This window comes from Trinickia sp. LjRoot230, from assembly GCF_964253315.1.
In the GTDB taxonomy this organism is placed as follows: Bacteria; Pseudomonadota; Gammaproteobacteria; order Burkholderiales; family Burkholderiaceae; genus Trinickia.
In genome coordinates this window covers 225427-340769 of sequence record NZ_CAXUQX020000001.1, presented here as the reverse complement: position 1 = coordinate 340769, position 115343 = coordinate 225427, and the positions used below count along the sequence as shown (strand labels likewise).

At 60.2% G+C, this 115343-nt stretch carries 99 protein-coding genes, 7 tRNA genes, 3 rRNA genes and 1 pseudogene (2 of these 110 only partly in view); 47 read left to right on the top strand and 63 right to left on the bottom strand.

Going from position 1 to position 115343, the window contains the following annotated elements; translation table 11 throughout:
* The 18 genes from rplE to rpsL form a co-directional block, all read right to left on the bottom strand.
* Positions 1-245, bottom strand: the 5' end (the start) of a protein-coding gene (gene rplE / locus ACSQ20_RS01580) for a 50S ribosomal protein L5 (RefSeq protein ID WP_436016795.1). The gene continues 295 nt to the left of window position 1, outside the view; only the first 245 of its 540 coding nucleotides appear in the window; the start codon lies at positions 243-245; its stop codon lies off the left edge, out of view.
* Between the two features lie 17 nt (positions 246-262).
* Positions 263-574 (bottom strand): 50S ribosomal protein L24, encoded by a 312-nt coding sequence (rplX, locus tag ACSQ20_RS01575; RefSeq protein ID WP_436016793.1) that lies wholly within the window; start codon positions 572-574, stop codon positions 263-265.
* 9 nt (positions 575-583) lie between these two features.
* Complete coding sequence (rplN, locus tag ACSQ20_RS01570; protein WP_206950874.1) at positions 584-952, bottom strand: 50S ribosomal protein L14; 369 nt, start codon at positions 950-952, stop codon at positions 584-586.
* Between the two features lie 337 nt (positions 953-1289).
* A complete protein-coding gene (rpsQ, locus tag ACSQ20_RS01565; RefSeq protein WP_436016790.1) occupies positions 1290-1562 on the bottom strand; it encodes a 30S ribosomal protein S17 in 273 nt (90 codons plus the stop codon).
* Positions 1559-1753: a 50S ribosomal protein L29 gene (rpmC, locus tag ACSQ20_RS01560; protein WP_436016788.1), complete on the bottom strand. Its 195-nt coding sequence runs from the start codon at positions 1751-1753 to the stop codon at positions 1559-1561. The genes rpsQ and rpmC overlap by 4 nt, the downstream gene beginning before the upstream one ends.
* Positions 1754-1763: 10 nt before the next feature.
* Complete coding sequence (gene rplP, locus ACSQ20_RS01555) at positions 1764-2180, bottom strand: 50S ribosomal protein L16 (RefSeq protein ID WP_436016786.1); 417 nt, start codon at positions 2178-2180, stop codon at positions 1764-1766.
* A gap of 2 nt (positions 2181-2182) precedes the next feature.
* Positions 2183-2998 (bottom strand): 30S ribosomal protein S3, encoded by an 816-nt coding sequence (rpsC, locus tag ACSQ20_RS01550; protein WP_436016784.1) that lies wholly within the window; start codon positions 2996-2998, stop codon positions 2183-2185.
* 11 nt (positions 2999-3009) lie between these two features.
* Positions 3010-3339 (bottom strand): 50S ribosomal protein L22, encoded by a 330-nt coding sequence (gene rplV / locus ACSQ20_RS01545; protein ID WP_011490054.1) that lies wholly within the window; start codon positions 3337-3339, stop codon positions 3010-3012.
* A 12-nt stretch (positions 3340-3351) separates the two neighbouring features.
* Positions 3352-3627 (bottom strand): 30S ribosomal protein S19, encoded by a 276-nt coding sequence (rpsS, locus tag ACSQ20_RS01540; RefSeq protein ID WP_004199273.1) that lies wholly within the window; start codon positions 3625-3627, stop codon positions 3352-3354.
* Between the two features lie 10 nt (positions 3628-3637).
* Positions 3638-4465 carry a 50S ribosomal protein L2 gene (gene rplB, locus ACSQ20_RS01535; protein ID WP_436016780.1) on the bottom strand — a complete coding sequence of 276 codons (828 nt, stop codon included), beginning with the start codon at positions 4463-4465 and terminating at the stop codon, positions 3638-3640.
* Positions 4466-4467: 2 nt separating this feature from the next.
* Entirely contained in the window at positions 4468-4782 is a 315-nt protein-coding gene (gene rplW, locus ACSQ20_RS01530; RefSeq protein ID WP_436016778.1) for a 50S ribosomal protein L23, read from the bottom strand.
* Entirely contained in the window at positions 4779-5399 is a 621-nt protein-coding gene (rplD, locus tag ACSQ20_RS01525; RefSeq protein ID WP_436016776.1) for a 50S ribosomal protein L4, read from the bottom strand. Before rplD ends, rplW begins: the two co-directional genes overlap by 4 nt.
* Positions 5399-6058: a 50S ribosomal protein L3 gene (gene rplC, locus ACSQ20_RS01520; protein WP_436016774.1), complete on the bottom strand. Its 660-nt coding sequence runs from the start codon at positions 6056-6058 to the stop codon at positions 5399-5401. The genes rplD and rplC overlap by 1 nt, the downstream gene beginning before the upstream one ends.
* 242 nt (positions 6059-6300) lie before the next feature.
* Positions 6301-6612, bottom strand: a complete 312-nt coding sequence (gene rpsJ / locus ACSQ20_RS01515) for a 30S ribosomal protein S10 (RefSeq protein ID WP_436016772.1) — start codon at positions 6610-6612, stop codon at positions 6301-6303.
* A 162-nt stretch (positions 6613-6774) separates the two neighbouring features.
* Positions 6775-7965 (bottom strand): elongation factor Tu, encoded by a 1191-nt coding sequence (gene tuf / locus ACSQ20_RS01510; RefSeq protein ID WP_436016732.1) that lies wholly within the window; start codon positions 7963-7965, stop codon positions 6775-6777.
* 49 nt (positions 7966-8014) lie between these two features.
* Positions 8015-10117, bottom strand: coding sequence for an elongation factor G (gene fusA / locus ACSQ20_RS01505; protein ID WP_436016770.1), 2103 nt, complete (start codon positions 10115-10117; stop codon positions 8015-8017).
* A gap of 126 nt (positions 10118-10243) precedes the next feature.
* Positions 10244-10714, bottom strand: a complete 471-nt coding sequence (gene rpsG, locus ACSQ20_RS01500) for a 30S ribosomal protein S7 (protein WP_006053291.1) — start codon at positions 10712-10714, stop codon at positions 10244-10246.
* A 159-nt stretch (positions 10715-10873) separates the two neighbouring features.
* The gene (gene rpsL, locus ACSQ20_RS01495; RefSeq protein WP_006998493.1) at positions 10874-11254 is read right to left on the bottom strand and encodes a 30S ribosomal protein S12; all 381 of its coding nucleotides are present in this window, start codon (positions 11252-11254) and stop codon (positions 10874-10876) included.
* Positions 11255-11635: 381 nt separating this feature from the next.
* Here rpsL and ACSQ20_RS01490 point away from each other — a divergent pair, with 381 nt between their 5' ends.
* The 8 genes from ACSQ20_RS01490 (at position 11636) to ACSQ20_RS01455 (ending at position 17445) form a co-directional block, all read left to right on the top strand.
* Positions 11636-12994 (top strand): hypothetical protein, encoded by a 1359-nt coding sequence (locus ACSQ20_RS01490; RefSeq protein ID WP_436016768.1) that lies wholly within the window; start codon positions 11636-11638, stop codon positions 12992-12994.
* Positions 12995-13067: 73 nt separating this feature from the next.
* Complete coding sequence (locus tag ACSQ20_RS01485) at positions 13068-13361, top strand: hypothetical protein (protein ID WP_436016766.1); 294 nt, start codon at positions 13068-13070, stop codon at positions 13359-13361.
* 91 nt (positions 13362-13452) lie between these two features.
* Positions 13453-13752 (top strand): hypothetical protein, encoded by a 300-nt coding sequence (locus ACSQ20_RS01480; RefSeq protein WP_436016764.1) that lies wholly within the window; start codon positions 13453-13455, stop codon positions 13750-13752.
* A gap of 115 nt (positions 13753-13867) precedes the next feature.
* The gene (locus ACSQ20_RS01475; RefSeq protein WP_436016762.1) at positions 13868-14149 is read left to right on the top strand and encodes a hypothetical protein; all 282 of its coding nucleotides are present in this window, start codon (positions 13868-13870) and stop codon (positions 14147-14149) included.
* A gap of 42 nt (positions 14150-14191) precedes the next feature.
* A complete protein-coding gene (locus ACSQ20_RS01470) occupies positions 14192-15385 on the top strand; it encodes a hypothetical protein (protein WP_436016760.1) in 1194 nt (397 codons plus the stop codon).
* A 93-nt stretch (positions 15386-15478) separates the two neighbouring features.
* Positions 15479-16666, top strand: a complete 1188-nt coding sequence (locus ACSQ20_RS01465; RefSeq protein ID WP_436016758.1) for a sialidase family protein — start codon at positions 15479-15481, stop codon at positions 16664-16666.
* A 116-nt stretch (positions 16667-16782) separates the two neighbouring features.
* Positions 16783-17058, top strand: coding sequence for a hypothetical protein (locus ACSQ20_RS01460; RefSeq protein ID WP_436016756.1), 276 nt, complete (start codon positions 16783-16785; stop codon positions 17056-17058).
* A gap of 84 nt (positions 17059-17142) precedes the next feature.
* A complete protein-coding gene (locus ACSQ20_RS01455; protein ID WP_436016754.1) occupies positions 17143-17445 on the top strand; it encodes a hypothetical protein in 303 nt (100 codons plus the stop codon).
* Between the two features lie 81 nt (positions 17446-17526).
* On the opposite strand, the gene recQ is transcribed toward ACSQ20_RS01455, so the two are convergent.
* A complete protein-coding gene (gene recQ, locus ACSQ20_RS01450) occupies positions 17527-19374 on the bottom strand; it encodes a DNA helicase RecQ (RefSeq protein WP_436016752.1) in 1848 nt (615 codons plus the stop codon).
* Positions 19375-19731: 357 nt separating this feature from the next.
* Here recQ and ACSQ20_RS01445 point away from each other — a divergent pair, with 357 nt between their 5' ends.
* Positions 19732-20610 (top strand): sugar transferase, encoded by an 879-nt coding sequence (locus tag ACSQ20_RS01445; RefSeq protein WP_436016750.1) that lies wholly within the window; start codon positions 19732-19734, stop codon positions 20608-20610.
* A 202-nt stretch (positions 20611-20812) separates the two neighbouring features.
* Here ACSQ20_RS01445 and rpoC read toward each other — a convergent pair whose 3' ends face one another.
* The 19 genes from rpoC to ACSQ20_RS01350 all read right to left on the bottom strand — a co-directional run bounded on the left by rpoC (position 20813) and on the right by ACSQ20_RS01350 (position 42102).
* A complete protein-coding gene (rpoC, locus tag ACSQ20_RS01440) occupies positions 20813-25057 on the bottom strand; it encodes a DNA-directed RNA polymerase subunit beta' (protein WP_436016748.1) in 4245 nt (1414 codons plus the stop codon).
* 21 nt (positions 25058-25078) lie between these two features.
* The gene (rpoB, locus tag ACSQ20_RS01435; RefSeq protein WP_436016746.1) at positions 25079-29185 is read right to left on the bottom strand and encodes a DNA-directed RNA polymerase subunit beta; all 4107 of its coding nucleotides are present in this window, start codon (positions 29183-29185) and stop codon (positions 25079-25081) included.
* A gap of 364 nt (positions 29186-29549) precedes the next feature.
* A complete protein-coding gene (gene rplL / locus ACSQ20_RS01430) occupies positions 29550-29924 on the bottom strand; it encodes a 50S ribosomal protein L7/L12 (RefSeq protein WP_436016744.1) in 375 nt (124 codons plus the stop codon).
* Positions 29925-30008: 84 nt separating this feature from the next.
* Positions 30009-30512: a 50S ribosomal protein L10 gene (gene rplJ / locus ACSQ20_RS01425; RefSeq protein ID WP_436016742.1), complete on the bottom strand. Its 504-nt coding sequence runs from the start codon at positions 30510-30512 to the stop codon at positions 30009-30011.
* Between the two features lie 341 nt (positions 30513-30853).
* Positions 30854-31552 (bottom strand): 50S ribosomal protein L1, encoded by a 699-nt coding sequence (gene rplA / locus ACSQ20_RS01420; RefSeq protein WP_436016740.1) that lies wholly within the window; start codon positions 31550-31552, stop codon positions 30854-30856.
* Complete coding sequence (rplK, locus tag ACSQ20_RS01415) at positions 31553-31984, bottom strand: 50S ribosomal protein L11 (RefSeq protein ID WP_436016738.1); 432 nt, start codon at positions 31982-31984, stop codon at positions 31553-31555.
* A 155-nt stretch (positions 31985-32139) separates the two neighbouring features.
* Positions 32140-32700 carry a transcription termination/antitermination protein NusG gene (gene nusG / locus ACSQ20_RS01410; protein ID WP_436016736.1) on the bottom strand — a complete coding sequence of 187 codons (561 nt, stop codon included), beginning with the start codon at positions 32698-32700 and terminating at the stop codon, positions 32140-32142.
* Position 32701: 1 nt separating this feature from the next.
* Entirely contained in the window at positions 32702-33082 is a 381-nt protein-coding gene (gene secE, locus ACSQ20_RS01405) for a preprotein translocase subunit SecE (protein ID WP_436016734.1), read from the bottom strand.
* 32 nt (positions 33083-33114) lie between these two features.
* A tRNA-Trp gene (locus tag ACSQ20_RS01400) sits at positions 33115-33190 on the bottom strand.
* A 62-nt stretch (positions 33191-33252) separates the two neighbouring features.
* Positions 33253-34443, bottom strand: coding sequence for an elongation factor Tu (tuf, locus tag ACSQ20_RS01395; RefSeq protein WP_436016732.1), 1191 nt, complete (start codon positions 34441-34443; stop codon positions 33253-33255).
* A 63-nt stretch (positions 34444-34506) separates the two neighbouring features.
* A tRNA-Thr gene (locus tag ACSQ20_RS01390) sits at positions 34507-34581 on the bottom strand.
* Positions 34582-34600: 19 nt separating this feature from the next.
* Positions 34601-34674: transfer RNA gene (locus ACSQ20_RS01385), tRNA-Gly, on the bottom strand.
* 53 nt (positions 34675-34727) lie between these two features.
* Positions 34728-34813 (bottom strand) — tRNA-Tyr (locus ACSQ20_RS01380).
* A 161-nt stretch (positions 34814-34974) separates the two neighbouring features.
* Positions 34975-35088: ribosomal RNA gene (gene rrf / locus ACSQ20_RS01375) — 5S ribosomal RNA — on the bottom strand.
* 191 nt (positions 35089-35279) lie between these two features.
* Positions 35280-38163 (bottom strand): 23S ribosomal RNA (locus tag ACSQ20_RS01370).
* Between the two features lie 355 nt (positions 38164-38518).
* Positions 38519-38594, bottom strand: a tRNA-Ala gene (locus tag ACSQ20_RS01365).
* Positions 38595-38682: 88 nt separating this feature from the next.
* A tRNA-Ile gene (locus ACSQ20_RS01360) sits at positions 38683-38759 on the bottom strand.
* A 65-nt stretch (positions 38760-38824) separates the two neighbouring features.
* A 16S ribosomal RNA gene (locus ACSQ20_RS01355) occupies positions 38825-40355 on the bottom strand.
* Together the 16S, 23S and 5S rRNA genes with 5 tRNA genes alongside form the textbook arrangement of a ribosomal RNA operon.
* Before the next feature lie 448 nt (positions 40356-40803).
* Entirely contained in the window at positions 40804-42102 is a 1299-nt protein-coding gene (locus ACSQ20_RS01350; RefSeq protein ID WP_436016730.1) for an SGNH/GDSL hydrolase family protein, read from the bottom strand.
* A gap of 207 nt (positions 42103-42309) precedes the next feature.
* Here ACSQ20_RS01350 and paaA point away from each other — a divergent pair, with 207 nt between their 5' ends.
* The 8 genes from paaA to ACSQ20_RS01310 all read left to right on the top strand — a co-directional run bounded on the left by paaA (position 42310) and on the right by ACSQ20_RS01310 (position 48730).
* Positions 42310-43311 carry a 1,2-phenylacetyl-CoA epoxidase subunit PaaA gene (gene paaA, locus ACSQ20_RS01345; protein WP_436016728.1) on the top strand — a complete coding sequence of 334 codons (1002 nt, stop codon included), beginning with the start codon at positions 42310-42312 and terminating at the stop codon, positions 43309-43311.
* Between the two features lie 56 nt (positions 43312-43367).
* Positions 43368-43652: a 1,2-phenylacetyl-CoA epoxidase subunit PaaB gene (paaB, locus tag ACSQ20_RS01340; RefSeq protein WP_436016726.1), complete on the top strand. Its 285-nt coding sequence runs from the start codon at positions 43368-43370 to the stop codon at positions 43650-43652.
* A 16-nt stretch (positions 43653-43668) separates the two neighbouring features.
* Complete coding sequence (gene paaC, locus ACSQ20_RS01335) at positions 43669-44475, top strand: 1,2-phenylacetyl-CoA epoxidase subunit PaaC (RefSeq protein WP_436022846.1); 807 nt, start codon at positions 43669-43671, stop codon at positions 44473-44475.
* 52 nt (positions 44476-44527) lie between these two features.
* Positions 44528-45100 carry a 1,2-phenylacetyl-CoA epoxidase subunit PaaD gene (gene paaD / locus ACSQ20_RS01330; protein WP_436016724.1) on the top strand — a complete coding sequence of 191 codons (573 nt, stop codon included), beginning with the start codon at positions 44528-44530 and terminating at the stop codon, positions 45098-45100.
* A gap of 13 nt (positions 45101-45113) precedes the next feature.
* Positions 45114-46202 carry a 1,2-phenylacetyl-CoA epoxidase subunit PaaE gene (gene paaE, locus ACSQ20_RS01325; protein WP_436016722.1) on the top strand — a complete coding sequence of 363 codons (1089 nt, stop codon included), beginning with the start codon at positions 45114-45116 and terminating at the stop codon, positions 46200-46202.
* A 122-nt stretch (positions 46203-46324) separates the two neighbouring features.
* The gene (locus tag ACSQ20_RS01320; RefSeq protein ID WP_436016720.1) at positions 46325-47179 is read left to right on the top strand and encodes a DUF1835 domain-containing protein; all 855 of its coding nucleotides are present in this window, start codon (positions 46325-46327) and stop codon (positions 47177-47179) included.
* Between the two features lie 4 nt (positions 47180-47183).
* Positions 47184-47798 carry a TetR/AcrR family transcriptional regulator gene (locus ACSQ20_RS01315; RefSeq protein WP_436016718.1) on the top strand — a complete coding sequence of 205 codons (615 nt, stop codon included), beginning with the start codon at positions 47184-47186 and terminating at the stop codon, positions 47796-47798.
* Between the two features lie 347 nt (positions 47799-48145).
* Positions 48146-48730 carry a GNAT family N-acetyltransferase gene (locus tag ACSQ20_RS01310; RefSeq protein ID WP_436022844.1) on the top strand — a complete coding sequence of 195 codons (585 nt, stop codon included), beginning with the start codon at positions 48146-48148 and terminating at the stop codon, positions 48728-48730.
* Positions 48731-48766: 36 nt separating this feature from the next.
* On the opposite strand, the gene ACSQ20_RS01305 is transcribed toward ACSQ20_RS01310, so the two are convergent.
* Positions 48767-49258, bottom strand: a complete 492-nt coding sequence (locus ACSQ20_RS01305; protein ID WP_436022842.1) for an Lrp/AsnC family transcriptional regulator — start codon at positions 49256-49258, stop codon at positions 48767-48769.
* A 151-nt stretch (positions 49259-49409) separates the two neighbouring features.
* Here ACSQ20_RS01305 and hppD point away from each other — a divergent pair, with 151 nt between their 5' ends.
* A complete protein-coding gene (hppD, locus tag ACSQ20_RS01300; RefSeq protein ID WP_436016716.1) occupies positions 49410-50507 on the top strand; it encodes a 4-hydroxyphenylpyruvate dioxygenase in 1098 nt (365 codons plus the stop codon).
* Between the two features lie 125 nt (positions 50508-50632).
* Here hppD and ACSQ20_RS01295 read toward each other — a convergent pair whose 3' ends face one another.
* The gene (locus ACSQ20_RS01295) at positions 50633-50818 is read right to left on the bottom strand and encodes a hypothetical protein (RefSeq protein WP_436016714.1); all 186 of its coding nucleotides are present in this window, start codon (positions 50816-50818) and stop codon (positions 50633-50635) included.
* A gap of 361 nt (positions 50819-51179) precedes the next feature.
* Between ACSQ20_RS01295 and ACSQ20_RS01290 the strand changes: the two genes are divergently transcribed.
* Positions 51180-54788: an indolepyruvate ferredoxin oxidoreductase family protein gene (locus ACSQ20_RS01290; protein WP_436016712.1), complete on the top strand. Its 3609-nt coding sequence runs from the start codon at positions 51180-51182 to the stop codon at positions 54786-54788.
* A 98-nt stretch (positions 54789-54886) separates the two neighbouring features.
* On the opposite strand, the gene ACSQ20_RS01285 is transcribed toward ACSQ20_RS01290, so the two are convergent.
* Positions 54887-57157, bottom strand: a complete 2271-nt coding sequence (locus ACSQ20_RS01285) for an NADP-dependent malic enzyme (protein ID WP_436016710.1) — start codon at positions 57155-57157, stop codon at positions 54887-54889.
* A 250-nt stretch (positions 57158-57407) separates the two neighbouring features.
* Between ACSQ20_RS01285 and ACSQ20_RS01280 the strand changes: the two genes are divergently transcribed.
* Complete coding sequence (locus ACSQ20_RS01280) at positions 57408-58094, top strand: orotate phosphoribosyltransferase (RefSeq protein WP_436016708.1); 687 nt, start codon at positions 57408-57410, stop codon at positions 58092-58094.
* Between the two features lie 93 nt (positions 58095-58187).
* Here the strand turns inward: ACSQ20_RS01280 and ACSQ20_RS01275 are convergent, their stop codons facing one another.
* A complete protein-coding gene (locus ACSQ20_RS01275; protein ID WP_436022840.1) occupies positions 58188-58832 on the bottom strand; it encodes a LuxR C-terminal-related transcriptional regulator in 645 nt (214 codons plus the stop codon).
* Between the two features lie 284 nt (positions 58833-59116).
* On the opposite strand from ACSQ20_RS01275, the gene ACSQ20_RS01270 reads away from it, so the two are divergent.
* The 5 genes from ACSQ20_RS01270 (at position 59117) to ACSQ20_RS01250 (ending at position 64863) form a co-directional block, all read left to right on the top strand.
* Complete coding sequence (locus ACSQ20_RS01270) at positions 59117-59695, top strand: YbhB/YbcL family Raf kinase inhibitor-like protein (RefSeq protein WP_436022838.1); 579 nt, start codon at positions 59117-59119, stop codon at positions 59693-59695.
* A 163-nt stretch (positions 59696-59858) separates the two neighbouring features.
* A complete protein-coding gene (gene argC / locus ACSQ20_RS01265; RefSeq protein WP_436016706.1) occupies positions 59859-60809 on the top strand; it encodes an N-acetyl-gamma-glutamyl-phosphate reductase in 951 nt (316 codons plus the stop codon).
* A 420-nt stretch (positions 60810-61229) separates the two neighbouring features.
* Positions 61230-62594 carry a DUF2957 domain-containing protein gene (locus ACSQ20_RS01260; RefSeq protein ID WP_436016704.1) on the top strand — a complete coding sequence of 455 codons (1365 nt, stop codon included), beginning with the start codon at positions 61230-61232 and terminating at the stop codon, positions 62592-62594.
* A 119-nt stretch (positions 62595-62713) separates the two neighbouring features.
* A complete protein-coding gene (locus ACSQ20_RS01255; RefSeq protein ID WP_436016702.1) occupies positions 62714-63934 on the top strand; it encodes a DUF2957 domain-containing protein in 1221 nt (406 codons plus the stop codon).
* A gap of 95 nt (positions 63935-64029) precedes the next feature.
* Positions 64030-64863 (top strand): OmpW/AlkL family protein, encoded by an 834-nt coding sequence (locus ACSQ20_RS01250; protein ID WP_436016700.1) that lies wholly within the window; start codon positions 64030-64032, stop codon positions 64861-64863.
* Positions 64864-65195: 332 nt separating this feature from the next.
* On the opposite strand, the gene ACSQ20_RS01245 is transcribed toward ACSQ20_RS01250, so the two are convergent.
* On the bottom strand, positions 65196-66209 hold the full coding sequence (locus tag ACSQ20_RS01245; RefSeq protein WP_436016698.1) for a LysR family transcriptional regulator: 1014 nt from the start codon (positions 66207-66209) through the stop codon (positions 65196-65198).
* A 142-nt stretch (positions 66210-66351) separates the two neighbouring features.
* On the opposite strand from ACSQ20_RS01245, the gene ACSQ20_RS01240 reads away from it, so the two are divergent.
* Positions 66352-67641, top strand: coding sequence for an MFS transporter (locus ACSQ20_RS01240; protein WP_436016696.1), 1290 nt, complete (start codon positions 66352-66354; stop codon positions 67639-67641).
* A 47-nt stretch (positions 67642-67688) separates the two neighbouring features.
* Here the strand turns inward: ACSQ20_RS01240 and ACSQ20_RS01235 are convergent, their stop codons facing one another.
* On the bottom strand, positions 67689-68345 hold the full coding sequence (locus ACSQ20_RS01235) for a LysE family translocator (RefSeq protein ID WP_436016694.1): 657 nt from the start codon (positions 68343-68345) through the stop codon (positions 67689-67691).
* Between the two features lie 148 nt (positions 68346-68493).
* Entirely contained in the window at positions 68494-69363 is an 870-nt protein-coding gene (locus ACSQ20_RS01230) for an NAD(P)-dependent oxidoreductase (protein WP_436016692.1), read from the bottom strand.
* A gap of 122 nt (positions 69364-69485) precedes the next feature.
* Between ACSQ20_RS01230 and ACSQ20_RS01225 the strand changes: the two genes are divergently transcribed.
* From ACSQ20_RS01225 to ACSQ20_RS01210, 4 genes are all read left to right on the top strand, one after another.
* Positions 69486-70253 (top strand): Mut7-C RNAse domain-containing protein, encoded by a 768-nt coding sequence (locus tag ACSQ20_RS01225; protein ID WP_436016690.1) that lies wholly within the window; start codon positions 69486-69488, stop codon positions 70251-70253.
* A 487-nt stretch (positions 70254-70740) separates the two neighbouring features.
* Positions 70741-72408 (top strand): Nramp family divalent metal transporter, encoded by a 1668-nt coding sequence (locus tag ACSQ20_RS01220; RefSeq protein WP_436016688.1) that lies wholly within the window; start codon positions 70741-70743, stop codon positions 72406-72408.
* Positions 72409-72601: 193 nt separating this feature from the next.
* The gene (locus ACSQ20_RS01215) at positions 72602-73234 is read left to right on the top strand and encodes a DUF1007 family protein (protein WP_436016686.1); all 633 of its coding nucleotides are present in this window, start codon (positions 72602-72604) and stop codon (positions 73232-73234) included.
* Positions 73228-74346, top strand: coding sequence for a nickel/cobalt transporter (locus tag ACSQ20_RS01210; protein WP_436016684.1), 1119 nt, complete (start codon positions 73228-73230; stop codon positions 74344-74346). The genes ACSQ20_RS01215 and ACSQ20_RS01210 overlap by 7 nt, the downstream gene beginning before the upstream one ends.
* A gap of 7 nt (positions 74347-74353) precedes the next feature.
* Here ACSQ20_RS01210 and ACSQ20_RS01205 read toward each other — a convergent pair whose 3' ends face one another.
* The 3 genes from ACSQ20_RS01205 to ACSQ20_RS01195 all read right to left on the bottom strand — a co-directional run bounded on the left by ACSQ20_RS01205 (position 74354) and on the right by ACSQ20_RS01195 (position 80060).
* Complete coding sequence (locus ACSQ20_RS01205) at positions 74354-75379, bottom strand: class I fructose-bisphosphate aldolase (protein ID WP_436022836.1); 1026 nt, start codon at positions 75377-75379, stop codon at positions 74354-74356.
* A gap of 154 nt (positions 75380-75533) precedes the next feature.
* Positions 75534-78965, bottom strand: a complete 3432-nt coding sequence (locus tag ACSQ20_RS01200) for an ATP-binding protein (RefSeq protein WP_436016682.1) — start codon at positions 78963-78965, stop codon at positions 75534-75536.
* 183 nt (positions 78966-79148) lie between these two features.
* Positions 79149-80060 (bottom strand): DMT family transporter, encoded by a 912-nt coding sequence (locus ACSQ20_RS01195; protein ID WP_436016680.1) that lies wholly within the window; start codon positions 80058-80060, stop codon positions 79149-79151.
* 231 nt (positions 80061-80291) lie between these two features.
* Here ACSQ20_RS01195 and ACSQ20_RS01190 point away from each other — a divergent pair, with 231 nt between their 5' ends.
* From ACSQ20_RS01190 to ACSQ20_RS01165, 6 genes are all read left to right on the top strand, one after another.
* Entirely contained in the window at positions 80292-81179 is an 888-nt protein-coding gene (locus tag ACSQ20_RS01190) for a helix-turn-helix domain-containing protein (RefSeq protein ID WP_436022834.1), read from the top strand.
* Positions 81180-81206: 27 nt separating this feature from the next.
* A complete protein-coding gene (gene tssF, locus ACSQ20_RS01185; RefSeq protein ID WP_436016678.1) occupies positions 81207-83030 on the top strand; it encodes a type VI secretion system baseplate subunit TssF in 1824 nt (607 codons plus the stop codon).
* A 279-nt stretch (positions 83031-83309) separates the two neighbouring features.
* Positions 83310-85451, top strand: a complete 2142-nt coding sequence (locus tag ACSQ20_RS01180; RefSeq protein WP_436022832.1) for a type VI secretion system Vgr family protein — start codon at positions 83310-83312, stop codon at positions 85449-85451.
* A gap of 20 nt (positions 85452-85471) precedes the next feature.
* A complete protein-coding gene (locus tag ACSQ20_RS01175; protein WP_436016676.1) occupies positions 85472-85945 on the top strand; it encodes a DcrB-related protein in 474 nt (157 codons plus the stop codon).
* On the top strand, positions 85942-90261 hold the full coding sequence (locus tag ACSQ20_RS01170) for an RHS repeat-associated core domain-containing protein (RefSeq protein ID WP_436016674.1): 4320 nt from the start codon (positions 85942-85944) through the stop codon (positions 90259-90261). The genes ACSQ20_RS01175 and ACSQ20_RS01170 overlap by 4 nt, the downstream gene beginning before the upstream one ends.
* A gap of 9 nt (positions 90262-90270) precedes the next feature.
* Positions 90271-90774 carry an SMI1/KNR4 family protein gene (locus tag ACSQ20_RS01165; RefSeq protein WP_436016672.1) on the top strand — a complete coding sequence of 168 codons (504 nt, stop codon included), beginning with the start codon at positions 90271-90273 and terminating at the stop codon, positions 90772-90774.
* 383 nt (positions 90775-91157) lie between these two features.
* Here the strand turns inward: ACSQ20_RS01165 and ACSQ20_RS01160 are convergent.
* Positions 91158-91828: pseudogene (locus tag ACSQ20_RS01160) on the bottom strand (IS256 family transposase); the annotation flags it as partial.
* 15 nt (positions 91829-91843) lie between these two features.
* Positions 91844-92964 (bottom strand): IS3 family transposase gene (locus tag ACSQ20_RS01155; protein WP_436016670.1). Its coding sequence is split into 2 segments (ribosomal slippage): positions 91844-92715 and positions 92715-92964, totalling 1122 coding nucleotides; the frame shifts between segments, so codons are not numbered across the junction.
* A 1296-nt stretch (positions 92965-94260) separates the two neighbouring features.
* Here ACSQ20_RS01155 and ACSQ20_RS01150 point away from each other — a divergent pair.
* The 4 genes from ACSQ20_RS01150 to ACSQ20_RS01135 all read left to right on the top strand — a co-directional run bounded on the left by ACSQ20_RS01150 (position 94261) and on the right by ACSQ20_RS01135 (position 99252).
* On the top strand, positions 94261-94815 hold the full coding sequence (locus tag ACSQ20_RS01150) for an imm11 family protein (protein ID WP_436016668.1): 555 nt from the start codon (positions 94261-94263) through the stop codon (positions 94813-94815).
* Between the two features lie 29 nt (positions 94816-94844).
* Positions 94845-95177 (top strand): hypothetical protein, encoded by a 333-nt coding sequence (locus ACSQ20_RS01145; RefSeq protein WP_436016666.1) that lies wholly within the window; start codon positions 94845-94847, stop codon positions 95175-95177.
* 612 nt (positions 95178-95789) lie between these two features.
* Positions 95790-97952, top strand: coding sequence for a TAL effector repeat-containing protein (locus ACSQ20_RS01140; protein ID WP_436016664.1), 2163 nt, complete (start codon positions 95790-95792; stop codon positions 97950-97952).
* Positions 97953-98472: 520 nt separating this feature from the next.
* The gene (locus ACSQ20_RS01135; RefSeq protein ID WP_436016662.1) at positions 98473-99252 is read left to right on the top strand and encodes a hypothetical protein; all 780 of its coding nucleotides are present in this window, start codon (positions 98473-98475) and stop codon (positions 99250-99252) included.
* On the opposite strand, the gene ACSQ20_RS01130 is transcribed toward ACSQ20_RS01135, so the two are convergent.
* The 3 genes from ACSQ20_RS01130 to ACSQ20_RS01120 all read right to left on the bottom strand — a co-directional run bounded on the left by ACSQ20_RS01130 (position 99249) and on the right by ACSQ20_RS01120 (position 101558).
* The gene (locus ACSQ20_RS01130; RefSeq protein ID WP_436016660.1) at positions 99249-100904 is read right to left on the bottom strand and encodes an N-6 DNA methylase; all 1656 of its coding nucleotides are present in this window, start codon (positions 100902-100904) and stop codon (positions 99249-99251) included. The two genes, ACSQ20_RS01135 and ACSQ20_RS01130, sit on opposite strands and share 4 nt — an antisense overlap.
* Positions 100901-101095 carry a hypothetical protein gene (locus ACSQ20_RS01125; protein ID WP_436016658.1) on the bottom strand — a complete coding sequence of 65 codons (195 nt, stop codon included), beginning with the start codon at positions 101093-101095 and terminating at the stop codon, positions 100901-100903. The genes ACSQ20_RS01130 and ACSQ20_RS01125 overlap by 4 nt, the downstream gene beginning before the upstream one ends.
* Positions 101096-101234: 139 nt before the next feature.
* On the bottom strand, positions 101235-101558 hold the full coding sequence (locus tag ACSQ20_RS01120) for a hypothetical protein (protein ID WP_436016656.1): 324 nt from the start codon (positions 101556-101558) through the stop codon (positions 101235-101237).
* Positions 101559-101588: 30 nt separating this feature from the next.
* On the opposite strand from ACSQ20_RS01120, the gene ACSQ20_RS01115 reads away from it, so the two are divergent.
* Entirely contained in the window at positions 101589-102455 is an 867-nt protein-coding gene (locus tag ACSQ20_RS01115) for a crotonase/enoyl-CoA hydratase family protein (RefSeq protein ID WP_436016654.1), read from the top strand.
* A gap of 46 nt (positions 102456-102501) precedes the next feature.
* Here ACSQ20_RS01115 and pdeR read toward each other — a convergent pair whose 3' ends face one another.
* The 4 genes from pdeR to ACSQ20_RS01095 all read right to left on the bottom strand — a co-directional run bounded on the left by pdeR (position 102502) and on the right by ACSQ20_RS01095 (position 108601).
* Positions 102502-104505, bottom strand: a complete 2004-nt coding sequence (gene pdeR / locus ACSQ20_RS01110) for a cyclic di-GMP phosphodiesterase (RefSeq protein WP_436016652.1) — start codon at positions 104503-104505, stop codon at positions 102502-102504.
* A gap of 144 nt (positions 104506-104649) precedes the next feature.
* Positions 104650-106425, bottom strand: a complete 1776-nt coding sequence (locus ACSQ20_RS01105; protein WP_436016650.1) for a diguanylate cyclase domain-containing protein — start codon at positions 106423-106425, stop codon at positions 104650-104652.
* Positions 106422-107540: an extracellular solute-binding protein gene (locus tag ACSQ20_RS01100; RefSeq protein WP_436016648.1), complete on the bottom strand. Its 1119-nt coding sequence runs from the start codon at positions 107538-107540 to the stop codon at positions 106422-106424. The genes ACSQ20_RS01105 and ACSQ20_RS01100 overlap by 4 nt, the downstream gene beginning before the upstream one ends.
* Before the next feature lie 533 nt (positions 107541-108073).
* The gene (locus ACSQ20_RS01095; protein WP_436016646.1) at positions 108074-108601 is read right to left on the bottom strand and encodes a hypothetical protein; all 528 of its coding nucleotides are present in this window, start codon (positions 108599-108601) and stop codon (positions 108074-108076) included.
* Between the two features lie 328 nt (positions 108602-108929).
* Here ACSQ20_RS01095 and ACSQ20_RS01090 point away from each other — a divergent pair, with 328 nt between their 5' ends.
* Positions 108930-109205: a type II toxin-antitoxin system RelE/ParE family toxin gene (locus ACSQ20_RS01090; protein WP_436022830.1), complete on the top strand. Its 276-nt coding sequence runs from the start codon at positions 108930-108932 to the stop codon at positions 109203-109205.
* Positions 109206-109218: 13 nt separating this feature from the next.
* Positions 109219-109512 carry a HigA family addiction module antitoxin gene (locus ACSQ20_RS01085; RefSeq protein WP_436022828.1) on the top strand — a complete coding sequence of 98 codons (294 nt, stop codon included), beginning with the start codon at positions 109219-109221 and terminating at the stop codon, positions 109510-109512.
* A 356-nt stretch (positions 109513-109868) separates the two neighbouring features.
* Here the strand turns inward: ACSQ20_RS01085 and ACSQ20_RS01080 are convergent.
* The 5 genes from ACSQ20_RS01080 to ACSQ20_RS01060 form a co-directional block, all read right to left on the bottom strand.
* Positions 109869-109944, bottom strand: a tRNA-Ala gene (locus ACSQ20_RS01080).
* Positions 109945-110019: 75 nt separating this feature from the next.
* A complete protein-coding gene (locus ACSQ20_RS01075) occupies positions 110020-110385 on the bottom strand; it encodes a c-type cytochrome (protein ID WP_436016644.1) in 366 nt (121 codons plus the stop codon).
* Positions 110382-111176, bottom strand: coding sequence for a BON domain-containing protein (locus ACSQ20_RS01070; RefSeq protein WP_436016642.1), 795 nt, complete (start codon positions 111174-111176; stop codon positions 110382-110384). The genes ACSQ20_RS01075 and ACSQ20_RS01070 overlap by 4 nt, the downstream gene beginning before the upstream one ends.
* A gap of 24 nt (positions 111177-111200) precedes the next feature.
* Positions 111201-111788 (bottom strand): SIS domain-containing protein, encoded by a 588-nt coding sequence (locus ACSQ20_RS01065; protein ID WP_436016640.1) that lies wholly within the window; start codon positions 111786-111788, stop codon positions 111201-111203.
* A gap of 83 nt (positions 111789-111871) precedes the next feature.
* Positions 111872-112312 (bottom strand): YraN family protein, encoded by a 441-nt coding sequence (locus ACSQ20_RS01060; RefSeq protein WP_436022826.1) that lies wholly within the window; start codon positions 112310-112312, stop codon positions 111872-111874.
* Positions 112313-112349: 37 nt separating this feature from the next.
* Here ACSQ20_RS01060 and rsmI point away from each other — a divergent pair, with 37 nt between their 5' ends.
* A complete protein-coding gene (gene rsmI / locus ACSQ20_RS01055; protein ID WP_436016638.1) occupies positions 112350-113228 on the top strand; it encodes a 16S rRNA (cytidine(1402)-2'-O)-methyltransferase in 879 nt (292 codons plus the stop codon).
* 123 nt (positions 113229-113351) lie between these two features.
* On the opposite strand, the gene ACSQ20_RS01050 is transcribed toward rsmI, so the two are convergent.
* Positions 113352-113957: a septal ring lytic transglycosylase RlpA family protein gene (locus tag ACSQ20_RS01050; protein WP_436016636.1), complete on the bottom strand. Its 606-nt coding sequence runs from the start codon at positions 113955-113957 to the stop codon at positions 113352-113354.
* Between ACSQ20_RS01050 and ACSQ20_RS01045 the strand changes: the two genes are divergently transcribed.
* The 3 genes from ACSQ20_RS01045 to ACSQ20_RS01035 all read left to right on the top strand — a co-directional run.
* Positions 113958-114353: a hypothetical protein gene (locus tag ACSQ20_RS01045; RefSeq protein WP_436016634.1), complete on the top strand. Its 396-nt coding sequence runs from the start codon at positions 113958-113960 to the stop codon at positions 114351-114353.
* A 272-nt stretch (positions 114354-114625) separates the two neighbouring features.
* The gene (locus ACSQ20_RS01040; RefSeq protein WP_436016632.1) at positions 114626-115270 is read left to right on the top strand and encodes an MBL fold metallo-hydrolase; all 645 of its coding nucleotides are present in this window, start codon (positions 114626-114628) and stop codon (positions 115268-115270) included.
* Positions 115267-115343, top strand: partial view of an exonuclease gene (locus tag ACSQ20_RS01035; RefSeq protein ID WP_436016630.1) — the 5' portion only. Its footprint extends 568 nt past the window's final position; 77 of the gene's 645 nt are visible here — the first part of the coding sequence; the start codon lies at positions 115267-115269; the stop codon falls past the right edge of the window. The genes ACSQ20_RS01040 and ACSQ20_RS01035 overlap by 4 nt, the downstream gene beginning before the upstream one ends.

Genomic DNA, 115343 nt, shown 5'->3' with positions numbered 1-115343 from the left:
CCCTGACGGATCTTGAAGCCGGCAATTGCTTTGCGCGCCTTCGTCACGACGGGCTTTTGACCCGCAATTTTCGTCAGATCGCCAACGGCGTTTTCGATAATCTTCTTGTCCGCAACCGCTTCACCAAGACCCATGTTCAACGTGATCTTGGTGATGCGCGGCACTTCCATGACAGACTTGTAACCGAACTTCTCGATGAGGCCGGGTACAACCTTCTCTTTGTAAAACTCTTGCAAACGAGCCATTTTTTTACTCCGCAGCGTCAGGCGCCAACCACGACGGCACCGGTCGTCTTCAGGAATCGGACTTTCTTGCCGTCCTCGACCTTGATGCCAACGCGCGATGCTTTGCCATTCGCGTCGACAAGTGCGACGTTCGAAATATGCAGCGGCATCGTCTTGGCTTCCACGCCGCCTGTCGTTCCCTTCATCGGGTTCGGCTTCACGTGCTTCTTGACGAGGTTGACGCCCTCGACCGTCACGTGTTGCTCGGCGACGGCCAGCACCACACCGCGCTTGCCCTTGTCCTTGCCGGTAGTGACGACAACCTCGTCACCCTTGCGAATCTTGTTCATCGCGACTCCTTACAGCACTTCGGGCGCAAGCGAAACGATCTTCATAAACCGTTCGCTGCGCAACTCACGCGTGACCGGCCCGAAGATACGGGTGCCGATAGGCTCGAGCTTGGCATTCAAAAGCACGGCGGCATTGCCGTCGAACTTGATCAGCGAGCCGTCCTGGCGACGCACGCCCTTGGCCGTACGCACGACCACTGCGTTGTAGATTTCGCCCTTTTTCACGCGCCCACGCGGCGTTGCCTCTTTGACGCTCACCTTGATGATGTCGCCAATGTTGGCATAACGACGCTTCGAGCCGCCGAGCACCTTGATGCACATGACTTCACGTGCACCCGTGTTATCGGCCACTTCAAGCCGAGATTCGGTCTGGATCATGGTTTATCTTTCCCAACTTAATCCGCCTGCACCACCATGGTTCAGCCGGTCAGTCTTGGTCCCGTCAGCCACGCCGTGACGCTTGGCTGTTTGGGTCGGAACAGCAGCGACGGCATGCGAGACCGCCATCGCATTGAGCGAATCTTGCGAGATGGGCTGACGCCCTTCGCCTTTTCTTCCCCTCTCCCAACGGGACGCCACCATACCTACCATGGGCCCATAAAGAGGGAAGACCGAGATTATATCAAACAATCCCGGCCTTGCAAGCAAAACATACTGCGATTTCGACGACTCTCATCGCTGCAGCCAGCGATTCGAGCCGAGGGTCGGCGCCACCTTAGATAATGCGGGCGGCTTCGACGAGGCGCGACACGGTCCAGGCCTTCGTCTTCGAGATCGGACGGGTTTCCTGGATTTCGACGAGGTCACCCTCGTTATACGTGTTCGCGTCGTCGTGCGCGTGATACTTCTTCGAGCGCACGACATACTTACCGTAGATCGGGTGCTTCACGCGGTGCTCGACCAGCACGGTGACCGTCTTGTCCATCTTGTTGCTGACGACCTTGCCGACCAGCGTCCGGTTGAGCGAGGTTTTCACGCTATCGTTCATTTCTGGTTCGCCTTCTCAGTCAGGACGGTCCGCACTCGTGCGATGTCGCGACGAACCTTCTTCAGCTGGCTCGTGTTCGTGAGCTGCTGCGTCGCGAGCTGCATGCGCAGGCCGAATTGCGCTTTCAACAGAGCGGACAGCTCCTCGTTGAGCGCTGCCTTGTCTTTCTGGTGAAGTTCGGAAGCCTTCATCGTTTGCTCCTTAAGCGCCCAGCTGACGAATAATGAAGGTCGTCTTGAGCGGCAGCTTCGCTGCAGCCAGACGGAACGCTTCGCGTGCCAGCTCTTCGGTTACGCCATCCATTTCGTACAGCATCTTGCCCGGCTGAATCTCCGCGACGTAGTACTCAGGGTTACCTTTACCGTTACCCATCCGTACTTCTGCCGGCTTTTGCGAGATCGGCTTGTCCGGGAAAATACGGATCCAAATGCGGCCGCCGCGCTTGATGTGACGCGTCATGGCACGACGCGCCGCTTCGATTTGACGCGCGGTCAGACGGCCGCGACCGATAGCCTTGAGGCCGAACTCACCGAACGACACCGCGTTGCCACGCGTTGCGACACCGGTGTTACGACCCTTCTGCTCTTTGCGATACTTCCTGCGTTTCGGTTGCAGCATCGTTATTCTCCAGTCTTGCCGTCGCCTTCGGGCTTGCCGCCGCCGGCGGCGCCGCGACGCGGGCCACCACGACGAGCACCCGAGGGCGCGCCACCTTCACCGTCACGGCGCGGACGACGATCGCCCGGGCGCGCGTTGCGGCGCGGGCGCTTTTCTTCTGCGGTCTCTTCGACGACCGGCGCGTCGTTACGGCCGAGCGTGTCGCCCTTGTAGACCCAGACCTTCACGCCGATGATGCCGTACGTCGTCTTCGCTTCCGAAGTTGCGTAGTCGATGTCCGCACGCAGCGTATGAAGCGGCACGCGGCCTTCGCGGTACCACTCGGTACGAGCGATTTCGATGCCGTTCAATCGGCCGGCGCTCATGATCTTGATGCCTTGGGCACCGAGACGCATCGCGTTTTGCATCGCACGCTTCATCGCGCGACGGAACATGATCCGACGCTCGAGCTGCTGCGTGATCGAATCGGCGATCAGTTGCGCATCGGTTTCCGGCTTGCGGATTTCCTCGATGTTGACGTGGACCGGCACGCCCATGCGGCGTTGCAGTTCCGACTTCAACAGTTCGATATCCTCACCCTTCTTGCCGATGACTACACCGGGACGCGAGCTGTAAATCGTGATGCGCGCGTTTTTCGCCGGACGCTCGATGACGACGCGGCCAACCGAAGCGTTCTTCAGCTTCTTCTTCAGGTATTCACGAACACCGATGTCTTCCTGCAACATCGCCGCGAAATTGTTGTTGTTCGCGTACCAACGCGAAGCCCAATTGCGGCTGACGGCCAAGCGGAAGCCAGTCGGATGAATTTTCTGTCCCATCGTATGACCCCTTAATTCCCGACCGTCACAGTGATGTGACAGGATTGCTTCTCGATGCGGTTGCCGCGGCCTTTCGCACGCGCGGTAAAGCGCTTGAGCGATGCAGCCTTATCGATATAGATGCTCGTGATCTTGAGCTCGTCGATATCGGCACCTTCGTTGTGCTCCGCATTCGCGATCGCCGACAGCACAACCTTCTTCACGATGCCAGCCGCCTTCTTCGGCGAGAACGTCAGGACGTTCAGCGCCTTGTCGACCGGCAAACCGCGGATCTGGTCAGCCACAAGGCGCGTTTTCTGCGCCGAGATGCGGGCACCGCGATGAATTGCTTTCACTTCCATCTTGATTGCCCCTTATTTCTTGGCCTTCTTGTCGGCCGCGTGACCCTTGAACGTCCGGGTCAAAGCGAACTCGCCAAGTTTGTGGCCGACCATGTTTTCCGAGATATACACCGGAACATGCTGACGACCGTTATGAACGGCGATCGTCAGGCCGATGAAGTCCGGCAGGATCGTCGAACGACGCGACCATGTCTTGATCGGTTTTTTATCGCGCGAAGCTGCAGCCGCCTCAACTTTCTTCAGCAAATGGGCGTCGCAGAACGGACCTTTTTTAACAGAACGTGCCATTGCCTACTCCTTAACGCTTGTGACGGCGCTGGACGATCATCGTCGTCGTGCGCTTATTGCGACGGGTGCGGTAGCCCTTCGTCGGCGTGCCCCACGGGCTCACCGGATCACGGCCTGCTGCGGTCTTGCCTTCGCCGCCGCCGTGCGGGTGATCGACCGGGTTCATCGCAACACCACGCACCGTCGGGCGAATACCGCGCCACCGGTTCGCACCGGCCTTGCCGATCTGACGCAGGCTATGCTCTTCGTTGCCCACTTCACCGATCGTCGCGCGGCATTCGATATGCACGCGGCGGATTTCACCCGAGCGCAAACGAACTTGTGCGTACGTGCCTTCACGTGCCAGCAGCATGGCCGAGGTACCAGCCGAACGCGCCATTTGCGCGCCCTTGCCCGGCAGCATCTCGATGCAGTGAACCGTCGTACCAACCGGAATATTGCGGATCGGCAGCGTATTGCCTGCGCGGATCGGCGCTTCCGAGCCGGACATCAGCTGCTGGCCCACCACCACACCCTTCGGCGCGATGATGTAACGGCGTTCGCCGTCGGCGTACAGCACCAGCGCGATGTTCGCGCTACGGTTCGGGTCGTACTCGATGCGCTCGACCTTCGCAGGGATGCCATCCTTCGTGCGACGGAAATCGACCACACGATAGTGTTGCTTGTGACCACCACCCTTGTGACGGGTCGTGATGTGACCGTTGTTGTTACGGCCACCGGTCGAGATCTTCGTGTCCACGAGTGCCGCGAACGGCTTGCCCTTGTGAAGATCCTTGTTGACCACCTTGACCATCGCGCGGCGTCCGGGCGAGGTCGGCTTAACTTTAACGAGTGCCATGATTACTTGGCCTCCGCTTCAAAGTTGATTTCCTGACCGGGCTTCAAGCAGACATAGGCCTTGCGCACATCTTTGCGGCGACCCATGAAACGGCCGAAACGCTTCGCCTTACCCTTCACGTTCAGCACGTTGACGGAATTCACTTCCACCTTGAAGAGCAGTTCGACGGCAGCCTTGACTTCCTGCTTCGTCGCATCGGGCGCGATTTCGAACACAACTTGCTCGTTCTTGTCGGCCACCAGCGTCGCCTTTTCGGAGATCACCGGCGCGAGCAGGACCTGCATCAAACGATGATCGTTCTTGCGATTCTCGCTCATGACAGCAACTCCTCGATCTGAGCGACCGCGGCCTTCGTGATCAGCACTTTCTTGAAGTAGATCAGCGAGAGGGGGTCGGCGTAACGCGGCTCGACAACCGCCACGTGGGTGAGATTGCGCGACGCGAGGTACAGGTTCTCGTCGACCGTGTCAGTAATGACGAGCACGGAGTCGAGGCCCATAGCCTTGAATTTTTCAGCCAGCAGCTTCGTCTTCGGTGCTTCGAGAGCGATGTCGTCGACGACCGAAAGACGCCCTTCGCGAGCGAGCTGCGAGAAGATCGAGCAGAGGCCTGCGCGATGCATCTTCTTGTTGACCTTGTGCGCGAAGTTTTCTTCGGGCGAGTTCGGGAAGATCCGACCGCCGCCGCGCCACAACGGGCTCGACGACATACCGGCACGAGCGCGGCCGGTGCCTTTTTGGCGCCACGGTTTTTTGGTCGTGTGCTTGACTTGCTCGCGGTCTTTTTGCGCGCGGTTGCCGCTACGCGCGTTGGCCTGATAAGCAACGACGATCTGATGGATCAGCGCTTCGTTGTAATCACGACCGAACACGACGTCCGATGCGTTCACGCTCGCGCCTTCCTGACCATTGGCATTCAGGAGCTTGAGTTCCATTATTTCGCTCCTTTCACGGCACGCGCCTTCACTGCCGGCGTCACGAAAACTTTTCCTTGCTTCGCGCCGGGGACTGCGCCCTTGACGAACAGCAACTTGCGTTCAGCGTCGATGCGAGCGATTTCGAGATTCTGCACGGTGACGGTGTCGTCACCCATGTGGCCGGTCATGCGCTTACCCGGGAACACACGGCCCGGGTCCTGCGCCATACCAATCGAGCCCGGCACGTTATGCGAACGCGAGTTACCGTGCGAAGCACGGCCCGAGGCGAAGTTGTAGCGCTTGATGGTACCGGCGTAGCCCTTACCGATCGACACGCCTTGCACGTCGATCATCTGGCCCACTTCGAAGAGATCGACACCGATCACGGCGCCGGCAGTGAGCTCGGCAGCCTTTGCGGCGTCAATTAGGAATTCCTTGAGGATTTCACCGGCTTCGACGCCGGCTTTGGCGAGGTGACCAGCCAGCGGCTTCGTCACGCGCGATGCACGGCGCTTGCCGAAAGCAACTTGAACGGCGATATAACCATCCGTTTCAACAGTCTTGATCTGCGTCACGCGGTTGTCGGACACGTCCAGCACGGTCACGGGAATCGAATCCCCTTCGGCCGTGAAGATACGGGTCATGCCAACCTTGCGACCTACGAGTCCAAGGCTCATCGTTTTCTCCATTCCCGACTGCGATTGGCCGGGGCTAATTTACAAAATGCCGGTGCTTGCGAGGCATCGCGAACCGCTCGCCACGCCGCTCATTGGAGCGACAACGACGCTAAGCCCACTATTCTTGCACCGGCTTTTTTGCGCAAATGCGCGAAAAGCCTTGCATTATAGCGAGACGATCCGTTTTCCGCAAGCAATCAAAGACTTACTGCCGCGATGTGTCGCGCGCGGCAGCGCAAACCTTATTGCAGCTTGATGTCGACCTCGACGCCGGCCGGCAGATCGAGCTTCATCAACGCGTCGACAGTCTTGTCCGTCGGGTCGACGATGTCCATCAGCCGTTGGTGCGTACGAATCTCGAGCTGATCGCGCGACGTCTTGTTGACGTGCGGCGAACGCAGGATGTCGAAACGCTGAATGCGAGTCGGCAGCGGCACAGGGCCACGAACGATCGCGCCAGTCCGCTTTGCCGTTTCGACGATCTCGGCTGCCGATTGATCGATCAGGCGATAGTCGAATGCCTTCAAGCGAATGCGGATTTTCTGGTTCTGCATGACGATTCCTTGGAAAGAGCGAGGCAGCTTTGCGCCGCCGGATTAATAAAAGAACGTGGGCTTGGACGCCTCCCGAGGAGGAACGCGCCCAAGCCCGGGCACGTTTTACTGCAGTCCTGCGTGTGCAGCGGTCCAACTGGAGCCGCTGCAAAGCCGTCGATTTTACTCGATGATCTTCGCAACGACACCTGCACCGACGGTACGGCCGCCTTCGCGGATAGCGAAGCGCAGGCCTTCTTCCATGGCGATCGGCGCGATCAGCTTGACCGTGATCGACACGTTATCGCCCGGCATCACCATTTCCTTGTCCTTCGGCAACTCGATCGAACCCGTCACATCCGTCGTGCGGAAGTAGAACTGCGGACGATAGTTGTTGAAGAACGGCGTGTGGCGACCGCCTTCGTCCTTGCTCAGCACATACACCTCAGCCGTGAAGTGCGTATGCGGCGTGATCGAACCCGGCTTAGCCAACACCTGGCCACGCTCCACGTCTTCGCGCTTCGTGCCGCGCAGCAAAATGCCCACGTTGTCGCCCGCTTGACCTTGGTCCAGCAGCTTGCGGAACATCTCCACGCCCGTGCACGTCGTCTTCACCGTCGGCTTGATACCGATAATCTCGATTTCCTCGCCAACCTTCACCACGCCACGCTCGACCCGGCCCGTTACCACCGTGCCGCGACCCGAGATCGAGAACACATCTTCCACCGGCATCAGGAACGCGCCGTCGATCGCGCGCTCCGGCGTCGGGATGTACGTGTCCAGCGCGTCGGCCAGGCTCATGATCGCCACTTCGCCCAGCTCGCCCTTGTCGCCTTCGAGCGCCAGCTTCGCCGAGCCCTTGATGATCGGCGTTTCGTCGCCCGGGAAGTCGTACTTCGAGAGCAGCTCGCGCACTTCCATTTCCACCAGCTCGAGCAGTTCCGCGTCGTCCACCATGTCGCACTTGTTCAGGAACACGATGATGTACGGCACGCCCACCTGACGCGCCAGCAAAATGTGCTCGCGCGTTTGCGGCATCGGGCCGTCCGCGGCCGAACACACCAGGATCGCGCCGTCCATCTGCGCCGCACCCGTGATCATGTTCTTCACGTAGTCAGCGTGGCCCGGGCAGTCAACGTGCGCGTAGTGACGGTTAGCCGTCTCGTACTCCACGTGCGCCGTGTTGATCGTGATACCGCGCGCCTTTTCTTCCGGCGCCGCGTCGATCTGGTCGTACGCCTTCGCTTCGCCACCAAACTTCGCGGTCAGCACCGTCGTGATCGCCGCCGTCAGCGTGGTCTTGCCGTGATCAACGTGACCAATCGTGCCGACGTTCACGTGCGGCTTGGTCCGTTCAAATTTACCTTTAGCCATGGTTCGCTTCTTTTAAAAAGTGGTCTATGAAAAGGAGTAGCCGGACGGCTTACTTCGCCTTTGCGCTGATGATCGCGTCAGCAACATTACGCGGTGCTTCGGCGTAATGCTTGAACTCCATCGTGTACGTTGCGCGGCCCTGCGTGAGCGAGCGCAGCGACGTCGAGTAGCCGAACATTTCCGACAACGGCACTTCTGCGCGGACGATCTTGCCGCCGCCAACCATGTCTTCCATGCCCTGGACAATACCGCGACGACCCGACAAGTCGCCCATCACGTTGCCCATATAGTCTTCCGGCGTTTCGACTTCCACGGCCATCATCGGTTCGAGGATGACCGGGCTCGCACGGCGCATTGCTTCTTTGAACGCCATCGAACCGGCCATGCGGAACGCATTTTCGTTCGAGTCGACATCGTGGTACGAACCGAACGTGAGGTGCACTTTCACATCGACCACCGGGAAGCCTGCCAGCACACCGCTTTTCAGCGTTTCCTGGATACCCTTGTCCACCGCAGGAATGTACTCGCGCGGAATGACACCGCCCTTGATCTCGTCAAGGAATTCGTAGCCCTTGCCTTGCTCGTTCGGCTCGAGCGTGATGACCGCGTGACCGTACTGGCCGCGACCGCCCGATTGCTTGACGAACTTGCCCTCGACACCCGTCGCCGTCGCGCGGATCGTCTCACGATACGCCACTTGCGGCTTGCCGACCGTCGCCTCGACGCCGAATTCGCGCTTCATGCGGTCAACGAGAATTTCGAGGTGCAGCTCGCCCATGCCCGAAATGATCGTTTGGCCTGACTCTTCGTCCGTTTGTACGCGGAACGACGGGTCTTCTTGTGCCAGACGGTTCAGCGCAATGCCCATCTTCTCCTGATCGGGCTTCGTCTTCGGCTCGACTGCCTGCGAAATCACAGGCTCGGGGAAGATCATGCGCTCGAGGATGATCGGGTTCGACGGATCGCACAGCGTGTCGCCCGTCGTCGCCTCTTTCAGGCCAACGGCAGCGGCGATGTCGCCCGCGCGCACTTCCTTGATTTCCTCGCGCTGATTCGCGTGCATCTGCAAAATCCGGCCAAGACGCTCTTTCTTGTCTTTGGTCGAGTTCAGCACGGTGTCACCCGAATTCACCACGCCCGAGTAGACACGGAAGAAGATCAGCTGGCCGACGAACGGGTCCGTCATGATCTTGAATGCCAGCGCCGAGAACTTCTCGTCGTCCGCCGCGCGACGCTCGACCGCGTCACCGTTTTCGAGTTCGCCCTTGACCGGCGGGATGTCGACCGGCGACGGCAGGAAGTCGATCACGGCGTCGAGCATGCGCTGCACGCCCTTGTTCTTGAACGCGGTGCCGCACAGCATCGGCTGGATTTCGCAGGCGATCGTGCGATCACGCAATGCCTTGACGATTTCGGCTTCCGTGAGCTCTTCACCGCCGAGGTATTTCTCCATCAGCTCTTCGCTCGCTTCAGCAGCCGACTCGATCATCTTCTCGCGCCACTCGTTGCAGGTGTCGACGAGCTCGGCCGGAATATCGACGTAATCGAACTTCGTGCCTTGCGAGGCCTCATCCCAAACGATCGCGCGCATCTTCAAGAGATCGACGACACCCTTGAACGATTCTTCCGAGCCGATCGGCACCACGACGGGGACCGGGTTCGCCTTTAGGCGCATCTTTAACTGGTCGTAGACCTTGAAAAAGTTCGCGCCGGTGCGATCCATCTTGTTGACGAACGCAAGGCGCGGCACCTTGTATTTGTTCGCTTGACGCCAGACCGTTTCCGATTGCGGCTGCACGCCGCCCACGGCGCAATACACCATGCAGGCGCCGTCGAGCACGCGCATCGAGCGCTCGACTTCAATCGTGAAGTCGACGTGCCCGGGGGTGTCGATGATGTTGATCCGGTGCTCCGGGTAATTGCCGCCCATGCCCTTCCAGAAAGCAGTCGTCGCAGCGGACGTGATCGTGATGCCACGCTCCTGCTCCTGCTCCATCCAGTCCATCGTGGCGGCGCCGTCGTGAACCTCGCCAATCTTGTGGTTCACGCCGGTGTAAAACAGAATGCGCTCGGTCGTCGTCGTCTTGCCGGCGTCGATGTGAGCGCTAATACCGATATTACGGTAGCGCTCGATGGGAGTCTTACGAGCCACTTTTATCCTCTATTGGACGGCGCGAAGCATACGATGAAAGCCTTCGCGCCTAACACAAACGGGCGAGGCGCTAAAAAGCGCACCCGCCCGGAATTTCTTTCCGATTGAGCCAACAAAAAAAGTGGCTTAGAAACGGAAATGCGAGAACGCCTTGTTGGCCTCGGCCATCCGGTGCACTTCGTCGCGCTTTTTCATCGCGCCGCCACGGCCTTCCGCGGCTTCACTCAGTTCACCAGCGAGGCGCAATGCCATCGACTTCTCGCTGCGCTTTTTCGCGGCCTCACGCAACCAACGCATCGCCAATGCCATACGACGCGACGGACGCACTTCGACCGGAACCTGATAGTTGGCTCCACCAACGCGGCGGCTCTTCACTTCGACCACCGGCTTCACGTTGTTGAGCGCCACCGTGAACACTTCCAGCGGGTCCTTGCCACCCTTGGTCTGGATTTGCTCGAAAGCGCCATAAACGATGCGTTCGGCCACCGACTTCTTGCCGGAGAGCATCAGCACGTTCATGAATTTTGCAACATCAACGTTACCGAACTTCGGGTCCGGCAACACTTCCCGCTTGGGGACTTCGCGACGACGCGGCATGTCTGTTCCTTTACTTTTCAGTTGGAGCGTTATTGATTGACGCCCCGCGGCCACCAACTAACCCGATCCATCCTTCGACTAACCAGCTTGGCCGGGTGACCACTTACTCGACAGCACCGGCAATTCCGGCACCACCGCCTTAATGATTCCGAAGACTGCTTACTTGCCAGCCTTCGCGCGCTTTGCACCGTACTTCGAACGAGCTTGCTTACGGTCCTTGACGCCTTGCGTATCGAGCGAGCCGCGGACCATGTGGTAGCGCACACCCGGCAAGTCTTTCACGCGACCGCCGCGGATCAGCACGACCGAGTGCTCTTGAAGGTTGTGGCCTTCACCGCCGATGTACGAAATGACTTCGAAACCGTTCGTCAGACGAACCTTTGCAACCTTACGGAGCGCCGAGTTCGGCTTTTTCGGCGTCGTGGTGTACACGCGTGTGCACACACCGCGACGCTGAGGGCAGTCCTGCAAGGCCGGGCTCTTGCTTTTCGTCGTTTCCGACGCACGGCCTTTGCGAACCAGTTGATTGATGGTTGGCATTGTGTATTCCCAAAATTGAAAAATCGGCGTGGCGCCGGCCGGGCAAAGCGGACGGTGGCACGCCTGACGCATCCCACTCACAGTGACCCAGACGGGCATTCCGCGAACAGGAACCCGGCATGATATTGCGAAAAGGTCAAGCGCGTCAATAGTTTGCGTTTGGCGGTGAGACCGGGACCCTGATGCGCCCGGGGACGCGGAGCGCCCGCCCGAGTCACTGCGCAAGCCATCGCACTTCGCTGACAGCTATCGCGGACCTATTAGTTCCACCAGGTCGAGTCCCCCCGCTTCGGTCGTACCCTGTGCCCTGAGCCGTCGGCCAATTGCGTTAAATAGTCAACTCCGGCGCTCCGGCGCATCGTGACTCGAGGTGAATAAGCCATGTCAACGCCACTCCCACATACCGGACGATATTACGCTGAGCTCTCGATGTGGGCTCAGTTGGCCTGGGGGTGGTCGGTCATCGTGAATGACATTGAGCCTCTGCGCACGCCCACCCAAAATGATTTTGATCCTTACAAGCACTACTACGCCGCCTTTGCTCGACACATCGACTTCATGAAACCATGGAGAAGTAAGGATTTCATGCAATTTCTTGGCTCACTCAATAAATTCGACGCGGAAATTAACCCGCGCTGGAGAAAATATAGCGCGGACGCGGTAGAAGCACTCGACTTCATTGACTACCTTATTAACAACTTTACCGAACTCGTGAACATGCGGACCGTCGAACTAACTCGGCGAGCCATCAGAAATTGGAAGGAAAGCGCCCAGCGTGTAGTAGAAGCCTGCAATATTCTGCAAACAGATCTTTCTAAAATCAACATGTCGAGGGTTAGTAGAGTAAGAGGCGATACTCCCCAAAAAAAGTTAAGCGAAATGATCGCTGAGATCAAGACAAGCCTTCCCGCTGCTCAACAAACATCGGCTGACAATCTCGATCAATTACCCAGCGCAATCGCCGCCATTAATCTAAAAATCGCCACGGAGATGCAATCACCAACCTTCTTCAATAAATTCGGCCCGGTGATTTTTCTCGTTATCTTTTTGGTGGCAATAGTTATAACCGTATACATGGGATGGGTCCCTCTGGCTTTTGTTATGGGTTGGGGCACCGCTGCGTCTCTCGCGGGCATTGGAGATCTGCTCACTGGTGGAACGCCATGGCAGAAAGAATTGGCGGGCCGAATTTTAGCTCTCAGCAAAGAACTCAAAAAGGCTCAGGGCGATTATCGGACAGCGCTAGAGGGCCTGGGCAAACATGCCGGGCTTATTACTCTTGCAAGCCTTGATTCGGTGGCAGAGACAGCCTATCAACTGGGCACCTCCGTGCAAATGGCAGTATCCGCAGGCGAGATGCTCGTCAAGCGCTATACGGCCAAACTAATAGGAGGCGTCGACGATCAAGGCAACACTCAAGAAGGGGTCGTCCCAGTGCTGAACCAGATTGACGCTCTTATCCATGCAGGAGAGATAACCCCTGAGGCGCAAGTAAGGCTTAAAGAATTAAGCAAAAAACTGAAAGACCCCGATGCGCCAACTCAGAATACTGACAAGTCGCCGGTACTCTTTCACCCCGATGGCTACGACTTTGACCTAGTGTACCCTGGCATGAGAATACAGCGAGGGTGGTACAAGATCCAGGAAGGCCTAAAAATTCGCGTCGGAAAACCGATCATCCAATTCGGAAACGTCGAGGCAAGCAAATTGACGAAAATCAATTATGTCAAAATCAGCTAGCGCGGCACGATAGCAATCAAATAGATGGATCCGGATGTCAACCCGGTATCAGCTGTCTGAAGGGAGGAGAGGTGTGAGCACAAGCTATAGCGGCCTCGTAACGCAATTTCAATTTGGCAGCGCGGACGACAGCACTGGCCCTGTCGGCTTCACCATTACAGATATCAAGAATAGGGAATACACCGGCATCATGGAAGGGAAAATAGCGAGCCTGTCGTCAGCCAGCTACGCCATCATATTTACGATTGCAATGATGAACGGCTATGAGGTCGAAGTCACGAGCGAGAATAGTGACAGCACATACAACCGTGTCGTCTTGCTGTCGCCCGATATGATGGAACACGGGCTCGATCCAATATCGCTTTGATTATTTCGATGCCGCGCCACGCCTCTCGACGGCGTCTGCCACTCGGAGAGCTGAACCTGATGTTGGCGTCAGGCATTCAAAGGAATCGCATATGAAAGTGCTTACCGGACAAGCAGCGGCAGCAGCGACGAAACACATTGTTGGTGGCGTCACCATGTTTCAGTTCGGCGACGCCACGACACCGGGCGTCATCAGATTTCAGGTTACAGATAGCAAGGAGAAAACGCACCAAGGTCGTATGCAATACCGATTTGACGATCAGTCGTCCTCGGGATTTGCGCTTCTTTTTACGACAGCCATGGTGAACGGCTATCGAGTGGAAGCGGTTTATTCCAGCAAGCAGGATAGCGAGATTATCTGCACGAGCATCCGCTTGGTTTCCCCGGCGTAGTGTCTCGAGCGTCGGGTCAGGCTAGCCCGAGGCATGCCTGGCTCCTATGCGCGCTTCGGCGAGCCTAACGATGCAAGGCGTGAATCGAAAATGCGATACCCGAACGGAGACAAATGTGAATACCTCAAGCGGCTCTGCGGCAACAGCAACCAGCGTTACCGGTACGGTCACCGAATTCCGGTTCGGTGACAGCGCAAATGCCGGGACCATTCAGTTCAAGGTGACCGATAGCGACAAAACGGTACATTCCGGCACGATGACAACAAACATTGACAATATGTCATCGACCGGCTTTGCCATCGTTTTCATACGGGCTATGGCAAGCGGTTATCAGGTGACCGTTTCTTCGGCGAATGGTACGACCTATGACGGCGTGACGTTGCTATCGCCGGTCTGACGCAAGCGGACGCGATCAACCGCGCCGCGATTGGAGAGGAATATGAGCACGACAAGCGATACGGCAACACTCACGCATGGTGAAGCCGATGCAACGCTGCAGCAGATTAGCGGTATCCAAACAACGAATTCGCCTGCGCTGTCAAAATACAAACACGCGCTGTGGCTCGCGTGCCTGCAGAATTCGCAGTACGCAACGGCATCGTTTGCCAGCGCAGCTTGGACGGTCGCCCCGGCAATCAAGAGCAATAACCAATCGGGACCTCCGGCGCTGGCCGATCTCAACGGAACGCTCTACCTCGTGCATCGGGCCGATGTCTCCGATGACCTTTATTGCATGAAGTACGATGGCACAACCTGGTCAGCCGAGTCCTGGATGTTCCAGGCGAAGGGCATGCCAGCAGCCACGACACTCGGGGCGGCGGCATACGGGAAAACAAGCGCGAGGAAGTTATATATAGCGTGGCGCGACGCAACTAACGGCAACGCGATAGGGATCAACAGTGGCGACGGGCAAACGGCGTGGCCAAGCGGCAACCCGCAATATGTCCCTGGGGTATCGACCTCACAATCGCCGGCGCTCGCTGTATACAACAAGAAGTTGTTTCTGATCTATACAGCAAGCGACTCCACCAACTACATCCATTACAAACACACCGCTGACGGGACAACATGGAAAGCGCCCGAAGGCGTCGTCCAGGACTCGGCCACAAAACTGTATGCGTCGACAACGCGAGCGCCTGCGGTGACGACGTTCGACGGAAAGTTGTGGGTGGTGTATGTGGACGGATCCAACCATCTGTCCTTCGCGACCTTCGACGGCACCGGATGGACGCTATTGGGGAGTTTGACGAGCCTCAGCGTAACGGACTCGCCGGCTGTGGCGACGTACACCGCAAATGGCCACGCGTACCTCTTCTGCGCTGCGCGCGACTCGGATGGGAATATCTGGTGGTTGTCAGTCGCGGCCAGCGCGGCCAAAAACATCACAGGATACGTTACCCGCTATACCTTCGGCAGCGAAGACGATCCTTCCGCGGTCAGCTTCGAGATCACATCTAAAAACGGAACCCCACATACCGGTTCGATGGTGGATTTGAGCGACGCCTCGTCCACTGGCTATACCGCCATCTTTGTGATGGCACTCGCAAATGGCTACGAAGTCGTCGCACTTGACTCGCACATCGATTTCAACGAATACAGCGGCGTGAAACTTGTTCAACCGACGTTGTCATGAGCCAAATGTTGGCCAATGTGGCTGACGTTTATTCCGCTCTGTCCGGTCCAACGCTCGATTTTCTCGAGTCCCTGAAGCTGTAAGGCCGTGACAATGCAGATCATCGAGGAACACGATATGAGCATCATTTCGGGTAGCGCGGTAGCGCCGGCACCGGTCTTCTCGGCCACTGTACAGATTCCCGGCTTGAACATCAGCGGCTCGCCCGCGCTCACATACCACAACGGAACGCTGTACCTAGCGTATGCGAAGGCCGCGGCATCGGACGCCGGCGCGCAAAATGCCATTTGGTGCGCAGCCTTCAACGGCAGTGAATGGTCGAGCAACACCGATAGCGGCTTCCAAACGTCGACATCACCGACGCTAGTGGCGTTCAAGAAGAAGTTATATCTGCTCTGCCAGTCCACATCCAACGAAATTAAGTACGCTACCAGCACCGACGGGATTAGCTGGTCGACACAATCTCAAGTCCCCGGCGCCCTCGTTTCGGGCTGGCCCGCCGCGGTAACCTACGAGAAAACACTGTACGTCGTGAACCAAGGCGCCAGCAATGACGGCACGCTGTGGTGCACAACGACCTCCGACGGAACGAAATGGTCGTCGAATGTCCAGATTTCGACCGACAAGATATCGGGATCGCCCGCGCTCGCAGTATTCAAAAAGCATCTGTATCTCGTATACCGGCCCAACGGTACCGAACAACTGAAATATATGAGCTACGACGGCTCGGCTTGGTCAACGGCGAGCTCGGTTCCGTGCCAACTATCCGAGTCCCCCGCGCTGGCAGTATTCAATGAGACACTGTATCTGGTGTATCAGGGGGCATCCGCCACGGGCACGCGCGGTCAACTCTGGTACTCGGCGTTCGATGGAAACAGTTGGGGGCCGAGCACCTTTGTCAGTAATGCCGTGGAGAATGCCTCGCCGGCCCTGGCCGTATTTCCCGGTGTTCCCGATACGCAGGGCACGCTCATATGTGCTGAAAGCAGAAGCGACGGCACCGTTTACTGGCAGGGACTCTCCGACACGAATAACGTGACCGGCTTTGTGACCGAATTCAACGTAGGCAACGCGAGCGACAAGAACGCCATTACGTTCGAGATCACAGATGCCTTCGGTTTCGCCCGCACCGGCAAGATGCATTTCGATGCGACGAACGAACGATCTGGTAGCTACGCCGTCATTTTTTCGACGGCAATGGCGAACCGATATAAGGTGCGGGCCTTGTTTTCTACGAGCGACAGCAAGTACGGTGGCGTCGCGTTGCTCGCGCCAGTGTAAGTGGTCACTGACGGGCCACAACGCATGAAGGATTGGCGAGGTAGCCACATATTCGAAACGTTTATTCGAAACGTTGCAGTTGGTTTCAGATTTGGCATGCATAAAGGAGCACGCAAATGGCCAATCCCGGTCCCATCGTCGGGTTTGTCGATGTAATCGAGTTCGGAAATCCCGACGGTAGCAACAGCAGTACCATCGCCGCCGAAGTGCTCGACGAAGATGGCATCGACACCTATCAAAACACGATTGGCGTCAACGCACATTGCTCGTTCGCAATGCTAACGGTGCTTACTACCGCGATGCTCAATGCAAAAAAAGTCGAAATCATGAAGACCGATCCGGATCCAGACAAGCCCACATGGTTCGGAGCGACGATCTATGGAGCACTGTAGGTCGGATGGCCATCGGCCACGTGCGCGGGCGCCTCGCTATCAGGGAACGATTACGTGTGACGAGCGATCGTCAAAGGAGCAGACGTGGACGGAAAGGACGACATCTTTAGGACCGTCTCGGGTCCTGTAATTGCCTTCGATTATTCGCAGAATGGCGGAGTTCTGGAGCCGGGCAGTGCTTCGGGTCCATCGATCGTTATGGCCGGTAAAAAAGGTGGGGAAGCTCTTTTGCGCGGCGGGATCGGTAACGCATCATCCACAGCACTCACCTTCATGCTTTCGACAGCGCTCGTCCATCGTCTGTGGGGAATCACGGCCAGCTCGACTTACCCCCCCGGCGTCACTCAAAGCATGGGCGTCTCCCTGCTCGCGAGCACGCAAGCGTAGAAGTGGACGGCTCTGCTTTTTTCACCCTCCTGGACAATACTCGACCGCATGAATGGAGATGACTCGCTAGAGCGAAGACGCTCAGTCCGCCCCAGCAACCTCCAGCAACTCGTCACCAAACCGCTCGAGCTTGCGCGCACCGATACCGGGGATATGGCGCAAACCGTCGACCGTATCCGGCGCGCTCCGGGCAATTTCGGCCAGCGTCGCATCGTGGAAGATGACGTACGCGGGCACGCCGTCGCGCTTCGCCGTATCGGTACGCCACGCACGTAAGCGCTCCCATCGCGCCCGCTCGCGCGGTGACAAGCCCGCTGCCGGGTCGACCCGCTGGGTCGAGCGACCTTGAGCCTGACGGCTGCGCACCGGTTTCACATAGCGGCGCAGTGTGACCGTTTGTTCGCCCTTCAGCACCGCTTTGCTGGCGTCGGTCAGCACCAGTGCGCCAAACCCATCGTGATCGACCGCGAGATAGCCGAACGCCACCAGTTGTCGGAAAATCGCTCGCCATTCGGCCTCGGATAAGGACTCGCCGATCCCAAAGGTACTGAGCACTTCATGGCCGCGTTGCAGCACCTTTTCGGTTCGATTGCCACGCAAGATGTCGATGAGGTGGCCCGCGCCGAAGTTAAAGCCGCTGGCGCGCCGAGCCCGGAATACGCATGAGAGCGCCATTCGCGCCTCGCGCGTCGCGTCCCACGACGCCGGAGGTTCCAGACAGGTGTCGCAGTTGCCGCATGGCTCGCTGTCCTCCCCGAAGTAGCGAAGCAAGCGCACACGTCGGCACGCCGCCGCTTCGCACAAGCCGAGCAGCGCATCGAGCTTGCCGGTCTGAACGCGTTTGTGCGCTTCATCGGCATCCGATTCGTCGATCATCTTGCGCTGCTGCACCACGTCGCCCAGCCCATACGCCATCCATGCGTTTGCGGGCAAGCCGTCGCGCCCTGCGCGGCCCGTCTCCTGGTAGTAGCCTTCCACGCTCTTGGGCAAGTCCAAATGCGCGACGAAGCGCACATCGGGTTTATCGATGCCCATCCCGAAAGCGATCGTCGCGCACATGACGATGCCCTCCTCGCGCTGGAACATCTCCTGATGGCGCTGCCGCACGCCGAATTCCATGCCAGCGTGATAAGGCAGCGCCCGCAGCCCCTGCGCCTTGAGCCATTCAGCCGTTTCCTCGACCTTGCGCCGCGACAGACAATAAACGACGCCCGCATCGCTCGTGCCGTCTCCGTTCATGTGCTCGGCGCGAATGAAATCGAGCAGTTGCGCCCGCGCGTTATCTTTTTCGACGATGCGATAGCGGATGTTCGGCCGGTCGAAGCTCGATACGAAGATACGGGCTTCGTCGAGTGCAAGCCGATGAACGATCTCGTCGCGCGTGATCGCATCGGCCGTTGCCGTCAATGCAATCCGCGGCACGTGCGGAAAACGCTCGTGAAGCACCGAAAGCTGAATGTATTCCGGCCGGAAGTCGTGCCCCCACTGCGAAACGCAATGCGCTTCGTCGATCGCGAAAAGCCCGATGCGCGCGCGTTCGATCAACTCGAGAAAGCGTGGCGTCATCAGGCGTTCGGGCGCGACATACAGAAGATCGAGTTCGCCGTCGCGAAGCGCGCGTTCAGTGGCCGCGGCCTCGGCCCCCGACAACGTCGAATTGAGAAACGCCGCACGCACACCGAGTTCCGTGAGCGCGGCGACCTGATCTTGCATCAGCGCGATCAACGGCGATACGACGATGCCCGTCCCGAGCCCGGCTTCGTGGCGCGCGAGCGCCGGAATCTGGTAGCAAAGCGACTTGCCGCCACCTGTGGGCATCAACACCAGGCAATCGCCGCCGCCCGCGACATGCTCGACGATATCGTGCTGCTGCCCTCGAAACGCGGGATAACCAAAAACGGTGTTGAGGATGGCGAGGGCACGGGACATGGACGAGGGGCTGGAAAGGCTGACGTAGGCCGAATTCTACCAACGTCGAGCGGTGCGGCAGACGCGTTATTGGTAACGTTGGCCAGATGGATGCCCCATTGACCGTGCGCATATAGAGGGAGCTCTGAGCGCACGAGCTGTCTGCATGCTCATCGCATCAACGGCGGCGTGGGTTCGTTCAGCCGGCAGCCGCTTCGGCTTGCCGATTTGCGTGCTGATGAGCGTGCCTATCATCGATGCCGCGGGACCCACTAACGTGCTCATCACAGTGTTCCCACGATGCCTGTACACGGCTGCTCAAAACCATTCGACGATCATCCGAAGCTCCCGCCATTTAGTGGTTGGTGCGGGGGACCGGTGAATCACGTCTTGGGCTCGATGCACCGCGATCAGAGCCTTCTGGCAGGGCTTGTACTTATCGCGGCCGAGACGCCCGCTGCTCGCGCCGCGAAGTTCCGCACCTCGCCCGATCTCACGTCCCCGCCCCCGCGGCTCGACCCGATTTTTTTGGCCCCCGATGCATCCGTTCTCGAATCGTTCGATGCCCGCACGAGCGTCACCAAATGGGCCGCCGACAGTCGCGTCCGGCGCTTCACCGACCTCGCCGTCGATGCCTTGCTCGCGCCCTTGACGCTCCCGGTGCTTGCCGGTGGGGCGATCGCATTAGCGCGGGAAGGCCAGGTGGGGAAGATTCGGTTCGACTCCTACCGTGAAGGGATGGACGGCGAGATGTTCGCCATGCATAAGCTACGCACACTGCTGGGGGGAGATCAATCCGATAGCAGCCAGGGCGCGGAAGACGAGCGAGCAACGGCTGTGGGCGCATTTTTGCGCAGGTACATCATCGATGAACTGCTTGTGCTGCCCACCAACGTCGTCAAAGGCCAGATGCAGTTAGTGGCGCACCGGCCATTGGTCGACGACGACTTCGCGCTCATGAAAGCAAAACTGCGCAGCGAGGACTATCGGATCTGGCGCGATGTCTATGGAGCGGAACCGCCTGGATTTCTCAGCGCGTTCGGCAATTTCAGCGCGTTTCTCGATCCCGAATCGGACGACTACCTACGCGCGCGAGCCGCGCTGGATGTCTGGCAGGCGCTCAACGCCGGCCCAGGGCTCACGCGACGGATCATTTTCGACACGATTCGGATCGGTCTGGGCAAGGTGCGCGATCCTTCCGAATTGGCCGGCTTCAACGAAACGCAAGGGGGCCGTGTCTTCGGTCTCGCCGCGTGACAAATCGCCGGAGCAGTGCCTTATACAAAGGCCGTACTCAGCCTTATGCTGTGAAAACAACTAGGTCAGACAGCGCCTTGGCGTGACTATGATTTTCGGCCGTCTACCGATATCGCACCATCGCCACATCAGAAAAAAAGCCGCTCAGCATGCACTGAGCGGCTTTTACCGGACGTCCTACCAGGCGGCTCGCGCCGCGCCGTTACTCCGCCGGATGTTGCTGTTGTTGCTCGTCCGCAGGTGTCTCGGGCGGACCGAAGTCGAACGCTTCTTCGGCGGCGATCTGATCGAAACGCTCGCGGTCGGAAGCCTCCTTGTTCTTGCGCGCCTTGTGGAACGCAAGCCCCGTACCGGCCGGAATCAATCGACCGACAATCACGTTTTCCTTCAGCCCGCGCAAATCGTCGCGCTTGCCCATGATCGCAGCTTCCGTCAGCACGCGCGTCGTCTCTTGGAACGATGCGGCCGAGATGAACGAGTCGGTCGACAGCGACGCCTTCGTGATACCGAGCAGCACGTTCTCGTAGATTGCCGGACGCTTGTCATCCGCGATCATCCGGTCGTTTTCATCGAGCATATCGGAACGCTCGACTTGTTCACCCGGAATGAAACGCGTATCGCCGTTATCGGTAATCTGCACACGGCGCAGCATCTGACGCACGATCACTTCGATGTGCTTGTCGTTGATCTTCACGCCCTGCAAACGGTACACGTCCTGCACTTCGTCGACGATGTAACGCGACAGCGCCTCGACACCCTGCAAACGCAAGATGTCATGCGGATCGGCCGGGCCGTCCACGATCATTTCGCCCTTGTTGACGACCTGACCATCGTGAACCAGCACCTGCTTTTCCTTCGCGATCAGGAACTCGTGCTGGTTGCCCTCGAGATCCGTGATGACGAGACGCTGCTTGCCCTTTGTGTCCTTACCGAACGAAACCGTACCCGTGACTTCCGCCAAGATGCCGGCGTCCTTCGGCGAACGTGCCTCGAAGAGTTCAGCCACACGCGGCAGACCGCCGGTAATGTCACGCGTCTTTTGCGATTCCGTCGGAATCCGCGCGAGCACCTCACCGACCTGCACTTGCTGACCGTCCTTCACGGTGATCAGCGCGCCGACTTGGAAGCCGATCTGTACCGAATGCTCGGTGCCGGGGATCTTCACTTCCTCGCCGTTCGCGTCGAGCAGTTTCACCTGCGGACGCACGCTCTTCGAAGCTTGCGAACCGCGGCGCTTCACGTCGATAACGACGAGCGTCGACAAGCCCGTCACATCGTCGATCTGCTTCGCAACCGTCACACCTTCTTCGACGTTTTCGAACTTCACCGTACCGCCGTACTCGGTGATGATCGGGCGTGTCAGCGGGTCCCACGTCGCAAGCTGCGCGCCGGCCTTGATCTGCGCACCGTCGAGCTGCAACAGTGTCGCGCCGTACGGCACCTTGTGACGCTCGCGCTCGCGGCCGTGATCGTCCGTGATCATCGCTTCGCCCGAACGCGAGATGACGATCTGCTCGCCCTTCGCATTCGTCACGTAGCGCATCGTCGCGGTAAAGCGCACGGTACCGTTGCTCTTCGCTTCGACGGACGAGGCCACTGCCGCACGCGACGCCGCACCACCGATGTGGAACGTACGCATCGTGAGCTGTGTGCCCGGTTCGCCGATCGACTGCGCCGCTATCACGCCGACCGCTTCGCCGACGTTCACGAGCGAGCCGCGGCCGAGGTCGCGGCCGTAGCACGCCGCGCACAGACCGTAACGTGTTTCGCACGTCAGCGGCGTGCGAACGCGCACTTCGTCGATGCCGAGCCGCTCGATTTCTTCCACTGCGGTTTCGTCGAGCAGCGTACCGGTTTCGTACAGCGTTTCCTGCGTCTCGGGGTTGACGACGTCAGCCGTCGCCACGCGGCCGAGAATCCGGTCGCGCAACGCTTCGACGACTTCACCGCCTTCGACGAGCGCTTTCATCGCGACGCCATTGCCGGTACCGCAATCGTCTTCGGTGACCACAAGATCCTGCGTCACGTCGACGAGACGACGTGTCAGGTAACCCGAGTTCGCCGTCTTCAATGCCGTATCGGCCAAACCCTTACGCGCGCCGTGCGTCGAAATGAAGTACTGCAGCACGTTCAGGCCTTCGCGGAAGTTCGCCGTAATCGGCGTCTCGATGATCGAGCCGTCCGGCTTGGCCATCAGGCCGCGCATACCGGCCAACTGACGAATCTGCACCGCCGAGCCACGTGCGCCCGAGTCGGCCATCATGTAGATCGAGTTGAACGACTCCTGCCGTATTTCGTTGCCGTCCCGATCCACGACCGGCTCCGTCGACAGCTGCTCCATCATCGCCTTGCCGACCGCTTCCGACGTTGCCGACCAGATGTCGACCACGTTGTTGTAGCGCTCTTGTGACGTGACGAGACCCGACATGTACTGACGGTCGTACTCCTTCACTTTCTTCGCGGCATCGCCAACGATCACTTCCTTCTGCGGCGGTACGAGCATGTCGTCGACGCAGATCGAGATGCCGGCGCGCGTGGCGAGACGGAAACCCGATTGCATCAACTGGTCGGCGAAGATCACCGTCTCGCGCAGACCGCAACGGCGGAACGCCGTATTGATGAGGCGCGAGATTTCCTTCTTCTTGAGCGGCTTGTTCAGCACCGAGAACGGCAGCCCAGGCGGCAAAATCTCGGACAGAATCGAGCGGCCGACCGTCGTGGCGTAAAGCGAAATCTTCGGCACGAATTTCGGCGCACCTTCGGACGTGTCCTCGTTCGCCACCATTTCGGTGATACGCACGTTCACGCGCGAGGCGAGCTCGACTTCCTTGTTCTCATAGGCGCGCAGGACTTCCGACACACCGGTGAAGCTCATGCCTTCGCCCTTGCCGTTGACGGCTTCGCGCGTCGCGTAATACAAGCCGAGCACGATATCCTGCGACGGCACGATCGACGGATCGCCGTTGGCCGGGAACAGGATGTTGTTCGACGCCAGCATCAGCGTGCGCGCTTCCATCTGCGCTTCGAGCGACAACGGCACGTGAACGGCCATCTGGTCACCGTCGAAGTCGGCGTTGAACGCCGCGCACACGAGCGGATGCAGTTGGATGGCCTTGCCTTCGATCAGCACCGGCTCGAACGCCTGGATGCCGAGACGGTGCAGCGTCGGTGCACGGTTGAGCATCACCGGATGCTCACGGATCACCTCTTCGAGGATGTCCCACACGACCGCCGTCTGGTTCTCGACTTCCTTCTTCGCCGCCTTGATGGTCGTTGCGACGCCCATCACTTCGAGCTTGTTGAAGATGAACGGCTTGAAGAGTTCGAGCGCCATCAGCTTCGGCAAACCGCACTGATGCAGCTTGAGCGTCGGGCCGACCACAATGACCGAACGGCCCGAATAATCGACGCGCTTACCGAGCAAGTTCTGACGGAAACGGCCGCCCTTGCCCTTGATCATGTCGGCGAGCGACTTGAGCGGACGCTTGTTCGCGCCCGTCATCGCCTTGCCGCGACGACCATTATCGAGCAGCGAATCGACGGCCTCTTGCAGCATCCGCTTTTCGTTGCGGACGATGATTTCCGGCGCCTTGAGCTCGAGCAGACGCTTCAACCGGTTATTACGGTTGATAACTCGGCGATAGAGGTCATTCAGATCCGAGGTCGCGAAACGGCCGCCGTCGAGCGGCACGAGCGGACGCAACTCGGGCGGCAGCACCGGCAGCACTTCCAGCACCATCCACTCGGGCTTGATCCCCGAGCGTTGGAAGGCCTCGAGCACCTTCAAGCGCTTCGCGTACTTCTTGATCTTCGCTTCCGAGCCGGTGTTCTTGAGCTCGGTGCGCAACGTCTCGACCTGTTCGTCGATGTTGATAGCACGCAGCAGCTCGCGCACGCCTTCCGCGCCCATTTCGGCACGGAATTCGTCACCGTACTCTTCGACCTTGTTGTAGTAATCCTCTTCGGTCATGATCTGACGCGCCTTGAGCGGCGTCATGCCGGGTTCGATCACCACGTACGCTTCGAAGTACAGCACGCGCTCGATGTCGCGCAGCGTCATGTCGAGCACCATGCCCAGACGCGACGGCAGCGATTTCAAGAACCAGATGTGCGCAACCGGCGAAGCCAATTCGATGTGGCCCATGCGCTCGCGGCGCACCTTGGCGAGCGTCACTTCGACGCCGCACTTCTCGCAGATCACGCCACGGTGCTTCAAGCGCTTGTACTTGCCGCACAAGCATTCGTAGTCCTTGATCGGACCGAAAATCTTCGCGCAAAACAAGCCGTCGCGCTCAGGCTTGAACGTACGATAGTTGATCGTTTCCGGCTTCTTGACTTCACCGAACGACCACGAGCGGATCTTGTCGGGCGAGGCAAGACCGATCTTGATCGCATCGAAAACTTCTTCTTGTTGGACTTGCTTGAATAGATCGAGCAAAGCTTTCATCGCTTCTCTCCAGTAGTCCGATTAGTTCCGGTCCAGGTCGATATCGATACCGAGCGACCGGATTTCCTTCACCAACACGTTGAACGACTCAGGCATGCCGGCGTCGATCACGTGATCGCCCTTGACCAGGTTTTCATAAACCTTGGTCCGGCCCGCCACGTCGTCCGACTTCACGGTCAGCATTTCCTGCAAGACATACGATGCGCCGTACGCTTCGAGCGCCCACACTTCCATTTCACCGAAGCGCTGACCGCCGAACTGTGCCTTACCGCCCAACGGCTGTTGCGTCACGAGCGAGTACGGACCAGTCGAGCGGGCGTGCATCTTGTCGTCGACCAAGTGGTGCAGCTTCAGATAATGCATGTAGCCGACCGTGACGGGACGCTCGAACGGTTCACCCGTACGGCCGTCGGACAGGCGCACCTGGTTCTTCGACTTGGTCATGCCAAGCTGCTCGGCAACGTGGTCGGGGAACGCGAGATCGAGCATCTTCGACATTTCCTCTTCCGTCGCACCGTCGAACACCGGTGTGGCGAACGGCACGCCTTCACGCAGGTTCTTCGCGAGCTCGACGATCTCGTCATCGCTAAAGCCATCCAGCTCTTCGGCACGGCCCGACTCGTTGTAGAGCTTCGTCAGGAACGCGCGCAGCTCTTCCACCTTCGCCTGCTGCTGCAGCATTTCGCCGATTCGCCAGCCGAGACCTTTCGCCGCCCAGCCAAGGTGAACTTCGAGCACCTGGCCAACGTTCATCCGCGACGGCACGCCGAGCGGATTCAACACGACGTCAGCCGGACGGCCATCGGCCATGTACGGCATGTCTTCGATCGGAACGATCTTCGAGACGACACCCTTGTTACCGTGACGGCCCGCCATCTTGTCGCCAGGCTGCAGACGACGCTTCACGGCGAGATACACCTTGACCATCTTCAGCACGCCCGGCGGCAATTCGTCGCCCTGCGTGAGCTTCTTGCGCTTCTCTTCGAACGCGAGGTCGAATTGGTGGCGCTTTTGCTCGATCGAATCTTTGATCGCTTCGAGCTGGGCCGCCGCATCTTCGTCCGCGAGGCGAATATCGAACCAGTGATAGTGGTCGAGATCCTCGAGGTAGGCCTGATCGATCTTCGTGCCCTTCGCGAGCTTCTTCGGACCGCCGTTCGCCACCTTACCGACGAGCATACGTGCCAGACGCTGGAACGCATCGCCTTCGACGATACGCAGCTGGTCGTTCAGGTCCAGGCGATAGCGCTTCAGTTCATCGTCGATGATCTGCTGAGCGCGCTTGTCGCGTTGGATGCCTTCGCGCGTGAACACCTGCACGTCGATCACGGTGCCGCTCATGCCCGAGGGCACGCGCAGCGACGTGTCTTTCACGTCCGAGGCCTTCTCGCCGAAAATCGCGCGCAGCAGCTTCTCTTCCGGCGTCAGTTGCGTTTCGCCCTTCGGCGTGACCTTGCCGACGAGCACATCGCCCGCTTCGACTTCCGCACCGATATAGACGATGCCCGATTCGTCGAGGCGCGAGAGCTGCACTTCGGCGAGGTTCGAGATGTCGCGCGTGATTTCTTCCGGTCCGAGTTTCGTGTCACGAGCGACGACGTTCAACTCCTCGATATGAATCGAGGTGTAGCGGTCGTCCGCCACGACCTTCTCCGAGATCAGGATCGAATCTTCGAAGTTGTAGCCGTTCCACGGCATGAACGCGACCAGCATGTTCTGGCCAAGCGCGAGTTCGCCAAGGTCCGTCGAAGCGCCGTCGGCCAGCACGTCGCCACGCAAGACCTTGTCGCCCACCTTCACGATCGGACGCTGGTTGATGTTCGTGTTCTGATTCGAGCGCGTGTACTTGATCAGGTTGTAGATATCCACACCCACATCGCCCGCAACTGCTTCATCGTCGTTCACACGAATGACGATACGGCCCGCGTCGACGTAATCGACGACACCACCACGCAACGCCTGCACCGTCGTGCCCGAGTCGACCGCAACCGTGCGCTCGATACCCGTGCCCACCACCGGCTTTTCCGGACGCAGGCAAGGCACGGCCTGACGCTGCATGTTCGAGCCCATCAACGCGCGGTTCGCGTCATCGTGTTCGAGGAACGGAATCAGCGAGGCGGCCACCGAGACGATCTGCGACGGCGCCACATCCATGTACTGGATGCGGTCCGGCGTGACCATCAGCGTCTCACCGGCTTCACGCGACGAAACGAGTTCATCGGTGAGCGTGCCATCGTCGGCCACCGCCGCATTCGCCTGAGCGATCACATAGCGGCCTTCTTCGATGGCCGACAGGTAATCGATCTGATTCGTCACCTTGCTGTCGACGACCTTGCGATACGGCGTTTCGAGAAAACCGTACTCGTTCAGGTGCGCATACAACGCGAGCGAGTTGATAAGACCGATGTTCGGGCCTTCCGGCGTTTCGATCGGGCATACACGGCCATAGTGCGTTGGGTGCACGTCGCGCACCTCGAAGCCTGCCCGTTCGCGCGTCAGACCACCCGGCCCAAGAGCGGAAACGCGGCGCTTGTGCGTGATTTCCGACAGCGGGTTGGTCTGGTCCATGAACTGCGAAAGCTGCGACGAACCGAAGAACTCGCGAATCGCCGACGAAATCGGCTTCGAGTTGATCAGATCGTGCGGCATCAGGTTTTCGCTTTCCGCCTGACCGAGACGCTCCTTCACCGCCCGCTCGACGCGCACGAGACCCGCGCGGAATTGGTTTTCCGCGAGCTCGCCCACGCAGCGCACGCGACGATTGCCGAGGTGATCGATGTCGTCGACTTCGCCCTTGCCGTTACGCAGCTCGACGAGGATCTTGATTGTGGCGAGGATGTCGTCGTCTTGCAGCGTCATCGGGCCCGTGATTTCGTCCCGGCCGACGCGGCGATTGAACTTCATACGGCCGACCTTCGAGAGGTCGTACGCATCTTCGCTGTAGAACAGCCGGTTGAAGAGCGCTTCGACGGCTTCTTCGGTCGGCGGCTCGCCCGGGCGCATCATGCGATAAATCGCGATACGCGCAGCGGTCCGATCGGCGGTTTCATCGATGCGCAGCGTCGAAGAGATATACGGGCCCTGATCCAGATCGTTCGTATAGAGCGTCTGGATTTCCTTGACCTTCGCTTCGCGCAGCTTGTCGAGCGTGCCTTCCGTGATTTCTTCGTTCGCGTTGGCGATCACTTCACCCGTTTCGCTGTCGACGACGTTCTTCGCGAGCACACGGCCGAGAAGATAATCTTCGGGCACCGAAATGAACTTCGTCTTCGCGCTATCGAGATCGCGAATGTGCTTCGCGTTGATCCGCTTGTCCTTCTGGACAATGACGTTGCCATCGCGATCGGTGATGTCGAAACGCGCCACTTCGCCGCGCAGGCGTTCGGACACGAACTCCATCTGCGCGCCTTCGCCCATCAACGTGAAATTGTCGAAGACGAAGAAGTTAGCCAGGATCTGTTCCGGCGTGAGGCCAATGGCCTTGAGCAGGATCGTGACCGGCATCTTGCGGCGACGGTCGACGCGGAAGTACAGAATGTCTTTCGGGTCGAATTCGAAGTCGAGCCACGAGCCGCGGTAAGGAATGATCCGCGCGGAAAAGAGCAGCTTGCCCGAGCTGTGCGTTTTGCCCTTATCGTGTTCGAAGAACACGCCAGGCGAGCGGTGCAGCTGCGAGACGATGACACGCTCGGTGCCGTTGATGACGAACGAGCCAGTCGGCGTCATGAGCGGAATTTCGCCCATGTAGACTTCCTGCTCCTTCACTTCCTTGACGACTGGCTTGCTTGGAGATTCTTTGTCCAGCAAGACGAGTCGAACCTTGGCACGCAAGGCCGAGCAATACGTAAGACCGCGCTGCTGGCATTCCTTGATGTTGAAGGCCGGCGAGGACAACGCATAGCTCACGAACTCGAGACGCGCGAAACCGTTATGCGAGACGATCGGAAAGACGGACGTGAACGCAGCCTGCAAACCCTCGGGTTTGCGCTGCGAACCAAGCACGTCCGCTTGTAAAAACGTGCTGAATGATTCAAGCTGGGTGGCCAGCAGGAAAGGTACTTGGTGAACGATGGGGCGCTTCGCAAAACTCTTGCGAATACGCTTCTTCTCGGTGAAGGAATATTGCATACGATCTCCGAATCACGGCGGGCATTGTCGAGGCGAGATGCCAAGATTTGAGAACCCGAGTGTTCACCGACTGAGACCCGATGGCCGTCCTGGGCTTGAACGAGCCTAGAAGCTTGGTGGTTGGCCGCTACCAACCGCTGGCTGACGGCAGCGAATGCCTATATTCCGCTGCCCGACCAAACTTGCCTTCTGCAGTCGCTTCAGAAGACAAAGAAAAATGCCGTTCGGCTGGGCCGAGGGGTAGTTTTCTTTGGCCTCTGGGGCCGACATTCCGCTCGCAACCGCGCAGCAAAACGTAGTCCCCACAAAGCACAAAAAGGCCGGCGGTGAAAAACCGCCAGCCTTCGCTGAGCGCGCCGATCCTTTACTTGATCTCAGCCTTCGCACCAGCTTCTTCGAGCTTCTTCTTCGCTTCTTCTGCAGCTGCCTTCGGCACCGCTTCCTTCACGGGCTTCGGTGCGCCGTCGACGAGGTCCTTCGCTTCCTTGAGGCCCAGGCCCGTCAGTTCGCGAACGGCCTTAATGACCGATACCTTGTTTGCGCCGACTTCAACGAGATTAACGGTGAATTCGGTTTGCTCTTCTGCCACGGCAGCTGCGCCGCCACCCGCCGGGCCTGCCACTGCAACAGCAGCAGCCGACACGCCAAACTTCTCTTCGAACGCCTTGACGAGGTCGTTCAGTTCCAAAACCGACATCGAGCTGACGGCTTCGAGGATGTCATCTTTTGCGATTGCCATTTGAAATACTCCTAAATTGAATTCGGATACAGCCAGCGACCGATTACGCTCGACTGAGGTGCGCCATGCGTTGCCTGAACGAGTTCAGGCAGCTTCCGCTTCGCCTTGCTTCTTCTCTGCGAGCGCAGCGAGTGCGCGCGCAAAGCCCGAAACAGGCGCTTGCATGACGAACAACAGCTTGGAGAGCAGTTCCTCGCGGCTCGGGATGTTGGCGAGCGCTTGCACGGCCGCCTTGTCCATCACCTTGCCTTCGTAGGCACCGGCCTTGATGATCAACTTGTCATTGCTCTTGCCGAAGTCGTTGACGACCTTGGCAGCAGCAATTGCATCTTCAGAGATGCCGTAGATCAGAGGACCGGTCATCTGCTCGGCCAGCGGAGCAAACGGGGTACCTTCAACGGCGCGACGCGCCAGTGTGTTCTTCAACACACGCAGGTACACCCGCTGCTCGCGCGCTTTCGCACGCAGCTTCGTCAGATCGCCAACCGCGATTCCACGATACTCGGCCAACACCATGGTCTGGGCTTTCGCGACTTGCGCGGAAACCTCAGCCACGACGGCCTGCTTACCTTCTTTGTTCAGTGGCACGGTTAACCTCCAGATTCAGCATGCTCGGCGAGACTGCCTCACATGCCGCGTTCAACAACGGCGTCCGAGGTGTTAGGAGTATTTCGATCGATGGCTTGCCGCATCGCTGGTTGGCGTTGCGGCCGACAATCGACTTCATCACTGCAAAACTGTTTCGGGTTCGCCATCTGCGTTGGCTTTCATTAAGAGAACGCCTGCCTGCTGCGCTCCCGCCAACGGTCTTTGACAACCGGTTGCACAAAGCAAACTGCCTTCATGCAACCGCCCAAAGCCCTTAAATATCGCACCGAGCTGCAACGCCATAGCGCCTACGGCCAAACAACTCGTGCGAACAAAATTCCTTACTGCGCGGCCAGCGACGTTTGATCGACGCGGACACCCACGCCCATCGTGCTCGACACGGCGATCTTGCGCAGATACACGCCCTTGCTCGTTGCCGGCTTTGCCTTTTGCAATGCCTCGACGAGCGCCGACAGATTCGAGCGCAGCGCGGTCGGTTCGAACGATGCACGACCGATCGTGGCATGGATAATCCCGGCCTTGTCGACACGGAACTGCACCTGACCGGCTTTCGCGTTCTTCACCGCCGTCGCGACGTCGGGCGTGACCGTGCCAACCTTCGGGTTCGGCATCAGGCCGCGCGGACCGAGAATCTGACCGAGCGTACCGACAACGCGCATCGTGTCGGGCGACGCGATCACCACGTCGAAATTCAGGTTGCCGCCCTTAATTTGCTCGGCAAGGTCTTCCATGCCGACGATCTCGGCGCCGGCGGCACGAGCCTGCTCGGCCTTGTCGCCTTGCGCGAACACGGCGACGCGCACCGACTTGCCGGTACCGGCGGGCAACACCACCGAGCCGCGAACTACTTGATCCGATTTCTTCGCATCGATGCCAAGCTGAACGGCAACATCGATCGATTCATTGAACTTCGCGTTGGCGCACTCTTTGACGAGCGAGATCGCGGTGTCGATCGGATAAAGCTTCTGGCGATCGATCTTGGTCGCGAATGCTTGCAAACGCTTCGACAGCTTAGCCATTTACACGCCCTCCACGGTGATGCCCATCGAGCGGGCGCTGCCGGCGATCGTGCGGACCGCGGCGTCCAAATCAGCTGCCGTGAGATCCGGCATTTTCGTCTTGGCGATTTCTTCGGCTTGCGCGCGCGTGATCTTGCCAACCTTGTCCGTGTGCGGCTTGGCGGAACCCTTGTCGACCTTGGCAGCCTTCTTGACGAGGACCGTGGCCGGCGGAGTCTTCAGAATGAACGTGAAGCTCTTGTCGGCGAATGCGGTGATGACGACCGGAACGGGCAGACCCGGCTCCATCGCTTGAGTCTGCGCGTTAAACGCCTTGCAGAACTCCATGATGTTCAGGCCACGCTGACCCAGCGCCGGACCAACCGGCGGCGACGGATTGGCTTTACCTGCAGGAATCTGCAGCTTGATAAAGCCGATAATTTTCTTTGCCATTTCGACAACCTCGCTGGAACGCAAATGCGTTCGGTGAGTAGTAACGCGCGTTCGCCGCACGGTCACGCGCGGCTACTGACGCTCCTCAACGGCCATAGCGCGGACCGTAAGCGCGAAAAACGAACCGCTCCCACGGGAGCGATCCGCAGTATTCATTACAGCTTTTCGACCTGGCCGAATTCGAGTTCGACGGGCGTCGCACGCCCGAAGATGGTGACGGACACGCGGACACGCGACTTCTCGTAGTTCACTTCCTCGACGCTGCCGTTGAAGTCGGTGAACGGGCCATCCTTTACACGAACCATTTCGCCGACCTCGAACAAGGTCTTTGGGCGCGGCTTCTCGACGCCCTCTTGCATCTGCGACATGATTTTTTCGACTTCCCGGGGGGAAATCGGACTCGGGCGATTGCGCGCACCGCCGACAAAACCCGTCACCTTGGCCGTGTTCTTCACGAGGTGCCAGGTTTCGTCGGTCATTTCCATTTCGACGAGCACATAGCCAGGGAAGAAGCGCCGCTCCGTCACCGACTTGTGGCCACCCTTCACTTCAACGACTTCTTCCGTCGGAACGAGGATCTGGCCAAATTGATCTTGCATGCCGGCGCGCTCGATTCGCTCTTGGAGCGCTCGCTGCACGCTTTTCTCCATACCGGAGTAGGCATGCACGACATACCAACGTTTACCGCTCGGGGATGCAGGAGTATCGCCGCTCATATCATTTCCAACCCAGAATCGCCGAGAAAATTACCCATTCGATAGATTTATCGCTGATCCAAAGAAGCACCGCCATGACCAGCACGAAGCCGAAGACCACCAGGGTAGTCTGCGTCGCTTCCTTGCGGGTCGGCCAGACAACCTTGCGAACTTCTTTGTATGAGTCCTTGGCGAAGGCGATAAAACCCTTACCGGGGGAGGAGAGGAGACTTACCACAACACCCGCAGCAACACCGACCACGAGGGCCGCGCCGCGCACATACCATTCCTGGCCACTCAGCCAGAAGAACCCTACGAATCCGGCCAAGACCAGCAGTACGCCCGCGATAAGCATCAATTTGTCGCTGGAAGTATCCACAGCTTCGACGGAAGGATTCGCCATAACACCTTAACGCGCACGTCGCGCAGAAATTTTGGCAGGGGCAGAGGGAATCGAACCCCCAACCTTCGGTTTTGGAGACCGACGCTCTGCCAGTTGAGCTATACCCCTAAACCATTTGGGGTTGGCTATGAAACCAACCCCGAAACCACAGACCACCGAGATTGACTGGCTTACTCGATGATCTTCGCAACGACACCTGCACCGACGGTACGGCCGCCTTCGCGGATAGCGAAGCGCAGGCCTTCTTCCATGGCGATCGGCGCGATCAGCTTGACCGTGATCGACACGTTATCGCCCGGCATCACCATTTCCTTGTCCTTCGGCAACTCGATCGAACCCGTCACATCCGTCGTGCGGAAGTAGAACTGCGGACGATAGTTGTTGAAGAACGGCGTGTGGCGACCGCCTTCGTCCTTGCTCAGCACATACACCTCAGCCGTGAAGTGCGTATGCGGCGTGATCGAACCCGGCTTGGCCAACACCTGGCCACGCTCCACGTCTTCGCGCTTCGTGCCGCGCAGCAAAATGCCCACGTTGTCGCCCGCTTGACCTTGGTCCAGCAGCTTGCGGAACATCTCCACGCCCGTGCACGTCGTCTTCACCGTCGGCTTGATACCGATAATCTCGATTTCCTCGCCAACCTTCACCACGCCACGCTCGACCCGGCCCGTTACCACCGTGCCGCGACCCGAGATCGAGAACACATCTTCCACCGGCATCAGGAACGCGCCGTCGATCGCGCGCTCCGGCGTCGGGATGTACGTGTCCAGCGCGTCGGCCAGGCTCATGATCGCCACTTCGCCCAGCTCGCCCTTGTCGCCTTCGAGCGCCAGCTTCGCCGAGCCCTTGATGATCGGCGTTTCGTCGCCCGGGAAGTCGTACTTCGAGAGCAGCTCGCGCACTTCCATTTCCACCAGCTCGAGCAGTTCCGCGTCGTCCACCATGTCGCACTTGTTCAGGAACACGATGATGTACGGCACGCCCACCTGACGCGCCAGCAAAATGTGCTCGCGCGTTTGCGGCATCGGGCCGTCCGCGGCCGAACACACCAGGATCGCGCCGTCCATCTGCGCCGCACCCGTGATCATGTTCTTCACGTAGTCAGCGTGGCCCGGGCAGTCAACGTGCGCGTAGTGACGGTTAGCCGTCTCGTACTCCACGTGCGCCGTGTTGATCGTGATACCGCGCGCCTTTTCTTCCGGCGCCGCGTCGATCTGGTCGTACGCCTTCGCTTCGCCACCAAACTTCGCGGTCAGCACCGTCGTGATCGCCGCCGTCAGCGTGGTCTTGCCGTGATCAACGTGACCAATCGTGCCGACGTTCACGTGCGGCTTGGTCCGTTCAAACTTGCCCTTGGCCATTTTCGACTCCTGAGAGGATTTTTCCGTATGTTGCGCCGCACGCAAACAAACACTGACATCTGCTGGTGCCCATGGGCAGGATCGAACTGCCGACCTCTCCCTTACCAAGGGAGTGCTCTACCACTGAGCCACATGGGCGCTGCTACTTTCTTGGCACTGGAGCGGGTGAAGGGAATCGAACCCTCGTCGTAAGCTTGGAAGGCTTCTGCTCTACCATTGAGCTACACCCGCTAAGGCTTCACGATCGCGCCCTCACGATTCCTTGCCGCATCACACTTGCATTCTGGTGGAGGAGGTTGGATTCGAACCAACGTAGGCGTAAGCCAACAGATTTACAGTCTGCCCCCTTTAGCCACTCGGGCACCCCTCCGCAGAGAACGGATGATTATGGCGGCAGCACTACGCAAAGTCAAGGCTTTCACGCGTGTGCAACATCAACCGATGCTCTCACTAATAGGCTTTTGCGCCTGCAAAAACAACAACCCCCCGTGAGCGCTGTGGCTGAACGGGGGGTTGGATACGGCATAGGGAGCCTGACGATTACCTACTTTCACACGGGCAATCCGCACTATCATTGGCGTGGAGTCGTTTCACGGTCCTGTTCGGGATGGGAAGGGGTGGGACCGACTCGCTATGGTCATCAGGCATGACTTGTAGCTGGGTGCTTGGGTGAGCACGGGCCAGCCAATCTGGGAAGAAGAGTAATGGTTACAGCGGGGTGGTGATTGTGGTTGGCAAACGCGCCTCAAACCTGGGTTGGCGTGTGGCCCCCTGACGGGGGTGAGCCCAGAGTAATCGCTAAAGCGATAACTCTGAGCGCAAAACGCTCCGGTTATAGGATCAAGCCTTACGGGCAATTAGTATCGGTTAGCTGAACGCATTACTGCGTGTACACACCCGACCTATCAACGTTCTGGTCTGGAACGACCCTTCAAGGGGCTCGAAGCCCCGGGGATATCTCATCTTAAGGCGAGTTTCCCGCTTAGATGCTTTCAGCGGTTATCTCTTCCGAACATAGCTACCCGGCGATGCCACTGGCGTGACAACCGGTACACCAGAGGTTCGTCCACTCCGGTCCTCTCGTACTAGGAGCAGCCCCCTTCAAATATCCAACGCCCACGGCAGATAGGGACCAAACTGTCTCACGACGTTTTAAACCCAGCTCACGTACCTCTTTAAATGGCGAACAGCCATACCCTTGGGACCGGCTACAGCCCCAGGATGAGATGAGCCGACATCGAGGTGCCAAACACCGCCGTCGATATGAACTCTTGGGCGGTATCAGCCTGTTATCCCCAGAGTACCTTTTATCCGTTGAGCGATGGCCCTTCCATACAGAACCACCGGATCACTATGACCTGCTTTCGCACCTGCTCGACTTGTCGGTCTCGCAGTTAAGCACGCTTATGCCATTGCACTATCAGCACGATTTCCGACCGTACCTAGCGTACCTTCGTACTCCTCCGTTACGCTTTGGGAGGAGACCGCCCCAGTCAAACTGCCTACCATGCACGGTCCCCGAGCCCGATTCAGGGCCCAAGGTTAGAACCTCAAACAAACCAGGGTGGTATTTCAAGGACGGCTCCACGCAAACTAGCGTTCACGCTTCATAGCCTCCCACCTATCCTACACAGATCGGTTCAAAGTCCAATGCAAAGCTACAGTAAAGGTTCATGGGGTCTTTCCGTCTAGCCGCGGGGAGATTGCATCATCACAAACACTTCAACTTCGCTGAGTCTCGGGAGGAGACAGTGTGGCCATCGTTACGCCATTCGTGCAGGTCGGAACTTACCCGACAAGGAATTTCGCTACCTTAGGACCGTTATAGTTACGGCCGCCGTTTACCGGGACTTCAATCAAGAGCTTGCACCCCATCATTTAATCTTCCGGCACCGGGCAGGCGTCACACCCTATACGTCCACTTTCGTGTTTGCAGAGTGCTGTGTTTTTATTAAACAGTCGCAGCCACCAGTTTATTGCAACCCCTTCACCCTTCTGGCGCAGGCCAGTCAAGCTACAGGGGCGTACCTTATCCCGAAGTTACGGTACCAATTTGCCGAGTTCCTTCTCCCGAGTTCTCTCAAGCGCCTTAGAATACTCATCTCGCCCACCTGTGTCGGTTTGCGGTACGGTCATTGTGAGACTGAAGCTTAGAGGCTTTTCTTGGGACCCCTTCCGATTGCTTCGCAGCTTAAAGCCGCTCGCGCCACACCCTTGAATTACGCGCCCGGATTTGCCTAAGCGCCTTCTCCAATGCAGCGACCGGGACGTCCAACACCCGGACAACCTTCCGCGATCCGTCCCCCCATCGCATCTCACAATGGTGCAGGAATATTGACCTGCTTCCCATCAGCTACGCATTTCTGCCTCGCCTTAGGGGCCGACTCACCCTACGCCGATGAACGTTGCGTAGGAAACCTTGGGCTTACGGCGAGGGGGCCTTTCACCCCCTTTATCGCTACTCATGTCAGCATTCGCACTTCCGATACCTCCAGCACACCTTTCGGTGCACCTTCGCAGGCTTACGGAACGCTCTCCTACCATGCGCACTTGCGTGCGCATCCGCAGCTTCGGTATATAGCTTAGCCCCGTTACATCTTCCGCGCAGGACGACTCGATCAGTGAGCTATTACGCTTTCTTTAAAGGGTGGCTGCTTCTAAGCCAACCTCCTGACTGTTTTAGCCTTCCCACTTCGTTTCCCACTTAGCTATATTTCGGGACCTTAGCTGGCGGTCTGGGTTGTTTCCCTCTTGACACCGGACGTTAGCACCCGATGTCTGTCTCCCGTGATTGCACTCTTCGGTATTCGGAGTTTGCTATGGCGAAGTAATCCGCAATGGACCCTTCAACCATGACAGTGCTCTACCCCCGAAGGTGACACACGAGGCACTACCTAAATAGTTTTCGGAGAGAACCAGCTATTTCCAAGTTTGTTTAGCCTTTCACCCCTATCCACAGCTCATCCCCTAACTTTTCAACGTTAGTGGGTTCGGTCCTCCAGTACGTGTTACCGCACCTTCAACCTGGCCATGGATAGATCACTTGGTTTCGGGTCTACGCCCAGCAACTGAACGCCCTATTCGGACTCGCTTTCGCTACGCCTGCCCTATTCGGTTAAGCTTGCTACTGAACGTAAGTCGCTGACCCATTATACAAAAGGTACGCCGTCACCCGTTTCCAGGCTCCGACTGTTTGTATGCATGCGGTTTCAGGATCTATTTCACTCCCCTCCCGGGGTTCTTTTCGCCTTTCCCTCACGGTACTGGTTCACTATCGGTCGATCACGAGTATTTAGCCTTGGAGGATGGTCCCCCCATCTTCAGACAGGATTTCACGTGTCCCGCCCTACTTGTCGTACACCTAGTCCTTCCTCGTCGTTTTCGCCTACAGGGCTATCACCTGCTATGGCCGCACTTTCCAGAGCGTTCGGCTAACGTCGAAGATAACGTGTACCGGCTGATCCCATTTCGCTCGCCACTACTCTGGGAATCTCGGTTGATTTCTTTTCCTGCGGCTACTTAGATGTTTCAGTTCGCCGCGTTCGCTTCTCATGACCTATGGATTCAGTCATGGATACTCCATTCGGAGTGGGTTTCCCCATTCGGACATCTTCGGATCAATGCTCGTTTGCCAGCTCCCCGAAGCTTTTCGCAGGCTACCGCGTCCTTCATCGCCTGTGATCGCCAAGGCATCCACCACATGCACTTGTTCGCTTGACCCTATAACGAGAGCGTTTCAACCATACATCCTTCGATGCACGCCTTCACGCTTGCGCTACAGGTTTGAGTTTTGCGTTTGCCGTATTCCAAGCCATCTTTCGATAACTTTTCATACTGATACAATCACTACCCTGATATCTTTCGCATCCATCTCATAGATGCGTCCAATATCCATTACTTCTTCTTCCAGATTGTTAAAGATCGACAGTCGACACTCGCGTGCCGTACTCAATGGCTCAATCGCCAATGACAAAGACTCGGGCCGCACTTGGCACAAACACTTGTCATTGGAGACGCCCCATCCCCTTCGGGGACCGCGCTCTCGTAAGCGCTAAAGCGCTAACGATAGAGGGGGTGGTGGAGGCAGACGGGATCGAACCGACGACCCCCTGCTTGCAAAGCAGGTGCTCTCCCAGCTGAGCTATGCCCCCGCATAACCAATGCATTCCCAGGGCATCCGCCGCACCCCCTACGGGGATGGGATGCTCGCAAGTGCTAAAGCACTAACGATCATCGACATGGTGGGTCTGGTTGGATTCGAACCAACGACCCCCGCCTTATCAAGACGGTGCTCTAACCGACTGAGCTACAGACCCCTGAGTCTGTCTATCTTCACAGTCGATAAGCGTGAGCGCTCAACTTTAAGCGCACTTCGCTCGAGAAAGGAGGTGATCCAGCCGCACCTTCCGATACGGCTACCTTGTTACGACTTCACCCCAGTCATGAATCCTACCGTGGTGACCGTCCTCCCGAAGGTTAGACTAGCCACTTCTGGTAAAACCCACTCCCATGGTGTGACGGGCGGTGTGTACAAGACCCGGGAACGTATTCACCGCGGCATGCTGATCCGCGATTACTAGCGATTCCAGCTTCATGCACTCGAGTTGCAGAGTGCAATCCGGACTACGATCGGTTTTCTGGGATTAGCTCCCCCTCGCGGGTTGGCAACCCTCTGTTCCGACCATTGTATGACGTGTGAAGCCCTACCCATAAGGGCCATGAGGACTTGACGTCATCCCCACCTTCCTCCGGTTTGTCACCGGCAGTCTCCTTAGAGTGCTCTTGCGTAGCAACTAAGGACAAGGGTTGCGCTCGTTGCGGGACTTAACCCAACATCTCACGACACGAGCTGACGACAGCCATGCAGCACCTGTGCGACGGTTCTCTTTCGAGCACTCCCACTTCTCAGCAGGATTCCGTCCATGTCAAGGGTAGGTAAGGTTTTTCGCGTTGCATCGAATTAATCCACATCATCCACCGCTTGTGCGGGTCCCCGTCAATTCCTTTGAGTTTTAATCTTGCGACCGTACTCCCCAGGCGGTCAACTTCACGCGTTAGCTTCGTTACTAAGGAAATGAATCCCCAACAACTAGTTGACATCGTTTAGGGCGTGGACTACCAGGGTATCTAATCCTGTTTGCTCCCCACGCTTTCGTGCATGAGCGTCAGTATTGGCCCAGGGGGCTGCCTTCGCCATCGGTATTCCTCCACATCTCTACGCATTTCACTGCTACACGTGGAATTCTACCCCCCTCTGCCATACTCTAGCCTGCCAGTCACCAATGCAGTTCCCAGGTTAAGCCCGGGGATTTCACATCGGTCTTAGCAAACCGCCTGCGCACGCTTTACGCCCAGTAATTCCGATTAACGCTTGCACCCTACGTATTACCGCGGCTGCTGGCACGTAGTTAGCCGGTGCTTATTCTTCCGGTACCGTCATCCCTCCACCGTATTAGGGCAAAGGTTTTCTTTCCGGACAAAAGTGCTTTACAACCCGAAGGCCTTCTTCACACACGCGGCATTGCTGGATCAGGGTTGCCCCCATTGTCCAAAATTCCCCACTGCTGCCTCCCGTAGGAGTCTGGGCCGTGTCTCAGTCCCAGTGTGGCTGGTCGTCCTCTCAGACCAGCTACGGATCGTCGCCTTGGTAGGCCTTTACCCTACCAACTAGCTAATCCGCCATCGGCCGCCCCTTGAGCGCGAGGTCCGAAGATCCCCCGCTTTCCTCCTCAGAGCGTATGCGGTATTAATCCGGCTTTCGCCGGGCTATCCCCCACTCCAGGACACGTTCCGATGTATTACTCACCCGTTCGCCACTCGCCACCAGGGTTGCCCCCGTGCTGCCGTTCGACTTGCATGTGTAAGGCATGCCGCCAGCGTTCAATCTGAGCCAGGATCAAACTCTTCAGTTCAATACCTGTTACTGTTTTCGATTCTTCTCAGAATCGGTCGCTCACTCAACGTACTGACAGTTCTCGAACCGTCTTTCAACGGCTCTAAACCTTCCTCAATACTGTGTGAGACTTGATGCTTTCGCTTTACCGTCGAACCCCGAAAGGCTCAACTGCGCACTCGCCATCAAGCGCCCACACTTATCGACTGTGAATTGTTAAAGATCGCACCGCTTAACCAGCCCAGCCTTCCTTCGGGTTGCCCCTCCAGCGCCTTGCCTGTCTTGCGTCGCTGCGTTTGCAGCACAGAAGCGAGATTATGCGGCCCGTTACTACTATCGTCAACTGGTTTTTTAAAACCACTTGGCCGCTTGGCCACCCTTTCTCGTCCCTCTCAAAGAGGAAGCGAATAGTAGGCGAAGCCACCTCATATGACAAGCCTATGTCCAAACTTTTTTTCAGCGGTTTTTCAGCGCGAATGGGTGGCCGTTAGCAAAAGGTCCAACGGCACCGCGGCGGCCATCGCCGCATAGCCGGCATCGCTCGGATGAAGGTGGTCGCCGCTGTCGTACTGTGCGCGCAGACGCTCGGGATGGACGGCATCGCGCAATGCGTCGTCGAAATCCACGACGCCATCGAACGCCCGGCTCGACCTGATCCACTCGTTCACCGCCACGCGAATATTTTCACGCGAGGGCGGCAGCGACGCCGGCGTCAGCGTCGCACCGAAGACGCGCACGCCCGAACGATGCGCCTGCCCGATCAAGCGACGATAACCTTCGATGATGCTTTGCGCCGTCACCGCTGTATGCGGTGCGTCGCAGTCGAGCCCTCGGCGCGGGGGCATCGTCGCGAAATCGATGTCGTTGATGCCAATCAGCACAACGGCCGCCTTCACGCCGGGACGCGCGAGTGCATCACGCGCAAAGCGGCGCTCGAGCGCTTCGCCGTAGCACGGTGAATCGCTCAACAGCCGGTTGCCGCTGATGCCGACGTTCAGCACCGACAGCGTACGGTAGCCGCCTTCGGCGAGCCGGTGTGCGAACGCGTCCGGCCAGCGGCGGTTAGCGTTGAGGCTCGAACGCATGCCGTCGGTGATCGAATCGCCGATCGCCGCGATTGCCGAGGCCGATGTAGCGCTCGCCTCCACGCTGATCCCGGTCACCCACGCGTGCGCGGTAAATCGCGTCGGATAAGCAGGCGCGGCCGGATCGGCCGCGTGGTCGCCCGGCGCCGACACATAGTTCACCTGATTCGCGACGCGATGCCAAGCGCTCAGCGCCTGCCCACTCGGCGAATAGGCACTCACGGCGTAGGCAACGCCAGCTTGCAGCGGGAAGGCCGCCGCGTCGCTGTCCGCTTCCTGCCCCGGCTGCAATTCGAGCGAAACGCGGCCGCCGAAAGTGAACCGCACGGATGTATCGGCTTTCGTCGATGCGCCTCCCGTCGAGCGAGCCAGCCGCAGATCCGAAAGGACGAGCGGCGCACATCCGTAGGCATTGCTGACATGAAGGCGGACCTTTTCGCCCGATAAGCGCGGGTAGATGATCTCGCGAACCGTGCGGTCCGACACGTCCGGCGCCCGGTAGAGCGGCGGTGGATCGGGCAACGCCGGGATCGCCTGCAGCGCAGTCGCCCAAGCGGCGACCCATTGCGTTGACGACGAAGGCTCGCCGCCAACCGCACTCGCCGCGCCGAATGCCAGCGGAAATATGTAGATCGATAAGGCACCGAGCGCGCCCAGAGCCATCCGGCTGCAGCAGTTCATGCGAATTCCGTCGAAAAAAACCCGATTGTGCCCGACAACGCGCGGCTCGCGTCCGGGCAAAGGCGAAGCTCCTTTAGGGTATGCCCACCCCCTTAACTCGCCCAACGCCGTTGCATTGCCGCCTTGACCCTGCGACAATTGATTAACCGACCGGTCGGTTGGCTTATCTCCTGGAACGAACCGTTATCCCCTAGACGAGTGCGCTTTATGTATACGCAATCCCTCGATACTCCCGATCACGCGGCGCGCGTCGAGCATAGCGCTCCCAGCACGGCAGAGGATGTCCGTTTCGACGCCGCAATTGCCGCGGATGCGAAGATCGAGCCGCAGGACTGGATGCCCGACGCGTATCGCAACACGCTCGTGCGGCAGATCTCGCAACACGCGCACTCCGAAATCGTCGGCATGCTGCCCGAGGGAAATTGGATCACCCGCGCGCCCAGCTTGAAGCGAAAGGCCATCTTGCTCGCGAAGGTGCAGGACGAAGGGGGACATGGCCTGTATCTCTATAGCGCGGCCGAAACGCTCGGCGTATCGCGCGACGCACTGATCGACGCCTTGCACAGCGGGCGCGCCAAATATTCGAGCATCTTCAACTATCCGGCGCCGACGTGGGCTGATGTCGGTGTGATCGGCTGGCTCGTCGACGGCGCCGCGATCATGAACCAGATTCCGCTGTGCCGCTGCACCTATGGTCCCTACGCACGCGCGATGATCCGCATCTGCAAGGAGGAATCGTTTCATCAACGTCAAGGCTTCGACGCGTTGCTGGCGATGATGAAGGGCACCGATGCGCAGCGCGAGATGGTGCAGCAGGCGGTCGACCGATGGTGGTGGCCCGTCTTGATGATGTTCGGCCCGAGCGACAAAGATTCCGTGCATAGCCAGCAGTCGGCGCGATGGGGCATCAAGCGCATCTCGAACGACGATTTGCGGCAGAAGTTCGTCGACGCAATAGTCGACCAGGCGAAGGTGCTCGGCGTCACTCTGCCCGACCCGAAGTTGGTATGGAACGCAGCACGCGGGCATTACGACTATGGTCCGATCGATTGGGACGAATTCAAGCGTGTCGTCAATGGCGACGGCCCCTGTAACAAGGAACGGCTTGCCACGCGCGTGAAAGCTCACGGCGACGGCGCGTGGGTGCGCGAAGCGGCGCTTGCTCATAGCGAAAAACAACGCAGGCGCGAAGTGGCGCAAGCGGCATGACGCATGCCCGCATCCGTTAGTTCTCTTAATTATTCAGATGATCGAAGGGTGTCTCGATGAACCAAGAATGGCCGATTTGGGAAGTGTTCGTGCGCAGCAAGCAGGGGCTGGATCACAAGCACTGCGGCAGTCTTCACGCCACCGATGCATCGATGGCACTGCGCATGGCGCGCGACGTCTACACGCGCCGGCAGGAAGGCGTCAGCATCTGGGTCGTGCCGGCGTCGGCCATTACCGCATCCGATCCGAACGAAAAAGCCGACATGTTCGAACCGGCCGGCGACAAGATTTATCGTCATCCAACGTTCTATACGTTGCCAGACGAAGTCAATCACATGTAAGCGCGCAATGACGATGATGACGACGATTACAACCGAACATCTCGCCTATGTGCTGCGCTTGGCGGATAACGCGCTGATTCTCGGTCAGCGCAATGCGCAATGGTGCGGCCACGGCCCCGTGCTCGAAGAGGACATCGCGCTCGCCAATATGAGCCTCGATTTGATCGGCCAGGCACGCATGCTCTATTCGCATGCGGCCACGCTCGAATTCCAGGCGATCGGCGTCACGAAAACCGAAGACGATTACGCTTATTTTCGCAACGAGCGCGAGTTCGCCAACTACACGCTCGTGGAGCTGCCTCATTTCGGCCCGCTATGCGCCGCGACCCACGCCAATCAGGACTACGCCGTCACGATCGTGCGCAACTTTCTTTACGCTGCCCTGATGGTGCACGTTTGGAGCGCGCTCGAAGCGTCTTGCGATGCGCAGTTGGCCGCCATCGCCTCGAAGGCGATCAAGGAAACACGCTATCACCTGCATCACGCGCGCGAATGGCTCGTGCGATTTGGCGATGGCACCGATGAATCGCATCGGCGCGCGCAAGCCGCACTCGATTTTCTGATGCCTTATACACGCGAATTTTTTGTGGCCGATGCAGTGGAAGACGCTGTCGCCGCGGCTGGCATCGGCGTGCGCGCAGCGCAGTTCGAAGCGGCATGGTCCGACGCGCTCGCACAGGCGCTAGACGAAGCCACACTCGTTCTCCCGGCCGCCACGCAGCATACGAGCAAGGGCAAGCTCGGTGAGCACTCGGAGCACATGGGCTTCTTGCTAGCCGAACTGCAAGGGCTCGCGCGCCAGCACCCGGGCGCACGCTGGTAGCCTCGTCGCGCTTGCCGCCAACCAAGTCTCGTTTTCGTTTTACGCGCCCAATATGTTTCGGACACCTAATCATCTCTCGGCACCCGTGAGCACCCGCGCCGATTCGATCGACGACGACATCATTCAACATGCATGGTCGGTGCTGGAGGCGGTGCCGGACCCCGAGATTCCCGTGGTATCGATCCGCGAACTCGGCATTTTGCGCAACGTGACGCGCGCAGCGGACGGCACCATCGAGGTCGTGATTACGCCAACCTATTCCGGTTGCCCGGCCATGGCGCAGATCGCGGAGGACATCGGGCGCGCGCTCGACGCCGCGAAGCTCGGCCCCTATCGCATCGAAACCACGCTCGCGCCCGCGTGGACGACTGAGTGGATTACCGATGCCGCAAGAGCGAAACTGCATGCATATGGCATTGCACCGCCCGTCGGTGACGGCGCGTCGGCGTCGGCCACGGCCGAGCGCGTCATTCGCTTCATGCCCAGCGCGAGCGCGCTGCCGACATGCCCGCGATGCAACTCGGCGCACACCGAACGACTCGCCCAGTTCGGCTCGACGGCATGCAAAGCGCTTTATCGCTGCCTCGACTGCCGCGAGCCCTTCGACTACTTCAAACCCTATTGATATCGGTATTGATATGGCCACCCCGCAATTTCACGCGCTGCGCATTCGCGAGGTGCGGCCCGAAACCGCCGACGCGGTTTCCGTTTGTTTCGAAGTGCCGCCTGAGCTACGCGACGACTATCGCTTCACGCAAGGACAGTTCGTCACCCTCAAGGCACATGTCGATGGTGTCGAGCTGCGGCGTTCCTATTCGATCTGCGTTGGGGTGACCGACTACGAACGCGATGGCGAACTGCGCATCGGCGTCAAACGCGTACGAGGGGGACGCTTTTCGAATTTCGCGTTCGATACGCTTAAAGCCGGTCACCTGGTTGAGGTCATGACGCCCGACGGGCGCTTCTTCACGCACCTGAACGCCGAGCACGGCAAGCGGTATCTGGCGTTCGCCGGCGGGTCCGGCATCACGCCGGTGCTTGCCATCGTCAAGACGACGCTCGAACTCGAACCGCGCAGTACGTTCACGCTCATTTACGGCAACCGCGATGCCGACTCGGTCATGTTCGCCGAAGCGCTCGAGGATCTGAAAAACCGGTTCATGACGCGCTTCATCCTTTATCACGTGCTCTCAGACGATATTCAGGACACCGAACTATTTAACGGCGTTCTCGACGAAGCCAAATGTGCGGCATTCCTGGCGACACTCGTACCAGCCGGCACGATTGACGAAGCATTTATCTGCGGCCCGGCACCAATGATGGATGCCGCGGAATCCGCGCTCAAAGCAGCGGGCGTCGCGGAATCGAAGATCCACGTCGAGCGCTTCGGCACGCCGCTGCCGCAGGCGGGCGCCCCTGTCGTCGAGATCACCGAGGACACGCCGGCGGCCGACCTCGAGATCGTGCTCGACGGCAAACGCCGCAAGCTGCGCCTGCCGTATACGGGCGCGAGCCTGCTCGACGTCGGGCTGCATGCGGGGCTCGCGCTGCCTTATGCCTGCAAGGGCGGCGTATGCTGCACGTGCCGAGCGAAGGTGCTCGAAGGCGAAGTGAAAATGGACAAGAACTACACGCTCGAAGCGCAGGAGATTCGTGACGGATTCGTGCTCACCTGCCAATGCCACCCGGTAACCGAGCGCGTCGTCGTAAGCTACGACGAGCGCTAGCGCGGCGCTCGTCGCGTTTCGCTTACACTAGCGCCGCGCTGCGACGGTCGCGTTCAAGAATGAATTGAATGGACTCGCGCAGCGCGGCGCTCCGTTTTCCAACGCGACGAATTCTGCGACATATGGAACCCATTCACCCCATTCATATCACGCCGGGCGGAAGCGCCGCCGACTCGCTGCGCGAGGCACTTGCTCTTGCGGGCGGCGAGGAGCAGATCGTCGATCTGCGAGACGACCTGGCGGTGGGCCCGTTGGATGACGTCGATGAATCGCCGGCCGGCCGGGCCGCCTTTTGGCGCACCGTCTTCGGCGACGACGCCACCATCGATTTCTCGCTTGTAATCGAAAGTGACATGGCGCGGATCGCGGCACTGGTCGGCTCTGACGCGCCCGTTCTCGTCTGGCACGGGCAAAGCGCGGCGGACCAGCTGATGCTGCGCCGCATCGCCTACCACCTGCGCAAGGCGCCGCATCGCTTGTTCGAAGTCAGCCTGTCGCTTGCGGACCTGCCGCCGTCGTCGCGTGCGGCCACCCGTGACAACGGCGCTACGGCTGTCGGCATGTTCGCCGCGCAGACCCTCTTGTTCAGACGCGCCGACGCGATGCCCATCGCCGTGGCTCGCGCAGCGCAGCTCGCCAGCGAATGGGATGCCGTCAAAAATACGCCGTCCGATGCGCGAGCGTGGCGCGCCGGCAAGATCGAATATGGCAGTTTCGCGCCGCTCGACGCCGTGATCTTGCGGCGCGCCGAGCCTCAGTGGCGCGACGTCGGTCCGCTCATAGGCGAACTGATGGTCACCGAGGTCGGTTTCTTCGTCACCGATGCGCTCGCGTGCTGGCGCTGCCGCGAACTCGCCGCGGCCGGACTCGTTCAGTTGAGCGGGGAACCAAGCGGCCCGGCAAGCTGGCGTGGTTTGCAAATACGTGCTGCATCCGCCGCCGGACCACAATCGTCGACCGCCAACCCAACCACTTGATTTCATGGCCCGCACCCGAGCACCCGATCATGAAGCGCAGCGAGAGCAGATTCTCGAACTCGCCGCCGCCAAATTCGCCCAAACGAGCTATCCGAGTACGTCGATGGCTGACCTTGCTGCCGCGAGCGGCACGTCGAAAGCGCGTCTTTATCACTATTACGACAGCAAGGAAGCGATTCTCTTCGATCTGCTCGACCGCTATACGAAGCGGCTCATGCTGATCATCGCCGAGGTCGAAGGGTCGAGCCAGCGGCGCGGCCTCTCCGAGCGCGAGACGTTTGCCGAGCTCGTGCGCGCTTTTCTGGCCGAATATGAAACGTCGCATAGCCGCCACGTCGCACTGCTCAACGATGTCAAATATCTGGTCGAGACGCAGCGCGAGATCGTCCTCGATCGACAGCGCGATATCGTCGCCGCGTTTGCGCGCCAGCTCGCCCGTGCCTATCCCGAGCGCGTCACGAACGACAATCAGACGCCGCTCACGATGATGGTTTTCGGGATGATCAACTGGACGTTTACATGGCTCAGGCCGGGAGGCCGTCTCGGCTATCAGGATTTCGCAGCGCAGGTCATCGACGTGCTCGAGCGCGGCCTTCGCGCCTCTGTCGCGACGCCATAATTGGCCGCGGCCCCGCACCGCACCGCACCGCACCGCACCGCACCGCAGCATCTTCAAACGCGGTGCAAACGCAACAGCATGACCTGGTGCGCCGATACAACACTCATATATTTCTTATAAAAATCAATTGCTTGTGTTTTAACGTCCGCGCGAAATAGAGGCCGCACTCGGCAAAAATACGGGTTTTCCCTAGGCTCGAACATGCGTTTCAAGTAGACTCGCGTTGCGATGCAGCAATACGCATGCCGAACCAAAAGGAGGACCTTGTGACCGATTCTCGCACCCTAGCCGCGCCGACTGGTGCAACCACGCAGCCTTCCAATACGAACGGCCGCGAATGGGTTCTCGTGCGCGAGCTGACCGCCAAGGATCGCGAGCGCCTGCTCGCTCATTTCCTCTCGCTCGGTGACGACGACCGGCTGCTGCGCTTTGGTCAAGTCGTGCCCGATCATGTCATCGAGAATTATGTCGGCATGATCGACTTCGCGCGCGACACGGTCTTCGGCGTGTTTGACGACGCACTCGCGCTCGTCGGCGTTGGCCATCTGGCCTATCTGCCCGCCGAGAGCAAAGCGCGTACAGCAGAATTCGGCGTATCGGTTCTCGAGCGTTCGCGCGGCAAAGGCATCGGCACGCAACTCTTCGAGCGCGCGGCCATGCACAGCCGCAACACGCACGTCACGACGCTCTACATGTACTGCCTGGCGCGCAACACAAAGATGATGCATATCGCCAAGAAGGCCGGCATGCGGATCGAATATGCCTACGGCAGCGCCGACGCGTATCTGACGCTGGCCCCCGCCGACCAGACCAGCATCGTCACCGAGATGCTGCAGGAACAAGCCGCCGTCTTTGACTATGCGATCAAGCGCCAAGCGCAGCGCACGACGCAGATCATCGAGGCCATCATGCCGTCGGACGCGCTCGCATAGCGTGAAACACCGCTGCGCAACGCGACGCGCCCGCCATCAGAGAATCGGCAGCGCCGTCGTCTCCTTGAAACTCTCGAGGGCAAAGCTCGTTTTCACATCGACGACCGACGGATGGTGCAGCAGTTGGTCCTGCACGAAGCGGGAGAAATGCACCATGTCCTTCACCTGGACACGCAGCAGATAGTCCATTTCGCCGGTCATCGCATGGCAAGCCACCACCTCGGGCCAGCTTTGAACCGTCGCACGAAACAGCTCGGCGTGGGTCGTGCCGGCATGCCCCGTTGCCCCGCCGCGCTTTTCGAGCCGCACGTTCACATAGGCAAGCAACCCCAAACCAAGCTTTTGCGGATCGAGCAGCGCGACATAGCCGCGAATGACTCCGCTTTGCTCGAGACGGCGGACCCGCCGCAGACAAGGGCTCGGCGAAAGATTCACCTGCTCGGCGATCTCCTGATTCGAGGCACGTCCGTTTTCCTGCAGGATCGCCAGAATTCGCCGATCGACGGCGTCTAATTCGATATCGGCCATTTTTCTCATGCAAGCCTGCCTTCATTGGCAGAAGATTGCGCCATAGTAGGTTGCCGCACCGCAATCCGCAACACTTCGCCTCAGCGCGCGCTATACACTTGCGTCTATCAGGCGCCGGGCATCGCACCGGCCCACAAGGACGGAGACGCGCATGCAAATTCAAACGTGGGATAACCCGGTCGGCACCGACGGTTTCGAATTCATTGAATACACGGCGCCCGACCCGAAAGCGCTCGGCAAGCTATTCGAGCGGCTGGGCTTCACCGCCGTTGCACGACATCGCCACAAAGACGTGACGCTTTATCGGCAAGGGGGCATCAATTTCATCGTGAACGCGGAGCCCGATTCATTCGCCCAACGGTTTGCGCGTCTGCACGGGCCGTCGATCTGCGCCATCGCGTTTCGCGTCAACGATGCGGCCAAAGCGTACCGCCACGCGCTCGAACTCGGCGCCTGGGGGTTCGACAACAAGACCGGCCCGATGGAGCTCAATATCCCCGCCATCAAAGGCGTCGGCGACTCGCTGATCTATTTCGTGGACCGCTGGCGCGGCAAGCATGGTGCCGCACCGGGCAGCGTTGGCGACATCGACATCTACGATGTCGACTTCGAGCCCATCGAGGCGGCCGATCCGAACCCTGTCGGACACGGCCTGACCCATATCGACCATCTCACGCACAACGTCCATCGCGGACGAATGCAGGAATGGGCGGCCTTTTACGAACGTCTCTTCAATTTCCGCGAGATTCGTTACTTCGATATCGAAGGCAAGGTGACCGGCGTCAAATCGAAAGCGATGACCTCACCGTGCGGCAAGATTCGCATTCCGATCAACGAAGAAGGCTCGGAAACGGCCGGGCAGATTCAGGAATATCTCGAGGCCTATCACGGCGAGGGTATCCAGCACATCGCGCTCGGCAGCCACGACATCTATCGGACCGTCGACGGACTGCGGGCATCGGGCGTGCAACTGCTCGATACGGTCGATACCTATTACGAGTTGGTTGATCGCCGCGTGCCCGAGCATGGCGAGCCGCTTGCCGAGTTGAAACGGCGCAAGATTCTGATCGATGGAGCGAAAGACGACCTGCTGCTGCAGATCTTCACCGAGAACCAAATCGGACCGATCTTCTTCGAGATCATCCAGCGCAAGGGCAATCAAGGGTTCGGCGAGGGAAACTTCAAGGCGCTATTCGAATCGATCGAACTCGACCAGATCCGACGCGGCGTATTACACGATAAGGCCTGAGCTGCGCACGGCCCGCGCAAACGAAAAAGGCGCGACGCCCGCCGTAATGCGAACGTTTGCGCCCTTTCGTACTCGTTGATTGAGCGCGTCGAGCCGAGCTAATCCCGGCGGCGCGCGACGAATTCCTAATCGGCTTTCGATACCTGATCCAAGGCCTGCGGGCCGACACCCGCGCCCGCCATCCGCACGCCATGAGACACGGCGGCGGCCAACCTGTCGGGCGTCGCGGCTCTGGCCGCGGGAACCGGCAGGTTCATCGCAAAAAAAGCGGCGGAAACCATCAGAAAGCTCTGAACATTTCGTTTGTGCATCTGTACTCCTTTCTCTCTTTCGCGCCCGGTGCTGCTGAACGCGAGTCGTTTTACGGCACTCGCATGTTGCGGCGAGCAGGCAATTAGACCAGGGGCGCCGCCGCGGTTCCAGCTTCCATACAGCGCGTTACCCTCGTTACAGACCGATACCTCTCGCGATCCAATACGAGATTCATATGAGATGTCGAAATGCCCGCACTGACGCGCCAGACGGCGCACCGCGGCATTTTTGATGTCCTGCGGCGGGTTTCTCCCAGTGATACCATCTGTAAAAAGCCGTCAATATGGCGGCCGGTCGGGGCGTCCACAAGATGCCGACGACGTTTTCGCAATCCCAAACAGGGTTGGAGGAGTCCACATAATGAATGCCCCGCTAGACGCTGGTCAGCGAGCGTCGCTCGAAGCCGCGTTGTCTTCCGTCACGCTCGACGACAAATACACACTCGAACGCGGCCGCGCTTATATGAGCGGTATCCAGGCGCTCGTCAGACTGCCGATGCTGCAGCAGGCGCGCGATCAGGCCGCCGGGCTCAACACCGCCGGATTCGTGTCCGGCTACCGCGGCTCCCCGCTCGGCGGGCTCGACATCGCACTCTGGAAGGCCAAGCAGCACTTGGCGAGCCATCGCATCGTCTTTCAGCCCGGCGTGAATGAAGACCTTGCTGCCACCGCCGTGTGGGGCTCGCAGCAAGTCAACTTGTATCCGAGCGCGAAGTACGACGGCGTCTTTTCGATGTGGTACGGCAAAGGCCCCGGCGTGGACCGCTCGGCCGACGTGCTCAAGCACGCCAATTCGGCAGGTTCCTCGCGGCACGGCGGCGTGCTCGTGCTGGCCGGCGATGATCACGCGTGCAAATCGTCGACGCTCGCGCATCAGTCCGAGCACATCTTCAAAGCATGTGGCTTGCCGGTGCTCTTTCCGTCGAACGTTCAGGAGTATCTCGACTTCGGCCTGCATGGTTGGGCCATGAGCCGCTATTCGGGCTTGTGGGTTGCCATGAAATGCGTGACGGATGTGGTCGAATCTTCATCGTCCGTCGACATCGATCCGCAGCGCACGCAGATCGTCCTGCCCACCGATTTCGCGCTCCCGGAAGGCGGTCTCAATATTCGCTGGCCCGACCCGCCGCTCGTGCAAGAAGCGCGGCTGCTCGATTACAAATGGTATGCGGCGCTCGCCTATGTGCGGGCGAACAAACTTGATCGTGTCGAGATCGACTCGCCGCAAGCGCGCTTTGGCATCATCACCGGCGGCAAAGCGTATCTCGATGTGCGCCAGGCCCTCGTTGATCTCGGCCTCGATGACGAGACCTGCTCGCGCATCGGCATTCGCCTTTACAAGGTCGGCTGCGTGTGGCCGCTCGAAGCGCAAGGTGCCCATGCGTTCGCACGCGGGCTGCAGGAGATTCTCGTCGTCGAGGAAAAGCGGCAGATTCTCGAGTATGCGATCAAGGAAGAACTTTATAACTGGCCCGATGGGCAGCGTCCGCGCGTATTCGGCAAGTTCGACGAGAAAGACGGCGCGGGCGGCGAATGGTCCGTGCCGATGGGCAACTGGCTGCTGCCCGCGCATTACGAGCTCTCACCCGCGTTGATCGCCAAAGCGATCGCGACGCGTCTCGAGAAATTCGACCTGCCGGCCGACGTGCGTGCGCGCATTGGCGCCCGCCTGGCCGTCATCGATGCCAAGGAAACAGCGCTCGCCAAGCCGCGCGTTGCGATCGAACGCAAGCCGTGGTTCTGCTCGGGCTGTCCGCACAACACATCGACAAACGTGCCGGAAGGTTCGCGCGCGATGGCCGGCATCGGCTGTCACTACATGACGGTGTGGATGGATCGCAATACCAGCACCTTCAGTCAGATGGGCGGTGAAGGAGTGGCGTGGACGGGCCAGGCGCCCTTCACGAACGACAAACATGTATTCGCCAATCTGGGCGACGGCACCTACTTTCACTCTGGATTGCTTGCGATTCGCGCAGCGATCGCGGCGAAGGTCAATATCACCTACAAGATTCTTTACAACGACGCCGTCGCGATGACGGGCGGTCAGCCCGTTGATGGCGTGCTTACCGTGCCACAGATCACGCATCAGCTCGCAGCAGAAGGCGCGGCGAAAATCGTGATCGTCACCGATGAGCCGAACAAGTACGACGTCAATGGCACGGCGCTGCTCGCCCCTGGCGTGACGATCCATCACCGCGACACGCTCGACGCCGTGCAGCGCGAATTGCGCGAGATCGCGGGCACGTCCATCCTCATCTACGACCAGACCTGCGCCACCGAAAAGCGGCGGCGTCGCAAGAAGGGGCAATTTCCCGACCCGGCGCGACGCGTCGTGATCAACGAAGCGGTATGCGAAGGCTGCGGCGACTGCTCGGTGCAGTCGAACTGTCTGTCGGTCGAGCCGCTCGAGACCGAGTTCGGCACCAAACGGCAAATCAATCAGTCAAGCTGCAACAAAGACTTTTCGTGCCTCAAGGGGTTCTGTCCGAGCTTCGTGACCGTCGAAGGCGGGCAACTGCGCAAGCCAAAGGCGCGCGGCGCAGACGCGGGCGAGTTGCCCGCCGTGCCTGAGCCAACGCTGCCCGAAATCGGCCGCCCGTATGGCGTGCTCGTGACGGGCGTGGGCGGCACGGGGGTCGTGACGATCGGCGCGCTGATCGGCATGGCCGCGCATCTCGAGCAAAAAGGCGTGACCGTGCTCGATGTGACCGGGCTCGCGCAAAAGGGCGGCGCGGTCATGAGCCACGTGCAGATTGCCAACACGCCAGACGACATCCACGCTACGCGCATCGCAATGGGCGAAGCGGAACTCGTCATTGGTTGCGACGCCATCGTGACCGCGAGCGACGAATGCACGTCGCGCATGCAGCACGGCCACACGCGTGTCGTGGTAAATAGCGCGAAGACACCGACGGCCGAGTTCATCAAGAATCCGAACTGGACGTTCCCCGGGTCGAGCACCGAGAACGATGTGCGCGCCGCGGCCGGCGACGCCGTCGATTTCGTCGATGCAAACCGCTTTGCGGTGGCGCTGCTTGGCGACGCGATCTACACGAACCCGTTCGTGCTCGGTTATGCCTGGCAACATGGCTGGCTGCCGCTCTCGCACCGGTCGCTCGTGCGCGCGATCGAGCTCAACGGTGTGCAGGTCGAAAAAAATATCGCGGCATTCGAATGGGGCCGTCGTACCGCTCACGATCCGGCCAGTGTGCTGGACGCTGTGAAACCGGCGGCCGAGCGCGAGGCTTCCGGTGCAACGAGTACGACCGGTGCAACCGTCATCTCACTGCACACGAAGAAGGCAGTCGATGCGCTCGTCGCCAAACGCGTTGCGTACTTGAGCGCTTATCAGAACGCGGCGTATGCGCAGCGTTATCGATCAGTTGTCGACACGGTGCGGGAAGCCGAGCGTAAGCTCGACGGCGACGGCCTGGGCGAGCCGCTGACCGAAGCCGTGGCGCGCAACCTTCACAAACTGATGGCCTACAAGGACGAATACGAGGTCGCGCGGCTGCAGACGGACCCTGCGTTCCTCACCAAGCTGCAAACCCAATTCGAGGGTGACTGGAAGTTGAATTTCCATCTGGCGCCGCCGCTGCTCGCTAAGCACGATGCGAACGGCCATTTGATCAAAAAGCAATTCGGCCCGTGGATGTTGCCCGCGTTCAGGCTGCTCGCGAAGCTCAAGTTCCTGCGCGGCACGGCGCTGGACCCGTTCGGCAAGACCGAGGAGCGTCGTACCGAACGTGCGCTGATCGGCGAATACGAGGCGCTTGTGCGTGAACTGATCGGCTCGCTCTCGGCCGACAAGCTGCCGCTTGCGATCGAGCTTGCCGAGCTGCCCGACGGCATTCGCGGCTATGGGCATGTGAAGGAAAACAATCTGCGCGCGGTGCGCAAGAAGTGGGACGCGCTGCTCGCGCGCTGGCGCGCGCCGGGCGGCGGAGTAGCGCAGCAAGTGGCGTAGGACCGGGAAAGATCGGGGGCGGCAAGAGCAATGCCGCCCCTCGCCCGAACTTGCTTAGCAGCCCTAACGAATATGAATCGGACTCCTAAGCATCAGCATCACTCAACGCGCACGTTGGCCGCAGCCACCGCCGTCATGTTGATGATGCGCCGCACCGTCGCCGCAGGCGTCAGGATATGCACGGGCTTGGCCGCGCCGAGCAGGAACGGGCCCACCGTTACCCCTTCCCCACCGACCATCTTCAGCAGGTTATAGGCGATGTTCGCCGCCTCGACATTGGGCATCAGCAGCAGATTGGCCTCGCCCGTGAGCGTCGTACGAGGGAATGCCTGCTTGCGGATCATCTCCGAAAGCGCCGCATCACCGTGCATTTCGCCGTCCATCTCGAGGGCCGGCGCGCGCGCGGCAATCAGCTTGCGCGCGGCCGCCATGCGCTGCGACGATGCAGACGGCGTGCTGCCGAAGTTCGAGTTCGATAGCAGGGCAGCCTTCGGCACCATGCCGAAACGCTCGATCTCGCGCGCGGCCAACACGGCCATATCCGCCAACTGCTCGGCGCTCGGCACCTCATTGACATAGGTGTCGCAAATAAAAAGATTGCGCCCCGGCAACATCAGCAGGTTCATTGCCGCATAGTGCTCGGCTCGCGCCGCGCGGCCCAGCACCTGATCGATGAATTTCAAATGGCTGTGATACGTGTCGATCAGCCCGCAAATCATGCCGTCGGCCTCGCCCAAGCGCACGAGGATTGCGCCGATCAGCGTATTGAACTTGCGCATCGCCGCTTTCGCCACTTCGGGTGTGACGCCCTCGCGCGCGCCGATATCGTGATAAGCCTGCCAGCATTGCTGATAGCGCGGATCGTCTTCCGGGTTCACCAGCTCGAAGTCGACACCGGACCTGAGCTTCGAGCCGATCTTTTTCAACCGCATGTCGACGACGGCAGGACGCCCGATGATGATCGGCTTCGCGATTTTCTCGGTCAGCACGAATTGAGCCGCGCGCAATACACGTTCGTCTTCGCCTTCCGCAAATACGATGCGCGCTGCGTTCGACTTGGCGGCGGCAAACACCGGCCGCATGACCATGCCCGTGTGATAAACCGTTGCGCCGAGTTGCTCGCGGTAAGCGTCCATGTCCTGAATCGGACGCGTTGCGACGCCCGAATCCATCGCGGCTTGCGCGACAGCTGGCGCGATCTTCATGATCAAGCGCGGATCGAACGGCTTCGGAATCAGGTACTCGGGACCGAATTCGAGCGAATGCCCTTCGTAGGCCTTGGCCACCTCGTCGCCCTGATCCGTTTCCTCGGCCAACGCGGCGATGGCGCGCACGCAGGCAAGTTTCATCTCCTCCGTGATCGTCGTGGCGCCCACGTCGAGTGCGCCACGGAAGATGAACGGAAAGCACAGGACGTTGTTGACCTGATTCGGATAATCCGAGCGACCTGTCGCAATGATCGCGTCGGGCCGCACGGCTTTCGCGTCTTCAGGGCGAATCTCGGGCTCGGGGTTCGCCAGCGCGAGAATCAGCGGCGTGGCGGCCATCTTCTTGACCATCTCCGGCTTGAGTACGCCGGCGCTCGAGCAACCTAGGAACACGTCGGCCCCGTCGATCGCGTCGGCCAGCGTGCGCGCCTCGGTCTTGGCGGCGTAACCGGCCTTCGACGGATCGAGATTGCCACGGCCTTCGTATATGACGCCTTTCGAATCGGCCACGAGGATGTTTTCCTTCGAGAGGCCAAGATTCACGAGCAAATCGAGACACGCAATGGCGGCGGCACCCGCGCCCGAGCAGACGAGTTTGACGCGCGCGAGATCCTTGCCGACCACTTTCAACCCGTTCAGGATGGCGGCCGATGCAATGATGGCCGTACCGTGCTGGTCATCGTGGAAGACCGGAATCTTCATGCGCTCGCGCAGCTTGCGCTCGATATAGAAGCACTCGGGCGCCTTGATGTCCTCGAGATTGATGCCGCCGAGGGTCGGCTCGAGCATCGCGATGGCCTCGACGAGCTTGTCCGGGTCCGATTCGGCGAGCTCGATATCGAAGACGTCGATGCCAGCGAACTTCTTGAAAAGACAGGCCTTGCCTTCCATGACCGGCTTCGCCGCGAGCGGGCCGATATTGCCGAGGCCAAGCACCGCGGTACCGTTCGTCACGACGCCCACGAGGTTGCCGCGCGACGTGTATTTTTGCGCGTCGAGCGGATCGGCATGGATCGCTTCGCACGCGGCGGCCACGCCCGGCGAATAGGCAAGCGACAAATCGAGTTGGTTCGACAATGGTTTGGTCGGCGTAACCGAGATCTTGCCGGGCCGCGGATTCTGGTGATACGAGAGGGCGCTTTGCTTCAGTTGTTCGTCCATGTTTTGACCTGCGAGACGTTATGAATTCGGCCCGCGCTCGCACCACAATCCGTGCCACGTCGATCGAAAAAGCGTGACGGTTGCGGCCCCAAGCGGGCGGCAGCGACAGCGCTGGAGCATTTTGCGGGGGGCTGCTAGTGTACACCCCTCGCTTGCGCCTCCGGCGGGCAGCGGCAACTCGGGTAAAATATGCGCCTTGCGCGCGTCGCGCGTGCGCCCGCCTTCGGCCCCAACCTCCAAGGATTTGCCCATGACAGGCAACGATTGCCAAACGATCTCCGACGCCACCGCCAAGATGCTGCTCGAAGTGCAGGCCGTGCACTTCAACGCGGAGAATCCCTTTATTTTCACGTCGGGTTGGGCGAGCCCCGTTTATATCGACTGCCGCAAGCTGATTTCCTACCCGCGCGTACGCCGCGGCTTGATGGAGATGGCCGAGGCGACGATTTTGCGCGATGTCGGATATGAGCAGATCGATGCGGTGGCGGGCGGTGAAACGGCCGGCATTCCATTTGCCGCCTGGCTCGCCGACCGGCTGATGCTGCCGATGCAATATGTGCGCAAAAAGCCGAAGGGTTTTGGCCGCAATGCGCAGATCGAAGGCTTGCTCGAAGAAGGCTCGCGCGTGCTGCTCGTCGAAGATCTGACGACGGACAGCCGCAGCAAGATCAACTTCATCAACGCGCTGCGCACGGCCGGCGCGCGCGTGAATCATTGCTTCGTGCTGTTTCACTACAACATCTTCAAGGAAAGCGTGTCCGTGCTCAAAGACATCGATGTCGATCTGCACGCGCTCGCGACCTGGTGGGACGTGCTGCGTGTCGCGAAGGGGTCCGGCTACTTCGAAGCCAACACGCTCGACGAAGTGGAAAAATTTTTGCACGCCCCGGCCGAATGGTCCGCCGCGCACGGCGGCGCCACGGCGGCTCCGCAATAAATCGATAAGTTCGACGCTCGACTACAAGCCGCTCGCCCCAAAACGAGCGGCTTTTTTTCGCTCCGACACCACACTGAACAACGCATTTCGCCGTCAATCCGCCGAGGCGGAAGACAGGTTGATCAGCCCCGCGCTATGCGCATACTGGAACAATTCCGAATCGCGTTCGAGGCCAAGCTTGCGCAACGCGGAGATCTTGTGCGAACTGACGGTCTTGATGCTGCGATTGAGCCGATCGGCGATTTCCTTCACCGTCATGCCCGATGCGAAGTGCCGCACGACCTCGATCTCGCGCGGCGAAAGCGCCGCCGGTTCGCGCCGGCCGCTGGTCAAGCGCCACGCATCGAGCGTCGCGCGCACCGACGGCCCGGCGTAAGGCCGGCGACGCATGACGTGGCGCACGGCAAGGCCGATGTGCGTCAAGTCGTCCGACTTGCTGACGATACCGATGACACCAAGCGCGTCCAGTCGCCGGATCAGCGCGGGGTTCTCGAGCATCGTCAGCACCACGAGTGCGAGTGCCGGGAAATGCCGCCGAACGTAGCCAATCAGCGGCAAACCGTCGCCGTGCCGGCCGCCGGGCATCGCCAGGTCGGTCACGAGCACGTCGCACGGCATGCTTGTCAGCACGTTGACGAGTTCGGTGGATTGCCGCGCCTCGGCAACCACTTCGATATCTTCAAACTGCGCAAGGGCATGCCGCGCGCCGAGCAAAATGACAGGGTGATCGTCCGCCATCACGACGCGGATTCGCCGAACGGGCGCGGCGGCGCTTGGGAGCGCCGAGGAGGATGGGTCCGACGACTTGTTCATGCCAACCAGGGCTCTCATGTCTCTTTATTGGGAACGCGCGGGCGCGGGAGCGAGAAAGCCAATGTTAGACTCGATTCCAGCGCCCGATGTCGGTTCGGGCCATTAATCGGCGCAATGCGCTTGACGTTGCGGTGGCGGTTGCCGCACCGCACTTCCCGGGGGAGAACTGGCTCATGCCCAAGCCGTGCTCGGTCGTCGCATCGGTAGGGTTGCCGTTTCGCGGGCGGCGTGCCGCCGCATGGGTAGCAATTGCTACGCTTGGCATCGGGCTCGGCCCCGCTGCAAGCCCGTCGGCACTGTCCGAACCGTCCTTCACGCTCGCCAGCACCGATTTGCAGCAGGGCAAGCCCATCGACCAGGCCTTCGTCTACGACAAAAACGGCTGCGGCGGCAAGAACCGTTCGCCGCAGTTGCAATGGCGCGACGCGCCGGCCGCTACCAAAGCGTTCGCCGTGACGATGTTCGATCTCGATGCGCCGGCGCCCGGCTGGTGGCATTGGGCCATCGCCGTCATTCCGGCGACCGTTCGTTCATTACCGACCAACGCGAGCGCATCGGGCTTCTTGTCCGGTATCCATGCCATCGAAGCCCGCAACGATTACGACAGCAACGGCTACGGCGGCCCGTGCCCGCCGCCGGGCAAGCCGCATCGCTACGTCATCACGGTCTATGCGCTCGGCACCACCGATCTGCGCCTCGCCGCGGGGCGCCCGGCGATCATGTTCGACCATGAAATCGGCGCGGCTTCGCTCGGCAAGGCAAGCATCACGGTGATCTACGGCCGCTGAGGGCGCTAAAGACATGTCGGATCCAACGCCGCAGCGGGCGCGCGGCAACGGTGGGCTCGCCACGCTTTGCCCCAGGTTCGCGCCAAAGCCGTAAAATCACGGTTTTGGCGCCCCTTTCGCGGCGTCCAGCCAATTGAATTGTCGTGAAACCAGCGAGAAAGAGATGAGCACGAAAGTTTTTGTCGACGGACAGGAAGGCACCACTGGCCTCAAGATTCACGAATACCTGTCGCGACGTGCCGATGTCGAAGTCCTGCGGATCGACGAGACCAAACGCAAGGACGTCGACGAGCGGCGCCGGCTCATCAATGCGTCCGATGTCACGTTCCTGTGTCTGCCCGACGCCGCCTCGCGCGAATCGGCAAGCCTCGTCGATAACGACAACACCGTCATCATCGATGCCAGCACGGCATTTCGCACGCACGCGGATTGGGCATACGGTCTGCCCGAACTCACGCGCGCGCAGCGCGAGCGCATCCGCGATGCGAAGCGAATCGCCGTGCCCGGCTGTCACGCGTCCGCATTCGTCCTTGCGATGCGTCCGCTCGTCGAGGCGGGCGTGGTGGCATCGGCGTTTGCAGCACATTGCTATTCGATCACCGGTTATAGCGGCGGCGGCAAGAAGATGATTGCCGACTACGAGGCCAATCCGCCCGCCGCGCGGCTCGCGAGCCCGCGACCCTATGCGCTCGGGCTCAGCCACAAGCATCTTCCCGAGATGGCCGCGCATAGCGGGCTCGATTCGGCGCCGGTATTTACGCCGATCGTCGGCAACTTCTACAAGGGCCTCGCTGTCACGACCTACTTTTCGCCCCAGCACCTCGGGAAGCGCGTGACGCCTCGCGACGTGCAAGCACTGTTCGCCGAGTACTACGCGGGCGAGCAATTCGTGCATGTGGCGGCGTTCGATGCCGACGAGAACCTCGACGCCGGTTTCTTCGACGTCCAAGCCAACAACGAGACGAATCGTGTCGATCTGTGTGTCTTCGGCAACGAGCAGCAGTTTGTCACGGTGGCGCGGCTCGACAATCTCGGCAAGGGTGCGTCTGGTGCTGCAATTCAATGTATGAATCTCGCGATCGGCGCGCCGGAAGATTGCGGCCTTATTGGCTAGTCGGGATAGCTCGACCATCTAATTTTTCGTCCGTTCAATTAAGCCGGCTTTGCAAGCCGGCTTTTTTATTTGGGCGGCGCAGCAATTAGAAAGCGCATCGTCAGATATTCGCCGAATTAGTTAATTTTGTAACCAATCATTGCTGTTGTTGCTTCTTTAAAATAACTCCAAATAACGCCCCGAGTCATCATTCTTCATACTTGGCGCGCCTCCCAGCTATCCCATTGCGACGTTTTCCACCATCAATCGCTCTTGCGCTTGAAACGAGCATTTCGTTTTAATGTGCCTGTTTAGCCACGGCAATGCTGGTTACCTGTCTTCCGCGTCGTTTGAATTATATTTTTTAGACACCTTTATCAATTGACATTGAAAAAATGCAAAGCCACATTACGCGGCATAACGAGATTAGGGAGACACGGCATGCCATCCGCCATTACAACGGGCTTGTTACTGACGCTCGCCAGTGCCCCATTGCTTGTCGCCTGCGGAGGCAGCAATAGCAACGGCACGGCAGCCGCAAGCGCCCCGCAATGCTCAGGGGCGAGCTGCGGTGTGCAAGGCGCACCCGTTTCGACGCCTATCGCACCGCTTTGCCCATCGGCGAGCGAGATCGCCCAGAACACCTATCTCGGCGGCACCGGCAGCGGGGAAATCGTCAGCCTCGCCATCGATCCGAACGCGATGACTTACACGCTCAAGTGGCTCGAGTCGCCGATACCGCTCACGACCGGACAGGTCACGCCGACGCGAGCAGGCACCACCATCACCGGCCAGGTCACGCACCGCGCAGACTTGCCGAGCGCGGAACAAAACCGCTGTGCATTCGTCCTGCAGCCCGGCAGCGGCACGGCGAGCAACGGGTCCGCATATTCGACGAACGGCACGTTCAACGCGAATAACCCGCCGACGATCTTCATCGGCTACGGCGTAGCGGGCGGTGGCATCCCCGGCGCACAAGTGCAGTACGCCGGCATACTTGGACTCTTTGCCGTACCCGACCGGAAGTTCGACTTCTATCCGTTCATCGGCTTTTCGGCGATCGACACGAGCCTCGCCGATCTGCACGGCACCTACAACGCGCTCGTCTATCACATCCAGCCTTCGGACACGTACCAGGCGGCCGGGACCAGCGCGACAGAAACGTTCGATGCCAGCGGCAACTGCACCGCGAGCAGCGGCAGTTGCACGACTACCGGGGGTACATGGGCCGCGAGCAGTAGCGGCAGCTATTTCACGAGCAACAATCCGCCGCGCATCGTCGGCGGCGCCACGCTCGGCAGTAGCAGCGCGCACGCGAACATGGTGCTCGGCAAATTCAACGGCGCCATTGTGCCGATTGTCGTGCGCACGGGCTATGCCAACCCCGGCACGCTGAGCGTGGACGACGAGTCCGGCATTGCAATGCTCGCCGCGGCGGGCACACTCGCCTCCGGTTCGATCGACGGCGGATATATCGGTGCGGACTCGAACTTCAAGTACACGGCAACCATCATCAGCGGCAGCGCCGGCAAGTTCGTCGATCCGCCCACCAGTACGGCCGAGAGCACATTCACGCTCGGCTACCCAGCGTCAAACCAAGGGCTGCTCGGCGTGCAGGACAGCCAGGGCAACGCCGGCTATGCAATTGCGACAGGGTTTTCGCCTACTACCACGACGGGCGGCCTTTACGCCATCTTGCTGCAAGGCACGGAAAACGGCGGCATCACGGCGTCGTCGGCTATCACCGGGCAAACGACCAGTTCGACACCTTACTTCGGCATCGGAGCCTTCGTCGGCGCGCGCTGACGAGGTACCCGGCATCGACGAAGTGAGTCCGCCAAATTAGTTAGTACAACGAAATGAAGAGGCGGCCGACAGGGAGCCGGCCGCCCGATAACGATAAATGAAGCCAATGGAGGAACAACATGAGTCGGAAAGCCCTTTTTGTGTTCGCCGTGGCCGCGCTCGCACTCACGGCATGTGGCGGTGGCGGCGGCAACTCGCCCAGCCCGGTGGTCGAACGGCTGTGCCCCGCTTCGCTCGATTACGGCACGGTCTACACGGGTGGCGCTGGTGACGGCGAACTCGTCAAGATGCAGATCGACACAACCCACATGACCTGGCGTGTCAGCTTTGTGGAGTCTCCCGTTCCGCAGACGACTGGAACCGCCACACCCACGCGCGCCGGCACCACGCAAGAGGGCACCCTGACGCAGGAAACGCAGCTTCCGACGGCTAAACAAAACCAGTGCACCTACTATCTCAACGGCGCAAGCCTCGACCCGAAACGACCCGCCCGCATCTTCGTCGGCGAAGGCGTAATGGGCGGCACGATTCCCGGCAAAGAGCTGCAGTACAACGGGATGGCCGGCGTAGGTGCCATTGCCGATACCACGTTCCCCTACTATCCGTTCATCGGCTTTACCTCGCTGGAAACGAACCTCGCCAACGTGGCCGGCACGTACAACCAGCTCGGCTATCACGAGGTGCCATCACAAAATTTCCTGCCCGTCGCCGTGGACGCGTCACTGACGATCAACGCCAACGGCACGTGGAGCGAATGCGACAACACCGGCGTCAACGCCGGCAAGTGCCAGCAGCCAGGAACCAACTGGGTGCCCGCGCCCGACGGCAGCGGTGCGTTCGAAACGGATAACTTCCAGGGACAAGCCAAGGCGACGCTGGCAACAACACCGCAGGCGAAAGGCTTCATGATCGTCGGCAAGCTGCGCAGCCAACTCGTGCCGATCCTGATTCGCACGGGCTATGCCAATCCAACCTTGCTCGTTGCCGATGACGAATCGGGCATCTCGATCCTTTCACCTCGCGCCGCCGTGGCGGTGCAATCGCAAAACGGCCAATACATCGGCGTGGATAGCGCCTTCGACTACCGCGCGGCGGCAATCGAAGGAACGCAGGCCACGCTGCTCGATCCGTATCAGCCCTCGCAAGCCTCGCTTGCGACCGCGCTCGATCTGAACTTTACGCAGACCGTGCCGGGCATCGTCACATCAACGAAGGTCGGTCAGTCCGCGGCCAGCGGCAAACTGATTTTCACAGGTGGCGTGTTCGGCTACCTCGACCAATCGAATGCGTCGTCACCGTACTTCACGATCAATGCATTCGTGCAGCAGCCGACGCAATAGCGCATCCGCCGCGCCCCGTCGCTGGCACGAACATGCGAGCACGCCAAGGCGCGGCAAATAACAAACGAAGACAGGCGGGACAGGGAGAGTCAACGATGAACAAGATCTACGTAGCGGCATACGCCGCGCTGGCGATGGCCATTTCAGGCGCAGCACGCGCGCAAAAAGCCGGCGACAACGTCGTGGCACTCGGCTGGTTTCACATCATGCCGCAGGACTCGAGTACGCCGCTCACGACGTATGTCTCACCGCAACCGATCAATACGCCGCTGAGGTTGCCTAACTCGTTCACGTCGTCGGGCTCGGGGTTGTCGACGAATAATGCCAATACGGCCGGGCTCGTCATCAGCCATTTCTTCACCGACCATATCGCGCTCACGACGGTGGCCGGCGTGCCGCCCACCTTCAAGATGTATGGGCGCGGCAAGATCGTGCCGCCCGGACCTTCCTCCGCGTTCGGCACACTCAACCTCGATGACCCTTCGAACGAACCCAACGTCCAAAGCGTGCGCCAATGGAGCCCGGCCGTGCTGCTGCAGTACTACTTCGCGTCGGCGACCGCGCGCTTTCGGCCGTTTGCCGGCGTTGGCGTGTCGTACAACTGGTTCACCAACATCCAGCTCAATCCGAATTTCGTCAGCGCAACGCAGAACAATCTCGGGGCCGTGCTCGCAGCGGGCGCGAACAAGCCCGGCCCCACACGTGTCGAGGCGAAGGCGTCGTCCTCGTGGGCGCCCGTTTTCAACGTCGGTGGCGCGTACAGCATCTCCAAACACTGGGGCGTCACCGCTTCGCTCACGTATATCCCGCTCAAAACGAAGTCGACGGTGACCGTCAAAGCGGCCGACGGCTCGGTCCTCGGCAGGACGGAGGGCGAATTGACGGCAGACCCGCTCATCACGTTCCTCGCGCTCTCGTACAAGTTTTGATTTTGAGCGCACGCACCACGTGACGAGAGCTTGACCCGATGTCAATCGGCGGTTGCCGCACTATCGGGCGCAATCGGCTCGACGGCGGCGCGATAAAAAACAAAAGGGAATGTAACGAAAATCGAGAGGGCAAAAAAAAGCCCGCTTGGTAGCGGGCTGAATCCATATCAGAGGAGACATGGAGGAGACAGTTCCAACTTTAGCAAACCGCTTGGTGCGTTGCAACACACGTGCACATCGGGACAAAATTCGTTGTTCCGACACAACGGCCACGTCAATGTCATCCAGAGCAGAAAATTCAACTGGTCGGCGCTCGCCGAAGCCGCACGCCTCTACTTGGTACGTTTGCGGGCTCTCGGCGCGGTAGCGGTCTTGATAGGGATCTCAGCCGATTCATCGGGTGCCCGACCCGCCGCAGCAAGAACCTCGAGCAGCGCAACCTGCAACAGCGCCACGGGACGCATGAGCCGCCCCGGCAGCGTGCCATGGATCAGCCAGACGCCAAGCCCGCCTTCGAAGTCGCTCACCGTCACGGGCTGCAATGCGTCGCGGTAAGGGCTTCGCGCCAGCACATCCGGCGTCACGATGCCGAGCCCTACGCCACGCGCCACCAGCGAAAGCTGGAGATCCGCGCCGAATGCCTCCACGGCCACATCAAACGGCAAACCGGCCGCGCGCAGCGCACGGCTCACAGTCGAGCGCATGCCGCATCCGTCCTGGTTCAGAACCCACGCGTACCCGGCCAAATCGGCCAGCGTCAAGCGCGGAGCGCCGCTGCGCCTGCGCGTATTGTTCCGGTTGCGCTCGCCGCCTTGCAAATCAAGCGAACGGGAAGCCACGATCAGCGTCGGCTGCTCAGCCAGCAGCGTGGCCGTCAACGCACTCGGCATCGCGAACGACGCGGGCATCATCACAACGGCCGCATCAATTTCCGCCCCCAGCGTACGTTCGACCAAGGCGGGCGACCACGCCGCCGTCACGCGCAAGCTCAGCTTCGGGAACGCGCCGCGCAGCCGGTCGATCGGCCGTTCGAGCGCAAGCTCCGAAAGAAACGGCGGCACGCCGATTCGCAACTCGCCTACAGGTTCGCTGGCCGGTGCGGCAACGGCCAACAGGTCGTCGACCGAGCGCAGGACGGCGCGGGCAAAGGCATAAGCTTCGCGGCCCGCGTGGGTCGGTTTGACGGGCTTGCTCTGCCGATCGAGCAACGGCACGCCGAGCGCAGTCTCAAGATTCTGGATGCGCCGCGTGAGCCCCGGCTGCGTCACATGCAGCTGTGACGCAGCTCGCACCATCGAACCTTGATCGACCACCGCCACGAAGGCTTGCAAATCTCGCGTGTTCAAAACAACCCCGCATAATCAATATCAACATATTTCAATTGTCGCATGTAATCCGCCGGCCTAGGATGGCTGTTCATTGGTTCGCGAGCTCGCGAGCTCGCTAGCTCGTTAGCGTTCGTCACACCTTCAAACGGAAATCCTCTCTATGAATCGGCCAGCCAACCCCGCAGAGCCTGCCTGCCTTTACGGCAAGCGCCCGTCGGTGCCGGCACACGCGGGCGCAGATGAGCACCATCAACTCACGGCGCCGCTTACCGTGCTTTTTGCAGCCGCGACCGGCGCCATTGTCTTGAATCTATTCGCCGCGCAGCCGCTCACGGGCCCGATCGCCCGCGCCCTCGCCTTGCCCGCCGGTCTGACCGGCGCGATCGCGATGCTGCCGCAGCTCGGCTACGCACTCGGCCTCGTTCTGCTCGTGCCGCTGACCGACCTCTTCGAAAACCGCCGGCTCGTGGTCCGTACGTTGATCGTCTGCGCGGTGCTCCTTGCCGTGGCGATGCTGACCCGCTCAGGCGCCGTCTTTCTGACCGCGATCTTTCTGGCTGGCGCGAGTTCGAGCGTGATCCAGATGCTTGTCCCAATGGCCGCGTCCATGGCCTCGGAGGCACGCCGCGGCCGCGCCGTCGGCAACGTCATGAGCGGACTCATGCTGGGCATTCTGTTGTCGCGTCCGCTGGCCAGTGTCATCGCCGGCTTGATCGGCTGGCGCGCGTTCTACGGTGTGGCAGCCGCGGCAGATGCGCTCATTGCACTGGTACTGGCTACGCAGTTGCCCCGGCGCATTCCCGTCGCGACGACGCGCTACCCGGCACTGCTGCGCTCGCTCGCGACGCTTTTGCGCACCGAGCGCGTCTTGCAGCGTTGCGCGCTGTCCGCCGCGCTTGGGATGGGCGCATTCAGCGCGTTCTGGACAGCGATCGGACTGCGGCTCGCACACGGGCCGTTCAATCTGAGCTTCTACGAGATCGGCGCATTTGCGCTCGCCGGCGCAGCTGGCGTGGTGGCGACCCCGCTTGCCGGCTATGCGGGGGACCGCGGTGCGGCGCGCGCGGCGCGGCGCGTGGGGCACGTGAGTATGCTGGCAGCGCTGATTGCAAGCGGCATTGTTGGCGCGGGCTGGTTCGGGTTTGAGCCGAGCAGCCACCGGATCGCGGCGCTCGTGATTCTCGTTGTGGGCGCAGCCACACTGGATGCCGGCGTTGTCACCGACCAAACGCTGGGCCGGCGTGCGATCAACCTGTTGAATCCCGCCGCCCGCGGCAGGCTCAACGGCCTTTTTGTCGGCATTTTCTTCGTGGGCGGAGCGCTGGGCGCGTCACTCGCGGGGGCGGCCTGGGCGTGGCTGGGATGGAGCGGCGTATGTGCGGTCGGGCTCGCGTTTGCCGGCGCAGCGTTTTTGCTTGGACTGGCGCCGGGCGCCGACCGTCAAGACTGAAGACAGAAACGAAGGGGCGCACGCGACAGACCGTGCGCCCCTGCTCGTCAGTGTCGGACGAGCGCCATCATGGCCCCGAAGCCGACGAACACGCCGCCCGTCAGGCGATTGAACGCGCGGGCCACGCGCTCGCTGCGAAGCGCGCTGCCGATGCGCACGCCAAAGGCCGCATAAACGAGGTACCAACTCACTTCGATGACGGCGAATGTGGCTAGCAGGACACCAAATTGCGGCAAGGTGGGCTTCGCGGCGTCGATGAACTGCGGCAGCAGCGCGGCCGCGAACAAAATCGCCTTCGGATTGCTGCTCGCCACGAAAAAGCCATTGCGATAAAGGGCGATCGCGGAACGCTGGGGTGTCGCGCCCGTGCCGGATTCGACGGCATCGGACGCGCCAGGTGCGCCGCCGGTCTGCACGTGCGCCGCAGACCGCCATGACTTGACGCCCAGATAGACGAGATAGGCCGCGCCGATCAACCGCAGCGCGTCGAACATGGTTGGCCACGCCCGCAAGAACACGCCGAGCCCCGCAGCGGAGATCGCGAGCATCAGAACGAGCGCCGAAAGGCAACCGGCCATCGTGGCACTCGCGCGACGCAGGTTGTGTTGGGCGCTATGCGTCATGACGAGCAACATGTTCGGCCCCGGAATGGCGGAGATGACGAAAACCGTGGCTACGAACAGCCACCAGGTATGCAGGCTCATGGGCAAGCGGCTCCTTTTGCTCGTTGGGCGACGATGACGAAACGACGATTATGCGTCGCAGACCATCGTTGCGCCCGGCACAGTTGACCACGCTAATCACCGGCACAGCGCAACAGCGCAGCCGTGCTCCCCTCTCCCCGCTCGGCGCTCAACGCCCAGCGCGGCGTGCGGCCACTTCACCCAGCACCGCGAAATCATATTCGCCCTCGCCATGGGCGATCGCATCGAGCAAGCTGTCGCGCACGACGCTGCCGATCGGCAGCGGTGTCGCGCAAGCTTCGGCGGCCGCAAGCGTCAGATTCACATCCTTAAGGCCGAGGCGCGCTTTGAACTGCGCCGGCTCATAGCTGCGTTGCGCAATGAGCTTGCCGTAACCGGAATAAACCGGCCCCGGAAATACGCTGGAGGTAATCACATCCAGAAAATCCGTCATCGCAACGCCGTGGCCCGCCAGCAGTGCCGACGCTTCGCCGAGCGTTTCGACTGCCGACGCCAGCGTGAAATTGGCCGCGAGCTTCACGATGTTCGCATGTTGCGGCAACGAACCGAGCCGCCATGTCTTCTGACCAATTGCGTCGAAAACCGGTTGTACGCGATCGATCGCCTCAGCCGGCCCCGCCGCGATGATCGTCAGCTTGGCGGCCGCGGCCACGTCTGGACGCCCCATGACGGGCGCGGCAACATAATGAATCCCACGCGCGGCATGTTGGTGCGCGAGCGCCTCGGCGCACGCGACCGATATCGTGGCCATGTTCACGTGCACCAGATCGCGCGGCGCTGCTTCCAACAGGGCCGCATCGAAGATATCGCGCGCAGCCGCATCATCGGCGAGCATCGAAAACACGGCGTCGCCGGCAAAAGCGTGAGCCGCCGTGTCGACGATCTCGGCGCCCAGCGCCGCAAGCGGCTCGGCCCGCTCGCGCGAACGGTTCCACACGCGGACACGATGCCCGGCTTTCAACATATTTTCCGTAATGGCCCGGCCCATGCCGCCGAGGCCGATAAATCCGACGTCCATCAAGTGCTCCTTCCTGTAGTGACAATAGGGCAAGAGTAGATCACGAACGGATGACGTTTGCGCTCGGAAGCGCAGCGGCGCACGCACGCCAGGCATGCCGTGAGGGATGCGATACTTGGGCCATGTTGCCTGTCACCGCCACGTTTCGCTTTTACGAAGAACTGAACGACTTTCTCGCACCGACGCAGCGTCGGCGCGAGTTCAGTTGTGTCTGCGCGCGGGCGGCTACGACGAAGCACATGATCGAAGCGCTCGGCGTGCCGCATACGGAAGTCGAGTTGATCCTGGTGAATGGGGAATCGGTGGGTTTTGGTCATGTTCTGCAAGAAGGTGACCGTGTTGCCGTCTATCCAAAATTCGAAGCGCTCGACGTGACGCCGCTTTTGCGCGTTCGGCCGGAGCCGCTACGCACGATTCGCTTCGTGGCCGACGCCCATTTGGGCGGGCTCGCTCAGCTCTTGCGCCTGGCGGGGTTCGACACGCTTTATGACAACCATTTCGCCGATGACACGGTTCAGGCCCTCGCGACAGCCGACGCGCGAATCGTGCTCACGCGCGATCGCGAACTGCTCAAGCGCCGCACGATCACGCACGGCTGCTACGTGCGCGAGCTCAAACCCGAAGCGCAGTTGCGCGAGCTGTACGACCGGCTTGATCTCGCCGGCAGCACGCACGCCTTTCGCCTTTGTCTTTCCTGTAATGTGCCGCTACGGCAAATCGACAAATCGGAAGTGCATGGCCGCGTACCCGACGGCGTGTTCGAGCGCCAGGCGCGGTTCGTGACCTGCGATGTCTGCAAGCGAATTTTCTGGGAAGGCTCGCATTGGCAGCGCATGCGTGCGCTGATCGATTCGGTCGTCGGCGAACGCCGACGCAACGCGACCCAATAGTGAGGACAACGAACCATTTGTGGCTCGCTGTCGTCTCGACGCAACGCTTAGCCTATGTGCCGAATCGTTTAGGAGTACGAATCAGCAAATCTGACCGCGTCTTTGCGCGAAAACCCGCGCCAGCGCGCAATTTTGGGTTGACCGGCCTCAAAACCGGCAACTAAAATGCTTGTAATTTCACAGATGGGGCAAACGCCTTGGACAGTTGCAGTAGTCGACCTTCGAACGGTTTTTCTACCGATTTTTCTGCCTGAACGGCACGACGCCCCGCGCTGATCCTTCCCATTAGCCGCCGTCCATGCCAGCAGGCAGACGGTGCGCATCGCAGCTTTCTTTCGTAGTCCTAAGTTCGCGCATCGATTCGAATGGCCATCACGTGCCGCGTTGCGTGCGCGTGTGCATTTTCCGCGTCGAGCGGTTCATGCGCGCGCCACGGCGCGTCGCATGAATTCGACTTGTGCCCAGGCATTACCGAAGGAAAACAATCATGTCCACACCCGTACAAGTCTCCTCGGCACGCGGCGCTGTGCTCGACGAAGCGCATGTCGGCGATATCAAAGGCGCCTTCGGAACCATCGCGCACCATGACACGGCGCCGCGGCGCAATTGGATGGCGCGCTTGCGCACGCTGCTCGCCATCCTCGGCCCCGGGCTCATCGTGATGGTCGGCGATAACGATGCGGGCGCCTTCGGCATCTATACGCAAGCCGGCCAGAACTACGGCACCGCGCTGTTGTGGACGCTCGCGCTGTTGGTTCCCGTGCTCTATGTCAACCAGGAAATGGTGCTGCGCCTCGGTGCGGTCACCGGGGTAGGCCATGCCCGTCTGATCTTCGAGCGGTTCGGCAAGTTCTGGGGCGCGTTCAGTGTCATCGACCTCTTTTTGCTCAACGCGCTGACGATCGTCACCGAGTTCATCGGCATTACATTTGCGCTCGACTTTCTCGGCGTCTCGAAGATACTCGGCGTGGGGATGGCAGCCGTCCTGACGATGGCCGCCGTCGGCACGGGAGACTTTCGGCGCTTCGAACGCTTCGCCATCGTGCTTTGCCTGTTGAGCCTGCTGCTCGTGCCCGTGCTGGTGTCGGTGCACCCGCCGCTTCATGTCATCGCGCGCGACTTGACGGTGCCGCGCTGGCCGGCGCATTCGAAGCTCGCCGATGTCATGCTGCTCGTGATCGGCATCATCGGCACGACGGTCGCTCCCTGGCAATTGTTTTTCCAGCAAAGCTACATCATCGACAAGCGCATTACGCCACGCTTCATGAAGTACGAAAAAGTCGACCTGTGGATCGGGATCGCGCTGGTGCTCGTCGGTGCAGTGGCCATGATGGCCTTCGCGGCAGCACTCTTTGCCGGGCGCCCCGAAGCGGGCCAATTCACCGATGCGCGTGGCGTGATCGTTGGGCTGCATCAGTATGTCGGGCGCCTGCCGGCGACGCTTTTCGCCGTCGCGCTGCTCGATGCATCGATCATCGGCGCAGCCGCCGTTTCGCTGTCGACGGCCTATGCGATCGGCGATGTCTTTCGCATTCGCCATTCGCTGCATCGAAGCGTGGCGGACGCGAAGGGCTTTTATCTCGTCTACTTCGCTATCGTCGGGCTCGCTGCGGCGCTCGTATTGATGCCCGGCAGTCCGTTAGGACTCCTGACTGAAGCCGTGCAGACGTTGGCCGGTGTCCTGCTGCCGAGCGCCACCGTGTTTTTGCTCGTGCTGTGCAACGACCGCGCAGTGCTCGGGCCATGGGTCAACTCGAACAGGCTCAACCTGTTTACCGGTGCCGTCATTGCAGGGCTCGTCGTGCTGTCGATCATCTTGACGGCCGCGACGCTCTACCCCGAGATCTCGAGTGAAACGATCGTCGCCATGCTGCTCGCGGGTGTCATTGCATCGGTGCTCGGCTATGGCGCAAGCCGCTTTTTCGCTCGACGCCAGCCCGAGCCAAGCGCCACGCCATCAGGCGAGACAACGATCGGCCCGGTAGCGTCTCCTTGCGCCGAGCCGCGCGAACACTGGCGCATGCCGCCGCTCGATATGCTGCCGCCGCCGCGGCTGACGTTCGCAACGCGCGTGTGGATGGGCGCGCTGCGCGCGTACCTCGTGATCGCCGTCGGTCTCGTCATCGTCAAGGTTGTGCAGATGGCGCTGCACTAGCCACTGGCGCGAAACGCTTCGAAACGTCACGGATACATCCCGTCGCCGTGGCGAAATCGCCTTGTCGCAAGCGCCCAAAAGCAGATGGCTGCGCGCAATCGTTTGCGATTACAGTTCGTCGAAAAATGCTGCTACAGTTGCCGGCACCCTCTTCTTCACGCGCCGATGACCATCGGCGTTCTTCCGGACATCCATGCGAGACCGCGCCACCCGCTCGCTTGCCACGCGCGCCGTGTTTTTGTTCCATGCTGCCGGCGCGGCATGCTGTGCATTCACCGCGATGCCGCTCTTCGCTCATCCCCATGTGTGGGTCACCTACGCGAGCGTCGCACGAATGCAGGGCTCGACACTGAGCGCCGTGCAGGAGAAATGGACGTTCTCCAAGGGCTTTCCGGTGTCGATCGTCGGCGACGTGGCCGCGATGCCGAAATCAGGGCCGCTCGGGCCGAAATACACGCGACTATTCAAAGAGCAAGCGTTCGACTCGCTCAAGGCAGCGGACTACTTCACGCACGTCTTCGTCGACGGCAAGCCCGCACACTTCGGCGAAGCCCGCAATTTCACCGTTGCTGTACTGGACGGACGAATCGTCTACACGTTCGAATTGCCGCTCGCCGATAAGGTAGACATGAAGCTCGCGCCTGTGCAACTGGGCGTGTGGGACGACACGTTCTTCGTCGATTTTCAGGCACCGTCCAACGGCGTGCCGCCCGTCGTCTTTGGTGCGTCTGCGCAGACCACCTGCACCGCGCAATCGTTCGAAGATAAAACGCACGCTATCTTCGGCGGTGCTATTTTTCCGCTGGCCGTCAAGCTCGCATGTTGACCTTTTGGATGCGTCGCCACCTTCGCACTCGGGTGTTCGCGCTCGTATGGCTAGCAATCGTCGCCGTGCAGACCGCCGACGCGCAGACAGTCGATGTTTTCGGGAGGACGTTGTCAGGCGCACCGAGTGCGGCCAATGCACAGGAGCCCATGCCGACGCCGATGCAGCAAAACAGCGCCGAGACGCGCGTCTCGCTATTCGAACCTGTGCGACGCGCGATGGCAGCGAGCGTCGAGTGGCAAAGCCGCCTGAACGCCCGGCTTCAAGACACGCTCGCCGAGCAGCGCAACGGCTCAAGCGCGCTGGCCGCGTGGACGCTCGTATTGCTGTCGTTCGGATACGGCGTTCTGCATGCGCTTGGGCCGGGCCATGGGAAGCTTGCCGTCAGCTCGTACCTGGTGTCGCATCGCGCGCGCGTCGGCCACGCGGTAGTGCTCAGTGTATGGAGCGCGTGTGTGCAAGCCATCTCCGCGATTTGTCTCGTCGGCAGCACCGCGTGGCTCACGCGCGAGGGGCTGGCCGGCGTGCTCACACGCGCGGCGACGCTGAGTCTCGTCAGCTATTTTTCGCTTCTTTGCGTCGGCCTTATCACGCTCTGGTCGATCATCACGCGGCGCGACTGCTGCGGCGAGGGACGCATTGAACTCGTGCCCAAACGCGGCAGGGGATCACATATGGACTTTCAACAAGGCAGCTATCTCGGTGCAAGCATGCTGGCAAACCGGCGCGCGCGACGCGGGACCCGCGCGTACGCGCGATCCGGGAACATTTGGATCGCGCGGCAGATCATGATGACCGGGCTCGCAGTGGGCATGCGGCCCTGTGTTGGCGCCATCTTTGTTCTGATTACCGCGCTCGCCAACGGCATTTTTATGGTCGGCGTATTGTCGGCGTTTGCCATGGCTGCCGGGGTTTCATTGACCGTACTGGCGATTGGCTTGGCGAGCCTTTCCATCAACCGCGCGACGTCCGCGCGCAGCGTAGCGCGCAGACAAGCGCTTGAGACCATTCGCACACGCTTCGCGCTCGCAGGGGCGCTCTTCATCACCCTCTTTGCCGCATGGCAAGTGCTCGCGCTGTTGTCGGGTTGGCAATCGGCTACGCTGATCTGAGGTGCCTTCAACCAACCCGCTCTTCTTTCGCATCGTAGCGAGCAAGTGAAGCAGCCGCATTCAGACGCGCTCGTTTCAAAAGCGCTTGTTGCGCCGCGTGCACGTTGCCCGCTTGACCTCGCCATGTTTCGAGCGGCGGCTCTTGCAACGCGCGCCCATAAGAAAAACTGAGCGGCCAGGGGCGGCGCCCCGTGCGGTTAATTGCATCGAGATGCGCCGTTGCCTCTTCGGGCGTCTGTCCGCCCGACAGAAAAAAGATGCCGGCAACGACAGGCGGCACGGTGCGGCCCAACACGGTGACCGTTTGCGACGCGGCCTGCGTCACACTCGCCTGGTTCGTGTTCGCCTTACCGGCGACGACCATACTCGGCTTGAGCAGCATATGCTCGAATACCACCGCATGGCGATGCAACGCGTGAAAGACTTCGTGCAGCACCGCCTCGGTCACTTCGGCGCATCGCTCGATCGAATGCGCGCCGTCCATCAGCACCTCCGGTTCGACGATCGGCACGATACCCGCCTGCTGACAGATCGCTGCATAGCATGCAAGCCCATCGGCGTTCGCCTCTATGGCAAGGCGACTTGGTAAGGAGTCCGAAACATTGTAGACAGCACGCCACTTCGCAAAGCGGGCGCCCTGAACCTTATAACGTTCGAGGCGTTCGCCGAGCCCATCGAGCCCTTGCGTGATTTCGTCGCCCGGCGCGTGCGCTAGCGCGATTTTTCCCTTGTCGACCTTGATACCCGGCACGATGCCGTGTCGCGCAGCGAGCTGCGGCAACGGCTCGCCGTCATCCGCGCATTGCGCGAGCGTTTCTTCGTACAGGATGACGCCGCTCACGAATTCGCCAAGCCCCGGTGTGCCAAGCAACAGCGCACGCCAGGCACGGCGGTTTTCCTCGGTCGATTCGACGCCGATGCGCTTGAACCGCTTCGCGATCGTGGGGCCGCTTTCATCGGCGGCAAGCAGGCCCTTGCCGTCCTGTACGAGTGCGTCGATCGTGCGCTGCAATTCGCTGCTGGTCGTGTTCATCATCTGTTCCCTCCGCGAAAGGCTGAGTGCTCCGCTCAGTGCCCTAGTTTGCGCGGCCGCCGTTCGTTGCGCCAGCCAAGCACGGGTAGCAAACGCGGCGCCTGACTCAAAGCGAACGTTTGTTCGATTGCCGCACGACGCTGATGGGGCTCGCTCATGGCTTCATGACTGGGATGTCGAATGCAGATTCGTTAATTCGCTCGACGTATTGCCGAAACGCCAGGCAGCCATCCGCGATATTCGCCATGCCCTGGCGGCGCACGTGCGCGCGCAACGCGTCGCATCGATGCGCCGCTTCGGGCGCGCCAAGTGCCAGCAACGCACCTTTGACGCGATGCAGCGTCTGCAAGAAAAGATCGGTATTCGCATCGCGCACGGCATCGCAAAGCCGCCTTTCGTCGTCGCGCCACGCTTGCGCGAATACCGCTCGCAGCAACTGCGCGGGCGCAAGCGGTGCGTCGCTTTCCGATTGCGGGCAACGGAGGGTGGCGTCGAGTGCCGCACGCAGCGTCTGCAGCGTCAATGGCTTATGCAACAGCTTCGCGAACCCGTCCTGTTGTGCTCGCCCCGATTCGTACGGCGCGGCAGTGTGCGCGATGACCGGCATCGCCATGCCTTGCGAACGCAGTGCGGCAAGCAGTTCGCGCCCGCCCATCGTGGGCATGCAGAGGTCGGCTAACACGAGGTCGTATGAACGCCGCTCGCACTCGGCGAGCGCCTGCCGCCCATCGCAGGCCAGATCGATGTCCCGATAGCCCAGCGCAATCAGTTGATGCGAGAGCAGCGTCCGGCTCACCGGATCGTCTTCGACGACCAACACGCGTGCGGTGCGGCACGGCTCCTGTGTCGGCAACGGATGCGCCGCGACCGGGGCGCAGACCGGTGCGTCGCCGCCGCGTGCGGATGCGGCAAGCGCAAGTTCGAGCTTGGCCGCCGACAGCGCCGTGACATGCAGCGCATCGGCACGGCGCTGCGGATGGAGCGGCCCGCGCGCCGACATCACCAGCACGTCGGCGTACTCCGCGCGCGCGTCGTGCCAAGCCAGCGGCAGCGCATCGTCATGCGAGCCGAGCAGCAGCACCGAACGCGCGTGAGCCGGTGCCGAGTACGTGCCGAAATGCGTAGACCGTATCGTCACAGCGCTGCCGAAGCGATCGCGCAATTGCGCCGCGAGCGTCGCCTGCCACGGCGGATCCTCGCAGGCAACGACGATCTCGTCGAAAAGCAATGGGGCGAGCGGCACGCAGGGCGCGAGAGCCGATGGCTCCCGCCGCAACGGCATATGCACAGTGAAGACGGCCGAGTGGCCTTCGATGCTTTGGACTTCGATGCGCCCGCCCATCAACTCGACGAGCCGACGGCAAAGCGAAAGTCCCAACCCCGTGCCGCCGAAGCGGCGCGCGATCGAGCCGTCGGCCTGCACGAACGGCTCGAAAATACGCGCCTGCCGATTCGCCGCGATGCCAATGCCGGAATCCGCCACCGCGACGACGATCGTGTCGCTCGCTTCGCGCGCTGTCGCGCGCGCAACGCGCGCGCTCAACGTAACGGCGCCGCGCTCGGTGAACTTGCAAGCGTTGGCAAGCAGGTTCGTGACGATCTGCATCATGCGGTGTCGATCGCCATGCCAGGTCCCCCGGACGGCCGGATCGATCAAGCACGAAAAGCGCAGCCCCTTGGCCGTGATGGCGGTGGCGAGCGTCTGCGCACACTGCTCGAGCACCTCGGCGGGTTGGAACGGCTCCACGTGCAGCCGCAGCTCGTGCGCCTCGGCCTTCGATAGATCGAGCACATCGTCGACGAGCGCGAGCAGTGCGTCGAACGCCTGACGCACGGACGCCAGGCGCGCGGCATGCGCCGGCGCGAGCGGCTCGATCGAAAGCAGTTCGAGATTGCCGAGCGCGCCGTAAAGCGGCGTGCGAATCTCGTGGCTGATCGTGGCAACGAGCATCGACTTCGCGCTGCTCGCCTCGTCAGCCGACTGACGCGCCCGACGCAGCAGTCGCACCGTTTCCTTTTGGCGGCTGACGTCGCTCAGACTGCACAGCACCACCTGCTGCTCGCGATACCGCGCTCGCACCAGCGCGACGGACAACACGCGACGCCGGCCGTCGGCTGCCGTCACCGACACCTCGACAGTGCGCACGCTGTCCGTGGCGGCCGAATCGCGGTGCCGCGTGCCCCGGCGGGCACCGCGGCGGCGCGGCCCGCGCTGAGCCAGCAGCCGCCGATAGAAAGCAGTCTCGTCTGGCGACGCGGCAAGCAATGCACGCGCGATGTCGTTTTGCATCACGATGCGGTGCGTCGACGGATCATAAACAGTCAACCCGACGGGCGCCGTCGACAGCACCGTCCGACTGAACGCCTCGCTCTCGAACACCCGCCGTGCCCGCACGCGCAGCGGCGCAAGCGCGAGCCGGTCGATCGCCACGACGAACGCCCATTGCACGATCAGCACCAATGCCGCCAGCGACATTGTCGAAAGCACCGGCACCTTGAGATTGGCCACAATCGTGCGCCAGTCGAAAGCCGCGACCGCGATCCATTCGGGCCCGGCGATGCGCTGAATCAGGAAAAAATCGCCGCCGCGGCGAACGAACCGCACGCGTTCGTCAGCCAGATCCAATACGTGAGGGGTTGTCGACAATGCGCGCGCCCAATGGTCCTTGCGCGGATTCGATTGGTCGAGCCCAAGCAGATGCTGGCGATCGCGCGAGACCATGAAGAAATCAGGGTCGTGCAGCGCCGGTTGAAAGAGTCGCGGAATTTGCGTGGCCGGCACCGTCACCACGAGCACGGCAATGCGTTCCTTGCCACGGTAGACCGGCGCCGCATAATGCTTGACCAGCGTGCCGTACATGCCCGATTCGTAAAGCGCCACCCAAAACACGCGATCGCGGCGAAGCGCTGCATCCGGATGTTTGCGCAATTCCGCGTCGACGCTCTCGACATAGCGTGCAATGAGCGGCGCCACTCCCGCACTGCGCGCATCGGCGCGCGCCTCGGGCCGCAGTAGCGGCCATGCGGCAAGAAAGCGCCGGTCCTCGGTATAGAGGAAACCGCCGATGTCGTAAGGGGTATCGTGCAGGCGCAACAACGAACTCGGCGAAATTTCGCGCACCAGCCGCAGCATCTTCGCGAGGCGTGCCCGATCGGCCGGCTCCGTCAGCGTCGAAATGATCGTGAACGGCGCGGCACCAATGTCCTCTTCGGTATCGACGATACCGCCGCGTTCTTTCAACAAGCGGCCATAGCGATCTGCCGGCACCGCGTCGCGCTCGTGAACGTGCGCGAGTGCTTCGTAGGTTTCCACCAAATGCCGCAGACGCGCCTGGTTTCGCTCGACCGATGCCTTGACGAAATCGCGCTGCACGAGAAATTCGGTTCGCCAGTCGTCGAGGCAGCGCTCGAAACGATGCGCGATGCCGATCGCCGCCGCAGTCAGCGTCGCCAGCGTAAGCATCGCGCCGCCGCCGAAGAGCAGCCACCGGTCGTAGCGGCCCGGCAACGCGGCATGGCCGCGCATCGAACGGCAAATCCTCTTTTGCAGTGCCGTCAGGCTGCGCCGCAAACGGTGGGCTCTCATCGGCCGATATCCTCGCGGCGCGTACCGCCCGCACCGCTTTCGCTGAAAGGGGCCCCACGCTAGCGAAAACGATGCGTCGGCGTTGCCCGTCGCGAAAAACTCAGACGATCAGCCCATTTCCAGCCGGAATACCGTTGCGGCACTCGGCGGCACTCGGCGGCGCTCGGCGGCACTCGGCGGCGCTCAGGTGCGCGCGTCGCCGCTGCGACGGCGCCAACTCGGCAGCCGCTGATGGACATTGAACGCGATGAGGTTACCCGCCACCACGAGCAGCAAGCCCACGACCGCCGTGCCTGACCACCGATAGCCCTCGAACACCGTCGAGACGGCCAGTGCCACGAACGGAAACAGCACCGTGCAGTAGGCAGCGCGCTCCGGCCCGATGCGCCCGACAAGCATCAGATAGGTCGTAAAGCCGATGACCGAGCCCGGTACCGCGAGGTACGCGAGCGCGCCCAAGTAGCGCCAGGTCGTGTCGGGCGTGAACGGCAGGCCCGCCGCGAACGAGCCGAGTGTGAGCACGGCAGCGCCGATCAGCATCGCCCAACTGTTGGTTACGGTCGGATGCAGGCCCATCGCCTGCATTCGGCTCGAAAGGAGATTGCCGATCGAAAACGACATCGTGCCGAGGAGCGTAATCGCCAAGCCCAGCCACATCACGCGGTCCCCCGTGTGGCCTGCCATCTCTGGTGCGAACAGACAAAGGATGCCGATCAGGCCGAGCACCGCGCCGGCAATGGCGCTCGGTTGCAACGCGCGGCCCATGAAGAGGCGTCCGTTGAGCGCATTGAAAAGCGGCGCAGTCGAAAACACGACCGCGACGAGCCCGCTCGGTACGATCTGTTCGGCGTAGTAAAAGCAAAGGAAGTTGACGCAAAAAAGCGCGAGCCCTTGCCCGACGAGAAATGGCCAGGCCGCGCGCGGCGCCTTGACCGAGCGGCGCGCGAGCCGCATCAGGACGAACATCGCGAGTGCGGCAAGCCAGAAGCGAAAAGCGATCGACACGGGCGGCGCGACCACGCCAACCTGCCATTTGATGGCGATCCACGTCGTACCCCAGATCAGAACAGTGACGAAATAAAGAAGCAGATTCATAGGTTGAAGATCCAGAGCGTTCAAATCACGCCAATGCTGCGCGACCCGTTCAAACGGCGGTTGTCTGCGCTTGCGCTTTTTTGAGATAAACGAGGGGCGGATGTCGGCGCCCCGTCTATACTCGTGACTCGTGACTCGTTGCCGACACTTTTCGATTTTTTAGCCCCTTTCGATTGCGCCGTGGATACCACCCCGTTTCTCGCTGCCGCCGACGACGACACGCCGTTCGGGATGCATTCCGTCGGCCGCACGCTAGCGCAAGCCGATGCGACGCTCGAGCGCTTCGCCTGGCTCGGCGACCGGCTGGCGGCCGCGGTATGGAAGCGCTACACAGTCGAGGAGGAGACGGCCTACGACCACCCTGGCCATCACACGCTTTCATGCTATCTCGATGGCGGCTATCGGACGGAACGGCAGAAACTGCCGGGGCAGTACGGTGCGCCGCAACGACTGTGCGCACTGCCGGGCGACCACGAATCGCGCTGGTGGGTACGCGGCCAGATGCATTTCATGCATCTTTACTTCCTACCGGAGCATTTCACGCGCCGCGCCGTTCAAGAACTCGATCGCGAGCCACGCGAAATCACGCTTGCCGATCGCACCTATTTCGAAGATGCGCGCATCGCGCAGCTTTGCCAGGAGCTCGCCGCCGCACGGTGGGACGGCCCGGACAACTTGCTGCGCGCCAACGAGACGGCCCACGACATCCTGAGCCTGCTGTTGCGCGGCCAGGGCGTGCGGCGCCCCGATGCGCTCGCCCGAGGCGGCCTCGCGCCGGCAATGCGGCGGCGTCTGCGCGAGTACATCGAGGCCAATCTGTCTCGGGCGTTTTCGCTCGAAGCGCTCGCCGAACTGGCTTGCTTGTCGGAGTTTCACTTCTCGCGCATGTTTCGCGCGTCGTTCGGTTTGCCGCCGCATGCGTGGATCGCGGCGCTTCGGCTCGAACGCGCGCGTGCGTTGTTGCGAAGCACAACGCTGACGGTCGAGCAAATCGCAGCGCAGTGCGGTTATGCCGATGCGAGCCACTTCGGCCATCGGTTCCGCGCCGCCCTCGGCACGACGCCGCTTGCGTATCGGCGCGCGGTGACCGGGTGCTCGTCCGCTGATACGGTGGTTTGATGTCGATGCTTGATTGAGTGCGAGGCGATGATCGACGATCTACTGCCCCATTACGAACGTGAGCTGGCACTGCTGCGCCGCTCGCTTCAGAGTTTCGCCGAACGCTATCCGAAAGTCGCCGCACGCCTGGCCATCTCGGGCGAACACTCGGAAGACCCTCATGTCGAGCGAATGCTTCAAAGCTTTGCATTGCTGGCTGCGCGCATCGACATCAAGCTCGACGATGACTTCCCGGAATTCACCGAAGCCCTGCTAGCCTCGCTCTACTCCGAATGCCTGCGTCCGTTCCCATCGTGCTCGATCGCGCAGTTCGATATCGGCAACCTGTTCCAGCAGTTGACCGAGCCAAAAACGATCGCGCGCGGCACCCGGTTCTCCACGCACATTGATCAGTACTCCTTCGTATCGACCCATGACGTCGTCCTCGCGCCCGTGCGGATTGCTGATGCGCGCTATGCGCTGCCCACGTCAGCGCCGCGACGCGTAACACTTTCGCCGGACACGACCGGCCTGCTTTCGATTACGTTCGCGCCGGCCGGCGAATCGGCAACGCTCGGATCGGCTCCCGCACAGATGCGGATTCACTTGAGCGGCTCGCGCGAATTCGTTGCCGCACTGCGCGATGGCTTCTTATTGCGTGCAACGGACGCCTTCGTCGCACCAGACGAAAGCGAGCAATGGCGGCGACTTGCCGAGTCGCCGATATCGGCGGTGGGCTTCGAGGAAACGGACATGCTGCTCGGAGCGCGCGCCGACACGGTAGCGTCACCATTGCGCTTGTTCACCGAATACCTCGTATTCCCCGAGCGTTTCGACTTCATCGATATCAACTTGGCGGCACTGAGAGAAGCCGCAGGCCCGTGTCGCCAACTGACGCTGCATTTAGCGATAGTGGGCATTCACCCCGATTCCCGCCCCGCACAGCAGCTGATCAAGCTCGCCGCGGCAAATATGAAGCTTTTTTGCACGCCGGTCGTGAATCGCTTCGCCTGTCAGGCAACGCACATCGAGCTTCGCGACGGCATTTCGCGATACCCGTTAGTCCCCAAAGTACCCGACGTGGCCGCGACAGAAGTTTGGTCGATCGACCGTGTGCGGCTGACGAAATCGAACGTCACGAACCAAACAGAAATTCATCCGTTCCACTCGCTGCTGCACGGCTCGACCCGCCCGAGCGGCTCATACTGGAGCGTCAATCACAATGACTGGGGCGCCCATCATCCTCCGGGATACGAAACAAAGCTGGATCTGGTAGGCCCCGACGGCGGCCCGTCGACGCTCGCCGTCGGAGAACTCGGTATCGACATCACATGCACGAACGGCAACCGACCGGCTAGCCTGCCCGTCGGTGCGCCCGGCGGCGATCTCGAAATCGTCGGCGAGGATCTGCTATGCCCGATCGTGCTGCTGCGGCGCCCCACGCAATATGCGCGGCCATCCCAAGGCGATGGCGCACGATGGCGGATCATCTCGCACCTCACGCACCAGTCGGTTCGACTGACAAAGACAGGGCTCGATGAGCTAAAACAACTCTTTCGCCAACTCGCAGCGGTAGCGGACACCCGAATCCGACATATCGAGGGCATCACCGAGCTAAACCACCGCCTGACCATGCAATGGATCGACATGGCGCCGCAGCCCGCATTCGCGCGCGGCATGGAGGTAACGGTGACGCTCGACGAGCAGGCCTTCGTCGATAGCAGCCTGGACCTCTTCACGCGCGTGCTGGACCGCTTTTTTGCACCGTATGCGCCAACGAGCAGCTTCATCCAACTCGTGGTCGTCTCGGCCGGTACCGGAACGGTCATCCGACGCTGCCCGCCGCGCGCGGGCATCGTGCCGCTGGTATAAGCGCCTTCTGAATCGGACAATTTTTCCTGAGATTGTCGGGTGCCAGCAAAATATCAGTAAAAAACGGCAAACGCGCGATTAACCGTCCAATACCGCACTGCATTACATTTTCAACAATCGTTAAGTTAGAGAAGTCATGCCTTTATCTTGTCACCGGCATTTTGATATAGTGACGGCCTCAATGCGGCGACTTTAATAATGCAATGCTCCAAGCGTATTGGCACGTATGCGCCAATACAGCGGCCAATATAGCGGCCGATCCACGAGACGGGGTTAATGATGAGTTTCGCAGGCGATTCAAACGCGGCTGGCGCGGGCGGCAATGCCGGCGCGGCGATGGCCAAAGGGTTGAGCAATATTGGATCGGCGGCCGGCTTGGCGAGCCAGGTCAGCACGCTCGCCAGCGCACCGGGAGCAGGCTTGATCGGCGGCGCCACAAGCGCGATGAAACTGGCGCAAACGGGCATGCAGCTGATGGGCAAAACGCCGGAAGCCGTGGCCGAAGCAATCAATAGCGCCGCGGGCGGAAACCCGCGATTGACGCAACGTTTTCGCTACGTTTCGATAGAAACGCCCCTTGGCGAAGACGTCTTGCTCGTCAACGCATTGGTGGCCGATGAATACGTCAATCAACTGCCTCACATTCATCTCGATTTGCTTTCGCAGCGAAGCGATATCGAATTCGAGCAGATCGTCGGTCAGCGCGTCAAGGTCGCGTTGAACCCACAGAGCGCGGGTAGCACGCTGACGACCATCGTCGCCGGCTCCGATGATGGCAGCCGATATTTCGATGGCTATGTGGTGTCATTCGGACGCGTGGGCAATTCGGGCGCTGTGACGCGCTATGAAATGACGGTCGTGCCGTGGCTATGGTTTCTTACTCGCTCCACCGATTGCCGAATCTTCCAGAATCAGACGGTCGAAGAGATACTCACCACCATCTTTCAGGAGATGGGCTTTTCGGATTTCGAATTCGATATCAAGGCCAAGCGTGAGCCGCTGGAATACGTTGTGATGTATGACGAGTCCTACTACAACTTTTGCGCGCGGTTGATGGAGCAAGAGGGGCTGCTCTGGACGTTCCGATACGAAAAAGACAAACACGTGCTCGTGATTGGCGACACCAATTCGACGTTCCGGCCCAACCCGAATCTCGAAACAATTTCGTATCATGCCGCCAGCGCCGCGAGTGAAAACAGCGGCATCGACCGATGGGACGAGGCATTCAATTTTCGTGTCGGCAAGGTGACTTATCGGGACTTCAATTACAACCGGCCGTCCTCGCGGTTGATGCATGTCGAAGCGCCGACGAGCAATCTGAATCACTCGAACATTCACGCCACCGAGCGCTATCAGTTTCACTCGCTGTATGACCACGGCGACGACGGCCAGCGCTATGCGCGTTATGCGATGGAGGCCGAAGAGGCGCAGGCTCGGCGCTTTAACGGCAGTGGTTTCGCGCAGGGCATGACGACGGCTGATCGCTTCACGCTCGCCAATCATCCGTCGTCGACTTATAACGGCAAAGCGTTTGTGATCCTGCACGTACGGCACCAGGCAGTGAACGATTACACACGCGATAGTGCCGAATTGCCTTATCGCAATTCCTTCACGTGTTTGCCGTTCGACATTCCGTTTCGGCCTGAACGTCGCACAGCCAAGCCATCTATGCACGGCACGCAATCTGCCATCGTGGTTGGTCCGAAAGGAGAGGAAATCTATACGGACGGCAGCCGCGTGAAAGTGCACTTCCCGTGGGACCGGCGCGGCAAACTCGACGGCTCGGATTCGATGTGGATTCGCGTGTCGCAACCGTGGGCCGGCAAAGGATGGGGCGGCTCCGCGATTCCCCGGATAGGGCAGGAAGTGGTAGTCGCTTTCAATCAAGGGGACCCCGATAATCCGATCATCGTCGGCCGCGTCTTCAATGGCGAAGCCGGCAACCCCTATCACGACTCGAACGGTCAGACGATGGGGATCAAGAGCCAGACCCACAAGGGCAAGGGCTCCAACGAACTGCGCTTCTCGGATGCAGGCGGCGCTGAGGAAGTCTTTCTGCATGCGCAGAAGGACATGAACACCGTCATCCTCGATAACGAAACACACACCGTTCAAAACGGCTCTCGCACTGTCGCCGTGCATACCGGCGATGAACGCAAGCAAATTACGAAGGGCAACCTGATCGAATCTGTGGCGCTCACGCGCAGCACGAGCGCGACCACTGTCGAGGTCACCACGCCGGCCAAGGAGGGCGGTGGTGGCACCCAAGCATACGAGGCAGACCGCGGCATCATGCACAAGGTCGGCGCGAGCATGATCATGGTCGCGCCCGAGGGCATTCGCCTCGAGCACAACGGCTCGGTCGTCGTGATCGACGACTCGGGCGTGTCGGTGAACGGCAAGCGAATCGATTTGAACTGATTTTCAAGGACGCATCGACCATGCAATACACCCTCCAGGAAGGCAGTTTCGTGCTGCCGGATGCCGCCGCCGATCGCACCGTCAATATGCTGTTGCTCAACACGGGGCCGGGCGCGCTGAACCTCGTGGTTTCGCGAGACAAGTTGCGCGACGGCGAGAATCTCGATGCCTTCATCGAACGGCAATGGACGACGGCCGCGCGTCAGGTCAGCGATTTGAAAGAGGTCGCGCGTCGGCCCGTGTTTGTTGGGCGCAAGGAGTTGCACGGCGTGCAGATCGACAGCACGATGGAACAGGAAGGGCGCACGTTTCATCAGTCGCAGACGATCTTTCAGCTTGGCGCTGACGGGCGCATGCTCGTGATGACGCTGACGTGCGCTTCGCCATTGACCGATGAGCAGCAGGCTGCGGTCAAGCAGATGCTCGATAGTTTTGTTCCGCGTCCGCCTGAGTCCGCGGCCGCTTCGGCTGATTCGCCTGTCGGCCAATCATGAGCCAGCCCGCTGCGCGCGAGCACGATCCGATCGAGCACACTTCGTTAGCGGGGGACTTGATTGGCATGGGCGGCTCCCTGCTTGGGGGTATTGCCGTGGGCTGGGCGTTGACCGCGGCGGTTACCGCGGGCTTGGCGCTGCTGGAGATCGGCACTGCGGGTTTGGCCACGCCACTCGTGATTGGCATCGGCATTGGCGTGGCCGCGCTGATGGAAGGCTCTGGGATCAACGAAGAGATCGATCGCGGTGCGCACGCGCTTGGTAACGCGATTGCGCCGCCCGAGGTCAAAGGGTTCATCAGTAACGGTTCACCGAACGTGTTTGTGAACGGCCAACATGCAGCCCGCGCCGCTGCCCCGGCCGATCTCGATACGGCCCATTGCGACAACCACTCCGGCCCGCAGATGATTGCGCAAGGCTCGGATAGCGTGTTCATCAATGGTCAGCCCGCAGCACGCGTGAAGGATCAGACCACCTGTCAGGCAGCGATTGCTAAAGGCTCTAATAACGTATTTATCGGCGGCGGCACGCTGACCGTGCGCGAGATCGAGCCCGCGCGTAAATGGGTGAGCACGTTGGGCATGGCGATTGGCATCGCGTTGGCGCTGTGCGGGCGCGGCAAGATGAATTGGAGCGCCTTGAAGGGCGCACTGCCGTGTCTGGCGATGAACCTCGGCGCGGGACTGCTCGGTGGGTGGATTGGGCACGAGATCAGGACCTTGGTGGGACATCCGGTCAACCTGATCACCGGTGGCAAGATTCTCGACGGCGAGCACGATACCGATTTCGTGCTGCCGGGCCTGTTGCCGATCGTCTGGCGGCGTTTTTATAGCAGTCACGATGATCGCGCCGATAGTGTGTTCGGTCCGGGCTGGAGTGTGCCGATCAGCGTTGAGTTGAAGCTGGTGCGCGATGCGGCCGGTGCGATCGACTCCATTGCGTATTGGGACGAGCAAGGCCGCGAGATCGTGTTTCCGCCCGTGCCGGCCGGCCAAAGCCATTTGAGCGTGGCCGAGGGCGTGTATTTGATCTGCACGGTGGGCGGACATTATCTCGTTGAAACAGTCGATGGCGTCTATCGCGATTTCGGCCCCGCGCGCAATAGCGAAACGGCCCGTGAGACATTGAAGCTGCGCCGCCTCGAAGATCGCAACGGCAATTGGATCGAAGTGCAGTGGCAAGCGGCGGGCGACGTGGTTCGGCCGACGCGCTTGCTCGACGGCAGTGGCCGGGTGCTGCGCTTTGGCTATACCGAGGCGCTGCCTGAGCGCATCGCGACGATCACCCTCGTGCGCGGTGTCGAAGGCGAGCCCGAGGAAACCTTGGTCAGCTACGGCTATACCGATGCCGGTGAATTGCAAAGCGTGACGGATCGGGCAAGACACACGACGCGGCGTTTCGCCTATGAACAGGGCTTGATGACCGCCCATACGCTGCCCGGCGGTTTGCAGTGTGGCTATGCCTGGCAAGGAACCGGTAAGGATGCGCGCGTCATCCGGCACTGGACCGATGACGGGGAAGCGTATGTATTCGATGCCGACGTTGGCCAACGCACCGTTGCGGTCACCGACCAGCTCGGACGTGTGACACGCTGCGAGTGGAACGAGGATGGCCAGCCCACCGCGTTCACCGATGCCGAGGGCCACGTGTGGCGGCTCGAGTGGAATGACCTCCGACAATTGCTCAGTTGCACCGATCCGACGGGCGGGGTCACCCGATTCAGTTACGACCGTCTCGGCCGGCTGACCGAACGAACCGATGCGTTAGGCGCCGTCGAAAAAACCGAATGGAACGGTTACTTCGATTTGCCGGTAGCGGAAACGAATGCGGCGAATCATCGATACGGCTACCGATACGACAAACGCGGAAACTTAGTCGTCCTAATTGATCCGGATGGCTTTCAAACGCATTACTACTACGATGAGCAAGGCCTGCTGCATACGATCAAGGATGCGCGCGGCGGCTATAAGCATCTGGAGTGGAATCGACGCGCTCAACTCACGGCTTATACCGATTGCTCGGGCAAGGTCACACGGTTTGCGTATGATGCGCGCGGCGCGTTGATCCGCGTGGTCGATGCGGCGCAACACGAGACCGCGTACGAAGTCGATGTGCTTGGCCGAGTGAGCGCGATCATTACGGCTGATGGGGCACGTCAGTCGTTTCGCTATGACGCGGCGGGACGATTGGTCGAACTCACCGATGCGAACGGACGACGCACACATTACGAGTTGAACCCACGCGGGTTGCTGCTCGCGCGCACCGATGCGGCCGGGCGTGTGGTGCGCTATGGCTATGACGAGGCGCATCGGCTGGCTGCGTTGACCAACGAAAACCGCGAGACGTATCACTTCGCGTACAGCGCGACGGACCGGCTCGTCGAAGAGCGCGGGCTGGATGGGGTGACACGCACGTATGGCTATGACGCGCGTGGATTGGCCGTGCGCGTGACCGATGCGGCGAATACCGAAGCAGCGTTGATCGCGTCCTATGAACGCGATGTGCTCGGGCGGATCGTCGCGAAGGAGGTCGAGGGTCAGCGCTGGAAGTACGCCTACAGCAAAGCCGGCCAATTGGCGAGAGCCGAAACGTACACCCGCTATGGTGAGTCGCTGAACCTGCAAAGCCGCATCGCGCTGACGTATGGGCCGCGCGGTGAACTGCTGGTCGAGCGTGGGCCGATGGGCGGGTTGGCGCACCGCTACGATGAACTGGGTAACCGGATTGCTACCACCCTGCCCGACGAACGCACGATCAATTGGCTGTATTACGGCTCGGGGCATCTGCATCAGATCAATCTCGATGGCACGGTGGTGACCGACATCGAGCGTGACGATTTACATCGTGAAGTGCTGCGCACGCAAGGCCGGCTCGTGAGCCGCTATGGGTATGACGCGCTGGGCCGGCGCGTGTCGCATGAAGCGGGCCGCCTGCAAGCGAGCATCGAGATCGAGCCGCAGGTGCTGCATAAGCGCTGGCAATATGACCCGGTGGGCGAGGTGGTGAACAAAACCCATCATCGCTATGGCGAAACGCGTTACGGCTATGACCCGACGGGTCGCATCGAGCACGCGTTCGGCGCGGGCTTGCCGGCGCAGATGTTCCGCTGGGATGAGGCGGCGAATCTGGTGTCGGGCTCGCATCCGGGCGGGTATGTCGAGCACAACCGGCTCAAGATGTTCGAGGACAAGCGCTTCGAGTACGACGTTTATGGGCGCCTGACGCGCAAGCTGACCGGTCGCGGGCCGTACAAGGAGCAGAAACTCGAGTACGACGCGGCGCATCGGCTGACGAAGGTGACAACGCTCGAGCGCAACACGATCGCGACGATTCGGTTCGAATACGACGCGCTGGGGCGACGCATTCGCAAGACGAACGGGTATGTGGGTACAGATTTCCTGTGGGATGGGATGCGGTTGTTGCAGGAGAGTCGGGGTGATGATGAGGTGACGTATCTGTACGAGCCGGAGAGTTATGTGCCGCTTGCGCGGATCGATAGCCAAGCGGTGCGGGCGGCGAATGACGATGTGATTGATGCCACCCAATCCGAGAACGTCTATTACTTCCATAACGATGTATCAGGCTTGCCGGAGGAGTTGACCGACGTCGAAGGCCACGTCGTGTGGCAGGCGCAGTATCGCGTGTGGGGCAGTACGGTGCGCGAGGAGTGGACGGTTGCGGAGGACGAGCAAGCGGTGATATGGACCTCACCCGGCACGGTGCGCGTTGTGCCGGCGCCGCAACGCCGCACGCCACTGCCGCAGAATCTGCGATTCCAAGGGCAGTACTTGGATCGCGAGACGGGGCTGCACTACAACACCTTCCGGTTTTATGATCCGGACATCGGGCGGTTTATTACGCATGATCCGATTGGGTTGGCCGGTGGGCAGAACCTGTATCGGTACGCACCGAACCCTGTGGCATGGATTGATCCGTGGGGATGGGCGCCGCGGGTTCCGAGCATCGATTTTTCGAACAATGGGCTTTATCAGGCTGGCGACGGGCAAAATGCTATTGTAAAAATAAAGATGCAAGGCTATCGCACACTGGATGACACGCAGGCATTCAAGGCGTCGAAGATTCCGAGAGAACTCGCCGGAGATTACACATGGCATCATATGAGCGACTTTAATCCCAGTACCGGAGAGGTCACGATGCAGTTGGTCAATTATGACGTTCATCGTTCGGTCGCTCATGACGGCGGGGTATCTCAATTTCAACGGTACAGTAGAACTAAGTACGATACGGCAGCCGCTCGAGACTTTGCTACGGAGAAGGGTTGGCGAGTAAAGGCTAGGAGCAAGGTCTGCGGTTAGAGGAATGCTATGAGCAAGTTGAAGCTAATGAGGCTGGCCAAGCCGCTGACGGAACACGATATCGAAAATTTCGACAATCAGTTTGGTATTCGTATGCCCGCTGATCTTCGAAGACATTATTTGCAATGGAACGGCGGATTCCCGGACTGTTTCAAGATGTGCTACATCCCGAAGGGGGTGGACCCTTGCGATGCAAACGGTGTGACGTTAAACGGATTCTATCCAATAAAGTATCCGTCAACGGCTGAGGGTTCGATGCTGGAAGAGAACTATATCGATTACACCGATACCCAATCTTTATTCGGTAAGACAGCGTACATCCCATTTGCATTCGATGTGAGTGGATACCCGCTGCTCATGAAATTTAAAGATTGCGCAATCTACCTTCTTAATCGAGATGTTGTTGATGATGATGGGCATGAAGTCATAGAGTTCGTCGCACCATCTCTACAGGAATTTATCGATGGGCTAATTCCTGGTGATGAGTTCGAAGATCTGATCAGTGATTGCTAAGCGCGAAATCTTGCCTGACGCAGATGTGGCGCCTGGCGTAATGGACGGAGAAGTAGACGGGTTCGCCGGGCACAAAGCCAAGGTGACTGAGCAGCGCGTCAGTGACTTGCATCCAGGGGACGAAGGGCTTGCACGACATGCCCTGGAGTTCATTTATTGATGACTTGATCCCCGGCGACGAGTTTGAAGATTTGATCAAGGACTGCTAAGCGTAAAGGCAGCGAAGGCGCGGGCCGATGAGTCGGCGGCGCATCGCTACGATCAACCGGGCAACCGCATCGCCACCATCCTGCCCGACGAGAGCTAGCGTCAAGAGTGGTGTATGGACAATTTGACGGCGGTCGATTTCAAGCGGCGAGTTTCTGTTGAACCGGCCGATCGTCTTACACCGGTTCGCCGTCCTTGACGGCGACGCCCTCGAGCAGCAGCTTGATTTTTTCCGGGCGGTTGATACGGCGCCAGGTTTTCTCGGCTTCCTCGATCAGCTTGAATGCCCGTCCGAGGAAGGTTGGTCGCAATATGCAGTTACGCGTGCGCGTCGTACGGTGGCGCGCCGTCGCGAACGTCGATTCAATCGCGTTGGTCGTGCGCAGATGCTGCCAGTGCTCGGCAGGGAATTCGTAAAACGCGAGCAAGCTCTCTCGTGCTTCTTCAACGTCTCGGTCGCCTTCGGATATTTCGCCGCATAGATCGACACGAAACGATCGAACGCAGCGTGCGCGTCGGCACGGGTCGCCGCCATCCAGATCGATTGCATGTCGGTCTTCGCGCGTGCCTGTTGCGACTTGGACAGCGCGTTCAGCACGTTGCCCATCTTATGAAACCAACTGCGCTGGCCACGTGTGGTCGGAAACACCTCTTCCCGCGCCGCCCAGAAGCCCATTGCGCCGTCGCCGACCGCCAGCCGTGGCCCTGCCTTCAGACCGCGCTTTTTCAGGTCGAGCAGAAGCTCCATCCACGACGCTTTTGTCTCGCGATACCCATCGCAGATCGCAACACGCTCTTTGCTCGCGTCCGGGTTCACGCCAATGACGACAGATGAGCAAGGCCTGCTGACCTGCCCGGTTTTCTAAGACCACTCAGTTCTAGCAATAACGGCGTTGGTTGAACTGCTTTCTAGCCGCTGGCGGTACGCCAGCGGCGTCTCGTAGTTTAGGCTCGAATGGGGCCTGACTTCGTTGTAGTGCCGGCGCCAGTCGTCAATCACAATTTTCGCTTCGATTCGGTTGCGAAACCACTCCATGGCCAGACACTCGTCGCGGAATTTTCCGCTAAAGCTTTCGTTCGTTCCGTTCTGCCATGGCTTGCCTGGATCGATCAGCGCCGACTCAATTTTCTCCGACACGATCCACTTGAGCAACGCAGAACTCACGAACTCGGGACCATTGTCGCTTCTCATGTATCGCGGTGCACCGTGAACACTGATCAGCCGGCTCAACACCTCGATGACGCGTGCAGACCGGATCGAGCCGGAAACGTCGATTGCCAGACATTCACGCGTGTATTCGTCAACGACCGTCAAACACTTCAGCTGCTGGCCATTCGCACACGCGTCAAAGACAAAGTCGTAGCTCCACACCGCATTGCGCATCTGCGGTGCAAGTGGCCGCGGGCGCGAGCCGGCGATACGGCGTCGGCGCCGCTTGCGAGGCACTTGCAGCCCCGCCTGTGCCCACAACCGGCTGCAGCGTTCCTTGCCAACGACGATGCCTTCGCGACCGAGCATGATGCGGATCCTGCGCGAGCCGAAACGCGGATAGTCCCCGGAGAGCCGTTGCATCGTCTGAACCACCAGAGCGTTCTTTCCCGGCATCTTGCTCACGTAACCGAGATTGGCGCGGCTGACCTGGATCAGCGCACATGCACGCCGCTGGCTCAACCCGCGCGAAATGGCATAGCGGGCCTGCTCGCGGCGCACCTGTGCGCTCACCACTTTTTTCCCGAAATCTCCTTCATGACCTCAATCTCGAGATCCCGCTCCGCGACCAGCTTCTTCAGCCGGTTGTTCTCCAGCTCCAGGGCCTTCAGACGCCTCACGTCGTCGCTGACCATCTCTCCGAAACGCTTGCGCCACGCATAGATTGACGCGTCACTCACGCCGTGGCGCTTCGCCACCTCGGCAATCGGCGCACTGTCCGCCTCCCGCAAAATCCGAACAATCTGCTCATCGCTGAATCGACTCTTCTTCATGACGCGCTCCACGTGGATACGCCATTATCCTAGTTCAAGCTGGTCTCAGATTCCCGGGGCAGGTCAGTACCAATGCATCCTCCCGGACCACGAATTCAACGTTGACTGCTGGATGTACAGCCCGCACATCTGCGGGTCGCAGAAGCTACTCGACCTGCTGAATTCAGTTGGTGCTCGTTATCGGGCCGTGCCGTTCGATCTTTTCGGGAATGGGAGAAAGCCGTCTAAAATTAATGGCCTATATTTCATCATTCTTCTTCTCGACAACATAAGCTTGATGGACGCATCTCAGTCGACATTTGAAGTGATGACCCTGGAGAGTGGAGAGCCGGTACCGTCACCTCCATGGACATCGCATCCTGTCTACGCGAAAATACCGAAATTCGTCTTCCGAAGAGATATTAGCCCACCTCCTCTTTATTCGTGCACCGAGACAGGTTGGATCATGGTGAATGAGGCTTTCGTCATAGCTAGCGCAGACGCCGAACTGATCGGGCCGACCTTTATCGAATTGAACGACGGAGTGCAATATGACGCGTTTGAGGGGCTCTAGGGCGTCGATGAAACACCCAGATCATGCGGAGATGTTCTTCCCTAATATAGAGTCGACGTCAGACATCAGGAAGTCCTGATGCTAGACAAACTTGCACGCCTTGGGGCCACACCGACCGCGATCCCAGAGGCGCAAAAGGCTCAACAACTGGCGCGCCTAGAGGCAGCGACAGGCCCGCTGCCGGACTACTACAGGAAGTTATTGCTCCATTTCGGTGGTGACATCGAGTTCAGTACCCTGGTTGCATTTCGACCCGACGTTCCGTCTCCCTGGACGTCCCGCGATGGAACAGATTCACTAGAAATGCTCTACGGGCTAACAAGCAAGTATCACCTGACTGCCCGGGAGATGTTCGACACGTACCGTGATCGTATTAGGACTGGATGGATCCCAATCGGAGCGGCGCCAGGGGGAATCAAATATGCCTCCACATTGGCGACGCCGATGAGCAGCCTGTGGGTTTCTGGGACCATGAGAGCGAGGTCGGTCCGAATATGCCATCCAGCCACTACGGGATCACAGCGGTTGCTGGCTCCTTGCAAGAGTTTGTTGACCGACTCACGCCTGAGGAGCCGTCAAAGGATGTACCGGACGATGTAAAGGTCGATCTACGCTTCTAGTTGCTTGACATTGCTTGGAAGACACCCGAATAGTAGCCCCTTTCACAAGGGTCAATTAGTCGCTGCAGAATGCAACCCGGCCCCCTTTGGAAATCCTTCTATCCAAATTGTGAGGTAAGCGTAATGCATGTATATGCACTGAACCAGGATGATTCGTTCCAAGCATTGGTTCAGGCTGATGCAAATGGAGAAGTGGAATACGAAAAAAGCGTGGCGATTCACGCTACATCCCTCTGCGGTAAGCCATTTGGTGATGATTATGTGCCGGCAAAGCTTTCGTGGGGAACTCCTAGGAAGAAAAAACAAAGCGATATTCATACCATTCTTTCACCATTTCTTGTTCTCAGTGGCAGAGCACTCTCAGTTCTCTCCAATGTTATCGAAGGCGCCGGCCAGCAGCTTTCAGTCGAAGCGCCGATCCCCGGGATGACAGGGTTTCATGTAACGAGATCTGTGGAGGACGCTGTCGATCTGGCATCGTCGAAATATAAAGTCTACCCGCAGGCTACCGTCTTCAATAGGCTCGTTTTGTTACCGAACCGGATCAAAGGCGTCGACATATTCCGTGTCAAAGAAAAACCGGCGACCGTGTTTGTCTCTGAAAGATTCAGGGAGGCCGTGAAGGCCCATAAGCTGACGGGGTTTGATTTTTCGCAGGAGATTCCGCTTTCAGTTTAGTGTGCTTCTATAATTTTGAGGATGAAGTAATGAATAACGTTGATCTTACTCTGCACAATATCCCGGCACTTTTGTCGGCAAATAAAAGCGACGCCTATCGAGATCAAATTATCAGAATATCAGAAACTCTTCTCGGTTTTCTAAAGAAACACGATCTATTGGTAGGCGTTGAACCATTCGATGCCATCGGGAAGCTTAACGAAGAATTTGTCCTTCGAATGTCAAACGTAACTCCCGACGGCCTCGAATTGTTCAAAAAAGCCATTCCGAGTTGGTCAGCGCATATCGATAGCGGAGGGGCTATCGAAGACGTATCTCGCCTTGAAAAGGCCTTGAAAAAGGTTCAAGAGAAGAGTAGGTAGCGTGGCCGCTGAATTTGGCTCACGCCTCGGGATACGGCGCCGAGCTGCACAAGCAAGCGGGATTTCGTAAAGACCCACTGGAGCAGCGTGAGCCTGCGCGATCTCGGGCCGACCTCTGGCATGCCTTTCGATCGGCAGCGCCTTCCACTGACAACCATGATTCCAGTAGACCGACGCGCGGCCGTGCCGAGCGACGTGAAGATCGGCCGCTTCTTGCCCGCAACCATCTCGTTTCGCAATGGGACAGTCGAGTTCGCCCGCGAGCGAATGACACTTCAGCATTTCGGGTAGCTTGCACCCCCGATAAGCGGACATCGTTGCCGCGTTCCGTTATTTCGAGTCAGGGGCAAGCGCATGCGGTCGTCAAGAGCGGATGGTAGCGGTGGGATGCCGGATCCGTCCGGCTTGGGTTCTTCGTCGAACAATGGGCGTAAGCCGCCGCCGGGTGCGGCGCGCAAGCCCGCATCTTCTGCGCCGGACGCTCGCCTGCAGGGCTTACCACGGTTGCCGCGACCCGCACCCTCCTCGCAAGGCTCAAGCGCCGCAGATCATGCAGACGGGTTGCCCCCCCATCAGCCGGGCACGCAAGCGAATAACCCGCTTGATCTGAGCGTGCACGAACGTCTCGTGATCGGAAGCAAACAGGGTGGTCAAGAAACACTGGATTTCATCCGATCCCATCACCCAAGATTGACCGCGCCACCTTATAGTCTGAGCAAAACCGAGATCGTCAAGATTGCGAGCAACGATGGCGGTGCGCAAGCGCTGCGGGCAATCCTCGTCCATGGTCCGGCGCTCACGGCTGCAGGCTTCAGTGTCGCCGACATCGTCAAGATCGCCGCCAACGATGGCGGCGCCCAAGCGCTGCAGGCGGCCCTCACCCATCGTCAGGAACTCTTGAACGCGGGCTTCAGTGCCGCCGACATCGTCAAGATCGCCGCCAACAACGGCGGCGCCCAGGCCCTGCAGGCGGTCCTCACCCATCGTCCGGAACTCTTGGATGCGGGCTTCAGCGCCGCCGACATCGTCAAGATCGCCGCCAACGGCGGCGGCGCCCAGGCCCTGCAGGCCGTCCTCGCCCATCGTCGGAAACTCTTGGACGCGGGTTTCAAGGCTGTCGATATCGTCAAGATCGCCGCCAACAACGGCGGCGCTCAGGCCCTACAGGCGGTCCTCACCCATCGTCAGGAACTCTTGGACGCCGGCCTCAAAGCTGTCGACATCGTCAGGATCGCCGCCAACACCGGCGGCGCCCAGGCCCTGCAGGCAGTCCTTTCTCATGGTCCGGCACTCAAGGACGCGGACTTCAAGACTGTCGACATCGTCAAGATCGCCGCCAACGATGGTGGCGCCCAGGCCCTGCAGGCGGTCCTCACCCATCGTCAGGAACTCTTGGACGCGGGCCTCAGTGCCGCCGACATCGTCAGGATCGCCGCCAACGACGGCGGCGCCCAGGCCCTGCAGGCGGTCCTCACCCATCGTCAGGAACTCTTGGACGCGGGCTTCAACGCCGCCGGCATCGCCAAGATCGCCGCCAACAACGGCGGCGCCCAGGCCCTGCAGGCGGTCCTCACCCATCGTCAGGAGCTCTTAGACGCGGGCTTTAACGCCGCCGACATCGCGAAGATCGCCGCCAACACCGGCGGCGCCCAGGCCCTGCAGGCGGTCCTCACCCATCGTCAGGAACTCTTGGACGCGAGCCTCAGTGCCGCCGACATCGTCAGGATCGCCGCCAACGACGGCGGCGCCCAAGCCCTGCAGGCGGTCCTCACCCATCGTCAGGCGCTCGTGGCCGCGGGCTGCAAGGCCGCCGATATCGTCAAGATCGCCGCCAACAACGGCGGCGCCCAGGCCCTGCAAGCCATCCTCGCCCATCGTCAGGCGCTCGTGGCCGCGGGCTTTGGTGCCGCCGGCATCGTGAAGATCGCCGCCAACATCGGTGGCGCCCAGGCCCTGCAGGCAGTCCTCTCCCATGGTCCGGCGCTCAAGGACGCGGGCTTCAGTGCCACCGACATCGTCAAAATCGCCGCCAACATCGGTGGCGCCCAGGCGCTGCAGGCCGTCCTTACCCATCGTCAGGAACTCTCGGTCGCGGGCTTCAGTGCCTCCGACGTCGTCAAGATCGCCGCCAACAGCGGTGGCACTCAGGCCCTGAAGTCCGTTCTCATCCATGGTCCGACACTTAGGGATGCGGACTTCAGTGTCGCCGGCATCGTCAAGATCGCCTCCAATGGGGGCGGCGCCCGGGCGCTGCAGGCCGTCCTCTCCCATGGTCCAGCTCTCAAGGACGAGGGTTTCAATGCCGCCGACATCGTCAAAATCGCCTCCAACACCGGCGGCGCTCGGGCGCTGCAGGCAGTCCTCACTCATCGCCAAGAACTCTTGGATGCGGGCTTCAATGCCGCCAACATCGTCAGGATCGCCGGCAACGCCGGCGGCGCCCGGGCGCTGCAGGCCGTCCTCATCCATCGTCAGGAACTCTTAGACGCGGGCGTCACGGTCGTCGACATCGTCAAGATCGCCGGCAACATCGGCGGCGCCCGGGCGCTGCAGGCGGTCCTCACTCATCGTCAGGCACTCTTGGACGCGGGCTTCAAAGTCGCCGACATCGTCAAGATCGCCGGTAACGTTGGCGGCGCTCCGGCCCTGCAGGCGGTCATCGACCATGGCCCTGCGCTCATGCGCGCCGGCTACACCAAGGACCGCATCGTAGCGTTGGCCAGCCAGCGAAGCGGAGCGGCTGGCGCAGTCAAACGGGCCGCCGGTGTGAGCTGAAATGAGTGTGGAGCATGGTTCAGAAACGGCTCCTTTGGCATGATACGGACGTGACCTGCCTGATCTCTTCGGGCCAACTTTCTATCTCCTTGCACCAAGGGCCGCTCTGCGCGTTAAGTATGATGTCTTGGTCTCAAACAAGATGACCACCGACATGGCCACTAAAGAATTCATCCTCCAGGGGTTCACAAAGCGCACCCATGCCGACGCCGTCCGCGAGCTGTTCAACATTCCCGACATCGAGCGTGTGCTGATAAGCGTCGCCTTTGTCACCGAAAGCGGCGTCGAACAGCTAGCGGCCGCGATCAAAGCAAACTCGGCGCACACGGTCGCATTCACCGGCATTCGAAACGACATTACCTCATGCCAAGGATTGCGCTTGCTTCGCGGCATCACAAACCACCTTTACACAGTCGACACGGGCTCACGGACAGTCGTATTCCATCCCAAGCTCTATCTGGTTCGAAGTGCCGCCCAAGCGCGTCTCATCGTCGGCAGCGCCAATCTCACGCTCGGCGGGTTGAACAACAACATCGAAGCCGGAATGATCCTTGGCTTCGACTTGATGGATCCAAAAGACAAGTCGGTCATCGATGAAATCGAGGCACAATTTTCGTCTTTACCGAAAGCGTACCCAGAGCATGTCGTAAAGATCGAATCGGACGACGAGCTTGGTGAGTTGCTGGCAAGTGGCCGTCTCGTCGACGAAATGGCGGTCATGCCCCCACGGCCAACAACCTCTATCGGCGAGTTCGGCGCCGCCGATACCGTTCCCCGCATCAAACTCAAGATCACGCCGCTTAAGCGCGCACTTTCAAAAGCAAAAGCGGCGCCGCAAAGCATCCAATCGCCCGAAGCGTCGGGCGTTGACTTGGAATTGGTTTGGGAGAGCAAGCCGCTTACCAGACGCGATCTCACGATACCCGACGGGAAAAAAACGAATGCGACAGGTTCGGTCAACCTCGATAAGGGCTTACTCCCCGAAGAGGTCGATCACCGACATTACTTTAGAGACGAGGTATTCCCACATCTGAAATGGGCAACCCGTTCGAAGACAGCTGACGAAGCCTTCGCAAAATTCCAACTCATTCGCAAAGGCATAAGCTGTGGAGAATTCGATCTAGCCATTCGCCACACGACGAGCACGACAAGCAAAGCGTACGAGCAGCGCAATGCAATGACGCGTCTTAGCTGGGGCACGATGCGCAGCTATATCGCCCAGCCAGATCTCATTGGCCGGACGATCGCGATCTACCGTGACAACGCCGACGCCACGCGGTTTGTATTGGAGATCGACTAGCTGTCGGTTTCCAACGGCTCGCTCGACGTCCGATGCCGACGGTCGCGCAGTTTGCGCCAGCCCTCCACCACGCACTGCTGTTTGGCGCGCGACATGCCCAACGCGCCCAACACCACCTTGCCTTGATTGACGAGCACCTGGTGCGTCGACGCCCCTCGGATCGCGGTATCCAAGCCCGTCAGGTCGATGTCAGCGCCAGCCGGAAGCGGAATCATCAGCCGCTCGATTTCGGAAGGAATCAGCTCGAGAACACCCCCACCGTAATGTCGCCCCTCCAGCTCGGCGCTCAATGCGGTAAGCGGATTAACAAAACAACCCACCAGTTGTTCTGCCGAAATCCCATCATGGGTGCGAATACGGTATGCAGTGTCAGTCGTATAGGCACCGATACGATTCAAAATAAGACGCGGCGTATCGTGAGAGCGCTTCAGCATGCCGATCTCAGTGGCATAAACCGATGGCACCGTGTACCAAGGCGATCGCACCCTGCACTTATAGCGGGTATGCAGCTTCTCGCTCTCGCCGGTTTTTATATAAGCCCGCGCCGTGGCGTCAATTTCCTTGATATCGCCGCGAAACCATAAGAAATTCGTCGGATTCCCTTTGGCTGCATTGACGGCGTGCTGGCGATCGTCATAAATGATCCCCGGACAATGCTCGCTGCGGCCAAACATCGGATGCGCCCATTGATCAAGCCCATAATTTTCGATCACCTCATCGGAAACAAGGAAAAACTTATTTGCCCCCGTGACGATACCGACATCCACATCCGCAACCATATCGAAACGGTGTACATCGCGATGCTCCGCAAGCTCGTCGAATAGCGAACGCGTTTCGAGGTCCAACAATGCACGCGTCCACTTTCCTTCCACGGTCTTACCGTTGATAGCCTGCGGCGCATCAAAGACGACGGACGGATTCAGACCCAAGAATTCACGCCCTCTTACCGGGTACATCCCAAGCCCTTCGATATTCTCCGCAGCATCTCGACGTTTTTCCGCGAGCAAGATCACTGCGCCCTGTAACGTCTCGCTGAACCAAAGCTCTTCCGGATCGACGATCACCAAGCGCCGGCATTCTCGCCCGAGATACGAGCGCAACGATTGCGCGTGCGTCACATGGATGATTTCGGCCGGCACCACCATGGCCAAGCGGCCACCAGGCCGAAGCAGTGCCATGCTCGCCAGAATAAAAGACACCCACGCATTCGTGTGCTTTGTGAAGCGCAGCGCCAGCTTGTCAAAAATTTGTTCGGCGCAAACCTGGAACGGCTCAGGTAAATATTGATATCGAACGAAGGGCGGATTGCCAACGATCGCGTCAAACCTCGCACCGTCATCATGCAAGTGATCGATGGCCCAACCGAGGAAGTCCTCCTGAATGATTTGCGCGGCCTTTAAGCCAACAGCGCCCGCGCGCTCGCGCGACTTGTGCGCCTCTTCCGGGTCGAGCTCGAAGCCAACAATGTTCGCTTTCTCAAATCCTTTGACCTGCGCAAGCGCTTCAAAAAAAACACCGTCTCCACAGCTTGGCTCCAAGATGTCCTTGGGTTTGCACTCCTTTATCCACTTCGAAATAAAAACAGCAAGATCAAGTGGTGTGTAATAGCCGCCCCGCAACTTTTGCTTGGTCTCGTTCTCAATAAAATTCATGATTTCGCTGTCTCTTTGCGTTTATCGATTCCAGGCAGACTGGGTTGCTGGCATTCATCAAGATATTGCTTCGCCGCACTGATGAACCAGTCTTTCAACGTGGAATTTTCGAATGCAAGAGCACTGTACAGGCGGCGTTTGAGATCAGGATCGATCTCTATCACCAGCCGCCCGGAGTTTCCTTTTGCCATCGCGTCGCATGTCGTCGGTATGTTCGGCATGTAACATAACATAAGCACGGCGACGCCTCCAGCGCCAAGGCATCCTCCATCGGCAGGACAGAGCGAAGAGCCGACGCACGCTCAATGTCCGGCCCGCTGCTCCAGTCGCTCAAACGCCCTTAACAGATTGCACAAATCGAGCGCACTCGATGACGGAAGCTTTGGCGTCGCCGCAACACGTTTCCCGTGGCATGCGATGAAGCGTCTCCTTTGCGCCGGGAATGCCGTTTTTAACGACGCAAACGATTGCCAATTCGACATGCACTCCAATCAAACGCGAATTACCCAATTTCCCGCCACATAAACATCGATGCGAATAGCGCGAGATGGTTTCCGGCCCCCCATATTTTTCTAGATTGCGTTCGGCTGATGCGCTACGGCGCGCAAAAATGGCGATGCCCAAAGGCACATCCGCCCGAAAGGGCCATTCCATTTCAAGCCATACACGCAAAAGGGAAATATCATGCAATTCGACGTCAGCTTTGCCTGCCGGCCTTTCCACGAAGCCGGTGAACTGAGCCAACTCACCGCCTATTACGAAGAGGGCCGACGCGTCATGTGGATGATGCTGCGTTCCGAGCCGCGACCATGTTTCAACCAGCAACTGGTATCGGACATCATTCACTTGGCTCGCACGGCCCGCGAGTCCGGGCTGAAATTCGATTTCTGGGTGACGGGTTCGCAGGTCCCCGCGATTTTCAATGTGGGCGGCGACCTCAGTTTCTTTGTCGATGCCATACGCAAACGGGAACGCGACAAACTGATGGCCTATGCCCGCTCGTGCATCGATGGGGTCTGGGAAATCTATAACGGTTTCGGCACGGGCGCGATAACCATTGCAATGATCGAGGGTAGCGCGTTAGGCGGCGGCTTCGAGGCCGCGCTGTCTCATCATTACGTGCTCGCGCAAAAAGGTGCACGACTCGGGTTTCCCGAGATCGCATTCAATTTGTTCCCGGGCATGGGCGGCTACTCGCTCGTTGCACGTAAATCGAACATGCGCGTGGCGGAAACGCTGATCAGCACGGGAGAATCGTATAGCGCCGAATGGCATCAAGAGCGATCGCTCGTGGATGGTGTTTTCGAGCCCGGCGAGGCGTTGTTGGCGACGCGGACGTTCATCGACGTAATGCGCCCAAAGCTCAACGGCGTGCGTGCGATGCTCCGAGCCCGTCAACGGGTGCTGCCGCTCTCGCGTGCAGAACTGATGGAGATCACGGAAGACTGGGTGCACTCCGCGTTCACGCTCGAAGAAAAGGACATCGCATTCATGGAACGGCTCGTCGTGCTGCAAGACCGGCGAGTGTCGAAGTTGAGGGCGGTATCGTAAACGCTGGTGCAGAACGGATCGGCCACCGCCGATCCGTTCGGGGAGCTCAGGCAATGAGCCTGAGCTTCTTTTTATCGGAGCACCAGGCTTCGAATGTCTCAGGAGCCATCGGCCGCGCGTACAGATATCCTTGCGCGTAGTCGACGCCAATGTCCTTGAGAAATTGCGCCTCGCGCTCCGTTTCAACGCCCTCGGCGACGATCGAGAATCCAAAGGCTCGTGCAAGACTGACGACGGAGCGCACCAGCGACTGCGATTGGAAATTCTGATCGATTCCGGTGATAAAGCTCCGGTCCAGTTTGATTGCGTCGATCGGCAGTCTGGTCAGTTGCGACAGCGACGAATAGCCAGTACCGAAATCGTCAAGCAGGATGCGCGCGCCCAATTGCTTGAATTGCTTCATCAGGTCGATTGCCGCTTTCTCGTCCTCTATGAAGCAGCTTTCGGTCAACTCGATGTCGACAAAGCTGCCCGCCGCGCCAGCTTGCTCGACGATGCGGCGAAATTGATCGATGATGCCCGTATCGTTGAGCTGCCTCGCCGATACGTTGACAGAAACCCGTAAGTTGATCCCGTTTGCACGCCATTGCGCGACCTGTGTGGCCGCTTCCTGCATCAACCATCGACCGATGGGGATGATCAAACCCGACTCCTCGGTGAACTGAATGAATTCGGACGGCGCAACCAGCCCGCGGCTTCGTGATTGCCAGCGAATCAGCGCCTCGGCGCTAGAGAGCTGCCCCGTGCAAAAATTGATCAACGGCTGGTAATGAAGAACGAATTGCTTCTGTTCTATCGCTTTCCTTAATTCCGTATCGAGCCAAATGTAATTGGCGACTTTTTGATTCATTTCCGGCGAAAAGACGCGATAGGTATGCTTGCCTGCCTCCTTCGCCACATACATCGCCGTATCGGCGTAGGAGACGAGCGTCTCGAGCGTATCGCCGTGTTGAGGATAGAGCGCAATGCCGATCGAACAGTTGGTGTACACGTCCACCAAATCCAAATGGATCGGCGCGCGCAAACGGTCGATGATCGTTTGAGAAAGTGTCTCGAGCAACTCTTGCGTACACGGGTCGACCAAAATCAGGAATTCGTCACCGCCGAGGCGAGCCACTGTCGCGCCTTCCGGCAGACACGCGCCGATGATTTCGGAGACGCGCTTGATCAGCCGATCGCCATTAACGTGCCCGTAGTGGTCGTTGACGCGCTTGAAGTTGTCGAGGTCGAGAAACGCGATGCCGACAGTATGCGAGGCATCGCCGCTCGCGCTCTCGAGCGCCGACTGTATTTTTGCGTTGATGGCATAACGGTTCATCAGGCCCGTCAGCACATCCGTCGAGGCCAACTCTTTTAGGCGCTGCTGTGCGGCACGCTCATCGGTAATGTCCGTGCCGGAGCAGATGATGAATTCTTCCTCAATGCCGCTGCCGCTATGAACGAACTTATTGCGAAACTGGAAGAGCCGTGGGCCTTTGACCGTGTTGATGACGCGCTCGACTTCGAACGACAGCCGGTTCGCAAAAAAATGCGCAATATTGGTGCGTGACTGCTCGCCTTGATCAGGCGTCATGAATAACTCAAATGCGCTTTTGCCGATGACATCGACTTCGCGCATGCCCGTGACTTCTTCGCACATCCGGTTAAAGCGCTGCACGATGCCGGTACGGTCGAGGATCACGACGAGCGAGTTGACCTCCGAGACGACGTGCTCCGCCGCCGCGAGACCATTCGACAACACTTCCGCAACAGAGACGGCATCGGCATAGTCCGAAGCCGTCCCGGCCCATTCGACGGCATTGATCTTTTTGCCAATGAGGTGGAGCGTGAGCGCACTGCCATAGAGCGAAACGTCGAGCAGCAGGTGCGAAGTCACGCCTGTCAGGCTACGGATTTGTGCGGCCTGCGCTGCAGTGAGCGCAATGCTGATATTGGTCAAGCCACGCACCGCAGCTAATTCGAACGCATTGCTGTCGCTGCCGAGGCGCCAGCACGGGTTTTTCGTTCCTAGAAGGACTTCGAGCACCGCATCGTCATTTTCATCAAACATAAGCCCGCCCCGATCAACAAGCACTCAATAGCATGCATATCATAAACATATAAGTGGTGCTTTAAGGTGACACAATTGCCATTAACAATAACGAAGCCTGTTTCGTCAATAGTGTCAAAAGGTGCCGCTTTGCGCCGCCCCGCGCTATTGCTGCGCAAGCAGGCTCGCTTGGCCGCATGCGGGGGACGTATCGTTCGCCGCAAGCTCCTGATAGCGAACATAGCGGCGCAGGTTCGATGTCTTCGCGGCGTACATCGCGGTGTCGGCCTTCGCCAGCAATTCGTCGGCATGGCTGCCATCCACCGGAAACTCGCTAATGCCGATGCTCGCGCCCACCGATACGCGATGCGGGCCGATCGCCACGGTGTCGTCCATCGCCGCCAGGACGCGGTCTGCAATATCGCCAATAGCCTCGGGCGATTGCACGCCCGGCACGAGCATGATGAATTCATCGCCGCCGAGCCGAGCCACCGCTTCGTTACTGCGCAGCACGGCGCTCAAGCGTTGCGCGATGACCACAAGCGTTTGGTCGCCGGCGGAATGCCCGAGCTGATCGTTGATTTGCTTGAAGCGATCGAGGTCAACGAACATCACGGCCAGCGTGTCGCCGGTCAGCGACGCATGGCGGATCGACGCCTCGAGCCGCTCCATGAACTGCAGCCGGTTCGGCAAGCCGGTCAACGTATCGTGCCCGGCGAGATGGGTCAGCGCCTGTTGCTTCGCGCGCAGCGCCTTCATTTGTGAGTGGATCTCGGTGCGCATGATGTCGAAGCAGCGCGCGAGCACACCAATTTCGTCCGAGCGGGAAACCGGCAGCCGCCGGGCGGCCGGATCGTCGAATACGTGCTCCGCCGCATAAGCAAGCGTGCGCAGCGGGCGAGCCAGCGCGCGCGCGAACAGCGCCCCGAGCACAATCGCGACGGTGCTTGAAATCAGCACCATCCGGACGATTTGCTCCCCGAGCGCATTCGCGGACGCCAACACATTCGCGAGCGGCCGTGCGAGGCCGAGCACGACGAAGCGGTTGCCGTCGACGAGGCCGAACGGCGAGCGCACAAACGCAAAGACCTGGGCCGGCGCGTGATCCGGATGCGCAAGCCCGTCGAACGTCAGGCTCGTGCCGCCGACGTGCTCGAATAGCGGCAGGGTCGCGGGGAAGCTGTTGTGCATCAGTACGCGCCGCCCGCGTACGAAGCCGAACGTCTGGGCCGGATCGGGATGAACGAGAAAATCGCCCCACTCGTTCGCCATGTAGACCAGATAGTCGGCCGGCAAATCGCGTTCGAGCCGCTTAAACACCTGTGTCAGATCGACATCGATGACGAGCACGCCCACCTTGTTCCCGCTTGCGTCCGCGATGGGCGACGCGATTCGCACGGTCGGCCTGCCCGAGTCGGCGTTCGGAACACGGCCCGGCTCCAGGCTGATTGGCGACACGTAGACGTGGCCGGCCATCGTCGCAAGCGTATCGAACACATACGGAGCGTGACCTTTTTCCTGCAACTCGTTGTCAGGCGCGATGACGATGCCGTGCGCGTTGCGATCGGTGCGAATGCGTTCAGCGCCGTAGTTCGCCCGTGTGATGAGGCGGATTTGCAGGTACTCGGGGTGATGCGTCATGAAGCGCTGAAACACCTTTGCGAGCCTTACACGGCCCGCCTGCGAAGTGTCGCCGCCTTGTGCGACCGCCGCTGACGAGGGCAGGGTTGCGAGCACGAGAACATCGTCCGCGACATCGCCGAGCGCGGCAATGAAGCGCTGGCTCAGCAGTTGGGTCGAAGTCAGCAAGCTTTGCTCCGCCTCTCGCATCAGCATCGTGCGGTTGGCCCGATACGCGTAATAGCCGGTCGCGCCGGACGCGGCGACGCCGATGCACACGAGCAGAATCGAGAGCCTGGAGGTTAGGCCGAGTTTGATCATTTCGGAAAGCTCCCCAACCGGTCGCCGGCTTCGATCCGATGCCATTGCGCTTCGCGCTGGCCGATGCTTTCGACCTGCTCGATCCAGACGAGATGCCGATCCGCGCGCGATTCCTCGCCGGGCGCAGGCGTCACCGTATTCGCGAGGCCCTGGCGATGCGTGAGGAGCGCACCGACGGAGGGTTCGAGCATGTAGTCGATCCACGCATAGGCGAGCGCCTGATTGCCGACGCCGCGCGTAATGGCCCAGCAATCGAGCCAAGCGAGCGCGCCCTCGTCGGGAATCACGTAGCCAACGTCCGCGCCGGCGCGGCGCAACAGCTCGACTTGCTGCGTGCCGTAGTTGCCGAACATCAATGCCGCATGGTGCCGAATGAAGAGCGCAGTCGCCTCTTCGGGCAGCGTGTAGTACGTCAGCAGGTTGCGCCGCAAATCGACAAGCTTGCGTGCGACGGTTCGCATTTGGCTCGGCGACAGATGAAACGGATCGGGATAGCCGAGCGCCAGCGCCGCAAACGAGAAATTGTGTTGCGCGCTGTTGAAGTCGAGCACCTTGCCGCGGTAGCGCGAATCCCATAGCGCGAGCATCGAGCGGGGGGCAGTGGCGAGTTGTTTGCGGTCGTAGATGAGCCCCATCGACGAATAGGTAAACGGAATCGCGTAAGCGTTGTCCCCTTCGACGAGCCCACTGATGTCGGTCAGCCGCTGGAAATTTGCCCGCTGCCGCTTGCGGTTCGGAACGCGCGATAGGTCCAACGGCACGAGCAGGCCATCGCGCGCATAACGCTGGATCTCGGCCGTGTTGGCCGCCAACACGTCGAACGGCGGTGGTGTGGCGCTGTGCATGCGAGCCCATAACGCTTCGTCCGAGTCAACGAACGTGACCTCGACTTTGGCCTGGAAGCGCTTTTCGAAGGCGGCGACCACATCGTCATCGGCGTAGCCCGGCCAGGCGAGGACGCGCAAAACGGCGTGGCGAGGGGAACCAGAATCGGCCAGCGTGGGCGAGCATATGAAACAGAGCGAAAGAAGCGCAACGATTACGGGCGTGGCGAAGCCTCCCGCTTGAATGCGGGCATTCAATCCCCTGATGAATAGATGAACGACCGAATACATGCATTGGCCCCGTGCCCAATGGACTTATTTAATTAATGCTGCATGCCGATGCGGCAACTCACACACGCTTTTTTGCGACGAGGTGAAGGCTGGAGGTCATCGGTCGATCCCGCAAACGGAGGGAGATCGGAGACTGGGCTCTCACGGCGAATCTTATCGAAAACTCGTGCCGTGTCCCAGAAATAGCTTTGGGGAAACGTCCGATGTTTGGATCAGAGACGCGCCGGATGATGTGCGTCGTGCGTTGCGTGTGCGCGATAAGACTCCGTTCAAGCCCGTGAGCTTTGAATGATTCTGCTCGATACAAAATTTGCTGTGGCAGCTCGCGATACGAGTCCGTTCGAGGCGGTGAACCTCGATGTCATCAACCCTTGGGAAGAAGGGTGATTGACGATGGCGCTTCGGCCCTTCGGTCGATACTGTTATGGCACGGAGGGCACCCGCGTCTGGGATGGGCGTGGAATATGCGAAGGGGCCCGTCGGGCGCATCAGGGCCGACGCCCCGGAGCGTCCCTCGACCGGGCGGCAACCGTTCATCTGGCCAATTGGTCAGCTCGCTCGCGGGCCCCGAGACTGTATTCGATCAATGCGATCGCACGGTCCATTTCCTCGGTTAGCCCGTAGCTCAGCAGATTGAGGAAGTGGAAGGCCGGCACCAGCAGCGCCAACTCTCGAATCCAGACATCGAGGTGGGACCACGTCGGGATCATGAGCATCGCGAAGGCAACAAGCGCCGGAAAGAATCCCATTTTGTCCAAGGCGCCCGCCAACATCATCCCGCGTTTCTCGAACGCGAGCCGCCGATGACGGTAATGAGCGAGCACGTATTCGACCGCCTCGCGCTCGCACTCCATCAGCTCGATTACCAAAGGCAAGTCCAGCCTCATGTCGTCGGTCAGAGATTCGAGTACCGGCGCGAATGGCGTCCGATAGAGCGTACGGAAGAACGGCAGGGATAGTACGACCGGCGATATGAGCGTCGCAAGTCCCAGCAGCGTGACAAGCAGGCTCAGCGCAAGAACCGTTTCGACGAGCGGGTGGCTGTCGAACACCCTGCTCAAGAAGGCAAGCACCAAGCATTCGGCAAGACCGATGAAGGCTAACGCCCGAACTGCCTTTTCCGCGTTTTCAACGCGCGCTACCCAAACGCTTTTGGGTCGTTCAGGGCGCTTACGCGTGGTAAGCCGCCCAACAATCTCCCTAACGTTGTCGATATCCAACCGGCGGATTGACGGAGGGACACGCTGATCCATGAGAGCTCCTTTTTAAAAATCGGGAATCTGTTTCTCGTGGTTGACGGCCGCTGCAATGCAGCGCAAACAGTGCATGAAAAGTCATCCGTCATGAAATTGACGCGCGTATCGGCACGCGCCACACTATCGCCATGAGATAATCAGCTTCCGTCACAATGGGCCGAAAACCCTTTACCGCACTGGGTCGACGCGCGGCGTTCAAGCAGCACATGGCTCCAAGCTGAACCGCATCTTGGCCGCACTTGACGCGGCGGCTAGCCCTGATGAACTGAACCATCCCAGCTACAAGCTACACGCCCTCAAAGGTGACTTAAAAGGCTTCTGGTCAATATGGGTCAATGGCAATTGGCGCATCACGTTCCGGTTTGTCGGCCCCGACGTGGAGTTAGTTGATTACCAGGACTACCACTAAGGAATACGCCATGATGAAGCACCATCCCCATCCCGGCGAGCTGCTGCGCGAGGACGTGCTTGCGCCGCTTGGCATCGAAGTCACTGATGCGGCTCGACGACTCGGCATGTCGCGCACGTCGCTGTCTCGGGTTATCAATGGGCATGCCGGTATCCGCCCCGACCTTGCGGTGCGTTTGGAGCGCGCCGGGGTAAGTACCGCACGTTTTTGGATGACCTTGCAGGCAAACTACGAGCTCAGCCTCGCCGAGCAACGCGAGCAACCCAAGGTCTTGCCGCTTCAAAACGGTACCGCACTCGGACAATAACGAACCTCGGAAAACATATGTGGACCGGACTCCGTATTCGATGGGTGTGCTTTTGGCGAAATCACGTGTGGGCCAGCGTTGAGCGTTACATCGGCCACGACATCGGCTGGAACGAGGACCGATGCCGGCGTTGCAGCAAGAGCAACAGGTGGGTCGGATAGAAGAACAAGCACGGGGAGCGAAAGGAGGCGAGCTACAAGGACACGCCGATGTTCGTGAAGCAGCAGCACGCTATCGCTGCGAAGACCTACCTCCTGGATCGCGAACGCAAGAGAATTGAACGGGGCACCCGTTGCGAGCGACGCGAAGCTACCAAATAAAAAGGGCCTAGCCATCGGCTAAGCCCTTTATTCCGTTGGTGGAGCGGATGAGGATCGAACTCACGACCTTCGCATTGCGAACGCGACGCTCTCCCAGCTGAGCTACCGCCCCAACGAAGCCAAAATTGTAGCATGGCTGATGCTGTTGACAAGCGCCACGGCGCGTCGGCCAAAGCCGACGAAGCCGCTATTTATCCGGAGCGCCGGCCAGCACCCACTTCACGACTTTATCGATGTCGTCATCGGTCATCCGTGGATGCGACGGCATCGGAATGACGCCCCACACCCCCGAACCGCCATCACGCACCTTCGTCGAGAGCTTGCCGAGCGCTTGTGCATCGCCCTTGTATTTCGCCGCCACCTGCCGAAACGACGGCCCAACGAGCTTACGATCCACCGTATGGCAGCCGAGACACGCGTTGCTTCGTGCGATAACGAATCCGTCCGGCTGCTGGGCCGCGGCAGCGGACACCGCTGCCAGCGATATCGGTACTGCCGCCGCGGCGGCGGCCATCATCCTGATGCTCAACATCGCCCGCACGCGAGCCGTCATTGGCTACGCTTCGCATTGCCCGGACGAACCTGCGTCGAATCCAATACGGGCGCCGGCGCCTGCTGCCCAAGCGGCTGAGCGCTGATCGACGAAGATGGCACCGCGCCCACCGTAGGCTCCGCCGCCGGTTGAGCCGAACTGGGCGCGTTCGCGGCCGCGCCGGCCGTCGCCGATACGGCCTGCGCTTCTTCCGGCTTGATGTACTGGAACACCTTCACGACCTTGACCACGCCCGGCACGCGGCTCGCCACATCGGCACCACGGTTGCCTTCGTCTTGCGTCACGAGCCCCATCAAATACAGATTGCCGCGCTCGCTCACCACCTTGAAGTCGTTCGCCGAAATGCCCTTTTCAGCCACCAGTTCGCTCTTCACACGCGCGACGAGATAGGAGTCGTTAGCGCGCGTCGAAAACGAACTCTTCGGCTCGACCGATAGCTCGTTGATGACGGAGTCGACGTTGTTGATGCCCTTGACGATCGCTTCCGCGCGCTGTTTCGCGGCCTCGTCGGGTACCTCGCCGGTCAACAGCACCCGGCGATTGAATACCGTCACGTCGACATGGGCCGTATCGGGAAACTCATTCGCAATCTGCGAATAAGCTTTCACCTGAATCTCACGATCCTCAGTCTGCGTGCCGAGCGTGCGGCGGTCGGTGGCCATCAGCGCCCCACCGCCGGCTGCCCCCGCCACGGCCAGCACGCACCCCTGCAAGGTCACGGCCAACGACGCAGCCAATCCCGCCGCGAGCATGGCTCGCACAAGCGTCTTCGCGACGCGATTTGCGTTCATCAATGAGTTCCCCTTTTCCGAAGGTCAGTCTTCCCCGAGCAACATCACATCGATGCCGTCGCACAGGCAGTGAATAATCAGCACATGCAGTTCGCGGATGCGCGCCACCCGCTCGGACGGCACGCAAATGTGAATATCGGTGTCGGCGAGCGCGCCGCTAATCCGGCTCGCAACACCCCCCGTCAGCGCCACCACAAACATCTCGCGCTCGTGCGCCTCGACGATCGCTGCCAGCACGTTAGCGGAATCGCCCGTCGCAGTCACGACCAAAAGCAGATCGCCCGCATGGCCGTGCGCACGCACTTGCTTTGCATAGGCGGAATCGAGCCCGCCATCTTCGGCTAACGCAGCCAACACCGATGCATCGGCGCTCAGTGCGAGCGCCGGCAAACCCGGCCGTTCACGTTCAAACCGAGCGCTCAAGTACGCTGCGAAACGCTGGGCATCGGCTGCCGACGCGCCCTTGCCGCACGCAAGGATCTTGTTGCCGTTCGCAAGCGCACCAAATACGGTGTCGATGGCCGCGGCAATGGGCATCGACAGCACATCCATCGCATCGAGCTGAAGGGCCGCGCTATCGCGAAAATGCTGTTGAATACGTTCGACTGACATCGCCTCTCTATATTGGCAGCGCCCCGCATGCTGAGCGCCGTTGCATCAGCGCGCCAGTTTACCGTACTCGCCGCACGAACCGGCTATACGCCGTCCGCACGGAACGCATCGCGCAGCCACAGCACGCGCTTGCCGTCAAACGCAACGACATCGAAACGGCAAGCGCTGGTCGAATCGTTGCGCGCCATCAGAAAAGACTCCGCAGCAAGCACGAGGCGCCGCTGCTTCTCGCGACCGACGCTTGCCGCGGCACCGCCATAACGATTGCCCGCGCGCGCACGCACTTCGACAAACACGAGCACGCCATCGACCTCGCGCATGACGAGGTCGATCTCCCCGCCGCGGCACGCCACGTTGCGCGCGACAAGCTCGAGCCTTCGCCGCCGCAGGTAATCGAGCGCAACCGCTTCGAATTCGCTCCCGCGCCGTTTCGACCCGCCGCGCGAGCGAAAGTTGTCCACACCGCGCTCGCGCTCACATTCGCGTTGATCCGCCGCCCGCCCGTTTCGAGGCGCATGGCACAATGGCGCCCTCGCCTCGCTCGTCAGCGCCCTTCGTTTCATGTCCGACCTCCTCGACCTCGCGCAACATCAGCATTACCCGGCAGCGGCGCTTTATATCGTGGCAACGCCAATCGGCAACGCCGCCGACATCACGCTGCGCGCGCTGCACTTGCTCGGCCTCGCCGAGCGCATCGCGGCGGAAGACACGCGCAACACCGGCCAACTATTGAGCCGTTACGGCATCGACAAGCCGCTGATCCCGGTTCACGAGCACAACGAACGCACCGCGGCGCAACGCATCGTCGAGTATCTGCATGCGGGCGAACGCGTTGCGTATGTCTCGGACGCAGGCACACCCGGCATTTCGGACCCCGGTGCGAAGCTCGTCGACGCCGTACGCGAAGCAGGCTTCACCATCGTTCCGCTGCCCGGCGCAAGCGCGATCACGACGGCGCTATCGGTTACCGGCGATTGGGCTCCAACCTGCACGTTCCTGGGCTTCTTGCCGAGCAAAGCGAAGCAGCGTGCAGCCTCCTTGCAGCGGCTCGCCACGCACCCTCATGCAATGGTTTTCTATGAGGCACCACATCGCATTGTCGATACGGTGCAAGCGCTCGCCGACGCGTTCGGCGGCGCGCGCCGACTTTTCATCGCACGCGAGCTGACAAAATTACACGAGGCGCTCAAGAGCTGCACCTTGGCCGAAGGGCCAACGTGGCTGAAGGAGGACGCAAACCGGCAACGCGGCGAGTTCGTGCTCGTCGTGGAAGGCGCGCCGCTTGCGCCGGCCGATACCGACGCGCAGACGCACGATGCGTTGATCGCCATGCTGCTCGAGGAAATGTCGGTGAGTGCGGCCGCGCGAATCGCTGCGTCGATTACCGGCGCCTCGCGCCACGCGCTCTATGAACGAGCATTGGCGCTCAAAAACGACTGAAGGGCCCCCTACGGCGGCCACTTCGGTAGAAGCAGATAGGCACAAGAAAAAGCGAAATGACTTGCTGACGACCCACCTTGCGCGGGCCGACAGCACCGTCATCGGCCGCGCATCGGTCAGCCGTTACGGCTGCGATGGCGACGAGTCTTTCGGCGGGTTCACCGATGCCATGACGTCCGGACGTTGAGCCTGAGCCTGAGCTTCTTGCTGTGTCAGTCCTTCAATCTTTACGCGGGCCGTGCCGCTCGTATGCAAACCGATCTCGCGGGCAGCCGCATACGATAAATCGATCACGCGGCCACGGACATATGGCCCACGGTCGTTGATCTTGACCACGACGGATTTCTGGTTCGCCGCATTGGTGACGCGCACATACGCGGCGAGCGGCAACGTCTTGTGCGCCGCCGTCATCGCGTGCATATCGAAGCGCTCACCGCTTGCCGTACGGCGTCCGTTGAACTGCTTGCCGTACCACGAGGCGCGGCCCGTTTGTTTGAAGCCCGAGACATCAGGGATGTCCTCGTCGATCGGTTTTGCATCCCCCAGCTTCGAACTCGGTGCCGGCACAGGCGCAGCGGCCTCACCGTAACCGAGCGGCGCACCCGCGCGCGTTGCGAGCGGCGCGCCGCTCAGGCTGGCATTGCCGGTTTGCGACGGTGACGCTGCACAGCCCGCCAGCAAAGCCAAGACAGAAACCGTTCCCACGAATCGACGAATTCGATCATTCATATGACGTGCCTGCCACAGTGTCGAGCCGTGCATCGCGTCGAACTCGAACAACAGCAGTTCGGCAACGCAACGAGCGGCTCTGGCAACCAAGCGAACGCACGCGCCACCGCTTTGAGAAGCGGCACCGCAAGCGGATGCTCGGCTGCGGCCACACTCGGCCGCAATTTGCCCGGTTGGTATTCACGTCTGGCGCGACTGTCCCCAGCAGCTTGCCAGACCCCACACGCCGTCGTCGAACATGACTTGCACGCTCTCTTGCGCGCCAAAGGCGCGAGGAACGGCGGCGTTGGCTTGCCCGGCGGTGCAGCCCGCTGGCTGCGACGGGCGCGTGGCGCCCGGCCGGTCAAGACGTGTGCATCGAACTCAGTCGATACGGAATGGAAGCCGCTACGTTGACGGCTTCATTGAAGACAACCGGGCGCAAGACGACAAAGCGGCCCGGTCGGCAATTGGCGGCGCGGGCAAAAACCGCGCTCGATGGGTGCCATTATAGCAAAAGCGACGGGTAAGCCAGCATCGCGGGTACCCGCGGTCATTGATTATCCCTATGGCTGCAATAATCTGCATTGCCGTCGTCGTTTCGATTAGCCGAACGGACAAGCGCGTGAACGGAGGCTGACCGGTACAATGATCGCTTTTGGCCCTTCCCATTTCGCGCGCCGCATCCCATGAAGGTCTTCGTCGTTCCGGTTACCCCTTTCCAGCAAAACTGCTCGGTGCTTGTTTGCGAAGCGACGCAGCGCGCCGCCGTGGTCGACCCGGGCGGTGACATCGAATTGATCGAGCGTGTGCTGCAAAGCGAGCAGGTCTCGCTCGAAAAGGTGTTCTTGACGCACGGCCATCTCGATCACTGCGGCGCGGCGAAGGCGCTCGCGACGAGTCACGGCGTCCCGATCGAAGGTCCGCAGGTCGACGAACGGTTCTGGATCGATCAATTGGCCGCGCAAAGCGCGCGCTTCGGTTTCCCGCCTGCCGAGCCCTTCGAGCCGGATCGCTGGCTCGACGATGGCGATACGGTCCGCTTCGGCGAAGAAACGCTCGACGTCTATCACTGCCCCGGGCACACGCCGGGGCACGTCGTATTCGTGAGCCGCCGGCACCGCCTTGCCTGCGTGGGCGACGTACTGTTCGCCGGTTCGATCGGCCGCACTGATTTCCCGCGCGGCAACCACGCCGATTTGATCCGTTCGATCCGCACCAAGCTCTGGCCGTTGGGCGATGACATCACGTTCGTGCCGGGTCACGGCCCGAGCTCGACCTTCGGCGAAGAGCGGCGTTCAAACCCTTATGTCGCCGATGGAGTGAGCGCGTGACGCAAGAAATCTATGTCAGTACCGATATCGAAGCCGATGGGCCGATTCCCGGCCCGCATTCGATGCTGAGCTT

Bases quoted from the DNA above. Each gene is read 5' to 3' on its own strand.
- rplC (WP_436016774.1), bottom strand. From the start codon at position 6,058: ATGAGCCTTGGACTCGTAGGTCGCAAGGTTGGCATGACCCGTATCTTC.
- rpsQ (WP_436016790.1), bottom strand. From the start codon at position 1,562: ATGAACGATAGCGTGAAAACCTCGCTCAACCGGACGCTGGTCGGCAAG.
- ACSQ20_RS01040 (WP_436016632.1), top strand. From the start codon at position 114,626: ATGAAGGTCTTCGTCGTTCCGGTTACCCCTTTCCAGCAAAACTGCTCG.
- ACSQ20_RS01150 (WP_436016668.1), top strand. From the start codon at position 94,261: ATGCATGTATATGCACTGAACCAGGATGATTCGTTCCAAGCATTGGTT.
- rplB (WP_436016780.1), bottom strand. From the start codon at position 4,465: ATGGCACTCGTTAAAGTTAAGCCGACCTCGCCCGGACGCCGCGCGATG.
- rpsL (WP_006998493.1), bottom strand. From the start codon at position 11,254: ATGCCAACCATCAATCAACTGGTTCGCAAAGGCCGTGCGTCGGAAACG.
- rpmC (WP_436016788.1), bottom strand. From the start codon at position 1,753: ATGAAGGCTTCCGAACTTCACCAGAAAGACAAGGCAGCGCTCAACGAG.
- ACSQ20_RS01240 (WP_436016696.1), top strand. From the start codon at position 66,352: ATGAATCGGCCAGCCAACCCCGCAGAGCCTGCCTGCCTTTACGGCAAG.
- ACSQ20_RS01065 (WP_436016640.1), bottom strand. From the start codon at position 111,788: ATGTCAGTCGAACGTATTCAACAGCATTTTCGCGATAGCGCGGCCCTT.
- ACSQ20_RS01085 (WP_436022828.1), top strand. From the start codon at position 109,219: ATGAAGCACCATCCCCATCCCGGCGAGCTGCTGCGCGAGGACGTGCTT.
- ACSQ20_RS01105 (WP_436016650.1), bottom strand. From the start codon at position 106,425: ATGATCAAACTCGGCCTAACCTCCAGGCTCTCGATTCTGCTCGTGTGC.
- ACSQ20_RS01230 (WP_436016692.1), bottom strand. From the start codon at position 69,363: ATGGACGTCGGATTTATCGGCCTCGGCGGCATGGGCCGGGCCATTACG.
- paaE (WP_436016722.1), top strand. From the start codon at position 45,114: ATGGCCACCCCGCAATTTCACGCGCTGCGCATTCGCGAGGTGCGGCCC.
- paaA (WP_436016728.1), top strand. From the start codon at position 42,310: ATGTATACGCAATCCCTCGATACTCCCGATCACGCGGCGCGCGTCGAG.
- ACSQ20_RS01145 (WP_436016666.1), top strand. From the start codon at position 94,845: ATGAATAACGTTGATCTTACTCTGCACAATATCCCGGCACTTTTGTCG.
- ACSQ20_RS01260 (WP_436016704.1), top strand. From the start codon at position 61,230: ATGCCATCCGCCATTACAACGGGCTTGTTACTGACGCTCGCCAGTGCC.
- rplK (WP_436016738.1), bottom strand. From the start codon at position 31,984: ATGGCAAAGAAAATTATCGGCTTTATCAAGCTGCAGATTCCTGCAGGT.
- rsmI (WP_436016638.1), top strand. From the start codon at position 112,350: ATGTCCGACCTCCTCGACCTCGCGCAACATCAGCATTACCCGGCAGCG.
- rplL (WP_436016744.1), bottom strand. From the start codon at position 29,924: ATGGCAATCGCAAAAGATGACATCCTCGAAGCCGTCAGCTCGATGTCG.
- ACSQ20_RS01215 (WP_436016686.1), top strand. From the start codon at position 72,602: ATGCGAGACCGCGCCACCCGCTCGCTTGCCACGCGCGCCGTGTTTTTG.
- ACSQ20_RS01045 (WP_436016634.1), top strand. From the start codon at position 113,958: ATGACGTGCCTGCCACAGTGTCGAGCCGTGCATCGCGTCGAACTCGAA.
- ACSQ20_RS01100 (WP_436016648.1), bottom strand. From the start codon at position 107,540: ATGTATTCGGTCGTTCATCTATTCATCAGGGGATTGAATGCCCGCATT.
- ACSQ20_RS01285 (WP_436016710.1), bottom strand. From the start codon at position 57,157: ATGGACGAACAACTGAAGCAAAGCGCCCTCTCGTATCACCAGAATCCG.
- rplP (WP_436016786.1), bottom strand. From the start codon at position 2,180: ATGCTGCAACCGAAACGCAGGAAGTATCGCAAAGAGCAGAAGGGTCGT.
- ACSQ20_RS01470 (WP_436016760.1), top strand. From the start codon at position 14,192: ATGAGCACGACAAGCGATACGGCAACACTCACGCATGGTGAAGCCGAT.
- ACSQ20_RS01130 (WP_436016660.1), bottom strand. From the start codon at position 100,904: ATGAATTTTATTGAGAACGAGACCAAGCAAAAGTTGCGGGGCGGCTAT.
- paaD (WP_436016724.1), top strand. From the start codon at position 44,528: ATGTTTCGGACACCTAATCATCTCTCGGCACCCGTGAGCACCCGCGCC.
- ACSQ20_RS01490 (WP_436016768.1), top strand. From the start codon at position 11,636: ATGTCAACGCCACTCCCACATACCGGACGATATTACGCTGAGCTCTCG.
- ACSQ20_RS01235 (WP_436016694.1), bottom strand. From the start codon at position 68,345: ATGAGCCTGCATACCTGGTGGCTGTTCGTAGCCACGGTTTTCGTCATC.
- ACSQ20_RS01280 (WP_436016708.1), top strand. From the start codon at position 57,408: ATGACAGGCAACGATTGCCAAACGATCTCCGACGCCACCGCCAAGATG.
- paaB (WP_436016726.1), top strand. From the start codon at position 43,368: ATGAACCAAGAATGGCCGATTTGGGAAGTGTTCGTGCGCAGCAAGCAG.
- pdeR (WP_436016652.1), bottom strand. From the start codon at position 104,505: ATGTTTGATGAAAATGACGATGCGGTGCTCGAAGTCCTTCTAGGAACG.
- ACSQ20_RS01205 (WP_436022836.1), bottom strand. From the start codon at position 75,379: ATGAACACGACCAGCAGCGAATTGCAGCGCACGATCGACGCACTCGTA.
- nusG (WP_436016736.1), bottom strand. From the start codon at position 32,700: ATGAGCGGCGATACTCCTGCATCCCCGAGCGGTAAACGTTGGTATGTC.
- tuf (WP_436016732.1), bottom strand. From the start codon at position 34,443: ATGGCCAAGGGCAAGTTTGAACGGACCAAGCCGCACGTGAACGTCGGC.
- paaC (WP_436022846.1), top strand. From the start codon at position 43,669: ATGACGACGATTACAACCGAACATCTCGCCTATGTGCTGCGCTTGGCG.
- ACSQ20_RS01210 (WP_436016684.1), top strand. From the start codon at position 73,228: ATGTTGACCTTTTGGATGCGTCGCCACCTTCGCACTCGGGTGTTCGCG.
- ACSQ20_RS01190 (WP_436022834.1), top strand. From the start codon at position 80,292: ATGCATTCCGTCGGCCGCACGCTAGCGCAAGCCGATGCGACGCTCGAG.
- ACSQ20_RS01200 (WP_436016682.1), bottom strand. From the start codon at position 78,965: ATGAGAGCCCACCGTTTGCGGCGCAGCCTGACGGCACTGCAAAAGAGG.
- rpsC (WP_436016784.1), bottom strand. From the start codon at position 2,998: ATGGGACAGAAAATTCATCCGACTGGCTTCCGCTTGGCCGTCAGCCGC.
- ACSQ20_RS01180 (WP_436022832.1), top strand. From the start codon at position 83,310: ATGAGTTTCGCAGGCGATTCAAACGCGGCTGGCGCGGGCGGCAATGCC.
- ACSQ20_RS01255 (WP_436016702.1), top strand. From the start codon at position 62,714: ATGAGTCGGAAAGCCCTTTTTGTGTTCGCCGTGGCCGCGCTCGCACTC.
- rplX (WP_436016793.1), bottom strand. From the start codon at position 574: ATGAACAAGATTCGCAAGGGTGACGAGGTTGTCGTCACTACCGGCAAG.
- ACSQ20_RS01165 (WP_436016672.1), top strand. From the start codon at position 90,271: ATGAGCAAGTTGAAGCTAATGAGGCTGGCCAAGCCGCTGACGGAACAC.
- recQ (WP_436016752.1), bottom strand. From the start codon at position 19,374: ATGTCCCGTGCCCTCGCCATCCTCAACACCGTTTTTGGTTATCCCGCG.
- ACSQ20_RS01115 (WP_436016654.1), top strand. From the start codon at position 101,589: ATGCAATTCGACGTCAGCTTTGCCTGCCGGCCTTTCCACGAAGCCGGT.
- ACSQ20_RS01225 (WP_436016690.1), top strand. From the start codon at position 69,486: ATGTTGCCTGTCACCGCCACGTTTCGCTTTTACGAAGAACTGAACGAC.
- ACSQ20_RS01290 (WP_436016712.1), top strand. From the start codon at position 51,180: ATGAATGCCCCGCTAGACGCTGGTCAGCGAGCGTCGCTCGAAGCCGCG.
- ACSQ20_RS01350 (WP_436016730.1), bottom strand. From the start codon at position 42,102: ATGAACTGCTGCAGCCGGATGGCTCTGGGCGCGCTCGGTGCCTTATCG.
- ACSQ20_RS01295 (WP_436016714.1), bottom strand. From the start codon at position 50,818: ATGCACAAACGAAATGTTCAGAGCTTTCTGATGGTTTCCGCCGCTTTT.
- ACSQ20_RS01465 (WP_436016758.1), top strand. From the start codon at position 15,479: ATGCAGATCATCGAGGAACACGATATGAGCATCATTTCGGGTAGCGCG.
- ACSQ20_RS01125 (WP_436016658.1), bottom strand. From the start codon at position 101,095: ATGGCAAAAGGAAACTCCGGGCGGCTGGTGATAGAGATCGATCCTGAT.
- rplN (WP_206950874.1), bottom strand. From the start codon at position 952: ATGATCCAGACCGAATCTCGGCTTGAAGTGGCCGATAACACGGGTGCA.
- rpsG (WP_006053291.1), bottom strand. From the start codon at position 10,714: ATGCCGCGTCGTCGCGAAGTCCCCAAGCGGGAAGTGTTGCCGGACCCG.
- ACSQ20_RS01195 (WP_436016680.1), bottom strand. From the start codon at position 80,060: ATGAATCTGCTTCTTTATTTCGTCACTGTTCTGATCTGGGGTACGACG.
- ACSQ20_RS01050 (WP_436016636.1), bottom strand. From the start codon at position 113,957: ATGAATGATCGAATTCGTCGATTCGTGGGAACGGTTTCTGTCTTGGCT.
- rplD (WP_436016776.1), bottom strand. From the start codon at position 5,399: ATGGAACTCAAGCTCCTGAATGCCAATGGTCAGGAAGGCGCGAGCGTG.
- ACSQ20_RS01175 (WP_436016676.1), top strand. From the start codon at position 85,472: ATGCAATACACCCTCCAGGAAGGCAGTTTCGTGCTGCCGGATGCCGCC.
- ACSQ20_RS01320 (WP_436016720.1), top strand. From the start codon at position 46,325: ATGGAACCCATTCACCCCATTCATATCACGCCGGGCGGAAGCGCCGCC.
- ACSQ20_RS01250 (WP_436016700.1), top strand. From the start codon at position 64,030: ATGAACAAGATCTACGTAGCGGCATACGCCGCGCTGGCGATGGCCATT.
- tuf (WP_436016732.1), bottom strand. From the start codon at position 7,965: ATGGCTAAAGGTAAATTTGAACGGACCAAGCCGCACGTGAACGTCGGC.
- ACSQ20_RS01075 (WP_436016644.1), bottom strand. From the start codon at position 110,385: ATGACGGCTCGCGTGCGGGCGATGTTGAGCATCAGGATGATGGCCGCC.
- ACSQ20_RS01460 (WP_436016756.1), top strand. From the start codon at position 16,783: ATGGCCAATCCCGGTCCCATCGTCGGGTTTGTCGATGTAATCGAGTTC.
- ACSQ20_RS01275 (WP_436022840.1), bottom strand. From the start codon at position 58,832: ATGGCGGACGATCACCCTGTCATTTTGCTCGGCGCGCGGCATGCCCTT.
- argC (WP_436016706.1), top strand. From the start codon at position 59,859: ATGAGCACGAAAGTTTTTGTCGACGGACAGGAAGGCACCACTGGCCTC.
- rpsS (WP_004199273.1), bottom strand. From the start codon at position 3,627: ATGGCACGTTCTGTTAAAAAAGGTCCGTTCTGCGACGCCCATTTGCTG.
- ACSQ20_RS01120 (WP_436016656.1), bottom strand. From the start codon at position 101,558: ATGGAATGGCCCTTTCGGGCGGATGTGCCTTTGGGCATCGCCATTTTT.
- rplA (WP_436016740.1), bottom strand. From the start codon at position 31,552: ATGGCTAAGCTGTCGAAGCGTTTGCAAGCATTCGCGACCAAGATCGAT.
- ACSQ20_RS01070 (WP_436016642.1), bottom strand. From the start codon at position 111,176: ATGAACGCAAATCGCGTCGCGAAGACGCTTGTGCGAGCCATGCTCGCG.
- rpsJ (WP_436016772.1), bottom strand. From the start codon at position 6,612: ATGCAGAACCAGAAAATCCGCATTCGCTTGAAGGCATTCGACTATCGC.
- secE (WP_436016734.1), bottom strand. From the start codon at position 33,082: ATGGCGAATCCTTCCGTCGAAGCTGTGGATACTTCCAGCGACAAATTG.
- rplW (WP_436016778.1), bottom strand. From the start codon at position 4,782: ATGAGCGAGAATCGCAAGAACGATCATCGTTTGATGCAGGTCCTGCTC.
- ACSQ20_RS01305 (WP_436022842.1), bottom strand. From the start codon at position 49,258: ATGGCCGATATCGAATTAGACGCCGTCGATCGGCGAATTCTGGCGATC.
- ACSQ20_RS01315 (WP_436016718.1), top strand. From the start codon at position 47,184: ATGGCCCGCACCCGAGCACCCGATCATGAAGCGCAGCGAGAGCAGATT.
- ACSQ20_RS01170 (WP_436016674.1), top strand. From the start codon at position 85,942: ATGAGCCAGCCCGCTGCGCGCGAGCACGATCCGATCGAGCACACTTCG.
- rpoC (WP_436016748.1), bottom strand. From the start codon at position 25,057: ATGAAAGCTTTGCTCGATCTATTCAAGCAAGTCCAACAAGAAGAAGTT.
- ACSQ20_RS01480 (WP_436016764.1), top strand. From the start codon at position 13,453: ATGAAAGTGCTTACCGGACAAGCAGCGGCAGCAGCGACGAAACACATT.
- rpoB (WP_436016746.1), bottom strand. From the start codon at position 29,185: ATGCAATATTCCTTCACCGAGAAGAAGCGTATTCGCAAGAGTTTTGCG.
- rplV (WP_011490054.1), bottom strand. From the start codon at position 3,339: ATGGAAGTGAAAGCAATTCATCGCGGTGCCCGCATCTCGGCGCAGAAA.
- hppD (WP_436016716.1), top strand. From the start codon at position 49,410: ATGCAAATTCAAACGTGGGATAACCCGGTCGGCACCGACGGTTTCGAA.
- tssF (WP_436016678.1), top strand. From the start codon at position 81,207: ATGATCGACGATCTACTGCCCCATTACGAACGTGAGCTGGCACTGCTG.
- ACSQ20_RS01220 (WP_436016688.1), top strand. From the start codon at position 70,741: ATGTCCACACCCGTACAAGTCTCCTCGGCACGCGGCGCTGTGCTCGAC.